Below are 115,343 nucleotides of genomic sequence, written 5' to 3'. Positions count from 1 at the left end.
GCCGGCCGGGCAATGGAACGCCGCGCGCATCGTCGCGCGCGGCGACCGCGTCGAGCATTGGTTGAACGGCGTGCGCGTGGCCGCGTTCGAGATCGGCTCGCGGGACTGGAACGCGCGGCTCGCGCGCAGCAAGTTCAAGGACTGGCCCGGTTTCGCCGGCGCCCGTCGCGGCGCGATCGCGTTGCAGGACCACGGCGACGAAGTGGCCTATCGCCGCATCGAGATCCGCGCGCTGGATCGCTGAGGCCGAACGTCGAATCGGCCGCGTCGCGCCGGCCGGATCGCGGCCTCACGCCGCCGGCCGCTGCGCCGCCAGGAACGCGCGCAGCGACGCCGGCTTGATCGGCTTGGTCAGCACCCGGCAGCCGCGTTCGCGCGCGGCGTGCTTGAGCGCGTCGCTGCCGTCGCCGGTCAGCAGCGCCGCCGGCAGTTCGCGGCCGAGGCGCGCGCGCAGGGCGTCGATGGCGGCGAGGCCGTCGAGGCGGTCGTGCAGGTGGTAGTCCACCAGCGCCACGTCGGGCGCTTCGTCGAGCAGCGCCAGCGCGTCGTCGACCGTGGCCGCGAGCAGCGCGGCGGCGCCCCAGCGGTCGAGCAGGGCGCGCATGCCGTCGAGGATCTCGCGGTCGTTGTCGATGCACAGCACGCGCAGGCCGGCCAGCGAATCGGCCAATCCGGCGTGCGCGGCGTCGGCCGCGACCGGTTCGCGCGGCGGCTGCCCGCACGGCACGCCGATCGAGAACACGCTGCCGCGGCCGATCTGCGAGCGCACCCGCAGCGGGTGGTCGAGGGTGCGGGCGATGCGCTGGCAGATCGACAGGCCCAGGCCGAGGCCGCGCTCGCCGCCGCTGCCGGGTTGGTCGAAGCGGCGGAACTCGTCGAAGATCTGGTCCAGGTGGTGTTCGGGAATGCCGGGGCCGGTGTCCCAGACCTGCAGCTCGATCCGGTTCACGTGCGGCCGCGCGCGCGCCGCCAGCAGCACGCCGCCCTCGCGGGTGTAGCGCAGCGCGTTGGCGAGGAAGTTCTGCAGCGCGCGGCGCAGCAGGCGGCGGTCGCTGCGCACCGGCATCGCCCCCAGCGGCGCGCGCACCCGCAGTTCCAGGCCGCGGCCGCCGGCGCTGGGCGCGTATTGCGCGGCCAGTTCGCGCAGCAGTTCGCCGGCGTCGAAGTCGCTCGGCTCCGGACGCAGCGCGCCGGCGTCCAGGCGCGAGATATCGAGCAGGCCGTCGAGCAGGTCCTCGGCCGCGCGCAGCGAGGCGTCCACGCGCTCGGCCAGGCGCCGCTGCTCGTCGAAGCTGTCGCTCTCGCGCAGCGCGGTGGTGAACAGGCGCGCGGCGTTGAGCGGCTGCAGCACGTCGTGGCTGACCGCGGCCAGGAAGCGGGTCTTGGACTGCTGCGCCGATTCGGCCTCCTGGGTGCGCTGCTCCACGCGCTGCTCCAGGTTCTCGTTGGCCTCGCGCAGCGCCTGTTCGACGCGCTTGTAGTCGGTGACGTCGCTGTAGCTGGTGACGTAGCCGCCGCCGACCAGCGGCCGGCCGACCATCTCGATCACCTGCCCGTTCGGGCGCACGCGTTCGAACACGTGCGGCGCGCCGGCGCGCAGGTGGGCCAGGCGCCGGCGCACCAGTTCGTCGATGCTGGCCTCGTCGAGCCGGCCCGGGCCCATCTCGCCGCGTTCGGCGTTCCAGCGCAGCAGGTCGGCGACCGGCCGGCCGACGTAGAGCATGCCGTCTGGGTAATCGAACAGTTCCTGATAGCGCCGGTTCCACGCCACCAGCCGCATCTGCGGATCGACCACGCTGACGCCCTGGCTGATGTTCTCCATCGTGGTCGACAGCACCTGCCGGTTGAAGCGCAGCTCCTGGTTGGCCTCGTCGAGCAGCGCGACCACTTCGCCCAGCTCCATGCCCGAGCCGCGCAGCGCGCTGGTCAGGGTCAGGCGCGCGGAGGCCGCGCCGATCGCCGCGGCCAGCAGGCGCTCGGTGAACTGGGCCAGGGCGCGGTCGGCCGGTTGCTCGGGCTGCCATTCGCGGCCCAACTGGCGCGCGTAGTCCTCGAACGCGCGGCGCGCGTGGCGCTCGCCGACGATGCGTTCGGCCAGCGCCAGCAGTTCGCCGCCGCGCACGCTGCCGGCCCAGCCGCCGGGGCCGAGCGCGGGGCGGCGCACGTACGGGTCGAGGAACGGCGCGGCCAGCAGTTGTTCCTGCAGGCGCGGACGCTGGCGCGCGGACACGAACAGGAAGGTGCCGACATTGAACAGCAGCGACCAGAACGTGCCGTGGGTCAGCGGGTCCCAGCCGAGCAGCCCGAACAACTGCTCCGGACGCAGCCAGTCGATCGCGAGCGGGCCGGTGTCGAGCCAGCGCTCATCGATCCAGCCGATCCGGCTCAGCGCCGGCAGCAGCAGGGTGTAGGCCCACACCACGGTGCCTGCGAGCAGGCCGGACAGCGCGCCGGAGCGGCTGGCGCCGCGCCAGTACAGGCCGCCGATCAGCGCCGGGGCGAACTGCGCGACCGCGGCGAACGCGAGCAGGCCGTGCTGGGCGAGCCCGTTCGCGCCGAGCGAGGCGCGGTGGTAGCCGTAGGCCATCAGCGCCAGCAGCACGATGGTGACCCGGCGCACCCACAGCACCTGGCGGTCGATGCCCGGGCTTTGGTGCGGCGCTTCGTGCAGCAGGCCGCTGCGCAGCAGCAGCGGCATCACCAGGTCGTTGCTGACCATGGTCGACAGCGCCACCGACGACACGATCACCATGCCGGTGGCGGCGGAGAAGCCGCCGATGTAGACCATCAGCGCCAGCGCCTGTTGGTCCAGCTGCAGCGGCAGCGCCAGCACGTAGGTGTCCGGCGAGACGCCGGTGCCGCCGAGCACGGCCTGCCCGGCCAGGGTGATCGGCACCACCAGCAGGCTGATCAGCGCCAGATAGCCGCCGAACAGCCAGCGCGCGGGGCGCAGGTCGTTGGGGTCCTGGCACTCGACCACGGCGACGTGGAACTGGCGCGGCAGGCAGACGATGGCGGCGAACGCGAGCAGGGTCTGGGTGATGAAGCCGTCGGGCAGGCCCGGCTGCATGACCACGCGCGCGGCCTGCTGCATGCGCGCGCCGTAGTCGCCCAGGCCCGGCAGATGGACCAGGGCGAACACGCCGATGGCGACGAAGGCGATCAGCTTGACCAGCGATTCCAGCGCCACCGCCAGGACCATGCCGTGGTGGTGCTCGGTGGCGTCGACCCGGCGGGTGCCGAACAGGATCGCGAACACCGCCAGCATCATCGCCACGTAGAACGCCGGATCGGCGAGCAGGCCGGCGTCGGCGGGCACCCCGGCCAGCACCTGCACGCTCATCGCCACCGCCTTGAACTGCAGCGCGACGTACGGCACGGCCGCGGTCAGCGCGACCGCCGCGACCAGCGCGGCCAGGCCCGGTGCGCGGCCGTAGCGCGAGGACAGGAAGTCGGCGATGGAGACGATGCGGTGTTCGCCGGAGATCAGCACCAGGCGTTCGAGGATGCGCCAGCCGAAGGCCAGCATCAGCAGCGGGCCGAGGTAGATCGGCAGGAAGCCCAGGCCGGTGCGCGCGGCGGTGCCGACCGCGCCGTAGAAGGTCCACGACGAGCAGTACACCGCCAGCGCCAGCGAATACACGGCCGTGCGCAGCCAGCGCGCGCGCGGCGAACGCTCGCGCTGGTCGCCGTAATAGGCGACCGCGAACAGCAGGCCGACGTAGCCGGCCGAAACCAGCAGCAGGATCCAGCCGGGGATCAAGGGCGCGGGTGCCGGGGTGGTGAGGTCGGTCGAGTGTACGGCTTCGGTGACGAGGGCGGGCCGGGGGAGGGGATGCGACTTTGGCCGCAGCGCTGTCGGTGCGGTGCGGTGGTTGGGCGCATCGAAACGTCGGGCGAACCGGGGGTTGGCGAACCGGGCGGAAAGCGTCGGGTCTGAAGGCCCTCCCACGATCGCCGGCGCTCCTGCGAGAACGTCATTCCACAACCGCTGGCGCTCCTGCCAGGACGTCATCCCCGCGAAGGCGGGGATCCAGGGCTTCATCGCGACATGGCGCTGAAGTCTCTGGATCCCCGCTTTCGCGGGGATGACGGCAAAGGCGCCGTCGCGCTGTCGCGCAAACGATTTCCAATAACCCGAATCCCGAATCCCGAATCCCGACTCCCGACTCCCGACTCCCGACTCCCGACTCCGACTCCGACTCCGACTCCGACTCCGAACCCCCATTCCCACCCACTCAAGCATTGCTGTCCTGCCGCAACGCGCACCCCTTCACCCGCAACGCCCTGAACGCCCTCCACCCGCGCCACAGTCGCGCTGAGCGGCCTATCAAGGTTCCGCCACGCACCGCCGTCGGCGCGCCGCGGACTCCACTGCGATCACGGTTTGCCCCGACGGCATTTGCCAAGGTCGCCCGCGCACGGCAGGGCCTCTTGCCGTGCGCCACCTCAACAACCGCCCCGGCGCCAGCACTCGCCACGCCGTCCGCCGCGCTTGTCGCGCGGCGCGGCGGCGCGCGCCTGTCCGCTTCATCGCCTCGTGTCGTGTTCGCGCCGCCACATCCCAGGAGGGACCAGCGAATGAACCACGCAATGCCCAAACTGCTCGCGCCCGCGCTGCTTGCCAGCGCACTGTGCCTGTCGCTGTCGGCCGCCGCGCAGACCGCGCCCGGCGCGTCGGCGCCGATCAAGATCGCCGACGTGCGCGCCGCCGACCTGCAACTGGGCGCGCAGCCCGGCCGGGTCGGCCGCGCCGGCGTCGACGCGGGCGCCAAGGCGGTGGAAATCCGCACGCCCGACGCGTCCTTCATCAAGGTGCACTTCGAACACTTCTCGCTGCCGGCGGGCGTGACCCTGGAAGTCGCCAGCCCCGACGGCCGCGAGGTCTACCGCTACAGCGCCGATCACCGCGACGGCCACACCGTCGCGGCCGATCTCGGCGAAGACGGCAAGACCCGCTTCTCGGCGATGTCGATCTCCGGACCGGTCGCGGTGCTGCGCCTGGTCGGCAGCGCGCGCGAGCCGTGGCGCAAGGATCACGGGGTCAAGGTCTCGCGCTATCTGGAAGGCTATCCGGAGGACATGCTGCCGGAGCTGCAGAACGAAGGGCTGCTGAGCACGAACGTCGGCGCCAAGTCGATCTGCGGCACCGACAACAAGCAGGCCGCGGCCTGCTACTCGACCAGCGACACCCAGGCCTTCAACGCCTCCAAGCCGGTGGCGCGCGCGGTCATGAGCGGCGGCAGCCTGTGCACCGCGTGGCGGGTGAGCTCGCAGAACCGCATGTTCACCAACAACCACTGCATCAGCACCGCCGCCGGCGTGGCCGGCGCCGAGTTCTGGTTCAATTACCAGCGCAGCAGCTGCACCGGCGCGCAGGCGACGGTGACCAAGGTGACCGGCGCGCAGTTGCTCAAGACCGACGTCACCCTGGACTACACTCTGTTCACGGTGAACAACTTCGCCAATATCGCCAGCTTCGGTTCGCTGGGCCTGGATCCGCGCGCGGCGGTCGCCAACGAAGGCATCTTCATCGCCGGCCATCCGGGCGGGCGGATGAAGGAGCTCAGCGTCGCCGACACCCAGAACAGCACCGGCAAGTGCCGCGTCGACGCGCCCAGCGTCACCGGCAACGCCGCCAACAGCGACGTGGGCTATTACTGCGACACCGAAGGCGGCAGCTCGGGCTCGCCGGTGATCGCGCGTTCCAGCGGCAAGGTGCTGGCGCTGCACCACTTCGGCGGCTGCTTCAATTCCGGCGCGAAGATCTCGCTGATCTGGCCGCAGGTGTCGACGCATTTCGGCGGCGTGATTCCCTGAGGCCGGCGCGCGACGCGCTCGCGCGCGTACGAACGGTCGGAAAAACCCGCGCGATCGCGCGGGTTTTTCTTTGCCGCATCATCGCTTCGCGTTAACACCGCGCGCACAGCGCCGGCTTGCGCTGGATTCAAGTTCGCGACATCCGCCGGGCGAATCCGATGCCGGTCACGCTTCGATGCGGTTCGCGCCGCGCGCGCGGCGTCCGTGCGCGCTCGCGGCTGTGCAAGCTCGTTCGCGGCGCCTGCAGACCGGTCGCGGATTTGCGGAGAGCGCCGAATCGCAACACGGAGACGACGATGAAACTTTCGAATGCCGCACCGCGCGCGCTGGCCGTCGCGCTGTTGGGCTGGATGCTGGCGACGCCGGCGCTGGCCGCCGATACGACGCCGGGGCCGTCGCTGGCGGGCCAGTCGCGCGCGATCGATCTGCGCCTGGGCGCGCAATCGGGCCTGTCCAAATCCGCGTGGTCGGCGCCGGTGAAGATCCACGCCGCCGACGCGGCCTACATCAAGGTGCATTTCGCCCAGTTCGACCTGCCCGCGGGCGTGGTGCTGGAAGTGTCCGATCCCAAGCGCAGCGAGGTCCATCGCTACCGCAAGGGCGATCTGGGCCGCTACACGGTCGACGCCGCGCTCGGCGAAGACGGCAAGACCCGCTTCGGCGCGATGTCGGTGGCCGGCGACACCGCGGTGCTGCGTCTGACCGGCACGCCGACCGAACCGTGGGCGCCGCACCACGGCGTGCGCGTGGCGCGCTACGACGAAGGCTTTCCGCAGGCGATGATGGGCGAGCTCAGCGACGCCGGGCTGCTCAACGGCGGCGGCTCGGCCAAGTCGATCTGCGGCACCAAGGACAGCCGTCCGGTCGCCTGCTACGCCAGCACCGACGCCACCGCGGTGGCGCGCTCCAAGCCGGTCGCGCTGATCCTGCTCAACGGCACCAAGTGGTGCACCGCGTGGCGGGTCGGGCCGGACAACCGCATCTTCACCAACAACCACTGCCTGGACAGCGCCGCCGACGTGGCCGGCTCGGAGTTCTGGTTCAACTACCAGGCCACGACCTGCGCCGGCACCACCAGCGGCGCGCTGACGAAAGTCGCCGGCGACCGGATGCTCAAGACCAACCAGACCCTGGACTACACCCTGCTGACGGTGAAGAACTTCGCCAGCATTTCCAGCTTCGGCTACCTGAGCCTGGACGTGCGCAAGCCGGTGGTCGGCGAGGAGATCTACATCAGCGGCCATCCCGACACGCGCATGAAGGAACTGTCGGTGGTCAGCGACCGCGACGGCGGCGGCCGTTGCAAGGTCATCGACGCCGATGCCGACGGCTACGGCACCGATACCGACGCGGGCTATTACTGCGACACCGAAGGCGGCAACTCCGGCTCGCCGGTGCTGGCGCGTTCTTCGCACAAGGTGGTGGCGCTGCACCACTTCGGCGGCAACTGCAACGCGGCCGCGCCCAATCGCGGAGTGAAGATGCAGTTGATCTGGCCGCAGGTGTCGAGCTACTTCGGCGGCGTGGTGCCGTGACGGAGTGAGTCGGAATCGGTGGGAGGGGCTTCGGCTCCGATGCGTTGCGGTCGGCTCGCGTCGTTGCGAAAGCCGGGCGGGCGCGGACGATAGCGTTGAGGCCGACGTCCCTCCCACGTTCGTTGCGGCGGCCGCTTGCGTCGTGGGTGCGGGGTGTCGCGGTCGCGGCTTGCGCCGTTCCTACAGCCGCAACCGGTTCTCCGCGAAGGCGGGTAAGCGCCCTGTAGGAGCGGCGCAAGCCGCGACCGCGAAGCGGCAGATCGCGCCGCAAGCACGACGTCCTGGCGATGGGCTCCCGCCATCGAGCAAAAGAAAACCCGCCGTGCAGGCAGGTTCGTCGCAGGCTCCGATCGCCGCGAAGCGCGATGGGCATCCTGCAGGAGCGGCGCAAGCCGCGACCGCGGGGTGGCGGATCGCATCGCAAGCACGATGCCCCGCCAACGGGCTCACGTCTTCGCGCCCAAAAGAAAACCCGCCGGGTAGGGCGGGTCCTCTCTGAAGGCTCTGGATCCCCGCGTTCGCGGGGATGACGCAATGGCAAAGGCGTTCGCGCTGCGCGCGAACGGGCGCATTGGGATGGGCGGCCTTTCGCTCAAAAGAAAACCCGCCGGGTAGGCGGGTTGTCTCTGAAGGCTCTGGATCCCCGCGTTCGCGGGGATGACGCAATGGCAAAGGCGTTCGCGCTGCGCGCGAACGCGCCATTGCGTCACTTGATCTTGCCTTCCTTGTAGATCACGTGCTTGCGGACGACGGGATCGTACTTCTTGATCTCCATCTTGCCCGGGGTGTTCTTCTTGTTCTTGTCGGTCGTGTAGAAGTGACCGGTGTTCGCCGTCGAGATCAGGCGGATCTTGTCGCGCTTGGAAGCCATGGTCGATCCTCCTTAGATCTTTTCGCCGCGGGCGCGCAGCTCGGCGAGGACGGCGTCGATGCCGTTCTTGTCGATGGTGCGCAGGGCGTGGGCGGAAACGCGCAGCTTCACCCAACGGTTCTCACTGGCGACCCAGAAACGGCGCTCGTGCAGGTTGGGGAGGAAACGGCGGCGGGTCTTGTTCATGGCATGCGAGACGTTGTTGCCGGTCGTCGTTCGCTTGCCCGTTACTTGGCATACGCGGGACATTGCGCACCTCTAAAGGTTGGTTGCTTCCCTTAGCCAGGGAGGCGGCGGCCCCGATGCCGGCATCCGCATTCGAATGCATGCACCGCGCGATACGGGTGGAAACCTCGTCTGCACCTTGGCGGCCGGAATCGCGCTTCCGGGACCGCCCGGGCCTCCACAAGGGATGCGCCGGACACAGCGAGCCGCGCATTATGCCGGCGAATTTTCGCCGGAACAAGCACTTGGCGCCCGCGCGCCGGTGTGAGGCCATGGCCGGGGGCGCCCGGCCCCGTGTGAGGAGGACGCCGATGAGCCGTCGCACAGCTTCGTGCGCCTGCGGCCAGCTCAGCCTGGACTGCGAGGGCGAGCCGCTGCGGATCTCGATCTGCCATTGCCTGGCCTGCCAGCGCCGCACCGGCAGCGCGTTCGGCTACCAGGTGCGCTACCCGGAGGCGGCGGTCGCGATCCGCGGCCGGTTCAGCGGCTACGCCCAGGCCGGCGACAGCGGCAACGTGGCCCGGTTCGGTTTTTGCCCGCAGTGCGGCTCGACCGTGTTCTGGCGGCCCGATGCGCTGCCCGGGATCGTCCTGGTCGCGGCCGGCGCGTTCGCCGATCCGGCGTTTCCGCCGCCGCCGACGGTGTCGGTCTACGGCGACCGGCGCCACGCCTGGGTGGCGCTGCCGCCCGGCTGCGAGGCGCTGGACTGACGAACGCCCCGGGTCAGTGGCCGGCGCGGTCGCGTTTCCAGCCGCGGTGCTTGATGTCCAGGTACAGGCTGTAGGCGGCGGTGAACGCCGGGAACAGGTTCTGGATCACGCCGACCGAGTCCTGCTTCTGCGAGAACAGGAAGTAGCTCAGGGTCATCGCGCTGCCGACCAGGCTCATGTACCAGAACGCCCGCGGGATCACCGGCTTGCCCATGCGCTTGCTGGCGACGAACTGGACCAGCCAGCGGCCGCCGAACATCACCGCGCCGACCAGGCCGATGAGCTTCCACGGCGACATGTGCAGGCCGGTCCAGTTCAGCCATTCGATCGGCGAATTCATGAAATCCATGGCGGGGTCCGGTCAGCGTTCGACGATCTGGGTCAGCTTGCCGCGGCGGATCAGCCAGGCCACCCCGCGCAGGTCGCTGATGCCGACCAGGGCGCGGTTGAGATTGTTGTACTTGGACACGCCGGCGCCGCGCGCGCGGTGGTTCACCGGCACGCTCACGGTCTGGTAGCCGGCGCGTTGCATCAGCGCCGGCAGGTAGCGGTGCATGTGGTCGAAGTACGGCAGTTCCAGGAACGCGGCGCGCTCGAACAGTTTGATGCCGCAGCCGGTGTCGGGGGTGTCGTCGCGCAGCATGCGGCTGCGGATCGCGTTGGCCCACTTCGAGGCCCAGCGTTTGCTGCCCGAGTCCTGGCGGTTGACCCGCCAGCCGGCGAACAGCTTGAACTGCTGCGCGGATTCGGCGCGCTTGGCCAGCAGCTTGGGGATGTCGGCCGGGTCGTTCTGGCCGTCGCCGTCGAGGGTGGCGATCCAGGCCCCACGCGCGGCCTTGACCCCGCTGCGCACCGCGGTGCTCTGCCCGCTCTGGGTCACGTGGTGCAGCACGCGCAGCTCGGGCACGCCGGCCTTGAGCGCTTCCAGCGCCGCCAGGGTGCCGTCGCGGGAGTGGTCGTCCACGTAGACGATCTCGAAATCGGTCACGCCGCGCAGCGCGGCGGTGATTTCCTGGACCAGGGGCGCGACGTTGTCCTGTTCGTTGAACACCGGGACGACGACCGACAGTTGTGGGGTTTGGGTCATGGATGACGCTCGAGGAAATTCCGGGGACGTCCGGCGGGCACCGGGGGCCATGTCGGCGACGTGCACAGAGCGCGTAGCAGACTGCATAAACGTTAAGTATTTATTGTCCGCGCCCACGCCGCCGGCGCAAACCGCGAAGCTTACGCCTGGGGTTGTTCAGAATCGGTCGGAATCCGCAATCGGCGGCGAAAGGTCGGTCAAACCTTGCGCAACGTCGCTGAACGCAGGCCAATATCAGGCATTGTCGCCGAAATAGTCGCGGCACCACGCGACCACGCCGGGCAGGCCGGTCTCGATCGAGGTCGCCGGCTCGAAGCCGAAGGCGGCCTGGGCGCGGGCGGTGTCGGCCATGGTTTCGACCATGTCGCCGGGCTGCATCGGCTTGTAGATTTTCTGTGCCGGCCGGCCCGCGGCGTCCTCGATGACCTGGATGAAGCGCTCCAGCTCGACCGGGGTGTGGTTGCCGAGGTTGAACACCCGGTGCGGCGGAGCGTCCTGCGGCGGGTGGTCCAGCGCGCCGATCACGCCGGCGACGATGTCGTCGATGTAGGTGAAGTCGCGGCGCATCTTGCCGTGGTTGAACACCTCGATCGGGCGTCCGGCCAGGACCGCGCGCGAGAACAGCAGCGGCGCCATGTCCGGCCGGCCCCACGGGCCGTACACGGTGAAGAAGCGCAGGCCGGTGGCGCGCAGGCCGTAGAGCTGGGCGTAGGTGTAGGCCATCAGCTCGTTGGCGGCCTTGGTCGCCGCGTACAGCGAGCGCGGCTTGTCGATGCGCTGGTCCTCGGAGAACGGCGGCGTCGCCGAATCGCCGTACACCGACGAGGACGAGGCATAAGCCAGGTGCTGCACGCCGCGGTGGCGGCACAGTTCCAGCAGGTTGACGAAGCCGACCAGGTTGCTGTCGACGTAGGCGTGCGGATTGCTCAGCGAGTAGCGCACGCCGGCCTGCGCGGCCAGGTGCACCACGCGCTCGATGCCGGCTTCGTCGAACAGCGCGGCCAGGCCGTCGCGGTCGGTCAGGTCGAGCGCGCGGATGTCCACGTCCGGGCACAGCGCGGCGACCCGGTCGCGCTTGATCTGCGGGTCGTAATAGTCGTTGTAGTTGTCCAGGCCGACCACGGCGCGGCCCTGGGCGCGCAGCGCGCGGCAGACGTTGGCGCCGATGAAGCCGGCGGCGCCGGTGACGAGGATGGTCATGCGAGGGGAGGCCGGCGGTCGGGGCGGGCGGCCATTATCGGCCCTGCCCGCGACGCGCGCATTGCACGCGCGTCGCGGTGGCGATGCCGGCCGCGGCGGGAGCGCTCAGTTCAGCGCGACCTGCCTGGCGATCGTGAAGGCCTGGTTGAGCTGCTCGGCGCTGCTCGCGTCGATCCAGGCGTAGACCTTGAGCTTGCTCTTGGGCTTGGCGCCGGGGACCACGATCATCGCCTCGCGCGAGTACGGACGCGCGTTGCCGGGGGTGGCCTTGGTGTACCACTGCACCTGCTGGGCGCCGACCGTGCCCTTCTCCGCCTTGGCCTTCTTGTCCGGCTTGAAGGTGCGATGGCCCAGGTAGATGCCGAAGCCGGTGCTGGCGCCGAGGGTGCCGGGCAGCTCGGCATAGCACAGGGTGTAGTTGTCGCCCTGGCGCTGGTTCCACTTCAGCTCCGGGTTCTTGAACTCGGGGCAGGTACCGGTCTGCGCCCAGGCCAGGACCGGGGCCAGCATCAGCGCTGCGGCGGCCATCCATTTCATCGTTGCGTCTCCTTGCTCGGTGGATTGTTGATGCGTGTTCGTGCCGTACCGACGACGCCCAGCGCCCGGCCGGACGGAATCCGGCAAGGCAGGCGGCGGGGGACGGAGACACAAGTTTAGTGGATTACCCCTCGCAATCCGTTCTTGCTCGCACAAGAAAACACGGTTGCGGCCGCGGGCGCGGCGCGATCAGGCTAGGGATAAACGGTCGAGCCGGTACTCGGTTCAGCGAGCTGAAGGAGGCGGGCGCGGAGGGGCGGCGCGGGCTGCGGGGGCGCGCGTTGCGCAGTGGGGCTTCAGGTGCGGCGAGCGGGCTTCGGGGCGAGGCGCTTTCGGTGCGGCGCTTCGTTAGGCCTCGACCTTGCCGCGCAGCTTTTCCAACACGCCGTCCAGCGAGTCCAGGTCGGTGTAATGAATCACCAGCCGGCCCTTGCCGCCGCGGCCGTGCAGGACGTTGACCTTGGTGTTCAGCGATTCCGACAGCTCGCGCTCCAGGGTCACGATGTCGGCCTGCGGCTTGAGCTTGGCCGGCTTGGGCTTGCCGGCCACCGGGATCTTGCCGGCGGCGAGCTGCTGCACGCGGTGTTCGACGTCGCGCACCGACCAGCCCAGTTCGGCGGCCTGGCGGGCGAGGGCGATCGCGGCCTGCGGCGCCAGGGTCAGCAGCGCGCGGGCGTGGCCCATTTCCAGCGAACGGGTCTCCACCAGCACCCGGATCTCGCCCGGCAGTTCGAGCAGGCGCAGCAGGTTGGACACCGCCGCGCGCGAGCGGCCCACGGCCTCGGCGGCCTGGGCGTGGGTGAGGTCGAATTCGTCGATCAGGCGGGTCAGCGCCTGCGCTTCTTCCAGCGGGTTGAGGTCTTCGCGCTGGATGTTCTCGATCAGCGCCATCGCGACCACGGTGCGGTCGTCGACTTCGCGGATGACCACCGGGATCTCGGCCAGCCCGGCCAGGCGCGAGGCGCGCCAGCGGCGCTCGCCGGCGATGATTTCGTAGGTCTTGCCGCCGCGCTCGCCGATCTCGCGCACGACGATCGGCTGGATCACGCCCTGGGCCTTGATCGACTCGGCCAGCTCGGCGAGCTTTTCTTCGTCCCAGTGCTTGCGCGGCTGGTACTTGCCGGCGCTCAGCGAGTCGACCGGCAGGTGCCGGAGCAGGTCGCCGGGCTGGGCCTCGACCAGGGTCGGCGCTTCGGCGGCGGCCTTGGGGCCGAGCAGGGCCTCCAGGCCGCGGCCGAGGCCGCGTTTCTTGGCGGGATTGCTCATGCCGGGGTCTCCGCGGTGGCCGCGCGCGCGGTCTTGGCCGCCGCCTGGTCGCGCTCGCGCTGGCGGCGCAGCACTTCGCCGGCCAGGCCCAGGTAGGCGATGCCGCCGCGGCTGGCCTTGTCGTAGCCGACGATGCTCTGGCCGTAGCTGGGCGCCTCGGCCAGGCGCACGTTGCGCGGCACGATGGTGCGGAAGACGCGGTCGCCGAAGTGGGTGGTGAGGTCGGCGGAGACGGCGTTGGCGAGGTTGTTGCGCACGTCGAACATGGTGCGCAACACCCCTTCGATTTCCAGTGAAGGATTCAGCTGGGCCTTGAGCGCCTCGATGGTCTCGACCAGCGCGCTGAGGCCTTCCAGGGCGTAGTACTCGCACTGCATCGGCACGATCACCGAATCGGCCGCGGTCAGCGCGTTCAAGGTCAGCAGCGACAGCGCCGGCGGGCAGTCGACGATGATGAAGTCGTAGTTTCCGCGCAGCGGCGCGAGCGCGCGCTTGAGCCGCTGCTCGCGCGCATCTTCGTTCATCAGGCGGATTTCGGCCGCGGTGAGGTCGATATTGCCCGGCAACAGGTCGAAGCCTTCCGGCGCCTGCACGATCGTGGCGGCGGCATCGGCCTCGCCGAGCAGCACGTCGCAGACCGAATCCTCGAGCTGGCGCTTGTCGATGCCGCTGCCCATCGTGGCGTTGCCCTGCGGGTCCAGGTCGACCAGCAACACGCGCTTGGGCGTGCCGGCCAGCGCGGCGGCCAGGTTGACCGCGGTGGTGGTCTTGCCGACCCCGCCTTTCTGATTGGCGACGGCGATGATGCGGGCCATGCGGCTCGTCCCCTGCTGTTCCGGAGTGAGAGAAAAAAGTGAACGCTGCCGGCGGCGCCTGGCGCCGACCGGACAGGGGATTATGCCCGCCCGGGCCGCCGCGCGCTTGAAGCGCCGTGGGCGCGGCCGGCGGGGCGGGCCAACAGACGCATCGGCAAGAGGCCGTATGGACCCGCCCCGGGCCCTTGTAGGAGCGGCGCAAGCCGCGACCGCGCAACTTTCCGCCGCGTCGTAGGCGACGAGCCCGGCCGGACCCGCCAGCGCTCGCTCCGGAGTGGAACCCGCCGCCGGATCAGCCTTCGCCGACCCGCCCCACCACCACCATATGCCGCTCCGCCGCCAGCCCCGGCACCGCCATCGGCTCGACCGCGCGCACTTCCCAGCCCTCGGGCAGGGCCGCGATTTCGTCGTCCGGGCGCACGCCTTTCATCGCCAGCAGCACCCCGCCGGGCTTGAGCAGGTGCCCGCCCAGTTCCAGGATCAGCGGCAGCGTGGCCAGGGCGCGCGCGGTGATCGCGTCGTAGGCGCCGGGTTCGGCGAAGGCCTCGATCCGCGATTCGGCCACGCGCGCGTCCTTCAGGCCGAGCTGGCGCAGGGCCTCGCGCATGAAGCGGGCCTTCTTGCCGTTGCTCTCGACCAGAGTCACGCGCAGGCCCGGCTTGACCAGGGCCAGCGGGATGCCGGGCAGGCCGGCGCCGGTGCCCAGGTCGGCCAGGGCGCCGCCGCGCGCGGCCAGCGGCTCGACGTAGCGGTGCATGGCCAGCGAATCGAGCAGGTGCTTGCCGACCATCTCGTGCGGATCGCGCACGGCGGTGAGGTTGTAGGTGCGGTTCCAGCGCGCCAGCAAGGCCAGGTAATCCAGCAGCGGCGCGGCCAGCGCCGGGTCGAGCGCGAGCGCGGACAGGCCGGCTTCGAGCTCGCAGCGCAGGCCGGGCGGTAGGGAAGTGGGGGCGTTCATCGCGGCGATTATCGCCGAAGGCGGTGCGGGGGCAGAGTCCTGCGGGTGCGGCGTGACCAACCGAAGCGTCGAAATACCACGTCTCCCGCCGAAGCCGCACATCTCCCAGACGCAAACCACCCGTTGCCCCCGCCTTAGGCCGCGGCGCCCGCGTGCGTCGGCGCGGTTTGTCGCGGCTCTAGCAGCTCCTACAGACCCAACTCCGGACGCCACGCAAGCGCCCCCAGATACCCCGGCCCGGGCGCGATTTCCTGCAGCCGCCACGCCTGCGCCGCGCCGAGTTCGGCATCGCACTCGACCAAGCGCAGGCTGCTGTCGTCGGCCTCGAACCGCAGCCGGTGCAGCCCGAACGACAGCCCGTGCCCGTGCGCCTTGAGCACGGCTTCCTTGGCGCACCACAGGCGCAGGAACGCCAGATCGCGGTCGGCCTGGGCCGCCAGCCAGTCGGCCTCGCGCGCGGTGAAATAGCGCTGCGCGATCTCCAGCGCGCGCGGCCGCCGCTGCAAGCGCTCCAGGTCGACCCCGACCCGGGCGCCGCGCGCCAGCGCCACCAGCAGGCGCTCGCCGCTGTGGCTCCAGTTGCAGTCCCAGCCCTGGTGCGGCGGCTGCAGGTGCGGGCGCTGGCGGGCGTCGCGCACCAACTGCAGGCCGGCGTCGCCGAGTTCGGCCGCCAGCCAGGCGCGCGCGTGCGGTTCGGCGGCCTCGCCGTGCGGGTGCGGCAGCCAAGTCCAGCGCGGCGCGGCGGCGGGCGGAGTTGAACCAGCGGACAGGGACATGAACGGGCGCGGGCTTGGCGTGCGGCGGGCCGGTCAGCGTAAGCTAAACCCCAGGGGATCGGGTTCCAGCCACGATGGCCGCGCGGGGGCGCGGCGTCTTGCGCGCGGGATGCCGCGGCGGCCGTGGCCGCGCGACGGCGCCGCGTCAGCTTGCGATCAGGCGCGGCCCGGCAAGTTTCAGGCCATACAGCGGAACCACACACACCGAATGTCAGCGGTCATCGATCCGAGCCAGGACGGCCACGCTTCTTCGCCCATCGGCGAGGCGTCCCCGCGGCTGCGTCCCTTGCTCGCGGGCACGCCGCTCGCCGACGGCGCCTCGCGCACGCTGGCCTTCGGCCCGGGCGGCGCGGTGGAATGCGCGCGCTTCGAGCGCGAAGTGCGCGCCCTGGCCGCGCGCCTGCCGCAGGCGCGCTTCGCGGTGAACCTGTGCGAGAACCGCTACCGCTTCCTGGTCGCGCTGTGCGCGGCGGCGGTGCGCGGACAGGTCAACCTGCTGCCGTCCTCGCGCGCGCCGGCGACCGTGGACGACGTGCTCGGCCGCTATCCCGACAGTTACTGCATCGGCGATCTCGACCTCGCGCCGCTGCCGCCGCGCTACCTGCGCATGGACGAAACCCTGGACCGACTCGACGGCGCGCCGCTGGCGGTCGACGACGCGGCGCTGGTGGCGATCGGCTTCACCTCCGGCAGCACCGGCCAGCCCAAGCCCAATCCCAAGACCTGGGGCGCGTTCCGCACCAGCACCGCGCAGAACCTGGCCGCGCTGCACGATCTGCTGCGCGCCGACGGCGTCACCGAGGTCGTAGCCACGGTGCCGCCGCAGCATATGTACGGCATGGAGATGTCGGTGATGCTGCCCTTGCTCGGCGCCATCGCCGTGCATGCGCAGCGGCCGTTCTTCCCGGGCGACGTGGCCCGCGCGCTCGCCGATGCCTCGGCGCCGCCGCTGCTGGTGACCACGCCGGTGCATCTGCGCGCGTTGGTCGAATCGCGGGTCGAGCTGCCGGCGCTGGCCGGCATCGTCTCGGCCACCGCGCCGCTGCCGCAGGAACTGGCGCTGGAAGCCGAGCAGCGTTACGGCTGCGAAGTGCGCGAAGTGTTCGGCTCCACCGAGACCTGCGTGTTCGCCCGCCGCCGCACCGCGCATGAGCAGGCGTGGACGCCGCTGCCGGGCGTGCGCGTGTGCCCGCAGCCCGACGGCACCGCGATCCACGCCCCGCACCTGCCCGAGCCGGTGGCGCTGGCCGATCTGATGGAAGTCGAAGCCGACGGCCGTTTCCACCTGCGCGGTCGCGCCGCCGACCTGCTGGAGATCGCCGGCAAGCGCGCCTCGCTCGGCGACCTGACCCGCAAGCTGTTGGCGATCGACGGCGTGGACGACGGCGCGGTGTTCCAGCTCGACGAAGCCGACGCGTTCGGCGTGCGCCGCATCGCCGCGCTGGTGGTGGCGCCGGAACTGGACGAGGCGCGGATCCTCGCCGCGCTGCGCCGCAGCGTCGACCCGGTGTTCCTGCCGCGGCCGCTGCGCAAGGTCGCCGCGCTGCCGCGCAACGAGACCGGCAAGCTGCCGCGGCATGCGCTGCAAGCGCTGCTGCACGCGCAGGACTGAGCGCGGGGCGCCGCTCGTATCGCCGCCGGGAAGCGCGCGGCGGCGCCGTCGCCGCGCCGAAGCGGCGCTGAATGGCCGGTCGCGGCCTCCGGCCTTGCTATAGTCGAAGTCATCACGCGCAGGCCGCGACGGCCGCCGCACCAGGATTCCTTACCCGCAACGGAGTTGCCGCATGGCCCAGCCCAAAAGCCACCTCGAGATCGCGCTCGCCTCGATCCCGGTGTTCACCAACGACGGCACGCTCGACGTGACCGAACTGCAGAAGCTGCTCGACCTCGCCCTGCGCGACGCCACCGTCGACGAGGACGAGAAGCGCGTGCTCGGCAACATCTTCAAGCAGGCCGAACTCGGCACCCTCGACCCCGAGGTCCAGCGCCGCATCGACCAGGCCCGCCGCCAGCACGGCATCCCCGCCTGACCCGGCCGCGCCGCTCCTGCCCGAAGCCGGGCAGGAGCGGCGCAAACCGCGACCGCGTTGCCGCCCGGGCCGGCGCGAGCCTCGGGGCTCGCGCCTAACTCATTGATCGTAAATGCATGTCTGCTTGAGAGCGGCGACTCCAATGCCGTTCGTCGGCTCTCACATGTCACAGCTTGCCAGTGTCACATGTGATGAACTAACGTGATCCCATGGAACGTCGATCCTCCGCCTACTACCAGCGCCGCCACCGCGAACGCCTGCGCGAGAAAGGGCTGGTCAAGAAAGAGCTGTGGGTACTGCCCGAGTTCGCCGACGAACTGCTGGCGGTGGAAAAACGGATGCGGCAGCCGCGCGGCGCGGCTACCGGGCGCGGACAGGTGGAGCGAGACATGAACGACGGCAAGGTCTGGACCGCCAGCGGGCTTTACGACGCGCTGTGCCAGGTCGAGGAATTCGTCTACGGCGACTCGCAGATCGAGCTGATCGACGGCGCCGAACCGAGCCTGCACCTGGTGATGGCCGAATACGGCGACCTGCCGCTGTTCGTGGCCGTGGTCGGCGAGCAGATCGTGGTCGAGGCGCTGCTGTGGCCGGTCGCGCACGTGCGCGACGCCGCCGCCTTCAACGAGGAAGTGCTGCGCACCCACAAGGTGTTCCCGCTGTCGACCATCGGCATCGAGACCCTCGCCGACGGCGAGGCGGTGTACATGATGTTCGGCGCGCTCAGCGCGACCTCGTCGCTGTCGAACGTGCTCTACGAGATCGAGACCCTGGCCGACAACGTCATCAAGGCCACCGAGGCCTACGAGACGCAGTTGCTGGAGGCGGCGTGATGGGCAAGCACAACGGCATCTGGAGCAAGCTGCTGACCTCGGTGCGCGCCGGCGCGCAGGAACTGGGCGAAGCCTGGGCCGACAGCCAGGCGCTGCGCATCCTCGACCAGGAGATCCGCGACTGCGACATCGAGCTGCGCCAGTCGCGCGAATCGCTGGCCCAGCTGATGGCGCGCCACACCCTCGCCCAGCGCGGGCTGCACGAGCGCGAGGACAAGATCGCCGAATACGAAGGCTACGCGCTCAAGGCGCTGGAGTCGGACGAGCAGGGCCTGGCGCTGGAAGTGGCCGACAAGATCGCGGCGCTGGAAACCGCGCGCGAACAGGAACAGGCGCACCTCGGCCAGCTCGCCGCCAGCGTCGCCGAACTGCGCAAGTCGGTGGCGATGGCCGAGGGCAACATCCGCCGGCTCAAGCAGCAGCTCGACACGGTCAAGGCCACCGAAAGCATGCAGCGCGCCCAGGCCGCGGTCGCGCAGCGCTACGCCGGGCCGCAGAACCGCTTGCAGACCGCGGTGGATTCGCTGGCGCGGATCAAGCTCAAGCAGGCCGAGCGCGGCGCGCGGATCGAGGCGGCGGCGGAACTGGCGCGCCACGAGAACGGCGATGCGCTGGAACGCAAATTGCGCGATGCGGGGATCATGCCCGACGGCGCCGGCGCCGAAGCGGTGCTGGCGCGGTTGCGGCAGAAACTGCCGGGCTGACCCAGCCGGATCGATACGGCCGGTCGACATGGGGTCGGCCGGTTTCATGCAGGCGCCGCGGGCGATGCGGCAAGCGGGGGAGGGACACGATATGGGCGAATTCTTCAGCACGATCCTGACGTTGCCGACGGCGTTCTACACCGTCCTGCTCGGCGTGGTCGTGGGCTACTGGCTGCTGTCGGCGCTGGGGCTGGCCGGCGGCGAGATGATCGACGGCTGGATCGGCGGCGATGGCCACGGCCACGGTGCGCACGGTTTCGGCGACCACACCCTGGTCGACGGCGCGCACCATCCGCAACACGGCATCTTCGATCCGCTGATGCGGCTGGGCCTGGGCGGCATTCCGATCACCGTGGTGCTGACCGTCATCGTCCTGGTCGGTTGGGTGCTGACCTACTACGCCGACGTCTACCTGCTGCGGCTGGTGCCGGGCACGCCGCTGCGCATCGCCGCCGGCGCGGCGATCATCTTCGTCAACTTCTGCATCTCGCTGCCGGTCGCCGCGCTGGCGCTGCGCCCGCTGCGCAAGTTGCTGCGCAAGATGCAGCCGGGCCCGCCGCGGCCGATCCTCGGCCAGGTCGCGACCATCCGCAGCCCGGTCAACCGCGTCACCGGCACCGCCAGCGTCGAGGACGGCGGCGCCGGGCTGATCCTGCAGATCCGCGACGAGGACCCGCAGCGCTTCAAGCGCGGCGACCGGATCGTGCTGATCGAATACCTCGAAGACCAGAACGCCTACCGCGCGGTCAGCGAGGACGAATTCCGCGGCGGCTGAAACCCGCCGTCCGCCATCGAACCGTCGCCGCCTTTTCGGCCGCGACATGCAGTCGTGTCATAGGGAGATGCAAATGGAAAACTTGATGATCATCGGCGCCGTGGTCGTCGTCGTCGTACTGATGATTTTCGTCATGCTGCTGATGTTCAAGGCCTTCTACATCAAGGTGCCGCAAGGCACGGCCTTGATCGTCAACGACATGTCGTCCACGCCGAAGGTCCACTTCACCGGCGCGCTGGTGTATCCGGTGATCTACAAGAAGGAGTTCATGAAGATCTCCTTGATCACCCTGGAAGTGGACCGCCGGGCCAAGGACGGGCTGATCTGCCGCGACAACATGCGCGCCGACATCACCGTCGCGTTCTACCTGCGCGTCAACGAGACCCAGCAGGACGTGCTCAAGGTCGCCAAGGCGATCGGCGTGGACCGCGCCTCCGACCGCACCGCGGTCAACGAGCTGTTCAACGCCAAGTTCTCCGAAGCGCTGAAGACGGTCGGCAAGCAGATCGACTTCGTCAAGCTGTTCGAGAACCGCCAGGAATTCCGCGACCGCATCATCGAGGTGATCGGCAACGACCTCAACGGCTACATCCTGGAAGACGTCGCCATCGACTACCTCGAGCAGACCCCGAAGGCGTCGCTGGATCCGACCAACATCCTCGACGCCGAAGGCATCCGCAAGATCACCGAGCTGACTGCGGCGCAGAACGTCATCACCAACGAGCTCGAGCGCAACGAGCAGCTGGCGATCACCAAGAAGAACGTCGAGACCCGCGAGGCGATGCTGGCGCTGGAACGCCAGCAGGCCGACGCCGAGGCGCGGCAGAAGCGCGAGATCCAGACCATCCAGGCGCGCGAGCAGGCCGAGACCGCCAAGGTCCAGGAAGAGGAGCGGCTCAAGGCCGAGCAGGCGCGCATCGCCGCGCAGGAGCAGATCGACATCCGCGAGCAGAACCGCCAGCGCGAAGTCGAAGTGGCGCAGCAGAACCGCCAGCGCGCGGTGGTGATCGAGGTCGAGAAGGTCACCCGCGCCAAGGACCTGGAAGTGGTCTCGCGCGAGCGCGAGGTCGAGCTGAACCGGATCGAGAAGGAACGCGCGCTGGAAGAGCAGCGCAAGGAAATCGCCAACGTCATCCGCGAGCGCATCGCGGTCGAGAAGACCGTGGCGCAGGAAGAGGAACGCATCAAGGAAGTGCGCCAGGTGTCCGAGGCCGACCGCGCCAAGCAGGTCGCGGTGCTCGCCGCGCAGGCGCTGGCCGAGGAAGAGCTGGTGCGCCAGGTCAAGCAGGCCGAGGCCGACGAGACCGCGTCCAAGCACAAGGCGGTGGAGATGACCACGCTGGCCCAGGCCGAGTTCGAGGCCGCCGGCAAGACCGCCGAGGCCAAGAAGAAGCTCGCCGAAGGCATCGAGGCCGAGCGCGCCGCGCCCGGCCTGGCCGACGCGCGGGTGCGCGAGGTCACCGCGGCCGCGGCCGAGAAGGAAGGCCTGGCCAAGGCGCGGGTGATCGCCGAGACCCTGGGCGCGGAAGCCAAGGGCGAGCAGGAGAAGGGCCTGGCGCAGGCGCGGGTGATCGAGGCGCAGGCCGACGCCAAGCAGAAGCAGGGCCTGTCCGACGCCAAGGTGCTGGAAGAGAACCTGTTCGCGCAGGCGCGCGGCGAGGAGCAGCTCGGCGCGGCCAAGGCCAAGGCGACCCAGGCCCTGGGCCTGTCGGAAGCCGAGGTGCTGCTGCAGAAGTTCAAGGCCGAGGCCGAGGGCCTGGGCGAGAAGTTCGGCGCGCTGGGCTCGCTCAGCGACCAGGCGCGCGCGCACGAAGAGTTCCGCATGCAGCTGGAGAAGAACTTCGAGCAGGCCATCGCCGGCATCGAGGCCAACAAGGAAATCGCCAAGGAGCAGTCCGAGGTGCTGTCGGCCGCGCTCAGCAAGGCCAACATCGACATCGTCGGCGGCGAGGGCGCGTTCTTCGACTCCTTCGCCAAGGCGCTGTCGGTGGGCAAGGCGATCGAGGGCGTGGCCGGCAAGAGCCCGATCGTGCAGGACGTGTTGCAGCGGATCCTGGCCAAGGCCGAGACCAAGCCGGGCGACAAGGCCGCCGACGGCGCGGCCGCGCTGGATTCCTGAGCGCGGCGCAAGGCCAGGGAATGCGCCGCCGCCCGCGGCGGCGCATCGATGGGCCGGACCTGGGGCGTAGGGCACGGGGAATCGGACGGGGCCAACGCCGCCGCCCGGTTCCGCGGTCCCTGCCTCCGGCACCCGGCTGTTGACGCCGTCGGCGCGCGTGCGCGCCGTCGGCCCGATCGGTAGGACGAAACATGGCGGACACCAAGCCCGCCGCGGCAGCGGCCGCGGGCGCTCCCACTGCTGGCGACAGCAGCGCAGTCGATCAGGCCGTCGCCCAGGGCGGCGCCTACGAGGTGCTGAGCAAGCGCCTGGCCGAACAGGGCCTCAAGCTGCGCGCGCTGGCCGACGCGCTCAACAAACAGCGCCTGGCCGAGTTCGGCAGCAGCCAGATGGAGGTGGTCGGGCGCTTCCGCATCCGCACCGAGAACAACTGCGTCGCCCGCGACATCGTCCAGGTCGGCGAGTACCTGGTGTTCGGCTACAACGTGTTCATGGGGCTCAAGAAAGAGACCGTCGTCGCCGACGTGTTCTCGCTGTACAAGCTGGTGCAGGGGCCGGAGGGCTACGACGTCACCCCGGTCGAGCTCAAGGGCAGCTTCCTCGGCGCCGACAGCTTCGCCAACGATTTCCGCGAGCTCTACGCCTATTACAAGCACACCCGGCTGATCCAGCTGATCGTGCGCGACGGCAAGCTGCTGGCCGCGTTCCAGATCGGCGAGCGCATCACCGACCTGCGCGTGTTCCGCTGGTCGGTCTCGCCCGACGGCGACGTGCGCTACATCGACAACCGCGGCGAGCGCGACATCGCGCTGCCGGCGCCGTACGACTTCGAGTGGATCCGCGCCGGCCGCGACCTGGTCGTCAACGGCCGCCATCCGCACCTCAACATCCTCGACAGCGTGTTCGTCGAGACGGTCGGCGGCGACCTCACGATCAAGGTCGAGAACAACACCGAGGACGGCCAGGGCCTCTACCGCGAGCCGGTCCAGGACAAGACCCAGTCGCTCGACGACGCCCAGGTCGACTACGCCCGGGTCGGCAGCCTGATCCTGCTGAAGATCCTGCCGTACCGCGAGGAGCAGTGGCGCTACCTGGTGTTCAACACCCTCACCCGCAAGGTGGTGCGGCTGGACGAGATCGGGCTGGCCTGCATCCAGCTGCCGGAAGACCACGGCATCATCTTCCCCGGCGGCTACTACCTGCAGAACGGCGAGCACAAGCGCTTCGACCAGTCGATGGAGGGCATGCGCTACAAGCGCAACATCCGCTCGCCCAACGGCGAAGACGTGATGTACCTGTTCTACGAGCCCGAGCAGGGCCGCACCGCGATGTTCACCTACAACCTGATCGAGCGGCGCCTGCAGACGCCGATCTTCGGCCACGGCTACGCGCGCCTGGAAGACGGGCGCATGGTGATCTTCGCCACCGAGAGCGACGAGCCGACCCGCGTGCATCCGATGCAGGTGTGGCAGACGCCGTACGCCAGCGAGGAATACGCGGCAAAGCAGCCCGCCGGCAACACCTTCATGGGCAAGATCGGCAACGCCGAGCTGGTGCGCGGCATGTCCGAGCTGATCAGCCTGAGCCGCGAGATCGAGGCCAGCGAAGTCTCGGCGCAGCGCTACGGCCTGCTCGCGCAGAACACCCGGCGCCTGTTCGACGCCCACCATTGGCTCAGCGACCCGCAGTGCGGCGACGTGGCGCCGCTGCTGCGCGAGATCGCCGCCACCTCCGAGTCGGTGCTGGACGAGTACGAGAAGGTCGAAGGCATCCGCAGCCAGTCCGAGCGCGCCATGCGCGAGGCGCAGAGCCGGCAGAAGGCGCTGATGGACAGCCTGCAGCCGGAGAACTGGGAACAGGTGCAGCCGTTCGTCGATGCGCTCAACGGCCTGACCGCGCAACGCGGGCACCTGCTGACCATCCGCGAGTACCGCTACATCGACGTGGCGACGATCGACGCGATGGAGCAGGCGCTGGTCGCCGCGCACGAGCGCATCGGCGCGGCCACCGGCGCGTTCCTGGCTGGCGACAAGGCGCTGGCGCCGCTGGGCGAAACACTGAAGACGCTCGACGCGCAGGCCCAGGCCGCGACCACGGTGGCGCAGCTGGCCGAACCGCTTACGCAGATGCAGGCGATGTCCGGCGACCTGGACATGCTCTCGGGCCTGATGGCCAAGCTCAAGGTCGACGACGCCACCCAGCGCACCCGCGTGGTCGAGGCGATCTCGGAGATCTACGCCAAGCTCAACCAGGCCAAGGCGCGCGCCGACCAGCGTCGCAAGCAGCTGGGCTCGGCCGAATCGGTGGCCCAGTTCGGCGCCCAGTTCACCCTGTTCGGCCAGAGCATCGCCAGCGCGCTGGCGCTGGCGCAGGACCCGGAAAAAGCCGACGAGCAGCTCTCGCGTTTGCTGGTGCAGCTGGAGGAACTGGAGAGCCAGTTCGGCGAGCACGAAGCCTTCCTCGGCGACATCCTGTCCAAGCGCGAAGAGCTGCTGGAAACTTTCGAGGCGCACAAGCAGACCCTGCTCGACGAGCGCCAGCGCAAGGCCCAGGCGGTCATGGACGCGGCCGTGCGCATCCTCGAGGGCCTGGGCCGGCGCACCGCGCGCTTCGCCGACAACGACGAGCTCAACGCCTTCTTCGCCGGCGACGCGCTGATCCTCAAGCTGCGCGAACTGGCCGAGCGGCTGCGCGCGCTCAAGGACAACGTCAAGGCCGACGACGTCGAGGCGCGGCTCAAGGGCGCGCGCGACCAGGCGGTGCGCGCGCTGCGCGACCGCAGCGAGCTGTTCGAGGACGGCGGCGGGGTGATCAAGCTCGGCCCGCGCCACCGCTTCAGCGTCAACACCCAGGAACTCGACCTGACCCTGATGCCGCGCGGCGATGCGCTGAACCTGCATCTGACCGGCACCGACTTCTTCGAACCGATCGCCGATGCCGGCCTGGACGCGGCGCGCGATTACTGGGGCGTGTCGATGGATTCCGAATCGCCGCAGATCTATCGCGGCGAATACCTGGCCGGGCTGGCGATCGAAGCGGCGCAGGCCGGCCGCGAAAACCTCAGCATGGCGCTGCTGCACGAGCAGCTGGCCCAGCCCGAGGCGCTGGCGCGCACGCTGCGCGACTTCGCCGCGCCGCGCTACCGCGAAGGCTATGAAAAGGGCATCCACGACCACGACGCGGCGCTGATCCTGCAGGCGCTGCTGCCGCTGCGCGACAGCGCCGGCAGCCTCAGTTTCGAACCGGCGGCGCGCGCCTGGGCGGCGTACTACTGGTCGCTGCAAGGCGAGACGGGCGAGCCGTCGCTGTGGCCCGAGCGCGCGCGCACCGCGGCCGACATCCAGCGTCTGTTCGGCAGCGACGCGGGCCTGGTCGCGTTGCGCGGCGAGGTCGCCGCGGCGCTGCAGGCGTGGGCGCAGGCCGAGGCGATGCCGGTCGATCCGGCGCTGGCCCCGCGCGCGGCCGAGTACCTGGTGCTGGAGCTGTCGGCGCCGCAGCCGACGTTCGCGTTCAGCCGCTACGCCGGGCAATTGCTCAAGGCCCTGCGCGAGAAGATGGACGCGGCGCGGATGTGGGACGGGTTCGCCGCCGCGCTGGAATCGCTGCGCGAACGTCCGGCCGCGCGCTGGGCGCTGGCGATGAACTGGATCGATGCCTTGGCGCGTTCGCCCGAACTCGCCGCGCAGGCCGCGTACGCGGCCGAGGCCGCGGCGCTGCTGCTGCTCGACGACGCGTTTCCCAAAACCACCCGCGAGACCGAACTCGGCGCCGAGCTGCAGGGCCTGCTCGGCGAGCACCCGCGCATCCGCGAAGGCCGCATGCGCATCGCGGTGGACGACTGGTCGGCGCGGCTGCGCCAGCATCGCGAGCGGTTCGTGCCGGGCTTCCAGAAGTACCAGGCGTTGCGCCAGCAGATCGTCGCGCGCGAGCGCGCGGCGCTGCGCCTGGAGGAATTCAAGCCGCGGCCGCTGAGCTCGTTCGTGCGCAACAAGCTGATCAACGACGTCTACCTGGGCGTGATCGGCGACAACCTGGCCAAGCAGATGGGCACGGTCGGCGAGAGCAAGCGCTCGGACCTGATGGGCCTGTTGATGATGATTTCGCCGCCGGGCTACGGCAAAACCACGCTGATGGAATACGTGGCGCACCGGCTCGGCCTGATCTTCATGAAGATCAACGGCCCCGCGCTCGGCCACGAAGTACGTTCGCTCGACCCGGCCCAGGCGCCGGACGCGACCTCGCGCCAGGAGCTCGAAAAGCTCAATCTGGCGCTGGAGATGGGCAACAACGTGATGCTGTACGTCGACGACATCCAGCACACCCATCCCGAATTCCTGCAGAAGTTCATCTCGCTGTGCGACGGCACCCGCCGCATCGAGGGCGTGTGGAAGGGGCGCACCCGCACCTACGACATGCGCGGCAAGAAGTTCTGCGTGGTCATGGCCGGCAACCCGTACACCGAGTCCGGCGAGGTGTTCAAGATCCCGGACATGCTCGCCAACCGCGCCGACATCTACAACCTCGGCGACGTGCTCGGCGGCATGGAGCAGGCGTTCCTGCTGAGCTATATCGAGAACAGCCTGACCTCGAACCCGGTGCTGGCGCCGCTGGCCACGCGCGAGATGGGCGACCTGTACAAACTGGTCGACAAGGCCCAGGGCAAAGCGTTCTCCGCCAACGAACTCAGCCACGCCTACAGCGGCGCGGAGATCAACGAGATCGTCGCCACGCTGGAACGGCTGGTGCAGGTGCGCGACGTGGTCTATCGGGTCAATCAGCAGTACATCGCCAGCGCCGCCCAGGCCGAGACCTACCGCACCGAGCCGCCGTTCAAGCTGCAAGGCAGCTATCGCAATATGAACAAGCTGGCGGAGAAGATCTCGCCGGTCATGAACGCGGCCGAGCTGCAGCAATTGATCGGCGATCACTACCTCGGCGAGGCGCAGCTGCTGACCTCGGGCGCCGAGGAGAACCTGCTCAAGCTCGGCGAACTGCGCGGCGTGCACAGCGAGGAACAGGCCGCGCGCTGGACCCAGATCAAGCGCGATTTCCAGCGCAACAAGGCGATGGGCGCGGGTGAGGCCGATGTCGGCGGACGCGTGGTGGCGCAGCTCAACGATCTGGTCGAGAGCGTGCGCGCGTTGGATTCGGCCGCCGGCCGCGCCAGCGCGGCGGCGCAGGCCAAGCCGGCCGAGCCGGCGCCGTGGCCGCAGCTGCTGGCGGCGCTGGAACGTATCGCCGCGGCCCAGGCCGAGGGCGAGGACGCGCCACCGCCGCCTCCGGTCGACACCGGCGCCGCGCTGGCCGAGGCGTTGAGCGGGCTCGGCCCGCAGTTGCAACAAGCGTTCGCGCCGCTGGCCGAGCGTCTGCACGACGGCGAAGAGCGCCAGAGCCGGGTCAACGAAGCGCTGATCGCGCTGTTCAAGCAACTGGGCGAACGCGACATCCAGGACGCGCCGACCCGGGCCGAAATGACCGAGCAGCAACGCGAACTGCAGCGCGCGCTCAACGAGTTCGCCGACCGGCTCAACGGCCGCATCCAACGCTGAGGCCACGATCATGAACACCGCCGTTTATACCGCCGCCAACGTCGCCATCCAGGCGGCCTCGCAGACGCCGGCGACGGATTTCGCCGCGCTCGACCGCACCCTGCGCGAAAGCGTCGCCGACTTGTCGCTGGACAACGAAGAGAAGTTCGAACTGCGCGAGCTCGGCGCGCGCCTGCCGGCCGACCGGGTGCGTTATCTGCGCAACCGCGCCTTCGACCTCGCCCGCGAGCTGATGCAGGCGCAGCCGGCGCGCACGCTGGACGCGTTGCGCTGGCTGGAGCAGGTGGTCAAGACCCTCGATGCGGTGGCCGAGCCGCCGACGCTGGTGTCGAGCGCCTTCTTCGCGCCCGGCGACGCCTGCCTGCGCAAGCTGCGCGAGCTGTGCCGCTCGGCCAAGCGCAGCCTCGATGTGTGCGTCTACACCATTTCCGACGACCGCCTGGCCGAGGAGATCCTGGCCTGCCACAAGCGCGGCATCGCGGTGCGGGTGATCAGCGACAACGACAAGAAGTTCGACGACGGCAGCGACGTGCTGCGCCTGCGCGAGCTCGGGGTGCCGGTGCGGGTCGACGACAGCCCGTTCCACATGCACCACAAGTTCGCGCTGTTCGACGGGCGGGTGCTGGCGAACGGCAGCTTCAACTGGACCCGCAGCGCGACCACCAGCAACGAAGAGAACCTGGTGGTGACCGACGACGCCAATCTGGTGCGCAGCTTCTCGGGGCACTTCGAGACGCTGTGGGATAAGTTCGAGGGCTGAGGTTGGCGCGGTAGTCGCGGTGTCGCGGTCGCGGCTCGCGCCGCTCCTACAGTCGGGATCGAGGCGTCCGAAGCTCCTGTAGGAGCGGCGCGAGCCGCGACCGCGCACCTCCACCTGCGACGAAAGCGGCGATTCAACCGCGCTCGCGCGCCGCCACCGTCCCGGATTCGTCCAACTCGCGCTTCACCGCCTCGGTATCCTGCCCCAGCTGCGGCGCCGCGAACGCGGCCGGCCCCGGGGTGCGGCCGAACTTGATCGACTGCGCGACGCCGCGATAACGCCCCACGCCTGGATGCTCGATCGGCGCGACGATGCCTTCGGCCAGCACCTGCGGGTGTTCGAACATGTCCTCGATCCGCCGCGCCGCCGCGCACGGAACCTCGTCGCCGAACAGCGCTTCCCATTCCAGCGCGTCGCGCGCGGCCAGCGCCGCGTGCAGCCGCGGCACGATCTGCGCCGCGGCCTGGGCGCGCTTGCGCACGCTGTCGTAGCGCGGATCGGCGGCCAGCTCGCTAAGCCCGGTTTTCTCGCACAGCGCCTGCCAGAACCGCGGCGTGTTGGCGGAAATGTAGATGTGGCCCTCGCGGGTCGGATGGATGCCGGTGACGCCGCCCGAGCGCATGTCGCGGCCGATGTCCAGGCCCTCGCCCTCGGCCCAGATCATCCGCGCCGACTGCATGGTCAGCGCGCTGCGCAGCAGCGACACGCCGACGAACTGGCCCAGGCCGCTGCGTTCGCGTTCGTACAGCGCCGAGGCCACGCCGCCGCTGAGCAGGGCGGCGGCGTAGTAGTCGACCACCGAGCCGTAGATGATCTCCGGCGGGCCGCCGCGCTTGCCCTGCAGCGCGCACATGCCGGTCAGGGTCTGCAGCACCTGGTCGTAGCCGGCCTTGTCCTTCATCGGGCCGTCTTCGCCGTAGCCGCTGACCGCGCAATAGATCAGGCGCGGGTTGATCAGCTGCAGGCGCTCGAAATCGATGCCCAGGCGCGCCGGCACGCTGGGGCGGAAGTTGTGCACCAGCACGTCGGCTTCGCGCACCAGCCGCAACAAGGTGGCGTGGTCGTGCGCGCGCTTGAGGTCGAGCACGATGCCGCGCTTGCTGCGGTTGACGCCGAGGAAGGCGCGGCTCTCGCTGGCCAGGGTGGACGGATACTGGCGCAGGTTGTCGCCGTCGGGCGGTTCGATCTTGATCACGTCCGCGCCCTGGTCGGCGAGCAGCGCGCAGCCGTAGGGACCGGCGATGTAGGCGCTGAGGTCGAGCACGCGCACGCCGGCCAGCGGGCCGGCGCCGGAGCGCCTGGAGTCGGTCGGGGAGGAGGAGCGGGAATCCATGCGGGGGCGGAGCCTGGGCTTCGTCGAGGCGGGCGGTCCAACTGTGCGCGCTGGCGGCGCGCGCGAACAGTCGTGCGGCATATGTTCTGGCGTTACCAATTCTTGCTTGGCGGCTGTGGATCGTGCGCGAAATCCTCGTCCGCGGCGGTCGCGGGCGGCGCCAGCGACAGCCAGGTCAGGCGCCACGCGCCGTCGGCGCGGCCGCCGGCGCGGTAATAGGGCTCGAACGCCAGCGGCGCGCGATAGTCCAGGCGCAGTTCCAGGCGCGGCGTCGCGCCGTCGGCGCCCGGCGGCGACCAGTGCAGCCAGTCGGCGATGGGCGCATCGGGCAAGCGCACGGTTTCTTCGCTCTTGAATCCGTCGATCAGGCCGGTGGCGTAGACCAGCGGGCCGCAGGTGAAACCGATGTAGCCGTGGCGCAGCACTTCCTGCGCGACCGGGCTGCCGTCGGGCGCGCGCGATTCCTGCACGTTGCGGTTGAGCGCGCGGTGCGCGATCGGGCGCATCGGCAGGCGCAGGACGACCTCGTCGCCGTCGCGCCATTCGCGTTCGATGGCGAAGTAATCGCCGGGCGCGGGTTCGCCCCCGGCCGCCGCGCCGTTGACCGCGACGCGCGCGCCCTGCGCCCACGATGGAATCCGCAGGCGCAGCGCGAACCGCGCCGCGCGCCGCGGCGACACGCGCAGGCGGATCTCGCCATCGAACGGATACGCGGTGTCCTGCGCCAGCGTCAGTTCGCCGGCGAGCGGATGGGCGATACGCGCCGAGCCGGCGGCGTACAGGTTCACCGTCGTCGCGCCGTCTTCGCCCAGCGAATACGCCACGTCCGGCACTTCCTCCACCGCCATCGCGCCGCTGGACTTGCAGCAGCGCCAGTACGTGGTGTGCACGCGCCTGCCGTTGGGGAACACGTAGTAGCACCAGTCCTCGCCGTCCGGCGCCTGCGCGGCGAGCAGATCGTTGTAGGCCGAGCGCTCGATCTCCTCGGCGTAACGCGCCTCGCCGGTGATCGTCAGCAGTTCGCGGTTGAGCTGGATCCAGGCCAGGGTCGAGCAGGTCTCGACATAGGCCTGCGGACTGAACGCGCCCGGCGCGTTGAACACCTCGCGCGAACGATGGGCGACGCCGCCCCAGGGGCCGCCGCCGAGGGTGAGGTGGCGTTCGCGGATGCTGCGCCACAGCGCCTGCACTGCGCGCAGGTAATCGGCATGGCCGCTGGCGCGATGCAGCTTGGCGAGTCCGACCAGGTTCCAGGCCAGCTGATAGGCCTTGCCGGTGGCGATCTCGGCCGCGTCCGCGCCGGCCAACGCGCGGGTCAGCAGCGCCAGCGGCGGGTGCGCGTCGGCCTGGCCGAGTACGGTCAGGGCGAGGTCGAGGAAGTCCTGCTCGCCGGTGGCGAAGTACAGTTCCACCGCGGGATCCAGCAGCACCGTCGCCGACATGCCGAAATGGTTGCCCAGGTCGGTGATGTCGATGTCGCCGGCGCTGAGCGTGCGCAGGCACAGCCGGCCGATCCGGCGCGCGGCGTCGAGGTAGCGCGGTTCGGGGAAATGCTTGTGCGTTTCCAGCAGGCCCAGGATCAGATACGCGTGGGTCCAGATGTCCCAGGTGCGCACGCTCGGCGCGCCGTCCCAGCTGACCGGCTTGGGCGCTTGCTTGCGCATGAAGCGGCGCTGCGGCGCGTAGGTGCCCAGATAGCCGTCGGCTTCCTGGGTCGAGACCAGGAAATCGGCGACGCGGCGCAAGTTGGCGAGCAGCTGCGCATCGCCGCTGCGCGCGGCCGCCTTGGCCGCGGCGCTGAGCCATTTGCCGGCGTGTTCGCCGTACCAATCGCCTTCCTCGTTGCGCGCGCGCCGTTCGGGCGCGAACAAGGCGATCGCCGGACTGGTTTCGTCGACGATGAAATGCGACAGGCGGCCGGCGAGGTTGGCGTCGAGCGCCTCGCCGAGCGGGCCGCGCAGGACGATGCCGGCCGGGTCGAGCGCGGGAGCGTAGCGGCGCATGCGCTTACTCCGCGTCCGCGGCGCAGCGGAAACCGATGCAGGCCGAGCGGTCCTTGCTCGGCGCCATCAGCAACAGCTTGCCGTGCTGGTCGAGGCGGTAGGCCTGCGGGAAGTACCAGTGCGAGGTCTGCGGCTGGTACGAACTGCCGCCGCGCAGGATCGCCGCGCGGGTGTGTTCATCGAAGTATTCGTCGGTCCATTGCCAGACGTTGCCGACCAGATCGAGCACGCCGAACGGGCTGGCGCCGGCGGGATGCGCATCGACCGCGTCCGGCGCGCGCACGCGGCGGTTGCGGTTGGGCGCGGGCACGGCGTCCTCGCGCCAGTCGTCGCCCCACGGGTAGCGGCGGCCGTCGTCGCCTTGCGCGGCGTACTGCCACTCCCATTCGCGCGGCAGGCGCTTGCCGGCCCAGCGCGCGTAGGCGCGCGCGTCTTCGAGCGCGACCCAGGTCACCGGGCGATGCTCCCAGCCCGCGCGCGGCGCGCCGTCGACCCAGTCGCGCAGGTAATTGTGCGGGTCGCGCGGGAGGTAGCCGCTGGCGTGGACGAAGTCGAGGTATTGCGCGTTGGTGACCGGGGTGCGGTCGATGAAGTAGCGCGGCAGGCGCAGGCGCCGGCGGTGATTGCGGCGCGCGCTGTTCTCCCACGGATACTGCACGTCGACGCCTTCCCAGGTCTGGCCTTCGATCTCGACGCCGCCGACGACGAAATCGAATTCGCCGGCCGGAATCTCGACCATGCCGTGCGGCGCGCTCGCCGCCGGCGCGGTCGGCGCGATCTCCACCAGGGTCTGCTTGAGCGAGGTCCACTGCGCGCTGCACTCGCGCAGCGGCTTGGCCGACAACGCCCGCATCGTCGCCAGGAACGCGTCGAGCCCCGCGTGCGCCGCGCCGTCCGGCAGCGCCAGCAGCGCGCCGAAGCCGCGGCCTTCCAGGGCGAATTCCAGCACCGCGCGTTCGCCGTCCAGGCGCGGCGCCAGTTCGACGCCGTTCCACAGGTCGTAGTAACGCTGGCCTTCGGCGTGCGCGACCGCGATCAGCTCGCCGTCGAGATCGAACTCGTTGCGGTTGACCATGGTCCACACCGCCGCGCCGGCGTGCGGGAAGCGGCTGGCGAACACGCCGTGCTGCAGGGTGCGCGCGTACGGGCGCCAGTCGTGGCTGACGAAGTGCGGGGCGAACGCGCGCTCGATGCCGGCGATGCGGCGCAGCGACTCGGCATCGCGCTCGGTCAGCTGGTTCCACAGGCCCCAGACGTTCTCCCAGGCGTTGTAGCCGACGCCGTTGAAGAAAATGTATTGCAGGTCGTGGTTGCGGTCGCGGCCCCAGCGGTTCTCGTAGTTGATCATGTGGCGCGGTTCCAGCCACTTGAACTTGGCCACCGGCGGCACCGGTTCGTTCGGCGCCTTCTTGCCCCAGCTCTGCACGTTCCAGATCAGCGCCTCTTCGGCGCTGATGGTCGATTCGGGCTGCAGCACGACCGGATGGCCGGCGGCGTCGCAGGCGTCGAAGAACGCGCGCGGCACGCCGTTGTAGGTGTCGCCGTTGACGCCGTCGGCGCCGATCGCGGCGACCAGTTCGGCCACGGCGTCCCAATCGCGCCGGCCGCTGTCGCGGGTGCCGTGGTCCCAGGGCATGGTCGGCAGGAACACGCGCACGCCGCGGCGATGGAAATCGGCGACCGCGCCGCGCAGGCCGTCGAGCCCGCCCGGCAGGTCGCGGGCGAGATCGAACTGGTTGCGGTCGTCGACGCCGATGTTCGGATACACCGGCCAGATCAGCACGCTGTCGATGCCGCCGTAGCGGCGCTCCAGGTCGTCGAGGTAACGGTCGACGGTGTAGCGGCCTTCGACCGGATCGTAGAAGTAGCGGTCCTCGACCATTATCTGCGCGTGGACGAAATTGCGCTGCGCCCATTGCAGCTCCGGGCGGCGGTAATGCGCGTCGTCGTAGCCGATGCGGACCAGATGCTCGCGGCGCCAATCCTTGAGCTCCTCGATCCAGTCGTCGAGGGCGCCGTCCACGTCGGTCTTCCAGTGGCCGATCTCGGCGAACGGCCAGCCCGGCGCCTTGCCCGGCAGCGGCAGGTAGCGCTGGGTGGTGACGTGGGAGAACTTGTACTCGCTGCGCACGCGCGGACGTTCGTCTTCGGGGGCGGCGTCGGCGGCGGCGGAATAGTCGTTGGACATGGGCGTGCTGATGTTCGGAAGGGGGAGTGAGCGAAGCGACGGTGGGAGGGACTTCATTCCCGACGCTCTTGTCTCAGATCGCGGCGACCTGAGCGGAGGGCATCGGGACTGAAGTCCCTCCTACGGAATTGCGGTCTGCGGCAGTGTGCAACAGCGCTTCGACCTCGGCATGACTGGGCACGCTGCTTTGCGCGCCGGGCCGCGTGCACGCCAGCGCCGAGGCCGCGCAGGCGCGGCGCAGCGCGGTGTCGAAGCCGTCGCCCCGGGCCAACGCGGCGACCAGCACGCCGCAGAAGGTGTCGCCGGCCGCGGTGGTATCGACCGCTTCGACCGCGAACGCGTCCTGGCGCAGGCGCGCGCCGTCGACACGGGCGAGGCAGCCGCGCGCGCCGAGGGTCACCACCACGCGCGGCACGCGCACGGCGGCGACGGCGGCATCGAGGTCGTCGATGCCGGTCAGCGCGGCCAGTTCGCCTTCGTTGACGATCAGCAGGTCGACGTCGTCCAGCAGCGCGGCCGGCAGCGCCCGCGCGGGCGCGGCGTTGAGCGCGACGGCGACGCCTGCCGAGCGCGCCTGCCGGGCCCAGTCGGCGACCGCCTCGAGCGGCGATTCGAGTTGCAGCAACAGCCAGGCGATGCCGTCGAGCGCGGGCAGGTCGTCGCCGCGCAGCGCGGCGTTGGCGCCGGGCGCGACCACGATCGCGTTCTCGCCGTCGTCGGCCACGCAGACGAAGGCGCTGCCGGTGGCGCGCTCGGCGCAGCGGTGCACGTGCAGTTCCACGCCGCCTTCGCGCAGCGAGCGTTCGATCGGCTCGGCGTGCGCGTCTTCGCCCAGCGCCAGCAGCATGCGCGTCGGTGCGGCGCCGGCGTGGGCGCAGGCCAGTGCCTGGTTGGCGCCCTTGCCGCCGGGATAGGTCGCCAGCTCGCGGCCGAGCACGGTTTCGCCGGGCGCGGGCGCGTGCGCGGCGCGGACGACGAAGTCCAGATTGGCCGAACCGGCGACGAGGACGGCAGGGGGCGTGTTCGCGGTCATGCGCGGTGTCCGATGGGGGCGATGGGCTTCATGGCGAGCGCGGCGCCGCGCGGCCGGCGGCATCGGTCGCGGCGAACGCGAGCCGGTAGAAGTCCTTGCTCAAGCGCGGCGGATCGCCGGCGACGCCGGCGCGCGGCAGGTGTTGCAGCAGCGCCAGCGCGACCGTCCTGCGCTTGGGGTCGATGGCGTAGGTGGTCGAGGCGGCACCGGGCCAGCCGAACTGTCCGAGCGACGCCGGCGCGCTGCGCCGGGCCGGATCGATCACCACCGCGCCGCCGTAGCCGAAGCCTTCGCCGGCGTCGTATTGGTGCACCGGCGGATCGAGCATGGTCAGCTGGTTGCGCAGCATCGCCGCGACCGTATCGGTGCGCAGCACGCGCGGGCCTGCGCCGTCGCGGCGCGTGCTGTCGCAGTCGGCGAAGCCCGATTCGTCGGCGATGCGGCCGCCGTCGAGCAGCATCTGGGCGAAGCGCGCGTAATCGCAGGCGGTGGAATACAAACCGCCGGCGCCGCTGGCGTAGGCGTTGAGGGGCGCGCCGGGTTCGCGTTGCGAGGGGCCGTCGTCCAGACGCAGGCGGCCGTCGTCGCCGGTGGTGGTGAGGTCGGCGATGCGTCCGCGCGCCGCCGCGGGAACCGCGAAGCCGGTGTCGCGCATGCGCAGCGGCGCGAACAGATGCTCGCGCAGGTAAGCCTCGAAGCGCTGTCCGGACACGGCTTCGACCAGCCGCGCCAGCACTTCGGTGGCGGCGCCGTCGTAACCGAAGCGGGTGCCCGGATCGGCGGCCAGCGGCGCTCGCGCGAGGCGGGCGACGAAGCCGGCGAGGTCGCGCGCGGCGTGCGGATCGTGGCGGCGGGTCAGCGCCGCCGCGGCGTCGTCGCCGGGCAGGCCGGCGGCGAAACCGGCGGTGTGGGTGAGCAGGTGGCGCACCGTGATCGCGCGTCGCGCGGGGCGCAGCGTCGGCGCCTGCGCATCGCCGTTGGCGACCTGGCGGTCCGCGAGTTCGGGCAGGTAGCGCTGCACCGGCGCTTCCACGTCGATCAGGCCGCGTTCGGCCAGCTGCATGACCGCGGCCGAGGTCGCGGTCTTGCTCATCGAGTAGATGCGGAAGATCGTGTCGCGGCGCATCGGCGCGCGGCGGGCGAGGTCGCGGTGGCCGTAGGCGCGAAAGTCGACGATGCGGCCTTCGTGCACGATCAGGGTCACCGCGCCGAGGTAGCCGCCGGGGCGGGTGGCCTGGGTCATCCAGGCGTGCAGTGGATCGAAGGGCGAGGCGTCGGGGTGTTTGGCGACCGGATCGGAAAGCGTCGGGACTGAAGTCCCTCCCACAAGAGTGGAAATTCCTCCCACAAGAGCATCGTTCGTGGGAGGGCCTTCAGGCCCGATGCCTTTGGCTCCGTTCGCGGCGGGCCGATCGGAAAGCATCGGAGCTGAAGCCCGTCCCACGGTGTCCGCCGATGCCTGCGCTGCAGCGGCTGTCGTGGGAGGGCCTTCAGGCCCGACGCTTTGGTGCCCGACGCCGGCGCAACCCGCACCCATCGCCATCAGCCCCACGATCAGGACCGGCCAGCGGCAGCGGCGGAGAACACGAGTGGGCAAGTCGATTCCCATAGCGGTGAAAGCGCCGCCGCGGCAGTGCTTGCCGCGGCGATGAGGCCGATCCGGTCCGTCGCGCGCCGCGGACCTCAGAACTTGAAGGTGTGGGTGAGCGAGATCGTGCGCCCGCGGCCGGCCCAGTAGTTCTGGAAGCCGCCCGGCGGTTGCGACCAGCTCAGGATGTACTGCTTGTCCAACAGGTTCTCGATGCCGAGCGAGAGCTTGCCGTAACGCTGGGTGTCGTAGTTGAAGCCCAGGTCGAACAGGGTGTAGCCCTTGGTGCTCTCGGTGAAGCTGAAGGCGCGGTTGTCGAAGGCGCGCACGTCGCTGCCGGACAGGTCGCGCGAGAACAGCGTGGTCGCGCCCAGGCTCACGTCGGCGTTGGGCAGGAAGTTCCAGGTCAGGGTCCAGGCGAGTTTGTCGGGGTTGATGTCGAGCACGCCCATCGGCTTGTTCAGCCCGCCGGCGCCGAAGCGGCCGGCGGCGTCGGCCGACCAGAACGAGGTCTTGCCGCGGGTGTGCGAATAGACCGCGCTGATCCGCCAGGCGTCGTTGAAGCGCCAGTCGCCGGACAGTTCGTAGCCCTTGATCCGCACCGGCGCGCGCAGCAGCACCAGGTCGTTGGTGATCGGGTCGATCGCCAGCGACTGGCCGTAGTCGGACTTGGAATCGTAATGCGAGGCGCTCAGCGAGCCGCGCTCGCCGCGCCAGTTGAAGCCGAATTCGGTGTTCTCGACCACGATGGCGTTGAGGTCGAGCAGGTCGCCGACGTTGATCGGCGGATCGTTCGGGCAGCCGTCGGTCTGCACGCTGCCGGCGTCGCCCGAGCATTGCACGTTGCGCAGCGGAATGCCGACGTTGGCCAGGGTGAAGCCTTCGCCGTAGGAGCCGAACACCGACCACTGCTCGTTGACGCGCCACACCGCGCCGAAGTTGGTCAGGTTCTCCTGGTAGTCCAGGGTGCCGCCGCCGACGTTGCGGCGGTCGCGGTACCAGGTGGTGGTGTAGTCGTCCACGCGCAGCTCGCCGTCCTCGCGGCGGATGCCGCCGGACAGGGTCACCGGGCCGATGTCCCAGGACAGCTGCATCCACGGCGCGCGGCTCTTGTAGTTCATCGGCGGCACCCACAGCCGGTCGGTCAGCGCCAGGCGCTGCTCGGCGGTGTCTTCGACCAGGTCCAGGCCGACGCGCAGTTCCAGCCCGTCGACCGCGAACAGCGACGGCCGCGCCCACGAGGTGCGCAGGCCTTTCTTGTCGGTGACGATTTCCGACTGGTCCCAGACCTGGCCGATCGGCCCCAGCCGCGGGTCCTGGCGGTCGATGGTGTTTTCCGGCAGGTAGCGCATCTGCTGGTCGGCCTTGTAGCCGTTCACGGTCAAGGTGCCGCCGAAGAAATCGCTGTTGGTGTAAGTGAGCTGGTACTGCTTGAAGTCGTTGATCGCGGCCTTGGAGCCGAAGATCGTGCCGCGCTCGGAGGTGTTGGTGCGGGTCTCGCCGCACAGCGCGCGCTCGTCGGGGCGGCAGCCCAGCACCTGGATATAGTTGGCCTTGCCTTCGATGTTGAAGTGGCTGACCGAGCCTTCGATGCGCTGGGTGCCGTCTTCGCCGAAGTCGTAGCCGGCCTTGAGGAACAGGTTGCGCGACTCGGTATCGGCCAGCGAGCCGCTGGTGTTCATGCCGATGCGGCGGCCGTCGCCGTCGTAGGTGATGCCGCGGTCCAGGAACGAGACGCTGGCGAGCATGTCGAAATTGCCGGCCTTGCGGGCGAAATTCAGGCCGAGCTTCCAGCCCGCGCTGTCGTCCTTGAACTGGGTGGTGTAGCGGCTGATCAGGGTGAACTCGTTGCCTTCCTTGGTCGGCGCGGCGGACAGGTAGTTGATGATGCCGCCGGCCGCGCCGATGCCCTCGGACGCGGACGGGCCGTTGATGACCTCGATCCGGCCGACGATGCCCATGTCGGTGAAGGTGCCGTTGCGGGTGCCTTCGCGCAGCGGCGAACCCTGCGGCACGCCGTCGAACAGGCGCAGAGCGACGCGGCCGCGCAGGTTCTCGCCGGTGTTGCTCATCGCCTGCGAGGACTCGGCATAGCCGGGCACGGTGCGCGCCAGCACCGCGGTCGCGTCCTCGGTCAGCACCAGGCTGCGCGCGAGTTCGGCCTTCGACACCAGGGTGATGGCGCCGGGAATCTTGTCCACCGCCTTGGGGCTGCGGGTGCCGGTGACCACGACGTTGTCGAGGTTGACCGCGGCGCGGCTGGCCTGCGCGGTTTCGGTCTCGGCCGGCGCGGCGGCCGCGTCCGCGTCCTGGGCGGCGGCGGTGCCGGCGGCGAAGGACAGCAGCAGCGCGCTGCCGATCGCGGCGGAAAGTGGCTTGAGCATGTTCGGTTCCGTCGTGGTGGTGCGAAGGCCGGCGCGCGCCGCGAGCGGCGTCGCGCATCGTTCCGGCGTTGGCCCGACGGCAGCGTGGCCGCGTCCTTGTGGCGACGTCCCCGACATCGCGCGATCCCCGGATGCTGGCGAGACTATGCGTTCGCCCGGAGGCATAGAACCGTTGCGCGCTATGTTCAGAGGCTAGGTTTTGTTGGGTGACGCGTCAGTTTTTCTTGTTGCGTTGCGGCAAAAACGACTTCCCGGTTCGCTGATCGCGAAGTAGGTAGATCATGTGCGGGAGTGCGGTCGTGTCCATTCCATATCCGGCTACCTTGACGGCCCGCGGCTCGGATCGTCTGGATTGCGTTGTGCCGCTTCCCGCGCCAGTTGCTGATTGAGCGTCTGCGCCTCGCGCACGGTCTCCTGCATCGCGGGCGGCGGTTCGGAGAGCGACGCCACGCCATAAAAGCCGGGAGTGGTCGCGCCGACCCATAGCTTGCCGTGGGCGACGCCCACCTGCGCGATGCTGTCCGCATCTTGGATTTTGTCGCGCTTGGCCGAGAGCATCGCCGCCGCCACGGTTTCATCCGAAACGTGGCCGGGCGCGCCCGCGCGAATCTTCGCGAACATCGCCTGATCGTTGGGCGACAACTGCGACAAGTCCATCGCCGAACCCGGCTGTGCCATGGTTGCCGCATCGTGCGTCGGTCGTTCGGGCGAAGCTGCCGCCGCCGGCTCCGGCAACGCGTCCCGCGCGGCGGGCACGGCGGATGCCGGGACGGCTCGATCCGGCGCGTCCGCTACGCGGGCGTCGTCCGGTGTGTCGCGTGCGTTGGGGCTGGGCGGGTCGTGCGCAGCCGGAGCGACAGCCCGGTCGTCGCGGAGCGGCGAAGTGGGCGCATCTTCCCGCGCCAGCGATGCCTCTTGGTCGGCCGCCGCGATGCGCTCCGGCGTCGCCGTGGGCGCGTCCTGACTGGCCGCCTTGCGCGACTCGATCCGCGCGTACTGCGCCGCCGACATCGCCTGCTGCGTCGAGGGGTCGGCGATGCCGGTGTCGGCCAGTCCCTGATCGCGCTGGAACTGGCGCACGGCCTGTTCGGTGGCGGCGTCGTACTGGCCGTTCTGCGGCAGGCGTTCCCCATTCCCATCGCGATAGCCGATGCGGTCCAGGCGGTATTGCAACAACTCCACGTCCTGCCCTCGGTCGCCAGGGCGGAGACGGTCATCTTCCAATTCCTGCGTAGTGCCGGCGACGGGTGGCGCCGCAACCTCGGGGGCGGGAGTTGGTGCTTCCGCCGTCTGTAGCGATGTCGCGTCCGGAACACGCGGTGCAGGCTCCATCGGGGAGATGACTTCCGGCGCAGGCGTCGCCGCCACGGGCGGGGCCGGCACGACCTCGGCACGGACCGCCTGTGCGGGCGGCGGCGCCTCTACCGACGCCGCTGCGCGCTCGGGTGCAGGTGCTGACACCGGTTCGACCTCGCGTCGAGTTTCCGGCATCGCCTCCGATGCCACGGCGCCAGGCGGCGATGGCGACGGCTCGCGAGGGCGCGGCGTATCTGTCGAGACGCCAGCAGGCAAGGCGGCGGCCTGTGACGCGACCGGCGACGATCGGACGGGGGACGATGCCTCGTCCGCGCGACGCAGCGCTTCGGGCCGCTCCAGCGGCGCCGCAGTGGCGTGCGCGACCGCCGCCGAGTTCGTCGGCTCGGGCGAAGTCGCCTTCGGCTGACTCGGCACCTCGGGCGCGCGCGGCGTCCGTTCCCGGTGCGCCTCGGCAGCGTTGACTACAATCTCCGGCTCGCGATCCTGGAACCGTGCGCCGGCCACCGCCCGCCGCGCCGAGTCCCGCACGTCGTCGCGCGACAGGCCCAACCGATTCGCCTCGCGCACGACCTGCTCCAACGCTTCGCGTTGCTGCGGCGACAGATTCGCGATCCGCAGTTCCGGCGCCTCCGGCGCGGTCGGCGGCGGCGAGCGCAAATCCAGCATCGCCATTTGCACGTCCAGCGAACTGGTTTCGGCATGGACCCGGTTCGCGCCGTCCGCGTCGCGGCCGATATGCTCAATCGGACTGTCGATGTCGTAGCCGCCGCGCGCGTTGCGTCCCAGGTGCAACGAAGTCGCCAGCGGCGCTACACCGTATTCCTGTTGCGTCCGTCGCACCGCTTCCAAGGCCGCTTCCAACTGTTCCGGTCGGGGATTGACGTTGTGGGTCTTGTACGTCGCCATCAAGTCCGCCCGCTCGATGTCTTCCAAGGTCGGCGGTTGCCATGCCGGGATCGCAGCCACTTGCTGCACATGCTGCGCCAACTGCGGTTGCAGCGCCGCGCGCGTGCTGTCGAGTTCCTGACGCAAGTTGCCGGCGGCGATAACGGACTCGCCGTTGCGCTGCCACTGCCCTTCCGCCGTGCGCTGGTACAGCCTTCCATCCGACGCGATCAACGAATCGTCACGCAGCGCCGAATCGATGGAGGGCGGCACCGCGCCGAACCGGTCCCAGCCTTCGCTCCGATGCACCATCTGATAGCGCGCGGCCATCGGCGCCGGGCCGTTGGCGATGTTCTCCTGGATCACTTGCTGCGAAACGCGATCCAACTCCGCCGCACGCTCGGGGCTGGCCGCATCGACCCGCATCATCGGCACGCCGGGCTGCTCGAAGCCGACGACGACCTTGCGGTCCCACGCTCCGGTTTGCGGATTGCGCTCCCAATCGGCGCGGCGCAGGCTCGCCGGGTCGCTGTCCGCCGCTGCGTGCGAGTACGGATTGCGGGGCGCTTCCAACTTCCCCATCGCCAGTTCCGTCGCCGAATTGCTGGCCCGGTAGCTCAGTTCGTTCGCTTTCTCCGGGCCGGCGGAAAACGCCTGCATCATCGGCTTGTTCTGGCCGTCGTCCAGCAGGTCGCCCAGGTCTTGACGCACCCATTGCCGGCCGTTGGATTCCCACTTCACGCCGTCACGGTCGGTCTGCTTGAAGGTCTGGTAGCTGTCCAGCACCGTCGCGACATGCTCGCCCACCTTCGCACCGGCCACGGCCGCGCCGCCGACCACGATGAAGCCGACCACACCGGGGCCGGTGGCCGCCGCCGTGGCGACCAAGCCGGCCGACGCGCCGCCGATCCAGCCGCCAACATTGCGTGCTGCGACATGATGGGCCTCGGACCGCGCAGCCGCCGGATTGTCCTGTCCCAAGCGATCTGCGACGCGGTGCGCGCCTAGCGCCACATCCACCCCGGTCGCCAGCAGGCCGCCGGAACGCAGCAACGCATGCCTGGGCGACTCGCCGATCAATAGCTCCGCCGAAGCGGAACCGCCTTGCCTTTTGGGACCACGCAAGGATGCCTCGTCCCCGGCCGGATCGATCGTGGGTGCGGCAGGCGAAGCGAGGGACGGATCGAACGAATTCAGACGCGGGCTGTCCTGAAAATCGGGCAGATTGCGGTAGCCGTCCAAGTGCTGTCGATACTCGGCGTGGGTAACGAAGCTGTCGCGGTGCGCCTGATCGAGCAGTTGCGCGGTGGTCCTGGTTAGCAGGCCCGGCATATCGCGTTGCAACTGACGTTGGATCTGCGGCGATGCGAAATGTCTGTCGTCCGACCAGATCGTGACGTTGCGGCCTTCAGCTTGCTCGCGGGCCGCGATCTCCAACAGGGAACGTTCCCCCGCGTTCTTGGACAACTTGTCGAATTCGTCAGGATCGATGGCAGACGCCAACTGCTGTTCCACCTCGGGAGCAGTGAGAATCGTGATGTCCCGGTCTGCCAGATACTGCCCAATCTCGATTCTGAGAGGGCCGTTCGCAATCTCGGTTTCCACGGTTTTGGAGACTGCGAGCTTGGAGCCGTTCGCCTCGACAGTTCGCCGATATGTATCAAGCAACTGAGGGCCGCCCGCGCGATAGGCATAGATCAAACTGCTTGTGTCGGCCAAAAAGTAACTCGCCACAGTTCGATCCTTTCTGGTCAGGTCGAGTCGGATTTGGCGTGATCTCGGAATTTCCCAAATAGACCAGTAATGTCAGACTCGTCCAGGCCTGGCATCCACTTCAATATCAAGCGCCGCACCGACCAAGCGAGTCGCGCCTCGATCTGATTGAATTCTTTTTCCTGCCATAAGAAATCAGCGTATTCTTCCGGGCTTTCTTTCTGGAAGTACTGCGCGAAGGCGGCTGCGTCCTCGGCTTTCCACACCCTTCGTCGGTCCCAATGCTCCCTGGCCGCCATGTAGTCGGACACGATGGATTCGTAGATAGCCTCATCGCTGGCGATTCTTTTCCCGGGGCCCGTAAGCACCCCAATAACCCTGGCTTTGAGCTTTTCATCTTCCAATGCGTTGATCTTGGCTAGCAGTTCAAGGCTGATGGTCATGGCGAAGCGTCCTTGAGGCTTGTTCGTTCAAAGATGAAATTTTTTGAAGGGAATGCGGCAAATGGCACAAGACAATTATTCTTCGTAAGGCATGCTTACATTCTCAGGCCAAGACCGTTTACTGGGGCTTGGTAGCTGTCCAGCACCTTCGCGACATGGGTAGGCCGCATGGGGCTGCCGACTGGCGAGCATATCCGCGACTATCGCGGCCCGCTTGCAGCTTTGATCGTTTTTTTCGCGAGCGTCAAGATGGAGCCTCGCAAACTGAGGCGATGTTCGAGCCAGGGGGCGCATGAGGGGACTCTTGCCTAGGGCAACGCCGAGTTCGGGACGTTGATCGTCCTGATGCACTCATTAAGTGCTATTTAAACGCGCATGTTAGGCATCGTTCTGCGTTTGTGTTGCACCAAGGCAGAACGCGCGCGACCTTCAATGTCGTCGTTGCGCGTTGGGTAATGCAGGTCGCGCCGTTTCTCGACCCCGAATGTAGAAACTGCGCGAGCTGCGGCCGCGGGCTCGCACGGTCGCGTCGTAAGCGCGATGTCGCGGACGCGGCTTGCGCCGCTGCTACAGGGGCTTCGGGCCGTTGCGTTGCTGCATGGCCTTGCGGCTTTCTTGCAGCAATACGGTGACCAGGCGCACGCGCACGCTCGAGCGCGACCAGACGATGCCGATGCAGCGCTTGGCCGAGGCGTCGGGCAAGGCGATGCGCGCGAGCTTGAGGCCTTCGGGCCAGGGTTGCGCCCAGTCGGGCACCAGCGACACGCCCAGGCCGCGGTCGACCATCACCGCGATGGCGTTGAGCGCGTTCAATTCGAAACGCTCGCGCGGGACGATGCGCTGCGCGCGCAGGTATTCCTCGGCTTGGCGGCCGCCCCACTGGTGGCGGTCGTAGCGGATCAGCGGCTGGGTGGCGAGCAGTTCGTGCGGGTCGCGGTCGGCCAGGTGCGCCGGCGCCAGCACGATCAGCGGCTCCTCGCGCAGCAGCTGCCACTCGCAGGTCTTGGGCAGCGGGAACGGCGCCTGCAGCACGATCGCCGCGTCGAGGTCGCCCTGTTCGACCGCGTGGTAGAGGTCGGCCGAATAGCCCGGCTTGATGAACACGTTGATCTGCGGAAAGGTTTCGACCATGCGCGCGAGCACGTCGGGCAGGATCCCAGCCAGCGCGGTCGGGCAGGCGCCCAGGCGCAGTTCGCCGGCGATTTCGCTTTCGGTGGCGACGCTGCGCAGGTCGGCGACGTTGCGCAGCAGTTCGCGCGTGCGCGGCAGAATCCGCGCGCCTTCCTCGGTGACGCTGACGGTGCGGCCGACGCGCGCGATCAGCGGCGCGCCGATCTCGCGCTCCAGGGTGCGGATCTGCTGCGCGACCGCGGCCGGGGTGATGCCGAGCACGCGCGCGGCGGCGGCCATCGAGCCTTGGTCGACGATGGTGACGAAGGTGTTGAGGAACTGGGTTTCCACGGCGGCTCGCGTTCGTTGTCGGGCAACGCTACCTCAGGTGGGTGGGGTGGGCTACGTCCATTGGTCATCTTTTTTTGGGGCTTCACCCCAACCCCGCCCAGGCCCGAACGCAGAGCGTTCGGTCGTTCGGCGTTGCGCGAGCGATGGCTCGCAAACGCAGCGCCTCACCCCGCAAGCGGGGAAGGGCTCAAAGCCGATCGCTGCTGGCTGTCCCTTCTCCCGCTTGCGGGAGCAGGGGCCCCGAAGGGGCGGATGAGCGCCGGTCGCGATAGATCGTCAGCCCGTCCAGCGACTGCGTCGGCGCCGGAAAGAACAGGCTCGCCACATACCCGATCGCGATGCACAGCGCGATCGAGATCGCCAGGTAGTAGTACGGATGCACCGCGCGCAAGGTCCAGATGCCCAGGGTCAGCACGATGCTCGCGCCGATCCCGATCGCCACGCCCTGCCAGTTGGCGCGGCGGGTGAACATGCCCAGGGTGTAGGCGCCGGCGAAACCGCCGCCGAGCAGGCCGGCCAGTTCGATCGACACGTCGAACAGCGAGTGGATGTCGAACTTCGACAGCAGCAGCGCCGCGCCGATGCCGATCAGGCCCACGACCACGGTCATCCACTCGGCGAAACGCACGCTCTGTTGCGGCGTGTGGCCCTTGTGCAGCTTCTCGTAGAAGTCCACCGAGATCAGCGTCGCCACCGAGTTCATGATCCCCGACAGCGTCGCCATCGCCGCGGCGAAGATGCCGGCGATGATGAGCCCGGTCACGCCGACCGGCAGTTCGGCGGCGATGAACATCGGAAACGTCGCGTCGATCGGCAGCAGCGGGTTCATGCGCTCGGGGTGTTCGCGGTAGTACACGAACATCGCCGTGCCGATGGTGTAGAACACGATGCCGCCGGGGATCATGATCGCCGCGAACGCCCAGATCGAACGCCCGGCTTCCTTGTCGGATTTGGTCGACAAGGTGCGCTGCATCAGCACCTGGTCCTTGGGGAAGGTCAGCACCACCTCGAACAGGACCAGGAACACGAAGCCCCACACGGTGGCCTTGGTCAGGTCGAAGCTGAAGTCGAAGGTGTGCATCTTGCCCTCGGCCATCGCCGTGGACCAGAACTGGCCGAAGCCGCCGCGCAGGCCCCAGATCATGAAGCCGATGGCGAAGATCGCGCCGCCCATCTTGACGATGACCTGGACGAAGTCGGTCCAGATCACCGCCTTCATCCCGCCCATCGCGGTGTAGACGATGGTGAAGCCGCCCATCAGCAGCACGCTCCAGAACACGCTGATGCCGGTGATGGTGGCGATCGCCAGCGCCGGCAGGAACAGGATCACGCTCATGCGGCTGCCGATCTGCACGAACACGCACAAGGCGCTGGCGAGCATGCGGATGGCCGGGTGGAAGCGGGTTTCCAGGTACGAGAACACCGACATCAGGTCGAGCCGGCGCAGCAGCGGCACCACCCAGATCGCCACGAACACCAGGCCGAACACGGCGATGATGTTGTTGGCCATGTACTGCCAGTTGGTTTCGAAGGCCTTGGCCGGAATGGCGATGAAGCTGATCGAGCTGGTGTTGGCCGCGTACAGGCTGATGCCGGCGGCCCAGAACGGGATGCTGCGGCCGCCGACGAAGAAGCTGTCGGTGTTGCCGCGCTTCTCGCGCAGGTAGAAGTACAGGCCGATGCCGATCATGCCGGCGAGGTAGACCACGATCACCACCCAGTCGAGCCAGTGCAGGCGCAGCTTGCTGGACTGGATCTGCGCGGCGGCGAACTGGACGCGGCCGGCGCCGTCGGCGCGCGCCCACGCCAGGCCGTCGGGCCAGGCGGCGGTGGCGAGCGCGTCGGCCGGCACCTGCGCGCCGGGCAGTTCGGCCCAGGCGGCGGTGATGGTCTGGTAGGTCATCAGCCGCGCCGGCGCGTGCGCGGTCGGTTGTACCGGCATCAGAAGGTGCGCCTGGCCGGTGGCGCGGCCGGCGCCGGCGGGAACCTGGCCGGGCACGCGGCCGGCGTCGCGCCAGGCCGGCTGACCCGGCGTCCAGCGCAGCAGGCGGTCGCCGCCGCCGGCGGGATCGGCGAGCACCAGGAACAGCGATTTGGTCTGCGACAGCAGGCTGCGCGGCGCGCCGGCTTCGGTCCAGGCCGGGGCCGCGGTCCACGCCGCGCGGTCGTCGGCGAGCGGGCGCTGATAAAGGCGCGGCGCGCCATCGGCGCCGAGGCCGGCGAGGTAGAAGGTGTCGGCCGTCCATGCCGCGGTGGCGTTGCGCACAGCTTCGGGCAAGGCCGGCAACGCCAGCGCTTGAAGTCGTTGCGTATCGGCCTGCAGGCGCGCGACCGCGCCGTCGGCGGACAGCGCGAACGCGCGGCTGCCGTCGCCGGCGATGCTGCGCGGCGCGGTCGCGGCGTCGCTGCGCAGCGCGCGCCATTGGCTCGCGCCCGGGTCCAGGCGCCAGGCGCCGTCGGCGGCAATGGCGATGGTGGCGCCGTCGAGCTGGGCCGCGCCGATCAGCGTTTCGGCCGGCAGCGCCGGCAGCGCGACGCTGCGCAGCGGCGTCAGCGGTTCGGCCTGCAGCGGCGCGGCCAGCGCCAGCAGCAAGGCCCACAGCGCCAGCGCGCACAGTCGCCGCGCGCGCGACGGCGCCACGGCTCCGGCGCCCGATGCTGCGACGACTGCGCGACGCGCCGCGGGCGCGCCTTGTTCCCCCACCACCGACTGCGACTGCTGCGACATCCGCTCCCGTCCCCTCACTGTTGCGCGGCGCGGCATGCGCCGCGCCAGGGTGCCGCGGCGCCCGCGCCGCGGCCGCTCACGGCCGTTCCGCGGTCGCGAGCAGGGCCTGCGCGCGCTTGAGGAACGGCCGGTCGATCATGCGCCCATCGACCACGAACACGCCGCGGCCGCCGTCGGCGGCGGTTTCGGCCGCGCTGACGATGCGGCGCGCGCGCGCGATCTCGTCGGCGCTGGCGGCGAAGGCGCGGTTGGCCAGCCCGACCTGGCGCGGGTGCAGGCAGGTCTTGCCGAGGAAGCCCAGGCGCTTGGCGACCAACGCTTCGTCGAAATAGCCGGCTTCGTCGTGCAGGTCGGCGTAGGCGCCGTCGAGCGCGAACACCCCGGCCTCGGCCGCGGCCATGCGCACCGCGAACAGCGCGGCGTGGACGTTGGCGCGGTCGTCGCGGGCGATGCCCTGGGCCTCGAACAGATCGGCCAGGCCGAGCTGCAGCCCGGCCACGCGCGGGTGCGCGCCGGCGATCGAGGCCGCGGCCCGCAGCGCGCGCGGGGTTTCGATGTTGACCAGCAGGCCGATCGGGCGGACCACGCCGTTGCGCGCCTCGGCGCGTTCCAGCGCCGCCACCGCCTCGTGCAGGGCATCGGCGGATTCGATCTTGGGCAGGTTGATCAGGTCGGCGCCCTCGCGCGCGACCGCGGCCAGGTCGGCGGCGAAGTGCTCGCTGGCGGGCGCGTTGACCCGCACGATCATCAGCTTGGACGAGGCCGCGACGGCGGACGAGGCCAGGAACGCGGCCACCGCCACCCGGGCGGCGGCCTTGCGCTCGGGCGCGACCGCGTCCTCCAGGTCGAAGGACAGGGCATCGGCGGCGCCGGCCAGGGCCTTGTCGAACAGCTCCGGCCGCGCGCCCGGGACGAACAGCTTGCTACGCATGCGCAGGAGGGACGCGGGAATTCATGGTCCGGCGAGTGTGCGGCAAGCGTTCGCGGGCATCGGCACAGGGGCGGCATGTTCAAACGATAGGTTTTGTTGCGAATGCCGGCGGATACGCGCGGTTGTCGTTGCTGGCGGCGCGAGGCCGAAGTCCCGCGGTCGCGGCTCGCGCCGCTCCTACAGCGGCTTCTGATCGTTTCGCGAGCGCCGGCGGGCCCGCATGGGCTTCCTGTAGGAGCGGCGCAAGCCGCGATCGCGAATCCGCGGCGTCCGGCGCGAGCGCGAAGCCCGCTCCCGCAGGGGCCGCGGCGCCTTCGGGCCGCAAAAATTCCCCATCCGGCCCCGGCACCCGATAATGGCGGCCTGTCCGCCAGGCCCGCCCGCGAGGCGCGCCGCCACCGAGTCCCCGATGACGTCCAGCTCCCGCTTCCCCGACTACCCGTTCCAGCCGCAGCGCTTCGAGGTCCGCCCGGGCATCGGCCTGAGCTACCTCGACCAGGGCCCGCGCGACGGCGAAGTCGTGGTGATGCTGCACGGCAACCCGTCGTGGAGCTATTACTGGCGCAAGCTGGTGCTGGGCCTGCACGACCGCTACCGCTGCATCGTCCCCGACCACGTCGGCATGGGCCTGTCCGACAAGCCCGGCGACGAGCGCTACGAGTACACCCTGCAGTCGCGCGTGGACGACGTCGAGGCGTTGCTCAAGCATCTGAACATCGACGGCCCGATGACCCTCGCCGTGCACGACTGGGGCGGCGGCATCGGCTTCGGCTGGGGCCTGAAGCATTCCGAGCAGATCAAGCGCCTGGTGATCACCAACACCGGCGCGTTCCCGCTGCCGGCGGCCAAGCCGCTGCCCAAGCGGCTGCGCCTGGGCCGCGATTCGTCCGTCGGCACCGGCCTGATCCGTGGCCTCAACGCCTTCGCCGGCGGCGCCGCGCGCCTGGGCGTGAGCAAGCCGATGCCGGCCGAGGTGCGCCGCGCCTATGTCGCGCCGTACGACTCGTGGGCCAACCGCATCGCCACCTCGCGTTTCGTCCAGGACATTCCGCTGGGCGAAGGCGACAAGGCCTGGCCGCTGGTGCAGGCGATGGGCCGCAAGCTGCCCGAATACGCCGACCGTCCGGCCTTCATCGGCTGGGGCCTCGGCGATTTCGTGTTCGACCACCACTTCCTCAAGGGCTTCACCGACGCGCTGCCGCGCGCCGAAGTGCACGCGTTCAAGGACGCCGGCCACTACGTGCTGGAAGACAAGGCCGACGAGCTGGTGCCGGCGGTGCGCGCCTTCCTCGACCGCCATCCGCTCGGCTGAGGCGCGCCCCATGGACGCCACCGACGCCGTGTGCAACATCGCCGCTTCGCTGCCGCGGCTGGCCGCGCAATCGCCGCAGCGCGTGGCCATGCGCTGCCCCGGCACGCGCGGGCCCGACGGGCTGGCGCGCTACGACGTCGAGCTGACCTACGCCGAACTGGACCGCCGCAGCGACGCCATCGCCGCCGGGCTCGGCCAGCGCGGCATCGTCCGCGGCACCCGCACCGCGGTGATGGTGCGGCCCTCGCCCGAGTTCTTCCTGCTGATGTTCGCCCTGTTCAAGGCCGGCGCGGTGCCGGTGCTGATCGACCCGGGCATCGACAAGCGCGCGCTGCGCCAATGCCTCGACGAAGCCGCGCCGGAGGCCTTCATCGGCATTCCGCTCGCGCACGTCGCCCGGGTCGTACTGGGCTGGGCGAAGTCGGCGCGCATCCGCATCACCACCGGCCAGCGCGCGCTGCTGGCCGACGACACCCTCGCACGCATCGAGCGCGCGGGCGAAGGCGCCGGTTCGCAGCTGGCCGATACCCGCGCCGAGGAAGTCGCGGCGATCGTGTTCACCAGCGGCTCGACCGGCGTGCCCAAGGGCGTGGTGTTCCGCCATCGCCATTTCGTCGCCCAGATCGAGATGATGGGCGAGGCCTTCGGCATCGCGCCCGGCGGCGTGGACTTGCCGACGTTCCCGCCGTTCGCCTTGTTCGATCCGGCGCTGGGCCTGACCTCGGTGATCCCGGACATGGACCCGACCCGTCCGGCGCAGGCCGATCCGCGCAAGCTGCACGACGCGCTGCGCCGGTTCGGCTGCGACCAATTGTTCGGTTCGCCGGCCTTGATGAAGGTGCTGGCCGACCACGGCCAGCCGTTGCCGACGCTGCGCCGGGTCACCTCGGCCGGCGCGCCGGTGCCGCCGGACACGGTGGCCAAGCTGCGCGAGCTGATGCACGAGGACGCCCAGTTCTGGACCCCGTACGGCGCCACCGAATGCCTGCCGGTGGCGGTGATCGAAGGCCGCGAACTGCAATCCACGCGCGCGGCCACCGAGGCCGGCGCCGGCACCTGCGTCGGCCGCGCGGTGGCGCGCAACGACGTGCGCATCATCCGCGTCGACGACGCCGCGATCGAACACTGGTCGGACGAACTGCTGGTCGCGGCCGGCACCGTCGGCGAGATCACCGTGGCCGGGCCGACCGCGACCGATGCGTATTTCAACCGCGACCACATGACCCGGCTGGCCAAGATCCGCGAGACCACGGGCGAGGGCGGGCGCATCGTGCACCGCATGGGCGACGTCGGTTACCTCGACGAACACGGCCGGCTGTGGTTCTGCGGGCGCAAGAGCCACCGGGTCGAGACCGCGACCGGGCCGCTGTACACCGAACAGGTCGAACCGGTGTTCAACACCCACCCCAAGGTGCGCCGCAGCGCCCTGGTCGGCACCGGCGAGAAAGGCGCGCAGCGGCCGCTGCTGTGGGTGGAACTGCACCAGCCGCGCATCGGCAACCGCGAGCGCGAGCGCATCCTCGACGAACTGCGCGAGATCGGCGCGGCGCACGCGCACACCGCCGGCATCGAGCGGTTCCGCTTCCATCCGGGCTTTCCGGTCGACATCCGCCACAACGCCAAGATCGGCCGCGAGAAACTGACGCTGCAGGCGCGCGCGATCGGCGATTGAGGTCCAGGGCACCGGCTCTTGTGAGAGGGCCTTCAGGCCCGACGCTTTTGTCTCAGATCGCAGCGACCTGAAAGAGAAGCATCGGGCCTGAAGGCCCTCCCACAGTCACTTCGGCCGCATCGGCCCTTGCCGCTGCCCTGCCACAGTCGCCCAGCCGACACTTCGCGCGCGCCGCAAGGCCTATCATCTGCTTCCACATGCACGGACCCCCAACGCGATGAAGATCCTCGTTACCGGCGGCGGCGGTTTCCTCGGCCAGGCGCTGTGCCGCGGCCTGGTCGCGCGCGGCCATGAGGTGGTCAGCTTCAACCGCGGCCACTACCCCGCGCTGGAGCCGCTCGGGGTGACCCAGATCCAGGGCGACCTCGCCGACCGCGACGCGGTCATCGCCGCCGCGCGAGGCTGCGGCGCGATCTTCCACAACGCCGCCAAGGCCGGCGCCTGGGGCAGCTACGAGAGCTACCACCAGGCCAACGTGGTCGGCACCCACAACGTGCTGGCCGCTTGCCAGGCGCACGCCATCGGCCAGCTGGTCTACACCTCCACGCCCAGCGTCACCCACCGCGCGACCCATCCGGTCGAAGGCGGCAGCGCCGAGACCGTGCCCTACGGCGAAGGCTTCAAGGCCGCCTACGCCACCACCAAGACCATCGCCGAAAAGGCCGTGCTCGCGGCGAACTCGCCGCAACTGGCGACCGTCGCGCTGCGCCCGCGCCTGATCTGGGGCGTCGGCGACAACCAGTTGCTGCCGCGGCTGGTCCAGCGCGCCAACGCCGGCCGCCTGCGCTTCGTCGGCACCGGCGAGAACCGCATCGACACCACCTACATCGACAACGCCGCGCAGGCCCACTTCGACGCCTTCGACCACCTGGCGCCGGGCGCGGCCTGCGCCGGCAAGGCCTACTTCATCAGCAACGGCGACCCGCGCACCGTGCGCGAGACCCTCAACGGCCTGCTCGGCGCGGTCGGCGCGCCGACCGTGGACAAGACCCTGCCGTTCCGCGCTGCCTACGTCGTCGGCGCGATCTGCGAAGGCCTGTGGACGGTCCTGCCGCTCAAGGGCGAACCGCCGATGACCCGGTTCCTGGCCGAACAGCTCTCGACCACCCACTGGTACGACATGGGCCCGGCCCGGCGCGATTTCGGCTACGTGCCGCGGGTGAGCTTCGACGAGGGCCTGGCGCGGATCAAGGCGGCGCAATAGCCGCCCGAAGCCCCCTGTAGGAGCGGCGCCCCTGCAAGGGGCCCAGGCGGGATTCGCGCGCGTCCGGACGGACCCCCGCCACCGCCGCCACACCGCGACCGCCGACCGCACCGCGCTTGCACAAAGCGCTAACAGCCGCCCGCGCGAGCCCGGATAGAATGGGCGCATGAACGATTCCGCCTCGCCCCTGGATGCGCTCAAGCCGCTCGCCGGCCGCGCCCTGGAAGCCGCGCTCAACCGCGCGCTCGCGCTCGATCCCGACACCCGCGCCGGCCTGTCCGCGCTCGACGGCCGCAGCATCGCCCTGCACCTGGCCGAGCCGCCGTTGGCCGCGCGCATCCTGGTCGCCGGCGAGCGCCTGGAAGTCGGGCCGGTGCGCAGCAGCGACGAGCCCGATCTGTCGGTGCGCAGCACCCTCGGCGCGATCTTCGCGCAACTGCCGAACCTGCTTGGCGCGGCGCGCAACGAACAGGCCGCGCCGGTCGGCAAGCTGCGCATCGAGGGCGACGCCGACCTGGCCCGGCGCCTGCAGCGGCTGGCCGAGCGTTTCGATCCGGACTGGCAGCAGCCGTTCACCGCGGTGTTCGGCGACATCGTCGGGGTGCAGATCGCCAACGCCGTGGCCGGCGCGCTGCGCCACGCCCGCGACGCCGCCGGCGCCTTCGCCAGCAACGCCGCCGATTACCTCACCGAAGAAAGCCGCGACCTGGTGCCGCGCGCGGAACTCGACGCCTTCCACGACGACGTCGACGCGCTGCGCGACGACGTCGAGCGCGCGGCCGCGCGGGTGGCGCGCCTGCAGTCGCGCGCGGGCGGCCGCGCATGAGCGTCTCGTCGTGGGAGGGCCTTCAGGCCCGATGCTGTTCGGTCAGCGGCGAGGTTTCTTCCACATCTGAAACAAGAGAATCGGGCCTGAAAGCCCTCCCAAAAGAGCGGGCCCTGCAACAAAGGCAGGCCCTGCAGGCGGGGATGCGCGCATGAAATCCGCCGCCCGCGCCTGGCGCATCGGCCGCGTGCTGCTGCGCTACCGTCTCGACGCGCTGCTCGACGACACTCCCGCCGAGCGTTGGCTCAAGCTCGCGCGGCCGTTCGTGCCGCGCGCCTCGGCCGAGGTCGCGGCGATGTCGCGCGGCGCGCGCCTACGCCTGGCGCTGCAGGAGCTCGGCCCGATCTTCGTCAAGTTCGGCCAGATCCTTTCGACCCGCCGCGACCTGGTGCCGCCGGACATCGCCGCCGAACTGACCCTACTGCAGGACCGGGTCAAGCCGTTCGACGGCGAGACCGCGCGGCGCATCGTCGAGAGCGCGCTGGAGCGCAGCATCGACGAGGCCTTCGACCGCTTCGACATCGAACCGCTGGCCTCGGCCTCGATCGCCCAGGTCCACGCCGCGCGCCTGCCCGCGCAGGGCGGCCGGCCCGCGCGCGAGGTCGTGGTCAAGGTGCTGCGCCCGGACATCGAGGGCAAGATCGCCGGCGACATCGCCCTGCTCAACGCGATGGCCGCGCTGGTCGACCGCGCCCATCCCAACGCCGACAAGATCCGTCCGCGCGCGATCGTGGCCGAGATCGAAAGCACGCTCGCCGCCGAACTCGACCTGCAGCGCGAAGGCGCCAACGCCAGCGTGCTGCGCCGGTTCTGGGCCGACAGCGACGACATGTACGTGCCCGAGGTGATCTGGACCCACACCTCCGAGCGCGCGCTGACGCTGGAGCGCGTCTACGGCATTCCCTCCGACGACATCGCCGCGCTCGACGCCGCCGGCATCGACCGTCGCGCGCTCGCCGCCAAGGGCGTGCGGGTGTTCTACACCCAGGTGTTCCGCGACAACTTCTTCCACGCCGACGCCCACGCCGGCAACATCTGGGTCGACAGCGACCCGGCGCGGCGCAGCAACCCGCGCTTCATCGCCCTGGACTTCGGCATCATGGGCCAGTTGTCGGACGAGGATCAGTACTACCTCGCCGAGAACTTCATGGCGATCTTCAACCGCGACTACCGCCGCATCGCCGAACTGCACGTGCAGGCCGGCTGGATGCCGGCGCACATCCGCATCGACGAACTCGAAGCGGCCACGCGCGCGGTGTGCGAGCCGTACTTCACCCGTCCGCTCAGCGAGATCTCGCTGGCCGAGGTGCTGCTCAAGCTGTTCCGCACCGCGCAGCGCTACGAACTGACCCTGCAGCCGCAGCTGATCCTGCTGCAGAAGACCCTGCTCAACATCGAGGGCGTCGGCCGCCTGCTCGACCCCAAGCTCGACATCTGGGCGGTGGCCCGGCCGGTGCTGCAGCGCATCCTGCTCGATCGCTACAGCCCGCAGCGGCTGGCCGGCGAGTTCCGCAAGCGCCTGCCGGAACTGGTGACGCGCGCGCCGGAGATGCCGCGCCTGCTGCACGCCTGGCTGAGCCAGCAGGTGGCCGGGCAGCACGAACTGAAGATGCGTTCGGCCGACATCACCGACCTCAACCACACGATCAAGGACGCGGTGCGGCGCACGGTGTCGGCGATCCTGGGCACCGGGCTGCTGATCGTGGCGGCGGTGCTGTACGGCCTGGAATCGGGCGGGCCGCGGTTCTGGTCGATCCCGGCGTCGTCGTGGATCGCGGGTCTGGGCGGCGTGTGGGCGTTGCTGGCGGCGTGGCCGCGGCGACGGGGTCGTTGGTCCAAGTAGGGCGGCCGCGCAGGGCGCGTGTTGCGGCATTGCCGTGCGCGTCCTGAGTGAGGGCGTCGTATCTGGTTTGGCGGTGCCTGGTCTGCACGATGCGGACTTTCGTCGTGGCTCAATTGTCGCGGTCGCGGCTTGCGCCGCTCCTACAGGGGCTTCGGCTGGTTCGTATCCGATTGCGCGAGCGGCGCGCACGGAGACTGTGGCGCTCACCCGTGTCGAGGATCGCCCGCCGTCATTCCGGCGGAAGCCGGAATCCATTTTGATCTTGCCGTTGCCGTTGCTTGTGCTCGCCCTCGAGCTCGAAGCCGTCGTCCCGCAGCCCCGGAGGGCGTGCGCACGGATGCGCACGCGCGCCAAGGGGCAGGATGCCCCTTATGGCGCGGCCCCGCGCCCCTTTCGAGCCATAGTGGCTCTTGATCCGAAAAAACAAGGCGCTGGTCTCTAACCTCAAGTGCATCACCTCAGTGAGGCACTGTGAATGGGCCAGCAGTATTCACATCTGAGCGCAGAAGAGCGCGGGGCCATCATGGTCTTGATCGCCCAAGGGGCGAGCGGACGGAAAATCGCCCAGACGTTGGGTCGGGCGCAAAGCACCATCGCTCGCGAGTTGCGCCGTAATGGGTTTCGGTCCCATTCGGGGCCGCCGCTGCGCGGACGCCCCCGTTTCGACCCTGGCTACGATGCGACCCGGGCGGGCCGGCGGGCCCAACGGCTGCGTCGGCGGGCGCGGGTGCGCCGCAAGCTGCGACGCGACACCGTGCTGTGGCGACGCGTGCGCTATTGGCTGGAACGGTGCTGGTCGCCGCAACAGATTGCCGACAAACTGCGGGATCTGTACCCGGACCGGCCCTGGCTGCGCGTGTCGCACGAAACGATCTATACCGCGATTTATGCGATGCCGCGCGGCGAATTGCGCCGCCAGGTGACCCGTCTGCTGCGGCAGGGGCGCAAGTCCGGCCGCCGCACGCGTCAGGGAATCGACGCCCGCGGCCATCTGCCGGATCTACCCAACATCCGCCTGCGGCCGCCGGCCGCGCATGAGCGCCTGATGCCGGGGCATTGGGAGGGCGACCTGATCGTGGGCGCGCACAATCGCTCGGCGATTGGGGTATTGGTCTGCCGCCGCACCTTGTACGTCAAGCTGGTCAAGCTCGCCGACGCGACCGCGCACACGGTGCTGGAGGCCTTCAGCTCGGCGTTCGAAGGCGTGCCGGAAAGTTTGAAGAAGACCTTGACCTACGACCAGGGCAAGGAAATGGCATCGCATCGGCAGTTGAGCGAACGCACTGGTTTAGCGATCTACTTCGCCGACCCCCATAGCCCGTGGCAACGTGGAACCTGCGAAAACACCAACGGCTTGTTGCGGCAATACTTTCCCAAGGGCACCGATCTGTCGGTGCATTCTGCGCAGCGCCTCAAAGAGGTGGCGTGGGAAATGAACAACCGCCCCCGTCGTAGCCTGGGCAGGCGCTCGCCCGTCGAGGTGCTCTATGAGGAACTCAAAAACCCGCGGGCGCAGGGTGATGCACTTGGACCTTGACTCCGCCGTTACTTTCTTTGTGGCTTAAGACAAAGAAAGTGACCCGGCCGCTTGCGGACGGAAGCTGTTGATGTTCGCTTGTCGTCACAAGTACGCACACACAAAGACGAACCCCGCCGCGGCACGCCCCCTGTAGGAGCGGCGCAAGCCGCGACCGCGCCACCGTGGCAATTGCAAAAGTTTCGTCGTAGTTGCGTTGTCGCGGTCGCGGCTCGCGCCGCTCCTACAGTCGGATACGCAACCCTACGCCCGTCATTCCGGCGAAAGCCGGAACCCATTTTGATATGTTGCTTTCGCTCTTGTCGATGTGTCGTATGACGACAAGCGACCATCAAGAGCTTTCGTCCGCAAGCGGCCGAGCTACTTTCTTTTGTCAGCGCGACAAAAGAAAGTAGCCAAAGAAAAACGCTTGTTTAAGGTCACAAGCCACTAGGTCCAGCACCCGGCGCGGGGATGCGCCGTAAGGGGCATCCATGCCCCTACGGCGCACGCGCGCATCCATGCGCGCGCCCTCCGGGTCTGCAGGGCTGCGCTGGAATTCAAGGGCGAGCACCAGCAACAGCAACTGCAACAACAACTGCAACTGCACGTGCTTGCGCGACGACGGCAACCGCCGCCGCACAAGCCGGCGAGCTTATTTGCCCGCCGGCGCCTTGGCCTGCGCCGCGAAATCCCCCGACAGGTACACGCTGAAGTCCGCCGGCTTCAGATGCCGCCGGATCGCCGCATTCACCGCGTCCACCGTCAACGCCTTGAACTTCGCATCCAGATCCGCGCTGAACTGCATCGTGCGGTCGAAGAACAGGTTGCGGCCGAGCAGGCCGGCGACGGTGCCGTCCGAGGCGCGCGCCTGTTGGCGCTGGGTCAGCAGGCCGGATACGGCGTCGCGCAGTTCCCCGGCGTCGACGCCGCCGGCGATCAAGCGCGCGAATTCTTCGCGCATCGCCGTCTCGACCTTGTCCAGGTTCTGCGGCGCGGCGATCGCCTGCACGGTCCAGGCGCCGGCGTCGTCGCGGCCGTCGCGGCTGGCGTCGGCGTCCAGGTCGCTGCCCACGCCGTAGCTGAGCCCGTCCTTCTGCCGGATGCGGTCGCTCAAGCGCGACTTCATGCCGCCGCCGCCGAGGATGTAGTTGGCGACCACCAACGCCGGGTAGTCGGCGTCGGTCTCCTTCAGCGACACGTTGGCGCGCGCCAGCAGCACGCCGTTGGCCTTGTCCGGCGCTTCCAGCGCGCGCCGCTCGGGCGCGACCGCGGTGTAGGCGGTGGCGATGGGCGCGTACGCATGGCCCGGTTTCCAGGCCGCGAACAACGCCTGTACCTGGCGCTTCACCGCCTCGGGATCGAAGTCGCCGACCACCGCGATCTCGCCCTCGGCGCTGCCGTAGAACTCGCGATGGAACGCGCGCAAGTCGTCGAGCCTGGCGCTCTTCAGCGCCGCCAGCGATTCGTCCAGGTCGCGGTAACGCAGCGGATGGCCGGCCGGCCACGGGTCGAAGTGCCGGGCCATGGCCTGGCCGGCCAGGGTGCCGGGCTCTTGGCGCGAGGCTTCCACGCCGGTGATCGCCTGGCGCCGGTATTGTTCGAATTCGCCTTCGGGGAAGGCCGGTTCGCGCAGCAACTTCGCCGCCAGCGCCAGCGCGTCGGCGAACTGGTCGCGGCGCGTGGTCAGGCCGATCGATGCCGACTGCAGGCCGCCGCCGACGCGCGCGGCGGTCTTGAGTTCCTGGAAGCGCGCGTCGATCTGTTCGCGGCTGAGCCCGCCGCCGCCGCGCATCAGCATCGCGCCGGCCAGGGTCGCGGCGACTTCGCGGCCGCGCAGCGCGTCGGCGTGGGCGAAGCGGAAGTTGGCCGAGAACGTCACCGTGTTGCCGCGGTTCTTCTTCGGCAGCAGCGCCAGCCGCAGGCCGCGGCCGACGCCGGTGTCGATGACGACCGTCTGGGTGCGCGACTGGATGTTGGCCGGGCTGGGGTCGAACTGTTCGCCGGCTTCGACCGCGGCCTTGCCGACATAGCCCTGCAGCGCGGCGGCCGCGTCAGGCGCCTGCGGCACCTCGACGCGCTCGGGCGCGTCGCTGGGTTCGAACCGGCCCAGGGTGCGGTTGCTCGCGCGCAGGTAAGTGCGCGCGACCCGGTTCACCGCATCGGCGTCGACCTTCTCCAGCGCGTCGCGGCGCTGGAAGTACAGCCGCCAGTCGCCGACCGCGATCGGGTCCGACAGGCCCAGGGCGACGCCGGAGACGTTGGTGTAGGCCAACTCGTAGCCGTTGCGCAGGCGCTGGCGGGCGGCATCGACCTCGGCCGCGGTCACCGGGCGTTGGGCGATGCCTTCCAGTTGCGCCAGCAACGCCTGCTGCGCCTTGGCCGCGTCGCCGCCCTTGGCCAGCGCGACCTGCGCGCCGAACAGGCCGGGATCGCGCAGCGAATCGCTGTCCGAGCCGATGCTCTCGGCCAACCCGGATTCCACCAGCGCCTTGTGCAGGCGCCCGCCGGGCACGTGGCCGAGCACCTCATCGAGCACCTGCAGCGCGGCGGCGTCGGCGTGGGTGGCGGCGGGGGTGTGGTAGGCGGCCATCAACAGGCGCACGTCGCCGACCCGGCGCACCGTCACTTCGCGCTCGCCGTCCTGCGTCGGTTCGCGGGTGTAGAAGACCGGCAGCGGCTGCGTGGGTTTGGCGACGCCGGCGAAGCGGCGCGCGACCGCGTCGAGCGTGCGCTGCGGATCGATGCGGCCGGCGATCACCAAGGTCGCGTTGTCGGGCCGGTACCAGGTGCGGTAATAGCCGCGCAGGCGCTCGATCGGCACGTGCTCGACGTCGCTGCGCGCGCCGATCGTGCTCTGGCCGTAGTGGTGCCACAGATAGGCGGTGGCGCGCACGCGTTCGTACAGGGCGCGGAACGGGCTGTTCTCGCCGGCCTCCATCTCGTTGCGGACCACGGTCATCTCGCTGTCGAGGTCGGCCTTGGCGATGGTCGAGTTGACCATGCGGTCGGCCTCCAGGCCGAGCAGCCAGTCCAGCGTCGCCTCGTCGGCGGGGAAGGAGGCGTAGTAGTTGGTGCGGTCCAGCGCGGTGGTGGCGTTGTAGTCGATGCCGCGCTTGCTCATCTGCGCGGGGATGTCGCGCTGGGTCGCGGTGCCCTTGAACAGCATGTGCTCGAGCAGGTGGGCCATGCCGGTCTCGCCGTAGTTCTCCTGCGCCGAGCCGACCGCGTAGACCAGGTTCACGGTCACTGTCGGCCGGCTGGCGTCGGGGAACAGCAGTACGCGCAGGCCGTTGCCGAGGCGGTACTCGCAAATGCCTTCCACGCAGGGGCCGGCGGTCGCGCCCTGCGGCGGTCGCGCGGCGTCGGCGTAGGCCAGGGCGTGGGCGCCGAGGCCGGCCAGGCCCAGCGCGAGGGCGAGCGGCAGGGCGAGGCGGCGGTGCGGGCGGCGGGACGGTGCGACGGGCATGGACACTCCTGGCGGAAAAGCCGTTCCGGCGCGAACACCGGGGCGGCGAAAAAAGACGGGGCTGCGGCGCCCCCAGGCATAGACGACAATGAGAACAGACCACCCCAGCCGGCGTCCGCCGCGAATGCATCCGATGTTCAGTTCACTCATTCCGCACACCGACGCGACCGCGACCGCCGACGCCGCAACCGCCGGCGGCCTGCCGGTGCTGTACGCCGACCAGGCCCTGGCCATCATCGACAAGCCGGCGGGGCTGATGGTTCACGACAGCGCGCTGGCGCGCGGCGAGACCGACTTCGCCGCCGACCGCCTGCGCGAGCAGTTCGGCCGGCCGATCTTCCTGGTCCATCGTCTGGACCGCGCCACCAGCGGCTGCCTGCTGCTGGCCTTCGACCGCGACACCGCCTCGGCTCTGGGCAAGGTGCTGATGTCGCGCGAAGTGGAAAAGGATTATCTGGCGGTGTGCCGCGGCTGGCCGGCGGACGATGCGTTCGAGGTCGACCACGATCTCGACGGCGGCCCCGGCAAGCCGCTGAAGAAGCCGGCGCAGACCCGCTTCGCGGTGCTGGCGCGGACCGAACTGGCGATCGCGTCCGCGGGCTTCGACACCTCGCGCTACGCGCTGCTGCGGGCGCAGCCGCTGACCGGGCGGTTCCGCCAGATCCGCCGCCATCTCAAGCACCTCTCGCATCACCTGATCGGCGACACCAGCCACGGCGACGGCCGCCACAACCGCAGTTTCCGCATGCTCGGCATCCACCGCATGCTGTTGCACGCGCAGCGGCTGGCGTTCGTGCATCCGCACAGCGGCGAGCGGATCGAGGCGGTGGCGCCGGCGGACGCGGAATTCGCCAAGGCGCTGGCGTTGTTCGAGGGCGGCGAGGGGGCATGGCGCCGGGACCAAAGCCATCGGGCCTGAAGGCCCTCCCACGAGTTCGCGGCCATGGCGGCGAACTCGTGGGAGGGCCTTCAGGCCCGATGCTTTCCGCTCAGCCGCCGCGACTTATCGCCGCGGCGCTCAGGGCCGGCGGCCCTGCTGCTGTTGGTAGTAGTACGGATTGCCCTGGACCTGCACCCGCGGCCCGATCGAGCGCTGGATCGCGGCGTTGGTGATGTCCTGCAGCAACGCGCCGCCGAGCGAACGCCCGGTCGAGGACTGCGGCTGCGGGTAACCGCCGCGGTTCTGGCCTGGACCCTGCATGCCGTCCGGGTACGCCTGCTGGTAGAGCCGGTCGTAGTCGTTCTGCGCCTGCGGCGCGCGCTGGTACTGCTGCTGCGGGTACTGCGCCTGCGCTTGCGGATATCGCTGCACGCCGCCGCCGCGGCGCCGTTCCGCCATCACCTGCTCGAGCACGTAGCGGCCTTCCGGGGTTTGCTGCATCTGCTGGATCGTGCGCTCGTCGAGCTCCTGCTCGCCGGGCTGGCCGTAGCGCGGGTCGGGCTGCGGCATGCGGTCCAGGGCGTTCTGCATCTGGTTCAGGGCCTGGGTCTGGACCTGGTCGAACTGGCCGAGGATGCGCTGGTCGGTGGCGTTGGCCGAGCGGCCGACCAGGCTTTCGGCGACCGACTGCGCCGACTGGCGCATCTGCCGCTGGAACACCGGATTGTTGACCCGGCTGTTGACGTTGGCCGGGTCGTAGCGCTGATCGACCTGGGCGCCGGCGACGGGCGCGGCGGCGGCCAGCACCGCCAGGGCGAACAAACGCACGGCCGGCGCGGCGAAGCGGCGCGGGGCGAACGGACGGGATGGGCGCTTCATGCGGGGTCCTCCTTGGATCGCATCGAGGGGGTCGCACACATCGGGTGTGGATCGCCATGGTCCCCCCGCGGCGCCGGCCGAGTCAACGACGCGGGCAGGGCCCGGGGACGAGATGGCGCCATCGCGCCGGCAACGTCGCCCAATCCGCGCGCAGCGCCGGGCGACGGACGCTGTCGACGGCCTGTCATGGACGAACGGCCGACGCCGACTACAATCGCCAGGGGAGGAACCCATGACCATCACCATTCCCGAGACGGAACTGGTCGAACGCTTCGTGCGCTCGACCGGTCCGGGCGGGCAGAACGTCAACAAGGTCGCCACCGCGGTGGAATTGCGCTTCGACGTCGCCCAGTCGCCGTCGTTGCCCGAGGCCGTGCGCGAGCGCCTGCTGGCCAAGCGCGACCGGCGGGTGACCAACGACGGCGTGCTGGTGATCAGCGCCCAGCGCTTCCGCACCCAGGAACGCAACCGCGAGGACGCGCGCGAGCGCCTGGCCGCGTTCGTCGACAGCGGCCTGCGCGCGCCCAAGCCGCGCGTGGCCACCAAGCCCAGCCGCGCCGCCAAGGAGCGCCGTCTCGGCGCCAAGCGCGACCGCAGCCAGACCAAGCGCGCGCGCTCGCAGCGCGAGTGGGATTGACCCGCGAGCCCACGGAGACTGCATGTCAGCCGAACCCGACACCCACACCGACGGCACGCCGCACGGCGCGTCCAAACTCCAGCATCCGCCGGGCGCGCCCGACGGCTCGGTGGTGCTGCCGTTGCCGCCCAACGTGCCGCGGGTCAAGCCGAGCCGGCTGGCGCGCTGGCTCGGCCGCGCGATCCTGCGCCTGGGCGGCTGGCGCATGGTCGGCCAGTTCCCCGACATCCCGCGCGCGGTGCTGATCGGCATCCCGCACTCGTCCAACTGGGACGGGGTGTGGGCGTTCGCGGCCAAGGCGGCGATGGGCCTGAACGTCAACATCATCGCCAAGGAATCGCTGTTCAAGGTGCCGGTGGTGGGCTTCATGCTGCGCCGCTTCGGGGTGATCCCGATCAACCGCAACGCCGCCCACGGGGTGATCGACCAGGCGGTGGCGATGATCAAGGGCGCGGAGAAGTTCTGGCTCGGCATCGCGCCGGAAGGCACGCGCAAGCGGGTGGAGAAGTGGAAGGCGGGGTTCTGGAAAATCGCCAAGAACGCCGATGTGCCGGTGGTGCTGGCGTATTTCCATTATCCCGACAAGGTCATCGGGATCGGGCCGGCGTTCCATCTGGGCGAGGACATGGACGCGGACATGCTTCGGATTCGTGAGTATTGCCGGCCGTTCATTGGGAAGAATCGCGGGACGGTGTGAGGGGGCTTGCCGCTTTGGGGGCGGCGAAGTTGCGTGCCCGATTGTAGGAGCGGCGAGAGGCGCGACCGTGGCCATTGCTTTCGCTTTCGCTGTTGCTCTCGGCTTGGACGCAACCTCGCACGAGGCCGCAGTTCCGCAGCCCCGAAGGGCGCGCGCATGGATGCGCGCGCGCGCCATGGGACAGGATGTCCCTTATGGCGCGGCCCCGCGCCGGGTGCTGGACTTAGTGTCTTTTGACCTTAAACAAGCGTTTTTCTTTGGCTACTTTCTTTTGTCGCGCTGACAAAAGAAAGTAGCTCGGCCGCTTGCGGACGAAAGCTTTTGATGGTGGCTTGTCGTCGCACGACACATCGATAAGAACGCAAGCAACACATCAAAATGGATTCCGGCTTTCGCCGGAATGACGGGCGTGGGGTTGCGTATCCGACTGTAGGAGCGGCGCGAGCCGCGACCGAGGCAACGCAACTACGCCGAAGCTTTCGCAATCGTCACGATAGCGCGGTCGCGGCTTGCGCCGCTCCTACAGGGGGCATTCCGCGGAGGGTTTGCCTTTGCGTGTGCGTACGGGTGACGACAAGCGAACATCCAGAGCTTCCGTCCGCAAGCGGCCGGGTCACTTTCTTTGTCTGAAGCCACAAAGAAAGTAACCAAAGAAAAGGCCTTGTTTTTTCGGATCAAGAGCCACTATGGCTCGACAGGGGCGCGGGGCCGCGCCATAAGGGGCATCCATGCCCCATGGCGCGCGTGCGCATCCATGCGCACGCCCTCCGGGGCTGCGGAACATGGGCTTCGTGCGAGGTTGCGTCCAAGCCAAGAGCAAAGCGCAGCAACGGCAATGGCAACGGCAACGGCAAGATCAAAATGGATTCCGGCTTTCGCCGGAATGACGGACAGGGAGAGGACGTCCCCACCTGCCGTCATTCCGGCGAAAGCCGGAATCCATTTTGACTTTGTCGCGCTTGCGCGTTCGCGGGCCTGTCGCGTTCTCTGGTCCGCTTAAGCCAGTTCGCTCAAGCCAACGCACTCAAGTCGATTCGCTCAAGCCCGTCCGCTCAGGCCGGTTCGCGGCGGCGGCGTGGGGCGCGGCGGAAATCGGGGAGCATCGGGCCGGTCTGCGGGATCTGTTCGAGTTGCGCGCGCAGGTCGTGCAAGGTGCTCAGGATGTGGGTCGACAGCAGTTGGTCGACCCGGGCGGCGTCGCGCTGCAGCCAGGACTGCAGGATGCCCAGGTGTTCGTTGGCCGCGCGCGCTTCGCGTCCGGCCGGTTCCAGGTGCTTGCGCACGTAGCGCTCGGCCAGCACTTGCAGGCGCTCGACCAGTTGCGCGGTGATCTGGCGCCCGCCAGGGGTCACCAGGGCCAGGTGGAAGGCGCGGTTGCAGCGCACGCTGGCATTGGGGTCGGCGTGGTCGGAGCGCTCCCAGGCCTCGAACGCGGCGCGCGCGGCCTCCTGGCCGGCCTCGCAGGCGACCAGGCAGGCCTGGGCGGCGGCTTCGGGCTCGATCTTCAGGCGCAGCGCGAACACTTCCTCGGCCTCGGTCGAGCTCAGCGGCGGCACGAAAAAGCCGCGGTTCGGGTGCGAGGACAGCAGGCCCTGTTCCTCCAGCCGGCTCAGGGCCTCGCGCAGCGGGATCTTGCTGATGCCCAGTTCCTCGGCCAGCAGCTCCTGGCGGATCGGCGCCAACGGCGGGATCTGGGTCGACAGGATCCGTTCGCGTACCACTTCGAAGGCTTGGTCGGACAGCGAACGGGGCAGGATGCTCATGCGGCCAGTCTATCCAAGGGCTGCGTGCGAAATGTGGCAGGGATCGCGTCTGCGCAGCGAGTGCGGGCGGGACGCTTAGTACTTTAGTGGGATGGGCTTCGCAGAAGCGCGGTCCATGGGTCATGCGTACGTCCGACACATTGCCGATGAACGGCAACGAAGGCATGCCGAGCCACGAACGCAGTCACGGAATCGCCACAGATTCCACACATATCGTATACGGTATACCGATCAGCAGCCATTGAAACCGTGCGCATCGCCGCACGCAGGCCGCGGCCGATCGGGGCGCCCGCAACCGTCAGGGGCGGCCGTCGTCGAAGCAGCGCATGCCGGGTTCGGCCTTGGGTCGGCCGTGCCGGCGTGGGCCGGCGCGACGCGGCCGGGCGGCCGGGACAGCAATCGAGCAGCGCAGACGGGCCGGCCGCGGCGACGCGGCCGCCACGGGACTGCGCGTCCCGCGCGGCGGCCGCCCGCGCCCGTTTTCCGGAATCGCCGCCCACCGCATCGCCGTTGTGTACCGCCGTCGTCCGATTCGTCCCCGGCCGCCGCGCGAGCCCCGCTCGCCGGCCCGCGCCCTGCGCGACCGCCGTGGCCGTCCTTCCTTCGAGGAGATTCGCGATGTCCTTCGTGTTCCGTCCGGGCCCGCTGCGGGCCCTTCTGGCCGGCACGGCCGCGCTGGCGGTATTCGCCAGCTTCGCCCTGCCGTCCGCGCTGCAATCCCCGCCCGACCATCCTCCCGCCGCATCGGTTGCGCCGCGCCTGGCTATGGCGGGCGCCGCGTCCGCCGCCGCGTCCGCATCCCGGCCCGGTTCGGACCGCGCGGCGTCGTTCGCGGCGTCGCGCGTCGCCGCCGGCGGCACGCGCAAGCAACCGGCCACCGAGCGGCAGTTGTTCGGCGAACATCGCCAGCCGCGTTCGCTGGCGCCGGCGCAACGCGCGCCGCAGCAACCGCTGTTGCCCGAACGCGCCGACAGCGCCTACGACGGCGCGGCGCTGCGCCGCGATCCGCTCAAGCGTCCCTCGCTGCTGGCCGCCGCGCGTTCGGCCAAGGCCGCCGCCTGCGATCCGGCCAGCTTCGGCGCGCTCAGCGGCGCGGCATTGGCCTCGGCGGTGCGCGCGGCGGCGCCGGACTGCATCAACCAACTGTTCGGCCTCAGCGGCAGCCAGGCTTATGCGACCTTCCGCGAGGCGCAGATGGTCAGCGTCGCCGACGCCTTCGCCGCCTCGGCGCGCGCCTACGACGGCACCAACAACGCCGGCACCCTGCAATTGGTGCTGTTCCTGCGCGCCGGCTACTACGTGCAGTACTACGACAGCGCGGTCGGCAGCTACGGCGCGAACCTGCGCAACGCGATCCGTCCGGCGCTGGACGCGTTCGCCGCCAACGCCAACTTCGGCCGCGTCGACGACGCCCACGGCGAGATCCTCGCCGAGTACGTCACCTTGATCGACAGCGCCACCGAGAACGCGCGCTACCTGTACGTGGTCAAACGCCTGCTCGACGCCTACGACAGCCGCTTCGACGCGTTCTACTGGATGAAGGTCGCGGTCAACAACGCCTACACGGTGACCTTCCGCGGACACCAGGACGCGGCCTTCCGCGCCTTGGTGCAGTCCGACACTTCCATCGTCGACACGCTGTACAACTTCGCCAACCGCAACTTCGCCCTGCTCGGCGGCGATCGCGCTTACCTGGTGTCCAACGCCGGGCGCGAGATGGCGCGCTTCCTGCAGTACGACGGCGCGCTCAAGACCCTGGCGCGTTCGCGCGCCAAGGCGTTGATCGATCGCAGCGCGATCACCGGCGCGACCGCGCGGCTGTGGGTCGGCATCGGCGAGATGGCGCAGTACTACGACGCCGGCAACTGCGCCTACTACGGCCAGTGCGATTTCGCGGCGCGGCTGGAAGCGGCGGCGCTGCCGATCCGCCACACCTGCAGCGCTACGTTGACCCTGCGCGCGCAGCAGATGAGCGCCTCGGAACTCGCCGGCGCCTGCGCCACCGTCGCCGGCCAGGAAGCCTACTTCCATCGCGAACTCGCCACCGGCGGCGTGCCGGTGGCCGGCGACAACAACGCCAGCCTGGAAATGGCGGTGTTCGACAGCAGCGACGATTACGGCATCTACGCCGGCGCGATCTTCGGCATCGACACCAACAACGGCGGCATGTACCTGGAAGGCGATCCGTCGGCGCCGGGCAACCAGGCGCGCTTCATCGCCTACGAGGCCGAATGGCTGCGCCCGAACTTCGAGATCTGGAACCTGACCCACGAGTACGTCCACTACCTCGACGGCCGCTTCAACATGTGGGGCGACTTCCAGGCGGCGATGCGGCAGAAGACCGTGTGGTGGGTGGAAGGCTTCGCCGAGTACCTGTCCTACCAGTATCGCGAGGTCGCCAACGACGGCGCCATCGCCGAGGCCGCGCGCGGCACCTATGCGCTGAGCACGGTCTACGCCAACGACTACGACAGCGGCACCAACCGGGTCTATCGCTGGGGCTACCTGGCGGTGCGCTTCATGTTCGAACAGCGGCGCACGCAGGTGAACGCGATCCTGGCCAAGTTCCGTCCGGGCGACTACACCGGGTACGCGACCTACATGGCCGGCATCGGCCAGAGCAACGACGCCGCGTTCAAGGCCTGGCTGCCGTGCGTGGCCGACCCGGCCGGCAGCGGTTGCGGCGGCACCCCGAACCAGCCGCCGACGGCGAACTTCAGCGTCGCCGCGAGCGGACTGAGCGTGAACTTCAGCGACACCTCCAGCGACAGCGACGGCCGCATCGTCGCGCGCAGCTGGAACTTCGGCGATGGCACCGGCTCGACCGCGGCGAACCCGAGCAAGACTTACGCGGCCGGCGGCAGCTACACGGTGAGCCTGACCGTCACCGACGACCGCGGCGCGACCGCGACGGCGACGCGCTCGATCACGGTCAGCGAACCCGGCCTGCCCGAGTGCAGCGGCAGCGACGCTCGTACGCTCGGACGCAATTGTTCGCGCAGCAATGCGGCGGCCACGGTGGGCAACTACGCCTACTTCTATCTGTACCTGCCGGCCGGCGTTAGCCAACTGCGTATCGACACCGCCGGCGGCAGCGGCAACGCGGATCTGTACGTGAGCGCCGGCAACTGGCCCTCGCGCGATTCGTATCAGTACCGCTCGGCCAAGGCCGGCAATGCGGAATCGGTGACGATCGCCAATCCGCCGGCGGGGTATGTGTATGTGGCCGTGCATGCGGCGAGCGCGTTCTCGGGCGTCAAGGTGAGCGCGCGGTACTGACGGGACTGCGGGCGTTCGCCCTCACCCCAACCCCTCTCCCGCACGCGGGAGAGGGGCTTTTGCAGGCCGCGTAGCGACGAGGGCTCCCTGTAGGAGCGACGCCCCAAAGGGATTTCCTTCGGTCACGAGTCGCGACTGCGACACCGCGCTTGCGACGCGAGCTTGCGACCCCGCGGTCGCGACTCGCGTCGCTCCTACAGGAAGCATCCAATCAGCGATCGGATTGGCCGGTCGCGTAGTAATCCCCACGCTCGAACAACGCCGGCTGGATCAGCTCGGTGAACGCCCGCGCTTGCGGCGACAGGTACTTGCCCTTGCGCACCACCACGCCGTAGCTGCGCGACGGGAAGTAATCGGCCAGCGAACGCGCCGACAACCGTGCGCGGTCGGCCTCGGTCAGGCAGATCGCGGTGACGATGCTGATCCCCAGGCCCATCGCCACGTATTGCTTGATCACCTCCCAGCCGCCGACTTCCAGCGCCACGGTGTACGGCACGCGGTTCTGCTGGAACACCAGATCGACCATGCGGTAAGTGGTCAGGCGCTGCGGCGGCAGGATCAGGCCGTACGGGCTCAAGTCCTGCAGGGTCAGGGTTTCGAGCTGGGCCAGCGGATGGTCGCGCGGCGCGATCAGCATCGGTTCGAAGCGGTAGACCGGGGCGTAGCTGAGGTCGCCGGGCACGTCGAGCATCGAGCCCACCGCCAGGTCGACGCCGTCGGAGCGCAGCAGGTCCAGGCCGCCGGCGCCGGTGACGTTGTGCAGGGTCAGCCGCACCTCCGGATGCGCGGCGCGGAAGGCTTCGACGATCTTCGGCAGCAGGTAGAGGATGGTCGAGCTGCCCGCGGCGACGTTGAGCTCGCCCGCGTCGAGGCCGCGGATGCGCTCGCGGAACACGCCCTCCAGCCCGTCCAGGCCCTCGACCAGGGGGCGGGCCAGTTCGTACAGCGCCTCGCCCTCGCGGGTAAGGGCCAGGCGGCGGCCGCTGCGCTCGAGCAGGCGCACGCCCATTTCGCGTTCCAGCGCCTGCAACTGCAGGGTCACCGCCGGCTGACTGAGGTAGAGCGCCTCAGCCGCTCGTGAGACCGAGCCCAGGCGCGCGGTCTGGCAGAACGCGCGCAGCGGCTTGAGCTTGTCGCTTTTGTAGGCAAATCGCGGACTTAGCGAACGCGTCGAAGTCACGTGAATTCCATATATAAGCTAAGCAAATGATATGCATTGAAAAAACTTGATTGTCAAATACAACACGCCGCCGCATGGTCTGGTCCAGGGACTCGCTCGCTGGGAGCGGTCCTCCCCCACAGGAGTCGCACCATGTCGGCAGTCATGACGCAGTGGCAGGAACCCCATCCCGGGCAACGCGGGCCGGGCGAAGGCATCGAGCTCAGCGGCCGCGCCGCCGGCCAGGAGCAGGTGCTGACCCCGGCCGCCCTCGAGTTCCTGGCCGACCTGCACCGCCGTTTCGAACCCGCCCGCCAGGCACGGCTGGCCGCGCGCCGCGAGCGCCAGGCCTTCTTCGACGCCGGCGGCGTGCCCGGCTTCCGCGCCGACACCGCCGCGATCCGCGCCGGCAACTGGCGGGTCGCCCCGCTGCCGACCGCGCTGCTCGACCGCCGGGTCGAGATCACCGGCCCGGTCGATCCGAAGATGGTCATCAACGCGCTGAACTCCGGGGCCAAGGTCTACATGGCCGACTTCGAGGACAGCACCGCGCCGACCTGGGCCAACCTCATCGCCGGCCAGCGCGCGCTCGCCGCCGCCGTCGCCGGCACCCTGGAATTCGCCGCGCCCGACACCGGCAAGCGCTACGCGCTCAAGCCGTTCGAAGACCAGGCCGTGCTGATGGTGCGCCCGCGCGGCTGGCACCTCGACGAGAAGCACCTGCGCGTCGACGGCGCGCCGGTCTCCGGCGGCCTGTTCGACCTGGGCCTGTTCGCCTTCCACAACGCCGCCGCGCTCGCCGCCAAGGACCGCGGCCCGTACTTCTACCTGCCCAAGCTGCAGTCGATGGAAGAGGCGCAGCTGTGGAACGACGCACTCGACCACATCGAGCGCGAGCTGGAGCTGGAGCCGGGCTCGATCAAGGTCACCGTGCTGATCGAGACCTTGCCGGCGGTGTTCGAGATGGACGAGATCCTGCACGCGCTGCGCACGCGCATCGCCGGCTTGAACTGCGGCCGCTGGGACTACGTGTTCTCCTACCTCAAGACCTTCCGCGCGCACCGCGACAAGCTGCTGCCCGAGCGCGGCCAGGTCACCATGACCCAGCCGTTCCTGCGCGCCTACTCGGAACTGCTGATCCAGACCTGCCACAAGCGCGGCGCGCACGCGATGGGCGGCATGGCCGCGCAGATTCCGATCAACGGCGACGAGGCCGCCAACGAAGCCGCGCTGGCCAAGGTGCGCGCGGACAAGCTGCGCGAAGTCACCGCCGGCCACGACGGCACCTGGGTCGCGCATCCGGCGCTGATCCCGCTGGCGATGCGGATCTTCGACGAACGCATGCCGACCCCGCACCAGCAGCACGTGCTGCGCGAGGACGTGCTGATCATCGCCGAGGATCTGATCAAGCCGTCGTTCGGCACGATCACCCGCGCCGGGTTCGAGGGCAACGTCGAAGTCTGCGTGCGCTACCTCGCCGCGTGGCTCGACGGCAGCGGCTGCGTGCCGATCCATTGGCTGATGGAAGACGCCGCCACCGCCGAAATCGCCCGCACCCAACTGTGGCAGTGGCTGCACGCGCCGTCGCTGTTCCTCGACGATGGCACCCCGGTCGACTTCGCCCTGCTCGAACGCGCGCTGATCGGCCTGCCGAGCAAGTTCGCCGACCGCGCCGCGCTGCCGGGCGGGGCCAAGCTCGACGAGGCCATCGCGATGCTCGACGAACTGACCCATGCGCCGACGCTGGCGGAGTTTTTGACTCTGCCGGCCTACGAACGCATCGACTAGCTACCTGTAGGAGCGGCGTCCCAAAGGGATTTCCTTCGGTCACGAGCCGCGACCGCGAAACCACGCTTGCGACGCGAGTGCGCAACCCCGTGGTCGCGACTCGCGTCGCTCCTACAGTCGGACCTCCAGCACCCGCCTCACCCATACCCACGTCGCTACGACCCACACGCAAGGAATCGATGTCATGAGCCACACGCTGCCGACCGCCGACCAACTGCGCCACGAATGGGCCACCGACCCGCGTTGGGCCGGCATCACCCGCCCGTACTCGGCCGAAGACGTGGTGCGCCTGCGCGGCACCGTGCCGGTCGAACACTCCATCGCCAAGCTCGGCGCCGCCAAGCTGTGGAACTCGCTGCACACCGAGGACTTCGTCAACGCGCTCGGCGCGCTGACCGGCAACCAGGCCATGCAGCAGGTCAAGGCGGGGCTCAAGGCGATCTACCTGTCGGGCTGGCAGGTGGCGGCGGATGCCAACATCGCCGGCGAGATGTACCCCGACCAGTCGCTGTACCCGGCCAATTCGGTGCCGCAGGTCGTGCGTCGGATCAACAACACCCTACTGCGCGCCGATCAGATCCAGTGCGCGGAAGGTACCGGCGACATCGACTTCCTGCAGCCGATCGTCGCCGACGCCGAAGCCGGTTTCGGCGGCGTGCTCAACGCCTTCGAACTGATGAAGGGCATGATCGAAGCCGGCGCCTCGGGCGTGCATTTCGAAGATCAGCTGGCCTCGGTCAAGAAGTGCGGCCACATGGGCGGCAAGGTGCTGGTGCCGACCCGCGAAGCGGTCGAGAAGCTGGTCGCCGCGCGCCTGGCCGCGGATGTGATGGGCGTGCCGACGCTAATCGTCGCGCGCACCGACGCCGAAGCCGCCGACCTGCTGACCGCCGACATCGACCCGAACGATCAGCCGTTCACCACCGGCGAACGCACCAACGAAGGGTTCTACAAGACCCGCAACGGCCTGGATCAGGCGATCAGCCGCGGCCTGGCGTACGCGCCGTACGCCGACCTGGTGTGGTGCGAGACCGGCAAGCCGGATCTGGAGTTCGCGCGCAAGTTCGCCGAAGCGATCCACGCCCAGTTCCCGGGCAAGCTGCTGGCCTACAACTGCTCGCCGAGCTTCAACTGGAAGAAGAACCTGGACGACGCCACCATCGCCAAGTTCCAGAAGGAAATCGCGACTTACGGCTACAAGTTCCAGTTCATCACCCTGGCCGGTTTCCACAGCCTCAACTACGGCATGTTCAACCTCGCCCACGGCTACGCGCGCCGGCAGATGAGCGCGTTCGTGGAGCTGCAGGAAGCCGAGTTCGCCGCGGCCGAGAAGGGCTTCACCGCGGTCAAGCACCAGCGCGAGGTCGGCACCGGCTACTTCGACGCGGTGACCCAGACCATCCAGGGCGGCCAGTCCTCGACGGTGGCGCTGAAGGGCTCGACCGAGGAAGAGCAGTTCCACGAGTCGAAGAAGGCGGCGGCCTGAGCCGCCCGACGCTCGCCGAGGCAGCGGACGAACCCAGCGCGTAAGCGAAGCGGATAAGCCAAGGCAACAAGACGAAGGGCTCCGCGAGGAGCCCTTCGTCGTTCGTTGCCGTCGCGGTCGCGGTCGCGGTCGCGGCGCGAACGCGCCGGCCGCCGGCGATCAGGCCTGGTAGGCGTCGATCAAGCTCAGCTGGCCGAGGGTCTGGTGATTCACGATCAGGGCGCAACGGCCGCGTTGCACGAATTCGTACACGCCGCCGTTCTCGGACTGATAGATGCAGTGCCAGTACAGCGGCGCGATCGCGTTCGCGGCCCGGCTCGGGCCGTCGGCCGCCGCGGCGATGCCCGACAGGCCCAGGGTCAGCGCCAGCGCGGCGCAGGTCGATAGTTTCATGGCGAATTCCTTCTCCGGTTCGACGCCGGACCGACTGTCCGGCCTGCCCGACAGTAGAGAAAGAACCGCGCCGGCACGATGTCCGGGCGCACAGGCGGGCGCTTGCCTGCTTCGTTCTGCACGCCAGGTCGCAGTTGGCGGTCGCACCGGGGCCGATCCGGACGGACCGGCGCCGTGTCCGGCGCCGGCCCGTCGGCGGCCGCTTGCGCGCGAGCGGGCGGCTTACTTCTTGACTTGCTGGGTGTGCGTCTTCAGCGCCTCGCTGAGTCCCTTGACCCCGTCCGCGCCGGCCGGCACCGAGATGCTCGAACCCTTGAAGTCGCCGCCGATCGGCTGCGCGCGTCCGCCCAGGCACTGCGCCAGGAAGCCTTCGGCGACCGCGTTGAACGCCATCGAGTTCTCCGGCCGGGCGAAGCCGTGGCCTTCGTCGGGGAACAGCACGTAGGTGACCGGGATGTTCTTCTTGCGCATCGCCTCGACGATCTGGTCGCTCTCGGCCTGGTTGACGCGCGGGTCGTTGGCGCCCTGGCCGATCAGCAGCGGCTTGGAAATCTGGTCCACGCGCGCGATCGGCGAGCGTTCGGCCAGTTGCTTGCGCCCGGCTTCGGTGCGCGGGTCGCCCATGCGCCGGGCGAACTGTTCGAAGATGCTGGCCCAGTACGGCGGGATGGTCTTGAGCAGGGTTTCCAGGTTGGACGGGCCGACGATGTCGACGCCGCACTTGAACGTGTCGGGGGTGAAGGTCAGGCCGACCAGGGTGGCGTAGCCGCCGTAGCTGCCGCCCATGATCGCCACGTCTTCCTTCTTGCTGACGCCTTGCTTGACCGCCCAGTCGACCGCGTCGATCAGGTCGTCGTGCATCTTGCCGGCCCATTCGCCGTCGCCGGCGTTGATGAAGTTCTTGCCGAAGCCGGTGGAGCCGCGGTAGTTGACCCGCAGCGTCGCGTAGCCGCGGTTGGCCAGCCACTGCGAGCCGGCGTTGTAGCCGTAGTAGTCGCGCGCCCACGGTCCGCCGTGCACCAGCAGCACCAGCGGCACCGGCTTGTCGGGCTTGCCGTCGCCGTCGGCGTCGGCGCTCTTGGGCAGGGTGAGGTAGCTGACCAGGGTCTTGCCGTCGCGCGAGGGGATCTCGACCGGCCACATCGGCACCAGCGGCTGGCCGTCCAGCGCCGGGCGGGTGGAGAACAGCCGGGTCAGTTCGGGCGCGGCGCCGCCGCGGCGATACAGATAGGTGGTGCCGGGTTCCTCGGCGGCGCCGTAGTTCACCACCCAGGTCTTGTCGTCGAGGCTGCGCGAGGCGACCGAGACTTCGCCGGCGCCGAGCTTGTCCTGCAGCCACCGCAGGTCCTTGCCGATGGCCGGGTCGAGCGGTTTCCACTGCTGGCGCAGGTAATAGACCGAGGCCGCCTGGACCCGGTCGCTGGCCGGGTCGGTCAGGCGCGCGCCGACGTCGGCGCGGGCGTCTTCGAGCAGCAGCGATTTCTTGCCGGCCGCGTCGATGGCGTACAGCGCGGCGGTGTCGCGGCCGCGCGAGTCGGTCAGGTATAGCAGCTGGCCGTCGTCGCTGTAGCCCTCGTACTCGGTGGTCTGGCTGTCCTCGAACGGGACCGTGTCGACCACCTTCCAGCCGCCCTTGCCGTCGCTGGCGAGCAGCTCGCTGCCGCCGTCCTCGCGCGAGCGGGTGGCGCGGCCGACCTTGAGGTCGCCGTCGGCGAGGTAACCGGCGAGGCGGTCGTTGTTCTGCAGCGCGAGCTTGCGCTGGCCGCTGCCGAGGTCGACCTCGTACAGGTCGTGCCACTTCGGGTCGCGGTCGTTCATGCCGACCAGGATGCGGTCGGGATGGCGATGGGCGAGGCGGACCAGCGAGGCGCGGGTCTTGGGATACGGGGTGAGGTCGCGCGCCGCGCCGGGTTGGGCGACATCGACCGAATACAGGTGGAAGTTCTCGTCGCCGCCGCTGTCGCGCAGGTACAGCAGGGTGCCGCTGCGGTAGCTCCAGGCGTAGCTGCGGATGCCGCGCGCGGCGTCGTCGGTGACCGCGCGCGCCTTGGCCGGTTCGCCGGCCGGCGCCACCCACACGTTCATGACCCCGTTCACCGGCGCCAGCCAGCTCAGGTAGCGGCCGTCGGGGCTGATCTGCGCGCCGCTGCGTTCGGGATTGCCGAACAGCGCCGAGCGCGGGATCAGTTCGCCGTCGGCGGAGGCGGCGCTCGCGGCGAAGGCGGGCGCGGCCAGCGCCAGCGACAGGCCCAGGGCGAGGCCGGTACGCGACGCGAGCGAGGGCGGATGGATGGGCATGGCGGTTCTCCGTTTCCGTGACAGTCGAGGGTTGAATATGAACAGCGCGCGGCCGGCGGCGCAGTGCCGAAGGCCATGTGCGTGGCGGCGCGCCGCATGTGCGCCTGCGGCCCGCGCGCCGCTGGACGCCCCAGGCGCACGATGAGCGATTCAGTTCCGCAGTCGCGACACCCCGCGCCCGAGGCGAGCGCGCAGGCGCGAGCGTTGCGTACGCGCAACGCCCGACCCGGATGTTGCGCGGCGCCCGGGGATTACACTCCCCGGCCATGGGGTCGAGTGTGTATGTATGTGCGGCGAGGGCGAGCGCGAGGGGTGGCCGCTTCTCCCCCCTGCCAGCGTTAGCTGCACAGACCAGGTGTTATCCTGCCGTCAAGGCTCCACAGGGGATGTGGGGCGCGGGGAGATCGGGATGAATCGCGACATGGCGGCGCCATCGGCGGGCCGCGATACCGACAATTCGGCGATGACCGCGGCGCCGACGGATGTGGCGATGGCGGTGCTGACGCCGGGCGAATTCGAACTGTTCGCCGAGATCGGCCGCCCGCGCCGGGTCGAGGCCGGGCAGGTGCTGTTCCGCCGCGGCGAACTGGGCACCACCATGTTCGTGATCGCGCGCGGCGCGATCGTGCTCGACTTCGGCGACGACCTGGTCACCAAGCGCCTGGGCGTGCGCGAATTCTTCGGCGAACTCGGCCTGCTGATCGGCGACCACGCCCGCAGCGCCGACGCCATCGCCGCCACCGACGGCCTGCTGGTGGAGCTGCGCCACGAGGAATTCCAGCGCCTGGTCGATCGCGACCCCTCGCTGGTCTCCTACTTCCTGCGCCGCGCGATCATGCGCGTGGTGTTCAACGAACAAAGCCTGATCCGCCGCCTGCGCCGCCGCAACCAGGACCTGGAAGCCGCGCTCGACAGCCTCTACGCGACCACCCACCAGCTCAACCAGACCGAAGAGCTGGTGCGCACCGACGACCTCACCGGCCTGTACAACCGGCGCGGCCTGACCCTGCACCTGCAGGACGCGCGCGCCGCCGGCCTGGCCGAGACCCTGGGCCTGGTGCTGATCGATTGCGACCGCTTCAAGCAGGTCAACGACGAACACGGCCACCTCGCCGGCGACCGCGTGCTGCAGAGCGTGGCCAACATCCTGCGCTCGGTGGCCGGGGTGGAGGACATCGCCTGCCGCCTCGGCGGCGACGAGTTCTGCCTGCTGGTCGCCGCGCGCACCCGCCAGGACGTGATGCGCTTCGCCGACTTCATCGTCCACACCGTGCACGGGCTGCTGATGATCCCGCAGTCGCCGCCGACGATCTGCCCGGTCAGCGTCGGCGCCTGCCTGGTCAGCGCCAAGCGCGACTGGAACGATTGGTACGCCCAGGCCGACGCCGCGCTCTACCAGGCCAAGCGCCTGGGCGGCAATCGCGTGCATTGGCAGGACGCCGAGCTCAGCGCCGTCTGAGCGGCGCGACCAGGAAGCCGCGATGAACGATGCCCACCGCCCCGATGCCGACGGCCCGCAGCTGCGCACCCTGCTGCTGACCGACCTGTGCGACTCGACCACCCTGGTCGAGCGCATCGGCGACGGTCCGGCGGCGGAGCTGTTCCGCGAACACGACCGCCTGGTGCTGGCGTTGCAGCAGCGCTGGCGCGGGCGTTTGATCGACCGCTCCGACGGCCTGCTGCTGTTGTTCGAGCGGCCGATCGACGGCCTCGGCTTCGCCCTGGACTACGCCCGCGGCCTGCGCGAGATCGGCGCGGCGCGCAAGTTCGAACTCAAGGCCCGCGCCGGCCTGCATGTCGGCGAAGTGCTGACCTGGCGCAACAGCGACGAGGCGGTCAAGGTCGGCGCCAAGCCGGTGGAAGTCGAAGGCCTGGCCAAGCCGATGGCCGGCCGGCTGATGGCGACCGCGCGGCCGGGCCAGATCCTGCTGTCGGCGGTGGCCGAGCCGCTGGCGCACCGCGCCGCGCGCGAGCTCGGCGAACGCGGCCAGCAACTGCTGTGGAAATCGCACGGGCGCTGGCGCTTCAAGGGCGTGCCCGAGCCGCAGGAGATCTACGAGGTCGGCGAACCCGGCATCGCCCCGCTGCGCGCGCCGCCGAACGGGCCCAAGGCCTGGCGCGACATCCCGCTGTGGCGGCGGCCGGCGGCGTTGGCCGCCGAGGTCGCGGTGCTGGCGATGATCGGTACCGGCGCCTGGTTCGCGACCCGGCCGCAGCCGGCGATCGCCTTCAGCCAGCGCGACTGGGTGGTGGTCGGCGACCTGCGCAACCTCACCGGCCAGAACGTGCTCGACGATTCGCTGGAACAGGCCTTCCGCATCAGCCTGGAGCAGTCGCGCTACGTCAACGTGCTCAGCGACCTGAAGGCGCGCGACACCCTGCAGCGCATGCAGCGCCAGCCCGACACCACGCTCGACCGCGCCATCGCCTCGGAGATCGCGCTGCGCGACGGCGCGCGCGCGGTGATCCTGCCGACCGTGGCCGAAGTCGGCGGGCGGGTGCGGGTCAGCGCCGAGGTCATCGACCCGCACACCCAGACCACGGTCTACGCCGAATCCGCCGACGGCCACGGCAAGGAATCCACGCTCGCCTCGATCGACAGCGTCACCGCCGGGCTGCGCGAGAAGCTCGGCGAGGCGATGAAGTCGATCGAGCGCGACTCCGAGCCGCTGCCCAAGGTCGCGACCAAGAACCTCGACGCGCTGCGCGCCTACGCCCTGGGCCTGAAGGCCTACGGCGAGCGCCGCCAGGCCGAGGCGCTGCGCTACTTCGACCAGGCCATCGCCCTGGACCCGGAATTCGCCCTGGCCTACCTCGGCGCGCTGCGCGTGCACGTCGGCGACGCCGACAACCGCCGCGCCCAGCCGTACCTGGAAAAAGCGGTCGCGCTGCGCTCGCATCTGGCGCCGCGCGATGCGCTGTACCTGGACGCGTGGTCGTCCGAGTACGGCCCGCAGCCGGCGCTGCGCGCGCCGGCGCAGTGGAAGCTGCTGGCCGGCCTGTACCCGGACTATTACGCCGGCCACTACAACTACGCCTGGGCCGCGTTCGCCGCCAACCGCTTCGGCGAGACGCTGAGCTTCGCCAAGGCCGCGACCGCGCCGCAGAACCCGCTGCGCAGCAGCGCGATCGAACTGATGGGCCGGGCCCAGCTCGCCCAGGGCGACGCCAAGGCCGCGCTGGCCAGCTTCGAGCAGGGCGAGAAGGTCGGCCGCTACGGTCCCAACCGCCGCCGCGCCGCGGCGCTGGCGACCCTGCGCCGCTTCGACGAGGCCCAGGCGCTGCTCGCCAAGCTGCCGACCGACAGCAGCACCGACGGCCTGACCAACAACCTGGAACGCATCGCGGTCGCGGTCGATCGCGGCCGCTGGGGCGAGGCGGAGAAAGCCGCCCAGCGCGCCGAGCGCGACGCGGTCGCCGGCACTCCGGTGCTGGCCAACCAGTTCGCGCTGATCCGATTGATGGTGGACGCCTTGAACGGCCGCCCGCCGCGCACCCAGGTGCTGGCGACGCTATGCCGCAAGTCCGCCGAGCAGGCCGGCGACGAGGCCGATCCGCTGCGCAACGAACAGGCCTTCGTCGCGCTGAGCGCGGCCTACCTGGCCCAGCGCGAAGGCGACGCGGCGGTGGCGCGGCAACTGCTGCCGGTGCTGGAGCCGCTGGTCAAGCGGATCGGCGATCCGCTGCTGGCGCAGTTGCTGACCGTGGTCCAGGCCGGGCAGCTGCGCCTGGACGGCAAGCCGGAGGAGGCGATCCGCCTGCTCCGGCCGCTGCTGCGCGGCGACGAACTGTTCCAGGTCCACAGCGCGCTGCGCGCGGCCTACGCCGCCGCCGGCCAGGACGAGGACGCGCTGGCCGAGGCGCGCTGGCTGGCGCAGCACCGCGGCCGCGCCTATATCGAAACCGGCGGCAGCCAGGTGCTGCAGACCCTCAACGTCGCCGATACCACCCTGGCCCTGCGCGAACAGGCGCGCAGCCTCGCGCGCCTGGGCCGGGACGCCGAAGCGCAGCGGCAGGACGAGGCCTTCCGCCGCGCCTGGCCTCAGAGCGGTTCGTCGCCGCCGGTGCCGCCGATGCCCTTGGCGCGCGCCTCGGCGCCGAGCAGCCCGGTTTCGAAGCAATGAGGATTGGTGTGCGAGGCCGCTGAGGTCAGCATGCCCTTGATCTCCAGGCGCGCGGCTTCGATCTCGGCCTTGGTCGCGATGTTGGCCGCGGCCATGCAGCCGTAGGCGGTCGGCGAATAGCTGCCGCTGGCGATCATGTCCTGCGCCGGCGCGTGGCCGGCCTGCGCCAGCGCCGCGGTGGCGTCTTTCTGGAACAGCTGGCGGAAGTCGTTGTCCTTGCTCAACAGGTCGAGCAGCTTGTCGGCGACTTCAGCGCTCAACGGCGTATGGCCGCCGGATTCTTTGTTTGCCATGTCCTCATTCCCCTCGTGATTGACGTGCCGTTCCGGCGTGAAAACAGCGTGAAATCTAACCTTCCCTCTCTAACGGTACAACCGGAACGCGCCGGACAAATGCGGCATTTCGAGGGTTTTTCCGCCGCACCGCAGCGCGGCCGGCATAAACCAAGCTGAAGTTGCTGAACGGGTCGGGGCGCGTGCCGCCCGGCGCGCGACGCTGCGCCGATGGGTGCCCGGCGCAGTATCCGCGCGGCGCATGGCATGCGCATGCCAGCCCCGGCGCGATGGCCGGGGACGCCGGTCGCGACATTGCCGCCCCGGGCCCGCGCGGCCGACAATGCCGGCCCCGGCGCGCCGCGCGCGACGCCGTCCGATCCGCCGCCGGCCGCGGCGGCGCCTGCCCGCGAGCCCGCGATGCGTATCCGCCGTTGCGCCATCCTGTACCTGGAGCCGCGCGAAGACGCCGGTTTCGACCTGGCCTCGTTGCTGGCCGGCGAGGCCGGCATCCGCCGCAGCCTGCGCTGGCTGGCGCTGGCGCCGCATCTGGACGCCGAGGTCGAGGTCGACGCCGCGGCGCGCGAGCTGCTCGGCCGGATCGGCCCGGGCGCGTGGGCCGACGCCGCGCCCTGGCTGCGGACGCACGCCGCGTTGGTCGCCGAACTGCTCGATCGCGGCCTGCTGCTGTGCGAAGACGACGCCGACGCCGGCCGCCGCGAGCACCACCGCCGCGACGAAGCCCTGCGCGAAACGCATTGGTGGCCGCCGGCCGCGTTGGTCCACCGGCTGGGCCGCTGGCAGGGCCTGGACAGCGCCGCGGCGATGGACGCGGCCGAGATGAACACCGCCGCCGACCTGCGCCGCCAGCTCGGCGCGCCGCCGCCGCACGTGGTCGAGCGCGGCGAGGCCGCGCACCGCCAGGCGCTGCCGCGGCAGGACGACGGCGAATTCGAGCGCCTGCTCGCGCGCCGCACCACCTGCCGCAACTTCGACGCCGAACGCGCGCTGCCGCTGCCCGCGTTCGCGCGCATGCTGCAACGCGTGTTCGCCGCGCAGGCGCAGGTGCGCATCGGCGACGACGCCGTGTTCCTCAAGAAGCACACGCCCTCCGGCGGCGGCCTGCACGCCACCGAGGCGTATCTGATCGTGCGCAACGTCGAAGGCGTGGCGCCGGGGCTATACCACTACCACCCGCTCGAGCACGCGCTGGAGCCGATGCCGCCGCCGCCGGAGCCGCTGGCGCAGTTCGCCGCGCAGGCGGTGGCCGGGCAGCACTGGTTCGCCGACGCGCACGCGCTGGCGGTGCTGGCGCCGCGTTACGCGCGCAGCTTCTGGAAATACCGCCGCCACGCCAAGGCCTATCGCGCGCTGCTGTTGGATGTCGGCCACCTGTCGCAGACGCTGTACCTCAGCGCGACCGAGCTGGGGCTCGGCGCGTTCGTGACCTCGGCGATCAACGAGGTCGACATCGAGCGCGCGTTCGGCCTGGACCCGCTCGCCGACGGGCCGCTCGCGGTGTGCGGCTTCGGTTGGCGTGGCGACCGCATGCAGACCTCCGAATTCGATCCGGCCGGCGAGGTGTGGCGGCAGGAGTGAGCGCGCGCGTCCGGTTCGGGTCGGCTGGCCGGCGTCGGCCGACGGTGCGCTGCAACGCCTCGCGCGGCGCGCGTCCGGATTCCGTCCGCCCGGCGCATCGTGCGCTTCCGCGCGCGTCGTGGCGTCCGCGCCGCGAACCCCGCGCCCCTGCGTTTCGCGTTCGCGCATCGGCATCGCATAACGACAGCGCCGGCCAACACGGCGCGCGCGGCCGGTGGCATGCTGCGCCGAGGTCTTCGCTGGAGTGCGCACCGATGTGGCCCGACCGCCGTATCCAGGAGCTGTTCGGCATCGCCTTGCCGATCATGCAGGCGCCGATGGCCGGCGCGCACGATACCGCGTTGGCCATCGCCGCCGCGCGCGCCGGCGCGTTGGGTTCGCTGCCGTGCGCGATGCTCTCGCCGCAGCAGGCGCGCGAACAGGTCGCGCAGTACCGCGCGGCGACCGACGCGCCGGTCAACCTCAACTTCTTCTGCCATCGCCCGGCCGCGGCCGATCCGGCGCGCGAAGCGGCCTGGCGCGAACGTCTGCGCCCGTACTACCTCGAATTCGGCCTGGATCCCGATGCGGCCAGCGCCGCCGCGGCGCGCGCGCCGTTCGACGAGGCTTGGTGCGCGCTGGTCGAAGAACTGCGCCCGCAGGTGGTGAGCTTCCACTTCGGCCTGCCCGCGCCGGAGCTGCTGGCGCGGGTGCGCGCCAGCGGCGCGCGCGCGATCGCCTCGGCCACCACCGTGGCCGAAGCGGTGTGGCTGGAACAACGCGGCTGCGACGCGATCGTCGCCCAGGGCAACGAGGCCGGCGGCCATCGCGGCGTGTTCCTCGAAGGCGAGGACGTATCGACGCAGGCCGGCCTGTTCGCGTTGTTACCGCGAATCGCCGACGCGGTGACGGTGCCGGTGATCGCCGCCGGCGGCGTCTTCGACGGCCGCGGCATCGCCGCCGCGTTCGCGCTCGGCGCGGCGGCGGTGCAGGTCGGCACGGCGTATCTGTTCTGCCCGGAAGCCACGATCGCGCCGCTGCATCGGCGCGCGCTGAGCGCGGGCGAGGGCGACGACACCGCGCTGACCAATGTGTTCAGCGGCCGGCCCGCGCGCGGCATCGTCAACCGGGCGATGCGCGAGCTGGGGCCGTTGTCGCCGCTGGCGCCGGCGTTCCCGGGCGCCGGCGCGGCGTTGGCGCCGCTGCGCGCGCGCGCCGAACCCGCCGGCGACGACGGCTTCATGTCGTTGTGGTCGGGCCAGGCGCGGCGCGCGCATGCGTTGGGCGCGTTCGAACTGACCCGCGAATTGGCGCGGCAGGCGCAGGACCTGCTAGACCGCGGCTGAGCCGGTCGCCGCGGCTGCGCGCGGCGCGAACGCCGCCGCCGCGCCTCAGCGCACCCGCTGCGGCGCCCACGCCGCCCACAGCCGCTGCGCTTCCTCGGCGATCACATCGGGGCGTTCTTCCGGCCAGAACAGCTTGTAGCCCTCGAGCTTGCGCAAGCCGCGCGACCGGCCGAAGGCATCGGCCAGCGGCTGCGCCTGGGCGGGATCGAAGATGTCGTCGGCCATGCCCCACAGCACTCGCGCCGGCGCGCGGCTGCGGCCCAGACGCGCGCCGATGCCTTCGAGCACGTTGCGCTCCAGGCCCAGCGCATAGGCATGGGTCAGCGCCTTGCGCCGCTGGGTCGACAGCAGCGGGCCGAAGTACATGTCGATGGCGTCGTCGTCCGGATGCGCGGGATCGGCGTAGCACATGCCGCCGAAACCCTGCGGCGAGCGCGCCAGCGCCTTGTCCTGCCACCACGGCGCCAGCCATTCGTCGACGAAGCGGCCTTGCCTGGACAGCTCGATCACCGGCAGCAGTTTCGGCGGCGGGTTGTCGAATTCGGTGTCGCAATTGGTCAACAGCACGGTGCGCACGCGCTGCGGATGCGCGGTCAGCAGCAACTGCGCGATCGCGCCGCCGCTGTCGTTGGCGACCAGGTCGGCGCTGTCGATGCCCAGCGCGTCCATCAGCGCGAGGATCATCGCCGCCTGCGCATGCGGGTCCACCGGTTGGTCCGGCGCGACCCGGGTGTAGCCCAGGCCGAGCCAATCCGGCGCGATGCAGCGCCGGTACGGCGCCAGCCGCGGCAGCGCGCCGCGCCACTGGAAGCCGTTGAGCGGGAAGCCGTGCAGGAACAGCGCCGCCGGCCCCTCGCCGCGTTCGACGTAGGCGATGTCGCCGAAAGCCGTGCGGGCGAACTTGCGGCTGGCGTGGAATTCGGCGGCGTCGAGGTCCGGGCGCGTGTCCGCGCCGTCGGCCGCGGCGACGGCCAGTCCGGGCACGCGGGCGATCGCGCCGAGGCTGCCGGCGGCGAGCAGGCCGCTGCCGCCCAACAGGAAGGTTCTGCGGTTCATGGGGAAGTCCTCGTTTCTTGCGATGGCGCGCACAGGCGGTCGGATGCGCGCGTGCACGGGTCCGTTGCGGCGCCGGCGCGCCGCTTCGGAATGTCGGTGTGGGGATGCGGCGACGGGCGTCGCCGCGCCGGCTCAGGCGTCGGAGGCGGCCAGCCAGTGTTCGCGCAACAGCAGGTTGAACTCGGCCCAGCGCTCTTCCGGGAAGAAGAGGCGCGCGCCTTCCAGCACCACGCGCCGGCGGGTGCCGGGAATGGCCTCGGCCAGCCACTGCGACCAGCGCGCGTCGAAGTAGACGTCGTCGTCGCCCCAGGCGATCAGGGTCGGCGCGCGCAGCTGCCGCAACTGCGCTTCGATGCGCACGGTGTGGACCGGGTCGAAACCGGCGAGGAAGCGCTGCAGGTCGGCCAGCCGCTGCGGGCTGCGCAGCAACGGCCGCAGGTAGGCGTCGATGTCCTCGTCGCCGAGCGCCTGCGGCTGTTGATAGGCGGGGCCCAGCGCCTGGGCCGAACGATAGACCGCCTTGTCGTCGACCATCGCCTGCAAGGTGGCGCCCAGCCCGCCGCCGGCGGCCATCGCCAGGAACGGCTCGAACGCTTGCGGCGGCCAGTTGTCGTGGGCGTCGCAGTCGGTCAGGGTCAGGCTGCGCACGCGTTGCGGATACAGCGCGGCGAAGATCTGGGCGATGCCGCCGCCGCTGTCGTTGCCGACCAGATCGACGCGTTCGATATCCAGCGCGTCGAGGAACTGCGCCAGCATGTGCGCGTTGGCGGTGACCGACACGTCCTGGTCGGCGCCGCTGTCGGTGTCGCCGTGGGCGAGCAGGTCGACGGCGATGCAGCGGCGCAGGTCCGACAAGTGCCGCAACTGGTGCCGCCACAGATGGCCGTTGAGCAGCACGCCGTGCACGAACAGGGCGACCGGTCCGTCGCCGCGCTCGCGATAGGCGATGCGTCCCGACGGCGTATCGACGTGGCCGCGCGCGAACGGCGCGGGGTCGCGCGAAGAACCGTCCATGGCGCTCAGCCCCGGTCCGGCGACTGCGCCGACGCATACGCCGCATCGAGCTTGCGCGCGCAGTCGTCGCAACACACCTCGACGGTCTTGCCGCCGATGGTCACTTGGAACGCGGTCTCGTCGAGCGGGCAGTCGCAGGCCGCGCAGGTCTTGTCGCTCATGGGGATTCTCCGGGGCGCCCGGGATTGGGCGCGCTCAGTAGGCCAGCGCGGCCGGCCGGCCGCTGTCAGAAAATTTAGCGATCGCCGGCGGGGGGCGACGGGAGCCTTGCGGGGTTGGCGCGAGCGGCGATGCGGGGTGCCGGTCGAGGACAGGGCAACGGCGACGCGGGGGCGTCGGTCGGTGGCGGGGCAATGGCGACGTGGGGCGCCGGTCGGTGTCGGGGCAACGGCGACGTGGGGTGCCGGTCGGTGTCGGGGCAACGGTGACGGCGTGGCGCTTGGCTGGCCGAGTCCGGGTGTGGAAGGTGGCGTCGTGGTTCGGTCGGCGCGGTCGCGGCTTGCGCCGCTTCTACAGTGGGCGGCCTGCGGCCGCGGGGAGGCGGCGGCCTCGGGTTTCAGCGATACAGCGCCGACTGCCGGAATTCCGACGGCGAGCGTCCGTAGGTCTGCTGGAACGCCGCGCTGAAGTGGCTGTGGCTGGAAAAGCCGAGGTCCTGGCCCAGCGCGCTCAGGTCCTCGTACTCGCCGAGCAGGTCCAGCGCGCGCGCCAGCCGCAGGCGCAACTGGTAGCGATACAGCGGCAGCCCTTCCACGCGCTGGAACACCTGGGTCAGGTACACCGGCGAGACGCCGACTTCGGCGGCGATCTCGGCCAGGGTCCAGCGCCGCGACAGGTCGCTGACCAGCACCAGCTTGGTCCGTTCGACCAGCCGCTGCTGGCCGGCGCTGGCGCCGGCGGCGTGGGCGGTGCGCGGCCCCAGCGCGCGCTGCGCCAGGGTCAGCGCCAGGCTCTCGGCCTCCAGCGGCTCGGCGATGCCCTGGCGCAGGCTGTGGCGCAGCAGCATCGCCAGCGACTGCGCGCGCGGATCGATGCGCAGGCGCGGCTGGCGGAAGGCCAGCGCCTCGCCGTCGCGCAACAGCGCCTTGGGCGCCATCTCGCGCAGCATCGGTTCGGCGATCGACAGCGACAGGCTGGCGTCGCCGCCGTCGATCGGGTGGCTGACCCGGTAGCCCTCGCCGGCGTTGAAGAACAGCACCTGGCTGGCTTCGGCCACGCTCGCCTGCTCGCCGAGATGACGCACGTAGACGCCGCGATAGGGGAACACCAGATGGGTCGCGGCCGCGCATTCCTCCGGCCCGCGGTGCTTGCACCCGCCCGGGCAATAGACGTCGCGGACCGTCACGGTCGGCGTCTTGAGCAGGGTGTGGACGGTGAACCCGGACATGCCGAAGGCCTCGATGGCGCCGCGCGTTCGCGGCCGGCGGGCCGTCGCCTGCGCTGGCCGGGTCCGCGCGGCGACTATAGCCCAGCGCGCCGGCGCCGACGCGGCCCGGTCGCGCGCCGGGCGGGCCGTCGCCGGACGCCTCCGAGTTGGTGGCGGAGGCTGTTTTTCCGGTGGAAGCCGACCGGCGGCTATGGGCCCGTGGGCGCACGCGGAACGCAGCATCGTATCGGCGCTATCGGATCGGCGCGGTCGCATCGGCGCGGTCGCATTGGCGCCATCGCGTACCCGTCATCGCCGCGGGACGCGAGCGCGGCGCCGCGCTCGGCGACGCATGCCGCGCGATGGGCGGCGGCTAGGACGCGCGCGCGGCGCTGTCGCGATCCGCGCGCCGATAACCGATGGCTTCGGTCAAATGCGCGGTGCCGATGTTGGCGCTGTCGGCCAGATCGGCGATGGTGCGCGCGACCCGCAAGATCCGGTGCATCGAGCGCGCCGACAGCTGCAGTCCGTCGACCGCGCGTTCCAGCAGCGCCTGGTCGCGTTCGCCCAGGCGGCAATGCTGGTTGGTCTGGGCCTGATCGAGGCGCGAATTGGTCCGGCCGCTGCGTTCGGCCTGGCGCTGCCGCGCGGCGGTCACGCGTTCGCGGATCGCGGCGCTGCATTCGCCCTCGGGCTGGTCGGGGCGCAGCGCCGCCGGCGGCAGCCGCGGCACTTCGATGTGCAGGTCGATGCGGTCCAGCAGCGGGCCGGAGATGCGCGCGCGGTAGCGGCGGATGAGGTCCTCGGTGCAGCGGCAGCGCGCGCTGCTGTCGCCGGCCCAGCCGCAGGGGCAGGGATTCATCGCCGCGACCAACTGGAAGCGCGCCGGAAACTCGGCGCTGCGCGCCGCGCGCGACACCGTGACCGCGCCCGACTCCAGCGGCTCGCGCAGCACTTCCAGCGCGCGCCGCTCCCATTCGGGCAGTTCATCGAGGAACAGCACGCCCTGGTGCGCCAGCGATATCTCGCCGGGCCGCGGATCGGCGCCGCCGCCGACCAGCGCGACCGCGCTGGCGGTGTGGTGCGGGGCGCGGAACGGGCGCTGGCGCCAGCGCGACGGGTCCAGCGCGCGGCCGTGGCCGCCGCCGCCGACCGAGGCGATCGCCGCGGTTTCCAGCGCTTCGTCTTCGCTGGCCTCGGGCAGCAGGCCGGGCAGGCGCGAGGCGAGCAGGGTCTTGCCGCAGCCGGGCGGGCCGATCAGCAACAAATGGTGGCCGCCGGCCGCGGCGATCTCCAGCGCGCGTCGCGCCTGGGCCTGGCCGCGCACGTCGCGCATGTCCAGTTCCGGCGAGCGCGCCAGCGGCGGGGCCACGGCGCGCGGCAGCGACGCGCGTTCGCACAGCATCGCGCAGACCTCCGACAGCGTGCGCGCGGTGCGCGCCTCGACCCGGCTGGCCAGCGCCGCTTCGGCGCCGTTGCCGGCCGGCACCACCAGCCGGCGGCCGGCCTCGGCCGCGGCCAGCGCCGCCGGCAGCACGCCGTCGATCGCGCGCAGCTCGCCGGTGAGGCCGAGCTCGCCGAGGAACTCGCAATCGGCGAGCGCCGGCAGCGGCAGCTGTCCGCTCGCGGCGAGGATGCCGAGCGCGATGGCGAGGTCGTAGCGGCCGCCGTCCTTGGGCAGGTCGGCCGGCGCGAGGTTGACGGTGATGCGTCGTTGCGGGAATTCGTACTGCGCCGAGGCGATCGCGGCGCGCACCCGGTCCTTGGCCTCGCGCACCGCGGCCTCGGGCAGGCCGACGATGTTCATGCACGGCAGGCCGCCGCCCAGATGCACTTCGACGCGTACCGCCGGCGCACGCACCCCCGTTCGCGCACGGCTGTGCACGAGCGCCAGGTTCATGGCGGACGGCTCAGTGCTGGGGGGCGTGCTGTGGTTCGGAAGCGTCGTCGAGCCGGGATTCGAGCTCGGCCACGGTGCGCTGCAGTTCTTCGAGCTTCTCGCGGGTGCGCAGCAGCACCGCGCGCTGCACTTCGAATTCCTCGCGGGTGACCAGGTCGAGCTTGGACAGCCCGGTCTGCAGCACGGACTTGAAGTTCTGCTGCATTTCCTCGCGGCCTTCGCGCACGCCCGGCGGGACCAGGGTGCTGAGGCGGCGGGCGAGGTCGTCGATGTAGTTCAGGTCGATCATGTAGATGCAACTCCTCCGGTATTGGGGTCAGCTTGACCGCCGGACCGGGGCGACGCCGTCGGCCGGGGCCGGGGCGGGCTGTCGGAAAAGTCCGAAGTGGATGACGCGGTCACTACATCACGGCGCTGGCGCGCGCGGCAAGCCTCCCCAGAGGCCGTTCGCCGCAGCTTTCATGTGCCGTTGCCATCCTCCGACGCACGCCGCGCAGGCGATGTGAACGCCGCCCGACCGGCGGTGCGGCGCCCGGCCGCGCTAGGTCGCGGCGCGCCGGCGCGCTATCCTGCGCGGCAATCGCAACGCCGGCGCGGCGCGGATCGGCAGGAGACAAGCGTATGAAGATGGTCATGGCGGTGATCAAGCCGTTCAAGCTCGACGACGTGCGCGAGGCGCTGGCCGAGGCCGGCGTGGCCGGCATCACCGCGACCGAGGTCAAGGGCTTCGGCCGCCAGAAGGGCCATACCGAGCTGTACCGCGGCGCCGAGTACGTGGTCGATTTCCTGCCCAAGATCAAGCTGGAAGTGGCGGTGACCGACGATCAGGTCGAAACCGTGGTCGAGGCGATCATGAAGGCCGCCGGCACCGGCAAGATCGGCGACGGCAAGATCTTCGTCTGGGACCTGGAGCGCGCGGTGCGCATCCGCACCGGCGAGATGGACGGCGACGCGCTGTAGCTCGCGCCTGCATTGCCGGCACCGGGTGAGTCGCGCCCGCGCCGTCGCGCCGCGCTTGCTCCCCGCGGCGCCCACGCCGCCGCTGCGCGCGCCGCGACAGGACTTTCGACCGATGCGGCCGGCCGCGACACTCGCGCTTCTCCGCGGCTGCGGGCCTCCCGTGAACTGGCCGCGCTTTCTCCGCCCCCGCGGCCTGTTCGTCAAGCAGGCGGTGAGTTTCTTCCTCGTCTTCAGCGCGGTGCGGTTCGGCGCCGGCATGATCGATGTGTGGGTGTCGGCGCGCGCTTCGAGCGCGCCGATCCGGCGACGACGCAAGCGATTCGAACGATGCCCCGATCAGCGCCGCGCCGCCGTTGTGGGAGGGACTTCAGTCCCGATGCTTTTCGTTCAGACGGTGAGGGCTGTTCGAACGACCTGGAACAAGAGCGTCGGGACTGAAGTCCCTCCCACAACAGCTAGGGTCGCCGCGTCTCAATGCTCGCGTTCGTATTCCAGGAACGCCTGCAAGGCCGGCGCGCGCGGACGGTTGGCCAGTTCCAGCCGGTACAGCGGGCGGCTCAGGGTTTCGTCCTCGCCCAACGCGATCGGGCGCACGCGCTGCATCAGGATCAGGTCGGCGACCACGGTCGCCGGCAGCACGGCGATGCCGACGCCGGCGACGACCGCGCGGGCGATGGCCTCGCTGCTGCCGATCTCCATGGTCCGCTCCGGCGCGATGCCGCGCGCGGCGAACAGCGACTGGGCGACCTGGCGCGTGCCCGAGCCGGGTTCGCGCAGCAGCCAGGTCTGGCGCGACAGCTCGCCGATCGACGGCCGCCGGCGCAGGCCGAGCGCGCTGTCGGCGGGCGCGACCAGGCGCAGCGGTTCGTCGCGCCAGTGGGCGACGGCGATGCGCGGGTCCTCGACGCTGCCTTCGACGTAGCCGATGTCGACCGTGCAGTCGATCACCGCGCGGCTGATTTCCTCGGTGTTGGCGACCGCCAGTTCGGTCGTCAGGCGCGGATGCGCGCGCACGAACGGACCCAGTTGCTGCGGCAGCCAGTAGGCCGCGACCGTGGTGCTGGCGCCGATGCGCAGCCGGCCCTGGCGCAGCTCGACCCGGTCGCGCACGTCCTCGGTGGCGATGCGTTCCAGGGCGAAGATCGCGCGGGCGTGCTCGAACACGGCGCGGCCGTGGTCGGTCAGGGCGATGCCGTGGACGCCGCCGCGCACCGCCTTGCCGTCGCTGCCGGTGCGCTCCAGCAGCGGCAGGTCGAGCTGATTCTCCAGTTCGCGCACCGCCTTGGACACCGCCGACTGGCTGACGAACAGCGCCTCGGCCGCGCGCGAGAAGCCTTGCTGTTCGACTACGGTCAGGAACACGCGCAGCAGGTGCAGGTTCATGGCTATGAGCCCAACTCATGGATCGTTGAATTATATGTATTGGACTCCGAAAGGGGGCGGGCCTACCGTGGCACCGCCTTTCCGCATCGAGTACGCCGCCGTGTCCGCCGCCCTGACCCCGACCTCGCCCGTCCCCGCCGCCCCGCAAGGCGCGCACCGGCAACCGGGGTTCTGGCCCGGACTGGCGCTGGCGGCGGCGATCGCGGCCGCGGCCATGGGCCTAGCGGCGCTGCCGGCGCTGCAGGCGGCCGGGCTCAGTGCGCTGACCCTGGCGATCGTGCTGGGCATCGCCGCGGGCAATACCGTGTTTCCGGCCATCGCCGGCCGGGTCGGCAGCGGCGTGGACTTCAGCAAGGCCATGCTGCTGCGCGCCGGGATCGTGCTGTACGGCTTGCGGGTGACGTTCCAGGAGATCGCCGGGGTCGGCGCGGCCGGGCTGGCGGTGGACATCGTCGTGGTCGCCGGCATCTTCTGCCTGGGCACCTGGCTGGGCACGCGCTGGCTGAAGCTCGACCGCGAGACCTCGATGCTGATCGGCGCCGGCAGCGCTATCTGCGGCGCGGCGGCGGTGATGGCGACCGAGCCGGTGGTCAAGGGCCAGGCGCACAAGGTCTCGGTGGCGGTGGCCACGGTGGTGGTGTTCGGCACCGTGGGCATGTTCGTCTACCCCTGGGCCTATCCGTACCTGGGCCTGAGCGAGCATGCCTACGGCGTGTTCGCCGGTTCGACCATCCACGAGGTGGCCCAGGTCGTCGTCGCCGGGCGCGCGGTGAGCGAGCAGGCGGCGTCGGCGGCGGTGATCGAGAAGATGCTGCGGGTGATGCTGCTGGCGCCGTTCCTGCTGATCCTGTCCTCGCGCCTGGGCGCGGGCGCCGGCGCGGACGGAACCCGGTCGAAGATCGCGATCCCGTGGTTCGCGCTGCTGTTCGTCGCGGTCAGCGGGATCAATTCGCTGCACCTGCTGCCGGCGGCGTGGAAGGCCGCGCTGATCCAGCTCGACACCGTGCTGCTGGCGATGGCGATGGCGGCGCTGGGACTGCGCACCCACATCGGCGCGATCCGCCAGGCCGGCGCCAAGCCGATGCTGCTGGCGGCGGTGCTGTTCGCGACGCTGACCGTGGGCGGTTATGCGCTCAATGTCGGCGCGGCGAAATTGTTCGGCTGAGCCTGGCGGACGCCGCGCGAGTTGCGGCCTGGGTGCCGCACATGCGCAGTAAGCGTGGTTTCGCGGTCGCAGCTTGCGTAGTTCCTACACTTTGGGACAGCTCCGCGTCTGCCGGGGCTGTCGGTCGTTCGGCCCGATAAAAGCGTCGCTGCGCGCATCGGCAGGCTTCGGCCTGCGCGGCCCGGAAGTATCAAACCGTGAATATGTGATGCGCCCCGTGTTTCGCGGCGCGCGCGGCGCTTGCGCGCTCGATTCGGCCGCCGCGCCGCGTGCCTAAGCTCAGCAGCGTTCGCGGTAGCTCGACCGCGCCCCTGCGCCATCGCCCCGACGCGACCGGCAAGCGGCGATGCGGCCATGAACCCATCGCGCGGCCATCGCCGCCGCGGTGCCCATCATCGCTGCAACGTTGAGGAGAGAACTCAGATGCGCAAGACCTTGTTGGTAGCGTCCATCGCCGGCGCGATCGCGGCCGCGGCGAACCTCGCCGGCGCGCAATCGGCCACGGCGCCGGAACTGTTCCGCGCGCAGCCTTCGCGCGCCGCGGCGACCGCCGCGGTTCCGGCCCATGTCCAGGGCATGCTGCGCGGCAACAGCGCGCACTGGGCGGCGGCGGTGTCGATCGACCGCAAGCTGCTGGTCGACGGCCAGCGCGAGATGGTGCTGAGCCTGCCCGAAGGCGCGCGCATGCACATGCGGCTGGCCAAGTCGTACCGCACCGCGGACGGCGAGGTGGTGTGGTCGGGCGCGGACCGGCTGCTGGCCAACGGCCAGCTCCAGCTCGGCGCGCAGGCGCCGTCGACCGCGCTGTTCGTGGTGCGCGGCGAGCGCGTCACCGGCCAGATCGCCACCGCCGCGGGCGAGGTTTACGAACTGCTGACCTCCGAGAACGGCGCGCAGCAATACCTGGTCAAGCGCGATCCGGCGAGCCTGGAAGGCGGCGACGACACGCCGGCGCACGTCGACCTGCCGCCGCAGCGCGACAACGGCGCGCGCGCGTCCGCCTCGGCCAACGCCTTGCTGGCCGATCCGGTGGTGCGCGTGCTGCAGGTCTACACGCCCGAAGCGGTGGCCGAACTCGGCGGCGAGAACTCGGCCAACGACCGCGCCGCGTTCTTCATCGCCCAGTCGAACACCGCGTTCGCCAACAACGGCCTGGCGGTGCGCTTCCAAAGCGCCGGCGTGCGCTTCGCCAGCCAGGGCCAGGCGACCAACACCGCCTCCACGCTGGTGTCGCGCATCAAGACCACCAACGACGGCTGGTACGACGCGTATGCCACCACCGAGCGCGACAACACCGGTGCCGACCTGGTCGCGCTGGTCGTGCGCACCGGCCTGACCAGCCCCAGCGGCGCGTTGTGCGGCCAGGCCGCGGCGATCGGCGCGAGCGCGGCCAACGGCTTCTTCGTGCAGAACCATTCGTGCAGCACCTTCACCTTCGTGCACGAGGCCGCGCACCTGTTCGGCGCCCGCCACGACAACGATTCCACCACCACGCCGTTCGCGTACGGCCACGGCTACGTCAACTCGACCGGCAACTTCCGCACGATCATGGCGGTGAACTCGAACCCGCAGCCGCGCATCGGCTATTTCTCCACGATCGACCAGAGCTATGTCTCCGGCGGCGTGAGCCGGCCGCTGGGCACGAGCACGCGCGACAACGAGCGGGTGATGCGCGAGCGCGCGGCGGCGATGGCGGCGTTCCGCTGAGGGGAGTCCGATCCGGAGCCCGGTTGGGTTCCGGATCGCGAACTTGCCCGGGACGCTATCGGTAGGAACTGCGCAAGCTGCGACCGCGTTGCAGCCGTTTGCGTCGTAAGCGCGATGTCGCGGTCGCGGCTCGCGCCGCTCCTACAGTCGTGCTACGAAAAAAGCCCCGCGAGTGCGTGGCTTTTTCTTCCAGCGAAACCTGCGAAGCGCTTACTCGCCCAGCGCCTGCGCCACGAACGCCGGGGTCGACAGCGCGCCGTGGTGGATGCCGGCGTTGTAGTACTTGGTCGCGAAGGCCTTGGCTTGCGAATCGTTCTGGCGGAAATCGAAACCGCCGGCCTTGCGCGCCAGGGTGCAGCTCCACCAGCCGGTCGGGTAGCACGGCTGCGGGAACGGCAGGGTCTTGAAGGTCGCGAAGCCGGCCTTGCCCATCTCGGTGCGCATTTCCTGGATCAGCTTGAGCAGCATCAGCGGCGATTCGGACTGCTGCACCAGGATGCCGTCCTCGCGCAGGGCGCGGAAGCAGCTGTCGTAGAACGCCTTGTTGAACAGGCCCTCGGCCGGGCCGACCGGGTCGGTGGAATCGACGATGATGAGGTCGACGCTGCCGGCCGGGCGGTTGGCCATGTAGGCGATGCCGTCGTCGAACAGCAGCTGGGCGCGCGCGTCGCCGTTGCTGTCGCACAGCTCCGGGAACCACTTCTCGGCCATGCGCGTGACCTGCTCGTCGATGTCGCACTGCACGGCTTCCTCGACGCCGGGGTGCTTGAGCACCTCGCGCAGGGTGCCGCAGTCGCCGCCGCCGATGATCACCACGTTCTTCGGCGCGGCGTGGGTGAACAGCGCCGGGTGCGACATCATCTCGTGGTAGAGGAAGTTGTCGCGCGTGGTCAGCATGACCGCGCCGTCGATCAGCATCAGGTTGCCCCAGTCGGTGGTCTCGAAGATCTCGATCTTCTGGAACGGCGACTGCACCTCGTCGAGCTTGCGGGTGATGCGATAGCCGATGGACGAGCCGGTCGGCTCGAAGTTCTCGTAATGCCACTGGGCTTCGTTGGTCATGCGCTTGCTCCTGAATAAGACGACGCGGGTTCGGACGATGGATCGGCCTTCGGGCGGGCGGCGGCGAACGGCGGGCCGGACCGGCGGCGGCCCGGGCGGCGCCGGGCTTGGGGCGCGGATTGTAGCGGACCGGTATGAACGCACGTCGCGAGGGCGGCCGGCGGGCGGTTCCGGCGCGCCCGGCGGACCCGCGGCGCGGCGGTTTTTTGCCGATCCGGCCGATCCGGGCCGCGCGCGGACGGTCCCCCGGAAGGACGCGGCCTGTAGAATGCGCCTTCCCCACGGTTTTCTACGGTAACGCGCCGATGTCCGACTGGTCGCTCGATCAGGCCCGCAAGACCTATTCGATCCCGCATTGGTCCGAAGGCTACTTCGACATCGACGGCGCCGGCCGGATCGTGGTCAAGCCGCGCGGCGAGCGCGGCCCGACCGTGCCGCTGCCGGAAGTGGTCGACGCCGCGCGCGCGGCCGGCGCCAAGCTGCCGCTGCTGGTGCGCTTCCCCGACATCCTCGGCGACCGCCTCGGCAAGCTGCAGAGCGCGTTCGCCCAGGCGATGAAGGATTGGGACTACGCCGGCGGCTACACCGCGGTCTACCCGATCAAGGTCAACCAGCACCAGGGCGTCGCCGGCACGCTGGCCTCGCACGCGGGCGAGGGCTTCGGCCTGGAAGCCGGCAGCAAGCCCGAGCTGATGGCGGTGCTGGCGCTGAGCCGGCCGGGCGGGCTGATCGTGTGCAACGGCTACAAGGACCGCGAGTACATCCGCCTGGCCCTGATCGGCCGCAAGCTCGGCATGGAGACCTACATCGTGGTCGAAAAGCCGTCCGAGCTGGCGCTGGTGTTCGAGGAAGCCAAGGCGCTGGACGTGAAGCCGGGCCTGGGCGTGCGCATGCGCCTGGCCTCGCTGGGCGCGGGCAAGTGGCAGAACAGCGGCGGCGACAAGGCCAAGTTCGGGCTCAGCCCGCGCCAGGTGCTGGACCTGTGGAAGCAACTGCGCGACAACGGCCTGCAGGATTGCCTGGGCCTGCTGCACTTCCACATGGGCTCGCAGATCTCCAACGTGCGCGACATCGCCAACGGCATGCGCGAGGCCACGCGCTATTTCGTCGAACTGTCCAAGCTCGGCGCCAAGGTGCGCTACATGGACGTCGGCGGCGGCCTCGGCATCGACTACGAAGGCACCCGTTCGCGCAGCTATTGCTCGATCAACTACGGCGTCAATCAATACGCTTCGAACATCGTCCAGCCGCTGGCCGAGGCCTGCCAGGAATACGGCCTGACCCCGCCGCGCGTGGTCACCGAGTGCGGCCGCGCGATGACCGCGCACCACGCGGTGCTGGTGGCGAACGTGTCGGAGATTGAAGAAGCGCCCGAAGGCCGGGTGCCGCCCGCGCACGAGGACGAGCCGGCGGTGATCCGCCATCTGCGCGAGATCCACGACGAACTCGGCCAGCGCCCGGCGGTGGAGCTGTTCCACGAAGCCCAGCACCATCACGGCGAAGGCCTGTCGCTGTACGCGCTGGGCCAGATCGACCTGACCCACCGCGCGCGCATCGACGACCTGTTCTACGCCATCGCCCACGCCGTGCGCGCGCGCCTGGACGTGGGCGAGAAGAGCCACCGCGACCTGCTCGACGAACTCAACGAGCGCCTGGTCGACAAGTACTTCGTCAATTTCAGTGTGTTCGAGTCGATGCCGGACGTGTGGGCGATCGACCAGGTGTTCCCGATCGCGCCGATCGAGCGCTTGAACGAGAAGCCGCAGCGGCGCGGCGTGATCGCCGACCTGACCTGCGATTCCGACGGCAAGATCGACACCTACGTCGAGACCGAAGGCCTGGACAGCTCGCTGCCGCTGCATGCGCTCAAGCCGGGCGAGAGCTACCGGCTCGGCTTCTTCCTGGTCGGCGCGTACCAGGAGATCCTCGGCGACATCCACAACCTGTTCGGCGACACCGACGCGCTGGAAGTGCGCGTGGACGGCGACGGCTATCGCTTCGCCCAGCAGCGCCGCGGCGACACCACCGACGTGATGCTCGACTACGTCGGCTACAAGCTGGCCGAGCTGCGCGCCGCCTACAGCGCCAAGGTCGCCGCCGCGGGCCTGCCGGCCGAGGAGGCCGCGCGGCTGGAAGCGGCGCTGGAGACCGGGCTGACCGGCTACACCTATCTCGACGACACTCCGCTGGCCTGAGGAGGCGCGATGAACCGCTATTTGGTCATGGTCATGCGCCTGCCGCAGTTCGACACCGAGCAGATCGGCCCGCACCGCGAGTTCCTCGACGGCCTGCGCGCGCAGGCGCGGCTGGAGCTGTCCGGCGGCTTCGGCGACAAGACCGGCGGCGCCTACGTCCTGCGCGCGGTCGACCTGGAAGAGGCGCGGGTGCTGGCTTTCGCCGATCCGCTGCACCTGACCGGGTCCTCGCGGGTCGACGTCTACGAGTGGCAGGCGGCCTGAATCGGGCTTGAGGCGCCCGGCGGGCGCCTGCCCGGGGCTCGGGCGGCCGCGCCGCGGACCCGCCTGCGGGCCGCGGCCCGGTGGCGGCAATGAACGGTTTAGGGACGCCGGCGGCTGGCGCGACTGGCGGCCGGGAACGGGATCTCCCCCCTGCGCCGCCGGCACCGGCCCGGGCGCGAGCGCCGGGTCGCGACAGCGGACCGAGCGCGCAACGCGGCGATGCCGCATCATGGTTTGGCAACAATCAGCGCCCGGACGGGCAGAAGGTTCGAAATGAAAGCAGGGGTGATCGGTCTGGGAGCGATGGGCGCGCCGATGGCGCGCTACATACACGCCACGGGGGGGCTGACCGCGGTCGGCAACCGGACCCAGGCCAAGGCCGACGCGCTGGCGTCGGAACTGGGCGTGCGCGCGGCGCGGTCGGCGGCGAACTTCGCCGACTGCGACGTGGTGGTGCTGTGCGTGTCGCTCGACGCGGACGTGCTGGAGAACGTGGCCGCGCTGGCCGAGGTGCTCAAGCCGGGCGCGATCGTGGTCGACCATTCGACCGTCTCGGTCGAGACCGCGCGCCGCGCGGCGGCGACGCTGGGCGCGCACGACATCGGCTTCCTCGACGCGCCGGTGTCCGGCGGCGTGGAAGGCGCGCGCAACGGCAAGCTGTCGATCATGGTCGGCGGCGACGCGGCCCAGTTCGAGCGCGTGCAGCCGATCGTCGCCAGCTACGCCGCGCGCATCACCCACATGGGCGGCACCGGCGCCGGCCAGGCGACCAAGGCGATCAACCAGGTGCTGGTCGCCGGCATCAACGAAGCGGTGTGCGAAGGCCTGGCGCTGGGCGAGAAGCTCGGCCTGGACGCGGACAAGCTGCTGCCGACGCTGATGGCCGGCGCGGCCAGCAACTGGTTCCTCGACAAGCGCGGCGCGACCATGCTGCGCGACGAGTTCGCGCCCGGCTTCAAGTGCCAGCACATGCTCAAGGACCTGCGCATCGTCCAGGGCATCGCCCGCGACACCGGCATCCGCACCGCCACCCTCGACCAGGCCGCGGCCGACTACGCCGAACTGATCGAGCGCGGCTACGGCGAAGCCGACACCTCGGCGCTGATCGCGCTCAAGCGCGTCCGCGCCCAAGCCGAAAGCGACGCGGCCTGAGCCCGCGCCATCGCGCCGCCCAGCCAATCCGGGCGGCGCGCACCCAATCGCCGTGAATCCGCCCCGCTCCTTGTAGGAGTGGCGCAAGCCGCGACCGCGCTGCCGCAACTACGACGATTCCAGCCGATAGCCCGCTGCAACGCAGCGGCAAGCCCCGCGCGGGCCTCGACGTCGCCGATCGGCAAGGATGGGGTTCGCACGCCACAGACCACCGTATGGCGCGCACTCGTCTGCGATCGAACGACGCGCCACGGTTTCGGTTACCGGCGATAGGACGGGATCGTCGCAGGCGCGGTGGCGCGGTGGCGCGGTCGCGGCTTGCGCTGCTCCTACACGCGGATGCAGGCATTTCCGCCGCGGGGAAAAACGCCGCCGAAGTTTCAGCGGCGCATCAGGCCGTCGCTTCCGAGCGCGCCGAAGCGCTTGCGGCCGAAGCGTTCGCCCAGCAGGGCGCCGGCGAAGGCGGCGGCGAGGGTCAGCGCGATCGCCAGCGCGTTGTACTTCAACGCCGCGCCGATCGAGCGCATCGGCGGCGGGCTGTCGGGCTGGGCCATCGCGACCACGGCGAACAAGGTCAGCGCCCACATCGCGCTCGGCAGCAGCAAGGCGATCCAGCGGAAACGGGCGTGGCGGGCCAGCGCGCCGCCGAGGAACATCGAGACCAGCGCCGCCAGGATGTCGATCAGGGGCAGCGGGCCGATGCCGGTGTCGATCGCCTGGCGCGCATCCAGGCCGAACAGCTTGGTCAGCAATCCGAACAGCAACAGCATGCCTGCCCCGCCCAGGCAGCCCAGAAGAATGCGTTTGTCCATCCCATCCCCAAGCGACGTGCAATCAGCCGGCGAAGTCTATGCGGCGCCTGTGCGGGGCAGGGTGACCGTCGTCGCGCTGTGGCCGGACGCGCTGCCGGAAGGCGTCCGTACGCCGACGCGCGGTTGCGTGCAATCGGTATTCCGGGTTGCGTCCGCGCGCGGAAGCGGCGGGCGCCGCGGGCGAAAACCGTGGGAGGGCCTTCAGGCCCGACGCTTTCGGCGCAGATCGCTGCGATCCGAACGGAAGGCATCGGACCTGAAGGCCCTCCCACTGCATCAAGAGCGGAGGAGCTGAAGGCCTTCTCACTGCATCAAGAGTGGCGGACCTGAAGGCCCCTTCTCACTTCGCCAGCAGCGGCGGGCCTGAGGGCAATCCCGATGCGCCTAGAGCGTCGGGATTGAAAGCCCTGCCGCCGCGGTCGAATCCGAGGCGGCGCGAGGCCTTACTGGACCTTGATCGCCATTCCCGGCAGGCCGCCGTCGGCGAGCTTGCGCTTGGCGTCGGCCAGGTCGCCGGCGGTGCCGTAGGGTCCCATGCGCACGCGGTAGACGGTCTTGCCGCCGATCTGCGCCGATTCCACCCGCGCGCCGAGGCCGAGCATGGCGATCTTGGCCTTCATCTCCTCGGCCTGGCCGGAGGCCTGGAACGCGCCGGCCTGCAGCAGGTAACGGGTGTTGTCGCTGACCGCCGGGGCGGCGGCCGCGGCGACCGTCGCGGTCGCGGGCGCGGCGGGCGTGCCTTGGGCGGCGGCCACGACCGGCGGCTTGGGCGCGACCGACGCCGCCGGCGGCGCGGTGGCCGTGGCGACCGGGGCCGGCGGCTTGGACGGCGCCGGCGCGAGGGTGTCGACCGGCTTGGGCAGGGTGGTCGCGACCGGGCCCGAGGCCGTCGCGGCGGCCGTCGTCGGCTGGGCCGCGGCGGTCTGGCCGGCGCGACGCTGCTGGGCGGCGCGGCGCTGCTCTTCGGCGGCTTCGGTGGCGGCGAGCTCGGCGTCGCTCATCTCCACTTCCTTGCCGGGCAGCATCTTGTAGAAATCGTACTCGGGGCCGTCCTTGGTCTTGTCGGCGGCGCCCTTGGGCTTGTCCGCCTTGGCCTGGGCCTCGGCGCGGGCCGGCCTGGCGCTGCCTTCCGGCGCGACCGCGTCCTCCTCGGCGCTGACCGAGGCCGGTTGCGCGTCGGGGTTGGGCTGCGGGCGGAAGAAGCCGTCGCCCTTGCCGTCGGCCTTGAAGTACTTGGGCACCACCAGGATCAGCACGACCCCGAGCAGCAGCCCGAGCACGCCCCAGGCCCAGCCGGGCAGGCTGTCGTTGCCCTGGTTGTTGCGCTTGGCCTGCGATTTGCCGCGTCGTGCCGCCACTTACATCACCTCCGGGGCGTGGATCCCCAACAGTTCCAGACCGTTCGCCAGGACCTGGCGGGTCGCCATCGCCAGCACCAGCCGCGCGTGGCGCTGGGCGTCGTCGTCGACCAGGAACTGGTGATCGTTGTAATACGTCTGGAAGGCCTGCGCCAACTCCAGCAGGTAGGCGGCCACCTGGTGCGGTTCCAGGTCGCGGCCGGCGGCGGCGACCACGTCGGGGTAGCGCAGGATCGTCACGATCAGCTCGTGCGCGGCGACGTCGTCCAGGTCCAGCGGCTGGGCCAGTCCGTGGGCCTGGTCGTAGGACAGGCCGCGTTCGTTCAGCTGCCGCACCAGGCCGTGCATGCGCGCATGCGAGACCTGCACGTAGTAGACCGGATTGTCCATCGACTGCGAACGCGCCAGGTCGATGTCGAAGGTCAGCTGCGAATCGGGCTTGCGCGCGATCAGGAACCAGCGCACCGCGTCGCGGCCGGTTTCGTCGATCAGGTCGCGCAGGGTCAGGTAGCTGCCGGCGCGCTTGGAGATCTTCACCTCCGCGCCGCCGCGCACCACCGTGACCATCTGGTGCAGCACGTATTCCGGCCAGCCCTGCGGGATGCCGGCATCGAGCGCCTGCAAACCGGCGAGCACGCGCGCGAGCGAGCCGTGGTGGTCCGAGCCCAGTTCGGTGATCGCGCGCTCGTAGCCGCGCTGCCACTTGCTCAGGTGGTAGGCGACGTCCGGCACGAAGTAGGTGTAGCTGCCGTCGGACTTGCGCATCACCCGGTCTTTGTCGTCGCCGAAGTCGGTCGAGCGCAGCCACAGCGCGCCGCCTTCCTCGTAGGTGTGGCCGTGGGCGACCAGCTCGCGCACGGTCTCCTCGACCTTGTCCTGCTCGTACAGCGCGCTTTCAAGGAAATACACGTCGAAACCGACGCCGAACGCGGCCAGGTCCTCGTTCTGCTCGCGGCGCAGGTAGGCCACGGCGAACTGGCGGATCGCGTCGAGGTCGTCGATGTCGCCCTTGCCGGTGACGGCGTGGTTCTCGAACTCGACGGTGGCGCCGTCGAGGTAGGCGCGGGCGACGTCGCCGATGTAGTCGCCGTTGTAGGCGCCTTCCGGCCACGCCTCGTCGCCGGGCTTGAGGCCGCGCGCGCGCGCCTGGGTCGAGACGGCGAGATTGTTGATCTGCACGCCGGCGTCGTTGTAGTAGAACTCGCGCATCACGTCCCAGCCGTTGGCCTGGAGCACGCGCGCGATGCAGTCGCCGATCGCGCCGCCGCGGCCGTGGCCGACGTGCAGCGGTCCGGTCGGATTGGCCGAGACGAACTCGACCCCGGCGCGGCGGCCGGCGCCGCTGGCGTTGCGGCCGTAGTTCGCGCCCTGGGCGAACACCTCGCCGATCTGGCGGCGCCAGGCGGCTTCGTCGACATGAAAATTGATGAAGCCCGGGCCGGCGATCTCGACCTTGGCGATGTCGGCGTTCGCCGGCAGCGCGGCGACCAGCTTCTGCGCCAGCTCGCGCGGATTGCTGCGCGCCGGCTTGGCCAGCAGCATCGCGGCGTTGGTGGAGAAGTCGCCTTGGCCGCGGTTCTTCGGCCGCTCGATCACGAAGTCGGGCGTGGACAGGTCGGCCGGCACGGTGCCGGCGTCGCGCAGGGCGTCGATGGCCTGCGCGACCAGGGCGTGGAGGGTGGTTTTCACGGGAGATGCGCTTTCGCGGGGCGTTGCGGAACCGCGCATTTTACTCGCTTCCGGGCTGGCTGGGCGGGGCGGCCAGGAGATAGCGGACGCGGTGAGGAAACGGTGAACGGCGGTTGCGGCCGGATCCCGGCGTCCGCTGCCTGCCGACGCCTGTCCGCCGACTGCCGTCCGCTAGATCCAGCCGCGCATCGCCATCGACACCGGCTTGCCGTCGCCGATCACGAAATGGTCGAGCAGGCGCACGTCGATCAGCGCCAGCGCCTGCTTGAGCCGCTGGGTCACCGCGCGGTCGGCGGGGCTGGGCTCGGCGTTGCCGCTGGGGTGGTTGTGGCCCACGATCACCGCCGCGGCATTGTGCTGCAGCGCCTGCCGCACCACTTCGCGCGGGTGCACCTCGGCGCCGTCGACGGTGCCCTGGAACAGCTCCTCGTAGCCGATCACGCCGTGGCGGTTGTTGAGGAACAGCGCCGCGAACACCTCGTGCGGGCGGCCGCGCAGTTTCTGCGCCAGATAGCGGCCGGCGGAGGGCGGATCGGTGACCGCGCTGCCGCGCTCCAGCTCCGCCATCTGGCTGCGCGCGGCCAGTTCCAGCGCGGCCTTGAGCGCGCAGGCGCGGGCCTTGCCGATGCCGCGCATGCGCAGCAGCCGCGCCGGCGGCTGCTCCAGCAACGCGTGCAGCGGGCCGTGTTCGTTCAGCAGGCGGCGGGCGGTGCCGACCGCGTCGTGGCCGCGCACGCCCGAGCCGAGGATCAGCGCCAGCAATTCGGCGTCCGACAGCGTGGTCGCGCCGCGGGCGAGGAGTTTTTCGCGCGGCCGCTCCGCGCTGGGCCATTCTTGGATTCGCATGGCCGCATCGTGGCGGCGAAGACGGCGCGGCGTGATCGGGGCGCGACGGCCCATCGGGTAAGCTATCGGCTTGGGCGGAGGTAGGAAATCGCCGGGCCGCCGCGGCCGGCCGAGTCGTTCCGCCCGCAACGCGAACACCCGTCAGCAAGAACTCCAGCGAGCCCGGCCGAACATGGCGCAAGACCCCACCCCGCCGCTGCACGCCCAACGCATCCTGCTTTGCGTCTGCGGCGGCATCGCCGCCTACAAGGCCGCCGACCTGGTGCGCCGCCTGCAGGACGCCGGCGCCCAGGTGCGCGTGGCGATGACCGAGAACGCCACCCGCTTCGTCGGGCCGGCGACCTTCCAGGCGCTGTCCGGCCAGCCGGTACGCACCTCGCTGTGGGACGAGGCCGCCGAGCTGGCGATGGGCCATATCGAACTGGCGCGCTGGGCGCAGCGGATCCTGATCGCGCCGGCCACCGCCGACATGATCGCCAAGCTCGCCCACGGCTTCGCCGACGACCTCATCAGCACCCTGTGCCTGGCGTCCGAGGCGCCGGTGACGATCGCCCCGGCGATGAACCACCGCATGTGGGGCCACCCGGCCACCCAGGCCAACGTCGCCACCCTGCGCGGGCGCGGAGTCGGCTTCCTCGGCCCGGGCGAGGGCCGCATGGCCGAGCCCGAATCCGGCCCCGGGCGCCTGCTCGAACCGCACGAAATCGTCTCTGCGTTGGAGCAAGCCGCCGCACTGGCCCAGGAGGCCCGCGCATGAGCGCCGCCAGCCTCGGCGGGCGCCGCATCGTGGTCAGCGCCGGCCCGACCTACGAGGACATCGATCCGGTCCGCTTCATCGGCAACCGCAGCAGCGGCAAGATGGGCTTCGCCATCGCCGAAGCCGCCGCGCGCCGCGGCGCGCAGGTGGTGCTGGTGGCGGGCCCGGTGTCGCTGCCGACCCCGGCCGGCCTGGAGCGGGTGGACGTGCGCTCGGCCCGGCAGATGCGCGAGGCGGTGATCGCCCAGCTCCCGGCCGACGTCTACATCGGCGCCGCCGCGGTCGCCGACTACGCCCCGGCCGAGATCGCCCCGGGCAAGATCAAGAAGAAGGACGAGCAGCTGACCCTGGCGCTGGTGCGCACGCCCGACATCCTGGCCGAGGTCGCGGTGCACGCGCGCCGTCCGACCGTGGTGGTCGGCTTCGCCGCCGAGACCCACGACGTCGAGTTCTACGCCCGCGGCAAGCTGGAGAAGAAGAAAGTCGACATGATCGCGGCCAACCGCGTCGGCGTGTCCGGCAGCGGCTTCGAAAGCGACGACAACGCCCTGACCGTGTACTGGCGCGACGGCGCGCTCGCGCTCGGGCCGGCGCCGAAGACCGAGCTGGCCGACCAACTGCTCGACCTGATCCTGGCGCGCTGGCCGGCCTGAGCCCCGGCGCGCCGTCGTTCTTGAAATACCGTTCGTTTCGGAAGACCGCATGCACCACACCCTGGAACTGAAGATCCTCGACCCGCGTTTCGGCGGCGAATGGCCGTTGCCCGCGTACGCGACCCCGGCCAGCGCCGGCCTGGACCTGCGCGCCGCGCTCGAACAGCCGCTGACGCTGCAGCCCGGCGACGCCGCGCTGCTGCCGTCGGGCCTGGCGGTGCACGTCGGCGACCCGGCGATGTGCGCGGTGGTGCTGCCGCGCTCCGGCCTGGGCCACAAGCACGGCATCGTGCTCGGCAACGGCACCGGCCTGATCGACGCCGATTACCAGGGACCGCTGTTGATCAGCGTGTGGAACCGCGGCAGCGAGGCTTATACGATCCAGCCGGGCGACCGGGTCGCCCAGTTGGTGGTGCTGCCGATCGTGCGCGCGAGCCTGCAGGTGGTGAGCGAGTTCCAGGCCAGCGAGCGCGGCGAGGGCGGCTTCGGCCATACCGGCGTGCGCTGAACCCCGCGCGGCGGCCCTGGGGGAGGGCGCTCGCGCGAAGCTGGCACGCATCGTGCTTGTGACTTTGCGGACGCCCGCCGCGATCGGCACGATCGCCGCGCGGGCCGGGGGACCCGCCGCGACGGACCGCGACCGTGCGTTCGATGGGCGCTTTCGGCCGATGCCGGGGCGCAGTCGACGGACGCGGCCGCGGGCGGCGGGGCAGACTGGGCGGCGCTGGCCGCCGGCCCGGGACAGAACACTCTGAGGGGAAGGTTGCAGGTTATGGTCGAAGTGAAGCTGGAAAAGCCGCAGATCTCCGCGGCGCAACTCAGGCCCGCGCTGTTGCCGGCGGCCGCGCTGTGCGGCGTGCTGGCGCTGTGGATGGCCTGGGCCGGTGTGCAACAGCACCGCGATGCCCTGCGCCGCGCCGACCTGCTGCAGGTGCGCGACGCGGCCGTGAGCAGCGCCCACGACGCGCTCGGCGCCGAACACAAGCGCCTGCGCGAACGCTTGGAGTCCGCGCCGATGCAGGCGGCGCTGCAGGCCGGCGACTTCAAGGCGGCCAGCGCCGAACTCGGCAAGAACTGGCCCGGCGCCAGCGCCGGCACGGTGCTGCCGCCGGACCTGGCCGAGGAATACGCGGCCCTGCCCAAGAGCGGCTACGGCCGGCTCGGGGCGATGGAGGCGGCGATCGTCGCCGACAAGCCGATGGCGGCGATCGTGCGCGACGGCGGCAAGTCGGTGCTGGCGATGGCGGCGCCGGCGCGGGTCGGCGAGCAGCTGGTCGGCGTGGCCTACGTGCAACTGCCGTTGCAACGCGTCGGCGACGGCGTGGAGAAGGCCGACCTCGGCAGCGACAGCTACCTGGCGCTGCGCCAGGGCGGCTTCAGCGTGATCGAGCGCGGCGACACCGCGCTCAACAACGGCGCCGAAGCGCTGGCGGCCAAGATCCCCGGCAGCGACCTGCGCGTGGCCGCGGCGGTGCCCGACATCGCCGGCGGTCCGCTCGGCATGGGCGCCTTGCCGTGCTTCATCGCCGCGGTGGTGCTGGCGCTGCTCGCGTTCGTGCTGGTGCGCGTGCGCCAGCGCCTGGGTCGGGCGGGCGGCCCGGTGGAGGACGAAGGTCCTGTTCAGACGCTGGCTGAGACCATGAGCGCCCCCTTACCCGAAGCGAACGCAGTGACCGTGAGCGAGAACACCTCCCAGGCCGCGTCGCGGCCGCTGGCCGTGGACAACGGCATCTTCCGCGCCTACGACATCCGCGGCGTGGTCGGCCAGAACCTGGATCCGGGCATCGCCGAAATGATCGGCCACGCCGTCGGCTCGGTCATGCACGACCAGGGCCTGAGCGAAATCGTGGTGGGCCGCGACGGCCGCCTGTCCGGCCCGAGCCTGATGGACGGCCTGATCGCCGGCCTGCGCAAGGCCGGCCGCAACGTCACCGACATCGGCCTGGCGCCGACCCCGGTCACCTATTTCGGCGCCTACCACCTGCGCGCCGGCTCCTGCGTGTCGCTGACCGGCAGCCACAACCCGCCGGACTACAACGGCTTCAAGATCGTGGTCGGCGGCGAGACCCTGTCGGGCGACGCCATCACCGACCTGTACCGGCGCATCGTCGGCGGCCGCCTGCACACCGCGGACGAGCCGGGCACGCTGACCGAGCGCGACATCTCCGAGGACTACGTCCAGCGCATCGCCTCCGACATCCAGATCGACCGCCCGCTCAAGGTCGTGGTCGACGCCGGCAACGGCGTGGCCGGCGACATCGGCCCGCGCGTGCTGGCCGCGATCGGCGCCGAGGTCACCCCGCTGTACTGCGAGATCGACGGCGAGTTCCCCAACCACCACCCCGATCCGAGCGAGCCGCACAACCTGGTCGACCTGATCAAGATGGTGCAGCGCCTCAACGCCGACCTGGGCATCGCCTTCGACGGCGACGGCGACCGCCTCGGCGTGGTCACCCGCGACGGCCAGAACATCTTCCCCGACCGCCTGCTGATGCTGTTCGCCGCCGACGTGCTCGAGCGCAACCCGGGCGCGATGATCATCTACGACGTCAAGTGCACCGGCCGCCTGCCGGGCCACATCCTGCGCCACGGCGGCAGCCCGCTGATGTGGAAGACCGGGCATTCGCTGATCAAGGCCAAGATGCGCGAGACCGACGCCGAGCTGGCCGGCGAGATGAGCGGCCACTTCTTCTTCAAGGAGCGCTGGTACGGCTTCGACGACGGCATCTACTCGGCCGCGCGCCTGCTGGAGATCCTCGCCGCGCAGCCCGACAGCCCGAGCCAGACCCTCAACGCGCTGCCCAACGGCGTGGCCACTCCGGAGATCAAGGTCGACGCGCCCGACGGCGACCCGCACAGCTTCGTCGAGCGCTTCCGCAACGAGGCGTCGTTCGAGGGCGCGCGGCTGTCGACCATCGACGGTCTGCGGGTGGATTTCCCCGACGGTTGGGGCCTGGTGCGCGCGTCCAACACCACGCCGATCCTGGTGATGCGTTTCGACGCCGACAGCCAGGCCGCGATGGAGCGCATCCAGGGGCTGTTCCGGGCCCAGCTGCACGCGATCAAGCCGGATCTGGCGCTGCCGTTCTGAGCCGCGGCGCCCTCGCGGGGACCGGCGCTCGAGGGCGCCGGCCCGATGCGGGCGTAGCTCGAGGCCGGGCGTAGCTCGAAGGCGGCGGCGAGGCCGCCGTCCGCGTCGCGGGCCGGTCGCGCCGAGAACCTGCGTCCACCCGCGCCTTGCCCGCACCGGCACGCACCGACTGCAGAAACGAAAACGCCGCGGCCCGCCGCGGCGTTTTGGTTTTCGGCGATGGGAGCTCGCGGCGGTCGCCGCGTCGCCGGCTCAGCCGCCGCGTGCGTTCTTGGTCTTGAGCGCGTTGTAGCGTTGCAGCGCGGTGGCGAGGTCTTCGTCGGCGAGGCTGCGCTCGAGCAACTGCTGCTTGAGCACCTCCTGCTGGTGCAGCAGTTCGTCGTGCTGGCCGCGCACGTTCTGGGCCAGCACCTTGCTGACCGGCTTGCCGTTGAGCTCGGCCTCGCCGGCCTTGCGCAGCAGGCTCAGCACGGTCTGGCGGCGGCCCTCGATGCCCAGTTGCGAGGCCTTGACCGTCTCGTCCAGCAGCACGATCCGCTCCTGGAAGGATTTGCGCAGGTCTTCCTCGGTGGCGTAGGACTCGGCCATGGCGCGGTCGCGGCGCTTGAGCGCTTCGGCCGCCAGATCCGCGCTGCGCTGCGCGCGCGCGGCCTGGTTGGCGGCGACGCGCTCGTCCGCGGTCAGCGCGCGGTCGACCTGGGCGGTGGCCAGGCCGCTCTTGGCGCTGATCTCGGTGCGCGCGCTGTCGACCGCATGCGCCGGCAGGGCGTCGCCGCAGACCTTGCGGCCGTCTTCGTTCCAGCAGTACAGCTTCTTGGCCTTGGGCGCGGTCTGGGCGCCGGCGAGCGGGGCGGCCAACGCGAGCGCCACCGCGGCGGCGAGCAAGGGAATCGTGGCTTTCATGTCGCGTTCTCGCCTTCGGGCTGTCTGTCGAAGAGGCGTTGACGCAAGAGTCGGGCCATGGCCCGGAAATTACTTGTGACGAAATTCACAATTTTACGCCTGCGCCCGACCCCCGCGGGCCGGGCGCGGCGCCGGCGCTCAGGCCTCGCGGCCGTAGGCGGCGCGGTAGGCGAGCAGGCGCTCGCGCTGGGCGGAAAACTCGGCGCTGGCGCCGGTGAAGGCGAGCAGGTCGTCGAGGGAGGCGATCGCGATCACCGGCAGGCCGTGTTCGATTGCGACAGTTTCTGCCGCCGAGCGTCGGGATTGTGCAGGGTCCACGGCTTCCTGCCGGTCCAGGGCGATGACGATCCCGGCGACCGTGCCGCCGGCGTCGCGGATCAGGCCCAGCGCTTCGCGGATCGCGGTGCCGGCGGTGATCACGTCGTCGACGATCAGCACCCGGCGCCCGGCCAGCGGCGCGCCGATCAGCATGCCGCCCTCGCCGTGGGCCTTGGCTTCCTTGCGGTTGAACGCCAGCGGCAGGTCGCGGCCGCGGCCGGCGTACTCGCAGCCCAGCGCGGTGGCCAGCGGGATGCCCTTGTAGGCGGGGCCGAACAGCAGGTCGAAGTCGAGCCCGGCGGCGGCGATCGCGTCGGCGTAGCAGCCGGCCAGGCCGGCCAGCGCGGCGCCGGAATCGAAGCGCCCGGCGTTGAAGAAGTACGGGCTGACCCGGCCGGACTTGAGGGTGAATTCGCCGAAGCGCAGGGCGTCGGCCTTGAGGGCCAGTTGCAGGAAGCGGGTGCGGTGGTCGGTCATGGCGCGGTCGCAGTGGGGGAGGGGGAAGGCGGCGCCAGCCGCAGCAGCATCAGGTGCTGCGGGCCGGCCGAGCCGCCGTGGTAGAGCTCGCCGGTGTCGGCGAAGCCGGCCTTGCGGTAGGCGGCGATGGCGGCGAGGTTGCGCACGTTGACCGTCAGCGCCAGCAGGCGCCGCTGCGGATGGCGCAGGCGCAGGTCCTCGACGCAGGCGCGCATCGCCGCGGTGCCGTAGCCGCGGCCTTGCTCGCGCCGGTCGATGGCATAGGCGCGCAGGCCGACGCTGGGTTCGCCGAGCGCGCGGCCGGCGATCGCATCGACGCTGAAATCCAGGCGGTAGAAGCCGACCACGCGTTCGCCGACCAGCACCGCCATGGCCTCGCTGTGCGGGTCCAGCCGGGTCTGCTCCAGGTTGTAGGCGGTATCGCCGACGAAGGGCAGCTGTTCGGGCGCGACCTGCAGCATGCGCACGGCCGGGGCCAGCATCGGCGAGACCACGCCGACGCGCACGGCGGGCGGCGCGGCGCGCGCGTCCGCCGGGGCGGCGCTGTCGGGGGGATGGCTCATGGGCGGCACACGCTCATGCGCGGCATGATACCCGCGCCCGGCCGGTTGCTATGATCGTGCGCACTTCCCGCCCCGGAACGCGCATGCGCATCATCAGTTTCAACGCCAACGGCCTGCGTTCGGCCACCACCAAGGGTTTCTTCGACTGGTTCAAGGCGCAGGACGCCGACGTGCTGTGCGTGCAGGAGACCAAGGCCCAGGAGCACCAGCTCACCGGCCCGGAGTTCCTGCCCGAGGGCTACCGCGCCTACTTCCGCGACGCGATCACCAAGAAGGGCTACAGCGGCGTGGCGATCTACGCCAAACGCGAGCCCGACGAAGTGCGCACCGCGCTGGGCTGGGCCCCGTTCGACGACGAGGGCCGCTACATCGAGGCGCGCTTCGGCAACCTCAGCGTGGTCTCGTTCTACATCCCTTCGGGCTCGTCCGGCGAGCTGCGCCAGGGCTTCAAGTTCGAAGTGATGGAATGGCTCAAGCCGATCCTGGACGAGTGGTTGGCCAGCGGCCGCGACTACGTCCTGTGCGGCGACTGGAACATCGTGCGCAGCCGCCTGGACATCAAGAACTGGACCAGCAACCAGAAGAACTCCGGCTGCCTGCCGCCGGAGCGCGACTGGCTCAACGGCGTGTGCGCCGACGACAGCGGCTGGGTCGACGCCTACCGCGCGCTCAAGGCCCAGGGCCAGGACTACACCTGGTGGAGCAACCGCGGCGCCGCGCGCGCCAACGACGTGGGCTGGCGCATCGACTACCAGTTCGCCACTCCCAGCCTGCGCGCCAAGCTGCGCGATTGCGCGATCCTGAAGGACCCGCGCTTCTCCGACCACGCCCCGTTCACGGTCGACTATGACCTCTGAGCCCGGTGCGCCGGCTCCGGCCGGCGCCGCTTCGCCGCCGGCCCGCAAGGGCTGGCGGCTGGTGCTGGCCAACCTGCGCCAGCCCAAGGTGCTGGCGATGCTGTTGCTGGGCTTCAGCTCGGGCATTCCGATCTACCTGGTCGGCAATACCCTGGGCTATTGGATGCGCGAGAACGCGATCGAGCTCAGCACGATCGGGTTCCTGTCCTGGGTCGGCCTGGCCTATTCGTTGAAGTTCGTGTGGGCGCCGCTGGTCGACAAGATCGACGCGCCGGTGCTGGGCCGCTGGCTCGGCCGCCGCCGCGGCTGGATGCTGCTGTCGCAGTTGGTCGCCGCCGCCGCCCTGGTCGGCATGGCCCTGGTCGAGCCGCGCCAGGGCGAACTGCTCTTCGCCGGCGTCGCGCTCGACCAACTGCTGGTGTTCGGCGCGCTGGCGCTGGTGGTGGCGTTCGCCTCGGCGACCCAGGACATCGTCATCGACGCTTGGCGCATCGAGAGCGCCGACAGCGCCGAGCAGCAGGGCCTGCTGACCTCGACCGCGACCCTGGGCTACCGCGGCGCGCTGCTGGTCACCGATTCGCTGATCCTGATCCTGGCCGCGCACGCCGGCTGGTCGCTGTCCTACGAAATCATGGCGCTGCTGCTCGGCGTCGGCGTGGTCGCCACGCTGCGCGCGCGCGAGCCGCAGGCCAGCCTGATCGCCGCCGCCGGCCCGCACCCGGCGCTGTTCACCGCGCGCGGCCTGTTCGACGCGGTGATCGGCCCGTTCGTGGCGTTCTTCCGCCAGCACGGCCGGCTGGCCCTGCTGATCCTGCTGACGATCAGCCTGTACCGGCTGCCGGACTTCCTGTTCGGGCCGATGGCCAACCCGTTCTACGCCGACCTGAAGATGGACAAGGAAACCGTCGGCGCGGTGCGCGGCTCGTTCGGCCTGGTCGCGACCGTCGCCGGGGTCGCCGCGGCCGGCCTGACCGCGGTGCGCTACGGCTTCATCCCGACCCTGATCGCCGGCGCCGTGCTCGGCCCGCTCTCGAACCTGGCCTTCGCCTACCTGGCCCTGCACGGCAACGACGCCCGCGTGTTCACCGCGGCCATGGTCATCGACAACTTCTGCAACGGCTACGCCGGCGTGGCCCTGGTCGGCTACATGTCGAGCCTGACCAACATCGGCTACACCGCCACCCAGTACGCCCTGCTGAGCTCGTTCTACGCCCTGCTCGGCAAGCTGCTCAAGGGCCTGTCCGGGGTCGCGGTGACCGAACTGGCCGCCGGCCGCACGCTGCTGGAAGGCTATGCGCTGTTCTTCGTCGGCACCGCCCTGGTCGGCGTGCCGGCGCTGGCGCTGTGCATCGCCCTGGCGCTGCGCCGGCCGCCGCCCGTCAGCGTCCCGCATGCCTGAACGCCGCGACGAAGGTGCCGGCGAAGTCGTGCCGGTGAACGCGGTTCAGCCAATTTCGTGTTGCGCAGCGCAGGGTCGGGATGGCAACTTGCCACACAGTGACCGACATCATCCTGCACAACCTGGACCCCGTACTCTCCGACCGGCTGCGCCGGGTGGCGGAAGCGCGCGGCTGGAGCCTGCAGCGCACCGCCCTGCACCTGATCGAGACCGGCCTGTTCGCGGTCGAGGCCGAGATGGCCGGCCGCTTCGAAGACCACGACAGCCGCGCGTTGCAGGAAGCGATCGCGGCGATGGAAGGCATTCCCAGCGACCCCGGTTTCGCCCTGATCGGCCGCGCCGAACCGCAGGACGCCCCGGCGCCGCGCCCGATCGGCCCGGACCTCAGCGGCCTGGAACTGCTGGAAGAATTCCGCCCGAACCGCGAAGGCTGAGGCGCGCGCGGCGCACTGCCGGGGCTGACCTGCAGGAGCGGCGCAAGCCGCGACCGCGCCGACGCAACCGCGCCGCCGCATCCCGGAGCCCGGATCGCCGAGTCGCGCCAGGTCCCCGATCGCCTCGTCCGCCAACCGCCCGCGTCGCGACTCGCGCCGCTCCTACAGCGGCTTTCGGCAGCTTCGGCCACTCCCTGTAGGAGCGGCGCAAGCCGCGACCGCGCCAACACAACCACGGCGGCACATCCCGAAGCCAGATCGCTGGGGTGCGCCGCGTACCCGCACCGCCGCGTCTCCCAACCGCCCGCATCGCGGCTCGCGCCGCTCCTGCAGCGGCCTCCGGCCAGACGATCTATCCCGCCGGATGCACCGTCCCCAGCACCCGCAACCCGCGCGCGCCGGTCACGCTCGGCAGGTTCCCCGGCAATCCCGCCAGGGTCTGCCGCGCCAGCCAGGCGAAGCCCATCGCCTCGACGAAATCCGGGTCCAGCCCATAGGCCTGGGTCGTCTCCACCGCTACGCCCGGCAGCCGCTCCGCCAGCCGCGCCAGCAGCGCGCCGTTGCGCACGCCGCCGCCGCAGGCCAGCACCCGCCGGGTCGCCGGTTGCTGCGCGCGCAGCGCCTGCGCGATGGTGACCGCGCTGAGCTCGAGCAGCGTCGCCTGCACGTCCTGCGGCCGCTCGCCGCCGCCCAGGCGCGCTTCGACCCAGTCCAGCTGGAATTGCTCGCGCCCGGTGCTCTTCGGCGGCGGCAGCGCGAACCACGGTTCGTCCAGCAGCCGCGCCAGCAACGCCGGGTCGACCTCGCCGCGGGTCGCGAACGCGCCGTCGGCGTCGAACGCCGTGCCCAGGTGGCGCAGCGCCCAGGCGTCCATCAGGCAGTTGGCCGGCCCGGTGTCGAAGCCGCGCACCGCGCCGTGCGCCGGCAGCAGGGTGAAGTTGGCGATCCCGCCGAGGTTCAGCGCGGCGCGGTCTTCGTCCGGCGAGCCCAGCAGCGCGGCGTGGAAGGCCGGCATCAGCGGCGCGCCGTGGCCGCCGGCGGCGACGTCGCGGCGACGGAAGTCGGCCACGGTGGCGATGCCGCAGCGCTCGGCGATCACCGCGCCGTCGCCGATCTGCCAGGTGAAGGGATGGCGGCCGTCGAAGGCCGCGCCGGCCGGGCGATGGCGCACGGTCTGGCCGTGCGAACCGATCGCGGCGACCTCGCCGGGCGCCACGCCGGCGTCCTCGAGCAGGGCGCGCGCGGCCGCGGCGAAGGCCTCGGCGGTCTGGATGTCGAGCGTGCCCAACTCTTCCAGTGAGCGCGCGTCGCCGCCCTGGCCGAGCGCGACCAGACGCTCGCGCAGCGCCGCGTCCCAGGCGTAGGTGCGGCCGATCACCAACTCGCAGCGGGTCGGCGCGGCGCCGGCCTCGAAGCGGACCAGGGCGGCGTCGATGCCGTCGGCGCTGGTGCCGGAGATCAGGCCAAGATAAAGGCCTGCGCTGGGCGTAGCAACGCTTGACTCAGTCGGGACCGAAGAATTCTCAACCATGACGATGTTTCCCAAGGCCTGCGCTGGGCGTAGCGACGCTTGTTTCAGCCGGGACCGAAGAACTCTCAACCATGACGAATGCCTTCCAGTAGCGCTCGCCGGCGCTTGATCGTGATCGTTCCGCGCGTCGCGTCGCGCCGCACGTATGCGGTGTCATGCGCAACGCCGCAGCATCCCGGTATCCGCACAAAAACGAAAGGGCCCCGCAGGGCCCTTGTCGTCGCGACCGTCGCGCCGTTCAACCGCGCGAGGTCTTTTTCTTCTTGCCCTTGGTCTTGGCCACCGCCACGGTCTTGGCGACCGCCGCCGCGGCGACCGCGGGCGCCGCGGCCGGCGCCGGACCGGCATCGGCGTAGATGATGTTCTCGACCTGGCGGATGCGCCCCAGCGCCACCGCGGTCTGCTGGCGGAACTGCGCCAGCGCCATGCCGCTCAGCGGCTCCGGCGGCGGCATGGTGATCGACAGCGGGTTGCGGTGCACGCCGTTGACCCGGAATTCGTAGTGCAGGTGCGGCCCGGTGGCCATGCCCGAGCTGCCGACGTAGCCGATCACCGTGCCCTGCGGCACGCGCTGGCCCGGCTTGATCTTGCTGAAGTTCGACATGTGGCCGTACAGCGTGGTGTAGCCGCGGCCGTGGTCGAGGATCACCGCGCGGCCATAGCCGCCCTTCCAGCCGACGAACTGCACGCGCGCGTCGCCGGCGGCCATGATCGGCGTGCCGGTGCCGGCCGCGTAATCGACGCCGGCGTGCATGCGGATGCTGCCCAGCACCGGATGCCGACGGGTGCCGAAACCCGAGGTCAGGCGCGCGTACGGGATCGGCATGCGGATGAAGCTCTTCTTCAGCGGACGGCCGTCGCCGGTGAAGTACTCGGGCTTGCCGCCGCGGTCGAAGCGGAAGCCGGTGTGCAGCTTGCCGTCGCTGGTGAAGGTCGCGGCCAGGATCGGGCCGGTGCTGATCAGCTCGCCCTCGCGCCAGGTCTGCTCGACCACCACGCTGAAGCGGTCGTCGGTGCCGACGTCCTCGTTGAAGTCGATGTCGTACTTGAAGATGTCGTCGGTCAGCGTGTTGATGTTGGCCGGCGTCAGCCCGACCTTGCGCGCCGAACGGAACAGCGACTTGCCGACCTTGCCGCTGAGCACCACGGTCCGGACCTGGCTCTGGCGGGCGATGACTTTCTTGTCGGTGACCTTGTCGCCGGCGATGCTCAGCTCGACCCGGTGGCCTTCGTCCTGGTCGTAGCGGAAGGTGCGCAGCGAGCCGTTGACCGGAATGTCGAAGCCCAGCTCGGTGCCGGGCTTCATCCGCATCAGCGCTTCGCGCGCGCCGGGCTGCTCGAGGATCTGGCTCATCGTGGACTTGGGAATGTCCATGTCCTTGAACACCGAACCCAGGGTCTGGCCGCGGTTGACCCGCACCAGCTGCCAGCTG

General features: G+C 70.4%; 88 protein-coding genes and 3 pseudogenes (2 of these 91 running past the window's edge). 43 read left to right on the top strand and 48 right to left on the bottom strand.

Annotated elements, in window-relative coordinates:
* A protein-coding gene (locus tag JHW41_RS24660) for a 3-keto-disaccharide hydrolase (protein WP_250448186.1) crosses the window boundary here: on the top strand, positions 1-244 show its 3' end. Its footprint begins 467 nt before the window's first position; the window shows 244 of its 711 coding nt (coding positions 468-711); the start codon falls outside the window, past its left edge; its stop codon occupies positions 242-244.
* A 45-nt stretch (positions 245-289) separates the two neighbouring features.
* Here the strand turns inward: JHW41_RS24660 and JHW41_RS24655 are convergent, their stop codons facing one another.
* A complete protein-coding gene (locus tag JHW41_RS24655) occupies positions 290-3,763 on the bottom strand; it encodes a PAS domain-containing hybrid sensor histidine kinase/response regulator (protein ID WP_057945840.1) in 3,474 nt (1,157 codons plus the stop codon).
* Positions 3,764-4,593: 830 nt separating this feature from the next.
* Here JHW41_RS24655 and JHW41_RS24650 point away from each other — a divergent pair.
* Both JHW41_RS24650 and JHW41_RS24645 read left to right on the top strand, forming a co-directional pair.
* Complete coding sequence (locus JHW41_RS24650; protein ID WP_250448184.1) at positions 4,594-5,820, top strand: trypsin-like serine peptidase; 1,227 nt, start codon at positions 4,594-4,596, stop codon at positions 5,818-5,820.
* A gap of 296 nt (positions 5,821-6,116) precedes the next feature.
* The gene (locus tag JHW41_RS24645; protein WP_250448182.1) at positions 6,117-7,355 is read left to right on the top strand and encodes a trypsin-like serine peptidase; all 1,239 of its coding nucleotides are present in this window, start codon (positions 6,117-6,119) and stop codon (positions 7,353-7,355) included.
* Positions 7,356-8,061: 706 nt separating this feature from the next.
* Here the strand turns inward: JHW41_RS24645 and rpmG are convergent.
* Positions 8,062-8,226, bottom strand: a complete 165-nt coding sequence (rpmG, locus tag JHW41_RS24640; protein WP_057945843.1) for a 50S ribosomal protein L33 — start codon at positions 8,224-8,226, stop codon at positions 8,062-8,064.
* A gap of 12 nt (positions 8,227-8,238) precedes the next feature.
* Positions 8,239-8,475 (bottom strand): 50S ribosomal protein L28, encoded by a 237-nt coding sequence (gene rpmB, locus JHW41_RS24635; protein WP_057945844.1) that lies wholly within the window; start codon positions 8,473-8,475, stop codon positions 8,239-8,241.
* Between the two features lie 287 nt (positions 8,476-8,762).
* Between rpmB and JHW41_RS24630 the strand changes: the two genes are divergently transcribed.
* Entirely contained in the window at positions 8,763-9,161 is a 399-nt protein-coding gene (locus tag JHW41_RS24630; protein WP_057945845.1) for a GFA family protein, read from the top strand.
* A 13-nt stretch (positions 9,162-9,174) separates the two neighbouring features.
* Here JHW41_RS24630 and JHW41_RS24625 read toward each other — a convergent pair whose 3' ends face one another.
* From JHW41_RS24625 to JHW41_RS24590, 8 genes are all read right to left on the bottom strand, one after another.
* On the bottom strand, positions 9,175-9,510 hold the full coding sequence (locus JHW41_RS24625) for a lipid-A-disaccharide synthase N-terminal domain-containing protein (protein ID WP_057945846.1): 336 nt from the start codon (positions 9,508-9,510) through the stop codon (positions 9,175-9,177).
* 12 nt (positions 9,511-9,522) lie between these two features.
* Positions 9,523-10,248, bottom strand: coding sequence for a glycosyltransferase family 2 protein (locus tag JHW41_RS24620; protein ID WP_250448180.1), 726 nt, complete (start codon positions 10,246-10,248; stop codon positions 9,523-9,525).
* 234 nt (positions 10,249-10,482) lie between these two features.
* Complete coding sequence (locus JHW41_RS24615) at positions 10,483-11,448, bottom strand: NAD-dependent epimerase/dehydratase family protein (RefSeq protein WP_057945848.1); 966 nt, start codon at positions 11,446-11,448, stop codon at positions 10,483-10,485.
* Positions 11,449-11,553: 105 nt separating this feature from the next.
* Positions 11,554-11,985: a hypothetical protein gene (locus tag JHW41_RS24610; RefSeq protein ID WP_057945849.1), complete on the bottom strand. Its 432-nt coding sequence runs from the start codon at positions 11,983-11,985 to the stop codon at positions 11,554-11,556.
* A gap of 348 nt (positions 11,986-12,333) precedes the next feature.
* The gene (locus JHW41_RS24605) at positions 12,334-13,251 is read right to left on the bottom strand and encodes a ParB/RepB/Spo0J family partition protein (RefSeq protein WP_057945851.1); all 918 of its coding nucleotides are present in this window, start codon (positions 13,249-13,251) and stop codon (positions 12,334-12,336) included.
* On the bottom strand, positions 13,248-14,066 hold the full coding sequence (locus JHW41_RS24600; protein WP_057945852.1) for a ParA family protein: 819 nt from the start codon (positions 14,064-14,066) through the stop codon (positions 13,248-13,250). Before JHW41_RS24600 ends, JHW41_RS24605 begins: the two co-directional genes overlap by 4 nt.
* 292 nt (positions 14,067-14,358) lie before the next feature.
* Complete coding sequence (gene rsmG / locus JHW41_RS24595; protein WP_250448178.1) at positions 14,359-15,024, bottom strand: 16S rRNA (guanine(527)-N(7))-methyltransferase RsmG; 666 nt, start codon at positions 15,022-15,024, stop codon at positions 14,359-14,361.
* Positions 15,025-15,212: 188 nt separating this feature from the next.
* Positions 15,213-15,800: a 4'-phosphopantetheinyl transferase family protein gene (locus JHW41_RS24590; RefSeq protein ID WP_057945854.1), complete on the bottom strand. Its 588-nt coding sequence runs from the start codon at positions 15,798-15,800 to the stop codon at positions 15,213-15,215.
* Positions 15,801-16,008: 208 nt separating this feature from the next.
* Between JHW41_RS24590 and JHW41_RS24585 the strand changes: the two genes are divergently transcribed.
* From JHW41_RS24585 to JHW41_RS24550, 8 genes are all read left to right on the top strand, one after another.
* A complete protein-coding gene (locus JHW41_RS24585; RefSeq protein ID WP_250448177.1) occupies positions 16,009-17,412 on the top strand; it encodes an AMP-binding protein in 1,404 nt (467 codons plus the stop codon).
* A 172-nt stretch (positions 17,413-17,584) separates the two neighbouring features.
* The gene (locus JHW41_RS24580; RefSeq protein WP_057945856.1) at positions 17,585-17,830 is read left to right on the top strand and encodes a hypothetical protein; all 246 of its coding nucleotides are present in this window, start codon (positions 17,585-17,587) and stop codon (positions 17,828-17,830) included.
* Positions 17,831-18,039: 209 nt separating this feature from the next.
* Positions 18,040-18,663 carry a DUF2170 family protein gene (locus JHW41_RS24575; protein WP_078999363.1) on the top strand — a complete coding sequence of 208 codons (624 nt, stop codon included), beginning with the start codon at positions 18,040-18,042 and terminating at the stop codon, positions 18,661-18,663.
* Positions 18,663-19,367, top strand: coding sequence for a PspA/IM30 family protein (locus tag JHW41_RS24570; protein WP_250448175.1), 705 nt, complete (start codon positions 18,663-18,665; stop codon positions 19,365-19,367). Before JHW41_RS24575 ends, JHW41_RS24570 begins: the two co-directional genes overlap by 1 nt.
* Before the next feature lie 91 nt (positions 19,368-19,458).
* Positions 19,459-20,142 carry a hypothetical protein gene (locus tag JHW41_RS24565; protein ID WP_057945859.1) on the top strand — a complete coding sequence of 228 codons (684 nt, stop codon included), beginning with the start codon at positions 19,459-19,461 and terminating at the stop codon, positions 20,140-20,142.
* Positions 20,143-20,215: 73 nt separating this feature from the next.
* Positions 20,216-22,261, top strand: coding sequence for a flotillin family protein (locus tag JHW41_RS24560; protein ID WP_101944057.1), 2,046 nt, complete (start codon positions 20,216-20,218; stop codon positions 22,259-22,261).
* 191 nt (positions 22,262-22,452) lie between these two features.
* Positions 22,453-27,810 (top strand): DNA repair ATPase, encoded by a 5,358-nt coding sequence (locus tag JHW41_RS24555; RefSeq protein WP_250448173.1) that lies wholly within the window; start codon positions 22,453-22,455, stop codon positions 27,808-27,810.
* Between the two features lie 10 nt (positions 27,811-27,820).
* Entirely contained in the window at positions 27,821-28,570 is a 750-nt protein-coding gene (locus tag JHW41_RS24550) for a phospholipase D-like domain-containing protein (RefSeq protein ID WP_082644236.1), read from the top strand.
* Between the two features lie 133 nt (positions 28,571-28,703).
* On the opposite strand, the gene JHW41_RS24545 is transcribed toward JHW41_RS24550, so the two are convergent.
* From JHW41_RS24545 to JHW41_RS24525, 5 genes are all read right to left on the bottom strand, one after another.
* Positions 28,704-29,903, bottom strand: a complete 1,200-nt coding sequence (locus JHW41_RS24545; RefSeq protein WP_057945861.1) for a CaiB/BaiF CoA transferase family protein — start codon at positions 29,901-29,903, stop codon at positions 28,704-28,706.
* A gap of 92 nt (positions 29,904-29,995) precedes the next feature.
* Positions 29,996-31,906, bottom strand: a complete 1,911-nt coding sequence (locus JHW41_RS24540; protein WP_250448171.1) for a glycoside hydrolase family 127 protein — start codon at positions 31,904-31,906, stop codon at positions 29,996-29,998.
* A 4-nt stretch (positions 31,907-31,910) separates the two neighbouring features.
* Positions 31,911-34,094, bottom strand: coding sequence for an SUMF1/EgtB/PvdO family nonheme iron enzyme (locus tag JHW41_RS24535; protein WP_250448169.1), 2,184 nt, complete (start codon positions 34,092-34,094; stop codon positions 31,911-31,913).
* A 73-nt stretch (positions 34,095-34,167) separates the two neighbouring features.
* A complete protein-coding gene (locus JHW41_RS24530; RefSeq protein ID WP_250448167.1) occupies positions 34,168-35,127 on the bottom strand; it encodes a ribokinase in 960 nt (319 codons plus the stop codon).
* 28 nt (positions 35,128-35,155) lie between these two features.
* Positions 35,156-36,370 (bottom strand): serine hydrolase domain-containing protein, encoded by a 1,215-nt coding sequence (locus tag JHW41_RS24525; RefSeq protein ID WP_250448165.1) that lies wholly within the window; start codon positions 36,368-36,370, stop codon positions 35,156-35,158.
* 160 nt (positions 36,371-36,530) lie between these two features.
* Between JHW41_RS24525 and JHW41_RS27695 the strand changes: the two are divergent.
* Positions 36,531-36,779 (top strand): annotated as a pseudogene (locus JHW41_RS27695) (hypothetical protein); the annotation flags it as partial.
* A gap of 31 nt (positions 36,780-36,810) precedes the next feature.
* Here JHW41_RS27695 and JHW41_RS24520 read toward each other — a convergent pair.
* The 6 genes from JHW41_RS24520 to JHW41_RS24495 all read right to left on the bottom strand — a co-directional run bounded on the left by JHW41_RS24520 (position 36,811) and on the right by JHW41_RS24495 (position 48,577).
* Positions 36,811-39,099: a TonB-dependent receptor gene (locus JHW41_RS24520; RefSeq protein ID WP_250448163.1), complete on the bottom strand. Its 2,289-nt coding sequence runs from the start codon at positions 39,097-39,099 to the stop codon at positions 36,811-36,813.
* A gap of 318 nt (positions 39,100-39,417) precedes the next feature.
* Entirely contained in the window at positions 39,418-43,035 is a 3,618-nt protein-coding gene (locus JHW41_RS24515; protein ID WP_250448160.1) for a peptidoglycan-binding protein, read from the bottom strand.
* Positions 43,036-43,052: 17 nt separating this feature from the next.
* Positions 43,053-43,457, bottom strand: a complete 405-nt coding sequence (locus tag JHW41_RS24510; RefSeq protein ID WP_250448158.1) for a hypothetical protein — start codon at positions 43,455-43,457, stop codon at positions 43,053-43,055.
* A gap of 567 nt (positions 43,458-44,024) precedes the next feature.
* Positions 44,025-44,918, bottom strand: a complete 894-nt coding sequence (locus JHW41_RS24505; protein WP_057945867.1) for a LysR substrate-binding domain-containing protein — start codon at positions 44,916-44,918, stop codon at positions 44,025-44,027.
* Positions 44,919-45,105: 187 nt separating this feature from the next.
* Positions 45,106-47,559: a sodium:solute symporter gene (locus JHW41_RS24500; protein ID WP_250448156.1), complete on the bottom strand. Its 2,454-nt coding sequence runs from the start codon at positions 47,557-47,559 to the stop codon at positions 45,106-45,108.
* A 163-nt stretch (positions 47,560-47,722) separates the two neighbouring features.
* Positions 47,723-48,577: an HpcH/HpaI aldolase/citrate lyase family protein gene (locus JHW41_RS24495; protein ID WP_057945868.1), complete on the bottom strand. Its 855-nt coding sequence runs from the start codon at positions 48,575-48,577 to the stop codon at positions 47,723-47,725.
* A gap of 409 nt (positions 48,578-48,986) precedes the next feature.
* Between JHW41_RS24495 and JHW41_RS24490 the strand changes: the two genes are divergently transcribed.
* From JHW41_RS24490 to JHW41_RS24465, 6 genes are all read left to right on the top strand, one after another.
* Complete coding sequence (locus tag JHW41_RS24490; RefSeq protein WP_057945869.1) at positions 48,987-49,889, top strand: alpha/beta fold hydrolase; 903 nt, start codon at positions 48,987-48,989, stop codon at positions 49,887-49,889.
* 10 nt (positions 49,890-49,899) lie between these two features.
* Entirely contained in the window at positions 49,900-51,561 is a 1,662-nt protein-coding gene (gene oleC / locus JHW41_RS24485) for an olefin beta-lactone synthetase (RefSeq protein ID WP_250448155.1), read from the top strand.
* Between the two features lie 217 nt (positions 51,562-51,778).
* On the top strand, positions 51,779-52,765 hold the full coding sequence (oleD, locus tag JHW41_RS24480) for a 2-alkyl-3-oxoalkanoate reductase (RefSeq protein ID WP_250448153.1): 987 nt from the start codon (positions 51,779-51,781) through the stop codon (positions 52,763-52,765).
* Between the two features lie 166 nt (positions 52,766-52,931).
* A complete protein-coding gene (locus JHW41_RS24475; protein WP_057945872.1) occupies positions 52,932-53,591 on the top strand; it encodes a ubiquinone biosynthesis accessory factor UbiJ in 660 nt (219 codons plus the stop codon).
* Positions 53,592-53,742: 151 nt separating this feature from the next.
* The gene (gene ubiB, locus JHW41_RS24470) at positions 53,743-55,434 is read left to right on the top strand and encodes a ubiquinone biosynthesis regulatory protein kinase UbiB (RefSeq protein ID WP_057945873.1); all 1,692 of its coding nucleotides are present in this window, start codon (positions 53,743-53,745) and stop codon (positions 55,432-55,434) included.
* 475 nt (positions 55,435-55,909) lie between these two features.
* On the top strand, positions 55,910-56,971 hold the full coding sequence (locus JHW41_RS24465) for an IS30 family transposase (protein WP_250448151.1): 1,062 nt from the start codon (positions 55,910-55,912) through the stop codon (positions 56,969-56,971).
* A gap of 373 nt (positions 56,972-57,344) precedes the next feature.
* On the opposite strand, the gene JHW41_RS24460 is transcribed toward JHW41_RS24465, so the two are convergent.
* Both JHW41_RS24460 and JHW41_RS24455 read right to left on the bottom strand, forming a co-directional pair.
* Positions 57,345-57,560, bottom strand: coding sequence for a hypothetical protein (locus JHW41_RS24460; protein WP_250448149.1), 216 nt, complete (start codon positions 57,558-57,560; stop codon positions 57,345-57,347).
* 45 nt (positions 57,561-57,605) lie between these two features.
* Entirely contained in the window at positions 57,606-60,419 is a 2,814-nt protein-coding gene (locus JHW41_RS24455; RefSeq protein ID WP_250448147.1) for a M16 family metallopeptidase, read from the bottom strand.
* A gap of 133 nt (positions 60,420-60,552) precedes the next feature.
* On the opposite strand from JHW41_RS24455, the gene JHW41_RS24450 reads away from it, so the two are divergent.
* On the top strand, positions 60,553-61,338 hold the full coding sequence (locus JHW41_RS24450) for a pseudouridine synthase (RefSeq protein ID WP_250448146.1): 786 nt from the start codon (positions 60,553-60,555) through the stop codon (positions 61,336-61,338).
* A 99-nt stretch (positions 61,339-61,437) separates the two neighbouring features.
* Here the strand turns inward: JHW41_RS24450 and JHW41_RS24445 are convergent, their stop codons facing one another.
* Entirely contained in the window at positions 61,438-62,178 is a 741-nt protein-coding gene (locus JHW41_RS24445) for a hypothetical protein (protein ID WP_250448144.1), read from the bottom strand.
* Positions 62,179-62,410: 232 nt separating this feature from the next.
* Between JHW41_RS24445 and arfB the strand changes: the two genes are divergently transcribed.
* A complete protein-coding gene (gene arfB, locus JHW41_RS24440) occupies positions 62,411-62,815 on the top strand; it encodes an alternative ribosome rescue aminoacyl-tRNA hydrolase ArfB (protein ID WP_057945878.1) in 405 nt (134 codons plus the stop codon).
* Positions 62,816-62,837: 22 nt separating this feature from the next.
* Positions 62,838-63,512: a 1-acyl-sn-glycerol-3-phosphate acyltransferase gene (locus JHW41_RS24435; RefSeq protein ID WP_078999963.1), complete on the top strand. Its 675-nt coding sequence runs from the start codon at positions 62,838-62,840 to the stop codon at positions 63,510-63,512.
* 1,052 nt (positions 63,513-64,564) lie between these two features.
* Here the strand turns inward: JHW41_RS24435 and JHW41_RS24430 are convergent.
* A complete protein-coding gene (locus JHW41_RS24430) occupies positions 64,565-65,275 on the bottom strand; it encodes a GntR family transcriptional regulator (protein ID WP_078997289.1) in 711 nt (236 codons plus the stop codon).
* 618 nt (positions 65,276-65,893) lie between these two features.
* Between JHW41_RS24430 and JHW41_RS24425 the strand changes: the two genes are divergently transcribed.
* Positions 65,894-68,554, top strand: coding sequence for a collagenase (locus JHW41_RS24425; protein WP_250448142.1), 2,661 nt, complete (start codon positions 65,894-65,896; stop codon positions 68,552-68,554).
* Positions 68,555-68,765: 211 nt separating this feature from the next.
* Here the strand turns inward: JHW41_RS24425 and JHW41_RS24420 are convergent, their stop codons facing one another.
* The gene (locus JHW41_RS24420; protein ID WP_078997291.1) at positions 68,766-69,734 is read right to left on the bottom strand and encodes a LysR family transcriptional regulator; all 969 of its coding nucleotides are present in this window, start codon (positions 69,732-69,734) and stop codon (positions 68,766-68,768) included.
* Between the two features lie 132 nt (positions 69,735-69,866).
* On the opposite strand from JHW41_RS24420, the gene aceB reads away from it, so the two are divergent.
* Complete coding sequence (aceB, locus tag JHW41_RS24415) at positions 69,867-71,501, top strand: malate synthase A (RefSeq protein ID WP_425606304.1); 1,635 nt, start codon at positions 69,867-69,869, stop codon at positions 71,499-71,501.
* A gap of 184 nt (positions 71,502-71,685) precedes the next feature.
* Positions 71,686-72,987: an isocitrate lyase gene (gene aceA, locus JHW41_RS24410; protein ID WP_057945882.1), complete on the top strand. Its 1,302-nt coding sequence runs from the start codon at positions 71,686-71,688 to the stop codon at positions 72,985-72,987.
* A gap of 159 nt (positions 72,988-73,146) precedes the next feature.
* Here aceA and JHW41_RS24405 read toward each other — a convergent pair whose 3' ends face one another.
* Positions 73,147-73,380 (bottom strand): hypothetical protein, encoded by a 234-nt coding sequence (locus JHW41_RS24405; RefSeq protein ID WP_078997294.1) that lies wholly within the window; start codon positions 73,378-73,380, stop codon positions 73,147-73,149.
* 222 nt (positions 73,381-73,602) lie between these two features.
* The gene (locus tag JHW41_RS24400) at positions 73,603-75,678 is read right to left on the bottom strand and encodes a S9 family peptidase (RefSeq protein WP_250448140.1); all 2,076 of its coding nucleotides are present in this window, start codon (positions 75,676-75,678) and stop codon (positions 73,603-73,605) included.
* Between the two features lie 409 nt (positions 75,679-76,087).
* Between JHW41_RS24400 and JHW41_RS24395 the strand changes: the two genes are divergently transcribed.
* Together JHW41_RS24395 and JHW41_RS24390 are read left to right on the top strand one after the other, a co-directional pair.
* The gene (locus tag JHW41_RS24395; RefSeq protein WP_428995430.1) at positions 76,088-77,137 is read left to right on the top strand and encodes a diguanylate cyclase domain-containing protein; all 1,050 of its coding nucleotides are present in this window, start codon (positions 76,088-76,090) and stop codon (positions 77,135-77,137) included.
* A 22-nt stretch (positions 77,138-77,159) separates the two neighbouring features.
* On the top strand, positions 77,160-79,802 hold the full coding sequence (locus tag JHW41_RS24390) for a putative peptide modification system cyclase (protein WP_250448138.1): 2,643 nt from the start codon (positions 77,160-77,162) through the stop codon (positions 79,800-79,802).
* On the opposite strand, the gene JHW41_RS24385 is transcribed toward JHW41_RS24390, so the two are convergent.
* Positions 79,721-80,095 (bottom strand): NHLP-related RiPP peptide, encoded by a 375-nt coding sequence (locus tag JHW41_RS24385; RefSeq protein ID WP_057945886.1) that lies wholly within the window; start codon positions 80,093-80,095, stop codon positions 79,721-79,723. The two genes, JHW41_RS24390 and JHW41_RS24385, sit on opposite strands and share 82 nt — an antisense overlap.
* 399 nt (positions 80,096-80,494) lie before the next feature.
* On the opposite strand from JHW41_RS24385, the gene JHW41_RS24380 reads away from it, so the two are divergent.
* Together JHW41_RS24380 and JHW41_RS24375 are read left to right on the top strand one after the other, a co-directional pair.
* Positions 80,495-81,673: a putative peptide maturation dehydrogenase gene (locus JHW41_RS24380; protein WP_250448136.1), complete on the top strand. Its 1,179-nt coding sequence runs from the start codon at positions 80,495-80,497 to the stop codon at positions 81,671-81,673.
* A gap of 254 nt (positions 81,674-81,927) precedes the next feature.
* Positions 81,928-82,998 (top strand): NAD(P)H-dependent flavin oxidoreductase, encoded by a 1,071-nt coding sequence (locus JHW41_RS24375; protein WP_250448133.1) that lies wholly within the window; start codon positions 81,928-81,930, stop codon positions 82,996-82,998.
* Between the two features lie 45 nt (positions 82,999-83,043).
* Here the strand turns inward: JHW41_RS24375 and JHW41_RS24370 are convergent, their stop codons facing one another.
* The 6 genes from JHW41_RS24370 to ubiK form a co-directional block, all read right to left on the bottom strand.
* Positions 83,044-84,054: an alpha/beta fold hydrolase gene (locus tag JHW41_RS24370; protein WP_250448131.1), complete on the bottom strand. Its 1,011-nt coding sequence runs from the start codon at positions 84,052-84,054 to the stop codon at positions 83,044-83,046.
* Between the two features lie 132 nt (positions 84,055-84,186).
* Positions 84,187-85,068, bottom strand: coding sequence for an alpha/beta fold hydrolase (locus tag JHW41_RS24365; protein ID WP_250448129.1), 882 nt, complete (start codon positions 85,066-85,068; stop codon positions 84,187-84,189).
* A gap of 5 nt (positions 85,069-85,073) precedes the next feature.
* The gene (locus tag JHW41_RS24360; protein ID WP_168356157.1) at positions 85,074-85,229 is read right to left on the bottom strand and encodes a hypothetical protein; all 156 of its coding nucleotides are present in this window, start codon (positions 85,227-85,229) and stop codon (positions 85,074-85,076) included.
* A gap of 395 nt (positions 85,230-85,624) precedes the next feature.
* Positions 85,625-86,455, bottom strand: a complete 831-nt coding sequence (locus JHW41_RS24355; protein ID WP_057945890.1) for a helix-turn-helix transcriptional regulator — start codon at positions 86,453-86,455, stop codon at positions 85,625-85,627.
* Between the two features lie 352 nt (positions 86,456-86,807).
* Positions 86,808-88,334 (bottom strand): YifB family Mg chelatase-like AAA ATPase, encoded by a 1,527-nt coding sequence (locus tag JHW41_RS24350; RefSeq protein ID WP_250448127.1) that lies wholly within the window; start codon positions 88,332-88,334, stop codon positions 86,808-86,810.
* Between the two features lie 10 nt (positions 88,335-88,344).
* Positions 88,345-88,623 carry a ubiquinone biosynthesis accessory factor UbiK gene (ubiK, locus tag JHW41_RS24345; protein WP_057945892.1) on the bottom strand — a complete coding sequence of 93 codons (279 nt, stop codon included), beginning with the start codon at positions 88,621-88,623 and terminating at the stop codon, positions 88,345-88,347.
* A gap of 332 nt (positions 88,624-88,955) precedes the next feature.
* Between ubiK and JHW41_RS24340 the strand changes: the two genes are divergently transcribed.
* On the top strand, positions 88,956-89,294 hold the full coding sequence (locus JHW41_RS24340; protein WP_057945893.1) for a P-II family nitrogen regulator: 339 nt from the start codon (positions 88,956-88,958) through the stop codon (positions 89,292-89,294).
* 376 nt (positions 89,295-89,670) lie between these two features.
* A pseudogene (locus JHW41_RS27690) lies at positions 89,671-89,715 on the top strand (hypothetical protein); the annotation flags it as partial.
* A gap of 50 nt (positions 89,716-89,765) precedes the next feature.
* Here the strand turns inward: JHW41_RS27690 and JHW41_RS24335 are convergent.
* On the bottom strand, positions 89,766-90,677 hold the full coding sequence (locus JHW41_RS24335) for a LysR family transcriptional regulator (protein WP_250448125.1): 912 nt from the start codon (positions 90,675-90,677) through the stop codon (positions 89,766-89,768).
* A gap of 214 nt (positions 90,678-90,891) precedes the next feature.
* On the opposite strand from JHW41_RS24335, the gene JHW41_RS24330 reads away from it, so the two are divergent.
* Together JHW41_RS24330 and JHW41_RS24325 are read left to right on the top strand one after the other, a co-directional pair.
* Positions 90,892-91,842: a YeiH family protein gene (locus JHW41_RS24330; RefSeq protein WP_250451262.1), complete on the top strand. Its 951-nt coding sequence runs from the start codon at positions 90,892-90,894 to the stop codon at positions 91,840-91,842.
* A gap of 423 nt (positions 91,843-92,265) precedes the next feature.
* On the top strand, positions 92,266-93,549 hold the full coding sequence (locus tag JHW41_RS24325) for a M12 family metallo-peptidase (RefSeq protein ID WP_250448123.1): 1,284 nt from the start codon (positions 92,266-92,268) through the stop codon (positions 93,547-93,549).
* A 210-nt stretch (positions 93,550-93,759) separates the two neighbouring features.
* Here the strand turns inward: JHW41_RS24325 and speE are convergent, their stop codons facing one another.
* On the bottom strand, positions 93,760-94,611 hold the full coding sequence (speE, locus tag JHW41_RS24320) for a polyamine aminopropyltransferase (protein WP_250448122.1): 852 nt from the start codon (positions 94,609-94,611) through the stop codon (positions 93,760-93,762).
* Between the two features lie 305 nt (positions 94,612-94,916).
* Between speE and speA the strand changes: the two genes are divergently transcribed.
* The 3 genes from speA (at position 94,917) to JHW41_RS24305 (ending at position 98,222) form a co-directional block, all read left to right on the top strand.
* Positions 94,917-96,806: an arginine decarboxylase gene (speA, locus tag JHW41_RS24315; protein ID WP_250448120.1), complete on the top strand. Its 1,890-nt coding sequence runs from the start codon at positions 94,917-94,919 to the stop codon at positions 96,804-96,806.
* 9 nt (positions 96,807-96,815) lie between these two features.
* Positions 96,816-97,070, top strand: a complete 255-nt coding sequence (locus JHW41_RS24310) for a YciI family protein (protein ID WP_057945898.1) — start codon at positions 96,816-96,818, stop codon at positions 97,068-97,070.
* A 273-nt stretch (positions 97,071-97,343) separates the two neighbouring features.
* Entirely contained in the window at positions 97,344-98,222 is an 879-nt protein-coding gene (locus tag JHW41_RS24305) for an NAD(P)-dependent oxidoreductase (protein WP_057945899.1), read from the top strand.
* A gap of 380 nt (positions 98,223-98,602) precedes the next feature.
* On the opposite strand, the gene JHW41_RS24300 is transcribed toward JHW41_RS24305, so the two are convergent.
* A complete protein-coding gene (locus JHW41_RS24300; protein ID WP_057945900.1) occupies positions 98,603-98,992 on the bottom strand; it encodes a hypothetical protein in 390 nt (129 codons plus the stop codon).
* Positions 98,968-99,306, bottom strand: coding sequence for a DUF6053 domain-containing protein (locus tag JHW41_RS27685; RefSeq protein WP_428995429.1), 339 nt, complete (start codon positions 99,304-99,306; stop codon positions 98,968-98,970). Before JHW41_RS27685 ends, JHW41_RS24300 begins: the two co-directional genes overlap by 25 nt.
* Here JHW41_RS27685 and JHW41_RS27680 point away from each other — a divergent pair.
* Positions 99,260-99,364, top strand: a complete 105-nt coding sequence (locus tag JHW41_RS27680) for a DUF6053 domain-containing protein (protein ID WP_428995595.1) — start codon at positions 99,260-99,262, stop codon at positions 99,362-99,364. The two genes, JHW41_RS27685 and JHW41_RS27680, sit on opposite strands and share 47 nt — an antisense overlap.
* A 113-nt stretch (positions 99,365-99,477) precedes the next feature.
* On the opposite strand, the gene JHW41_RS24295 is transcribed toward JHW41_RS27680, so the two are convergent.
* From JHW41_RS24295 to radC, 3 genes are all read right to left on the bottom strand, one after another.
* Positions 99,478-100,392, bottom strand: coding sequence for an SPOR domain-containing protein (locus tag JHW41_RS24295; RefSeq protein WP_250448118.1), 915 nt, complete (start codon positions 100,390-100,392; stop codon positions 99,478-99,480).
* The gene (gene argS / locus JHW41_RS24290) at positions 100,393-102,081 is read right to left on the bottom strand and encodes an arginine--tRNA ligase (RefSeq protein ID WP_250448116.1); all 1,689 of its coding nucleotides are present in this window, start codon (positions 102,079-102,081) and stop codon (positions 100,393-100,395) included.
* A 171-nt stretch (positions 102,082-102,252) separates the two neighbouring features.
* A complete protein-coding gene (gene radC / locus JHW41_RS24285; protein ID WP_250448114.1) occupies positions 102,253-102,927 on the bottom strand; it encodes a RadC family protein in 675 nt (224 codons plus the stop codon).
* Between the two features lie 172 nt (positions 102,928-103,099).
* Here radC and coaBC point away from each other — a divergent pair.
* The 3 genes and pseudogenes from coaBC to JHW41_RS24270 all read left to right on the top strand — a co-directional run bounded on the left by coaBC (position 103,100) and on the right by JHW41_RS24270 (position 107,428).
* A pseudogene (gene coaBC / locus JHW41_RS24280) lies at positions 103,100-104,337 on the top strand (bifunctional phosphopantothenoylcysteine decarboxylase/phosphopantothenate--cysteine ligase CoaBC).
* 49 nt (positions 104,338-104,386) lie between these two features.
* Entirely contained in the window at positions 104,387-104,845 is a 459-nt protein-coding gene (dut, locus tag JHW41_RS24275; protein WP_057945904.1) for a dUTP diphosphatase, read from the top strand.
* A gap of 264 nt (positions 104,846-105,109) precedes the next feature.
* Positions 105,110-107,428 carry a phosphomannomutase/phosphoglucomutase gene (locus JHW41_RS24270; protein ID WP_250448112.1) on the top strand — a complete coding sequence of 773 codons (2,319 nt, stop codon included), beginning with the start codon at positions 105,110-105,112 and terminating at the stop codon, positions 107,426-107,428.
* Positions 107,429-107,680: 252 nt separating this feature from the next.
* Here the strand turns inward: JHW41_RS24270 and JHW41_RS24265 are convergent, their stop codons facing one another.
* The 3 genes from JHW41_RS24265 to JHW41_RS24255 form a co-directional block, all read right to left on the bottom strand.
* Positions 107,681-108,331, bottom strand: a complete 651-nt coding sequence (locus tag JHW41_RS24265; RefSeq protein ID WP_250448109.1) for a hypothetical protein — start codon at positions 108,329-108,331, stop codon at positions 107,681-107,683.
* Between the two features lie 138 nt (positions 108,332-108,469).
* Positions 108,470-109,126: an orotate phosphoribosyltransferase gene (gene pyrE, locus JHW41_RS24260; protein ID WP_250448107.1), complete on the bottom strand. Its 657-nt coding sequence runs from the start codon at positions 109,124-109,126 to the stop codon at positions 108,470-108,472.
* Positions 109,123-109,689 (bottom strand): GNAT family N-acetyltransferase, encoded by a 567-nt coding sequence (locus JHW41_RS24255; RefSeq protein WP_250448105.1) that lies wholly within the window; start codon positions 109,687-109,689, stop codon positions 109,123-109,125. Before JHW41_RS24255 ends, pyrE begins: the two co-directional genes overlap by 4 nt.
* 83 nt (positions 109,690-109,772) lie before the next feature.
* Between JHW41_RS24255 and JHW41_RS24250 the strand changes: the two genes are divergently transcribed.
* The 3 genes from JHW41_RS24250 to JHW41_RS24240 all read left to right on the top strand — a co-directional run bounded on the left by JHW41_RS24250 (position 109,773) and on the right by JHW41_RS24240 (position 112,379).
* On the top strand, positions 109,773-110,546 hold the full coding sequence (locus tag JHW41_RS24250) for an exodeoxyribonuclease III (RefSeq protein ID WP_250448104.1): 774 nt from the start codon (positions 109,773-109,775) through the stop codon (positions 110,544-110,546).
* Complete coding sequence (locus JHW41_RS24245; RefSeq protein WP_250448102.1) at positions 110,536-111,945, top strand: AmpG family muropeptide MFS transporter; 1,410 nt, start codon at positions 110,536-110,538, stop codon at positions 111,943-111,945. Before JHW41_RS24250 ends, JHW41_RS24245 begins: the two co-directional genes overlap by 11 nt.
* 98 nt (positions 111,946-112,043) lie before the next feature.
* A complete protein-coding gene (locus JHW41_RS24240; protein WP_057945911.1) occupies positions 112,044-112,379 on the top strand; it encodes a hypothetical protein in 336 nt (111 codons plus the stop codon).
* Between the two features lie 352 nt (positions 112,380-112,731).
* Here the strand turns inward: JHW41_RS24240 and JHW41_RS24235 are convergent, their stop codons facing one another.
* Together JHW41_RS24235 and JHW41_RS24230 are read right to left on the bottom strand one after the other, a co-directional pair.
* Positions 112,732-113,910, bottom strand: a complete 1,179-nt coding sequence (locus JHW41_RS24235) for an anhydro-N-acetylmuramic acid kinase (protein WP_250448100.1) — start codon at positions 113,908-113,910, stop codon at positions 112,732-112,734.
* 238 nt (positions 113,911-114,148) lie between these two features.
* On the bottom strand, positions 114,149-115,343 hold the 3' portion of the coding sequence (locus JHW41_RS24230; RefSeq protein WP_057945912.1) for a M23 family metallopeptidase. 305 nt of this gene lie beyond the right edge of the window; 1,195 of the gene's 1,500 nt are visible here — the last part of the coding sequence; the start codon falls outside the window, past its right edge — the gene reads right to left on this strand; it ends in the stop codon at positions 114,149-114,151.

The organism is Lysobacter enzymogenes (assembly GCF_023617245.1).
In the GTDB taxonomy this organism is placed as follows: domain Bacteria; phylum Pseudomonadota; class Gammaproteobacteria; order Xanthomonadales; family Xanthomonadaceae; genus Lysobacter; species Lysobacter yananisis.
The sequence above is the reverse complement of the archived record's forward strand: the minus strand, read 5'-3'. Positions and strand labels throughout refer to the sequence as shown.

What these genes read in the sequence shown, in the direction of transcription:
- JHW41_RS24650 (WP_250448184.1), top strand. Translation starts at nt 4,594, where the DNA reads ATGCCCAAACTGCTCGCGCCCGCGCTGCTTGCCAGCGCACTGTGCCTG.
- JHW41_RS24645 (WP_250448182.1), top strand. Translation starts at nt 6,117, where the DNA reads ATGAAACTTTCGAATGCCGCACCGCGCGCGCTGGCCGTCGCGCTGTTG.
- rpmG (WP_057945843.1), bottom strand. Translation starts at nt 8,226, where the DNA reads ATGGCTTCCAAGCGCGACAAGATCCGCCTGATCTCGACGGCGAACACC.
- rpmB (WP_057945844.1), bottom strand. Translation starts at nt 8,475, where the DNA reads ATGTCCCGCGTATGCCAAGTAACGGGCAAGCGAACGACGACCGGCAAC.
- JHW41_RS24630 (WP_057945845.1), top strand. Translation starts at nt 8,763, where the DNA reads ATGAGCCGTCGCACAGCTTCGTGCGCCTGCGGCCAGCTCAGCCTGGAC.
- JHW41_RS24625 (WP_057945846.1), bottom strand. Translation starts at nt 9,510, where the DNA reads ATGGATTTCATGAATTCGCCGATCGAATGGCTGAACTGGACCGGCCTG.
- JHW41_RS24620 (WP_250448180.1), bottom strand. Translation starts at nt 10,248, where the DNA reads ATGACCCAAACCCCACAACTGTCGGTCGTCGTCCCGGTGTTCAACGAA.
- JHW41_RS24615 (WP_057945848.1), bottom strand. Translation starts at nt 11,448, where the DNA reads ATGACCATCCTCGTCACCGGCGCCGCCGGCTTCATCGGCGCCAACGTC.
- JHW41_RS24610 (WP_057945849.1), bottom strand. Translation starts at nt 11,985, where the DNA reads ATGAAATGGATGGCCGCCGCAGCGCTGATGCTGGCCCCGGTCCTGGCC.
- JHW41_RS24605 (WP_057945851.1), bottom strand. Translation starts at nt 13,251, where the DNA reads ATGAGCAATCCCGCCAAGAAACGCGGCCTCGGCCGCGGCCTGGAGGCC.
- JHW41_RS24600 (WP_057945852.1), bottom strand. Translation starts at nt 14,066, where the DNA reads ATGGCCCGCATCATCGCCGTCGCCAATCAGAAAGGCGGGGTCGGCAAG.
- rsmG (WP_250448178.1), bottom strand. Translation starts at nt 15,024, where the DNA reads ATGAACGCCCCCACTTCCCTACCGCCCGGCCTGCGCTGCGAGCTCGAA.
- JHW41_RS24590 (WP_057945854.1), bottom strand. Translation starts at nt 15,800, where the DNA reads ATGTCCCTGTCCGCTGGTTCAACTCCGCCCGCCGCCGCGCCGCGCTGG.
- JHW41_RS24585 (WP_250448177.1), top strand. Translation starts at nt 16,009, where the DNA reads ATGTCAGCGGTCATCGATCCGAGCCAGGACGGCCACGCTTCTTCGCCC.
- JHW41_RS24580 (WP_057945856.1), top strand. Translation starts at nt 17,585, where the DNA reads ATGGCCCAGCCCAAAAGCCACCTCGAGATCGCGCTCGCCTCGATCCCG.
- JHW41_RS24575 (WP_078999363.1), top strand. Translation starts at nt 18,040, where the DNA reads ATGGAACGTCGATCCTCCGCCTACTACCAGCGCCGCCACCGCGAACGC.
- JHW41_RS24570 (WP_250448175.1), top strand. Translation starts at nt 18,663, where the DNA reads ATGGGCAAGCACAACGGCATCTGGAGCAAGCTGCTGACCTCGGTGCGC.
- JHW41_RS24565 (WP_057945859.1), top strand. Translation starts at nt 19,459, where the DNA reads ATGGGCGAATTCTTCAGCACGATCCTGACGTTGCCGACGGCGTTCTAC.
- JHW41_RS24560 (WP_101944057.1), top strand. Translation starts at nt 20,216, where the DNA reads ATGGAAAACTTGATGATCATCGGCGCCGTGGTCGTCGTCGTCGTACTG.
- JHW41_RS24555 (WP_250448173.1), top strand. Translation starts at nt 22,453, where the DNA reads ATGGCGGACACCAAGCCCGCCGCGGCAGCGGCCGCGGGCGCTCCCACT.
- JHW41_RS24550 (WP_082644236.1), top strand. Translation starts at nt 27,821, where the DNA reads ATGAACACCGCCGTTTATACCGCCGCCAACGTCGCCATCCAGGCGGCC.
- JHW41_RS24545 (WP_057945861.1), bottom strand. Translation starts at nt 29,903, where the DNA reads ATGGATTCCCGCTCCTCCTCCCCGACCGACTCCAGGCGCTCCGGCGCC.
- JHW41_RS24540 (WP_250448171.1), bottom strand. Translation starts at nt 31,906, where the DNA reads ATGCGCCGCTACGCTCCCGCGCTCGACCCGGCCGGCATCGTCCTGCGC.
- JHW41_RS24535 (WP_250448169.1), bottom strand. Translation starts at nt 34,094, where the DNA reads ATGTCCAACGACTATTCCGCCGCCGCCGACGCCGCCCCCGAAGACGAA.
- JHW41_RS24530 (WP_250448167.1), bottom strand. Translation starts at nt 35,127, where the DNA reads ATGACCGCGAACACGCCCCCTGCCGTCCTCGTCGCCGGTTCGGCCAAT.
- JHW41_RS24525 (WP_250448165.1), bottom strand. Translation starts at nt 36,370, where the DNA reads ATGACCCAGGCCACCCGCCCCGGCGGCTACCTCGGCGCGGTGACCCTG.
- JHW41_RS24520 (WP_250448163.1), bottom strand. Translation starts at nt 39,099, where the DNA reads ATGCTCAAGCCACTTTCCGCCGCGATCGGCAGCGCGCTGCTGCTGTCC.
- JHW41_RS24510 (WP_250448158.1), bottom strand. Translation starts at nt 43,457, where the DNA reads ATGACCATCAGCCTTGAACTGCTAGCCAAGATCAACGCATTGGAAGAT.
- JHW41_RS24495 (WP_057945868.1), bottom strand. Translation starts at nt 48,577, where the DNA reads ATGCGTAGCAAGCTGTTCGTCCCGGGCGCGCGGCCGGAGCTGTTCGAC.
- JHW41_RS24490 (WP_057945869.1), top strand. Translation starts at nt 48,987, where the DNA reads ATGACGTCCAGCTCCCGCTTCCCCGACTACCCGTTCCAGCCGCAGCGC.
- oleC (WP_250448155.1), top strand. Translation starts at nt 49,900, where the DNA reads ATGGACGCCACCGACGCCGTGTGCAACATCGCCGCTTCGCTGCCGCGG.
- oleD (WP_250448153.1), top strand. Translation starts at nt 51,779, where the DNA reads ATGAAGATCCTCGTTACCGGCGGCGGCGGTTTCCTCGGCCAGGCGCTG.
- JHW41_RS24475 (WP_057945872.1), top strand. Translation starts at nt 52,932, where the DNA reads ATGAACGATTCCGCCTCGCCCCTGGATGCGCTCAAGCCGCTCGCCGGC.
- ubiB (WP_057945873.1), top strand. Translation starts at nt 53,743, where the DNA reads ATGAAATCCGCCGCCCGCGCCTGGCGCATCGGCCGCGTGCTGCTGCGC.
- JHW41_RS24465 (WP_250448151.1), top strand. Translation starts at nt 55,910, where the DNA reads ATGGGCCAGCAGTATTCACATCTGAGCGCAGAAGAGCGCGGGGCCATC.
- JHW41_RS24455 (WP_250448147.1), bottom strand. Translation starts at nt 60,419, where the DNA reads ATGCCCGTCGCACCGTCCCGCCGCCCGCACCGCCGCCTCGCCCTGCCG.
- JHW41_RS24450 (WP_250448146.1), top strand. Translation starts at nt 60,553, where the DNA reads ATGTTCAGTTCACTCATTCCGCACACCGACGCGACCGCGACCGCCGAC.
- JHW41_RS24445 (WP_250448144.1), bottom strand. Translation starts at nt 62,178, where the DNA reads ATGAAGCGCCCATCCCGTCCGTTCGCCCCGCGCCGCTTCGCCGCGCCG.
- arfB (WP_057945878.1), top strand. Translation starts at nt 62,411, where the DNA reads ATGACCATCACCATTCCCGAGACGGAACTGGTCGAACGCTTCGTGCGC.
- JHW41_RS24435 (WP_078999963.1), top strand. Translation starts at nt 62,838, where the DNA reads ATGTCAGCCGAACCCGACACCCACACCGACGGCACGCCGCACGGCGCG.
- JHW41_RS24430 (WP_078997289.1), bottom strand. Translation starts at nt 65,275, where the DNA reads ATGAGCATCCTGCCCCGTTCGCTGTCCGACCAAGCCTTCGAAGTGGTA.
- JHW41_RS24425 (WP_250448142.1), top strand. Translation starts at nt 65,894, where the DNA reads ATGTCCTTCGTGTTCCGTCCGGGCCCGCTGCGGGCCCTTCTGGCCGGC.
- aceB (WP_425606304.1), top strand. Translation starts at nt 69,867, where the DNA reads ATGTCGGCAGTCATGACGCAGTGGCAGGAACCCCATCCCGGGCAACGC.
- aceA (WP_057945882.1), top strand. Translation starts at nt 71,686, where the DNA reads ATGAGCCACACGCTGCCGACCGCCGACCAACTGCGCCACGAATGGGCC.
- JHW41_RS24405 (WP_078997294.1), bottom strand. Translation starts at nt 73,380, where the DNA reads ATGAAACTATCGACCTGCGCCGCGCTGGCGCTGACCCTGGGCCTGTCG.
- JHW41_RS24400 (WP_250448140.1), bottom strand. Translation starts at nt 75,678, where the DNA reads ATGCCCATCCATCCGCCCTCGCTCGCGTCGCGTACCGGCCTCGCCCTG.
- JHW41_RS24395 (WP_428995430.1), top strand. Translation starts at nt 76,088, where the DNA reads ATGAATCGCGACATGGCGGCGCCATCGGCGGGCCGCGATACCGACAAT.
- JHW41_RS24390 (WP_250448138.1), top strand. Translation starts at nt 77,160, where the DNA reads ATGAACGATGCCCACCGCCCCGATGCCGACGGCCCGCAGCTGCGCACC.
- JHW41_RS24385 (WP_057945886.1), bottom strand. Translation starts at nt 80,095, where the DNA reads ATGGCAAACAAAGAATCCGGCGGCCATACGCCGTTGAGCGCTGAAGTC.
- JHW41_RS24380 (WP_250448136.1), top strand. Translation starts at nt 80,495, where the DNA reads ATGCGTATCCGCCGTTGCGCCATCCTGTACCTGGAGCCGCGCGAAGAC.
- JHW41_RS24375 (WP_250448133.1), top strand. Translation starts at nt 81,928, where the DNA reads ATGTGGCCCGACCGCCGTATCCAGGAGCTGTTCGGCATCGCCTTGCCG.
- JHW41_RS24370 (WP_250448131.1), bottom strand. Translation starts at nt 84,054, where the DNA reads ATGAACCGCAGAACCTTCCTGTTGGGCGGCAGCGGCCTGCTCGCCGCC.
- JHW41_RS24365 (WP_250448129.1), bottom strand. Translation starts at nt 85,068, where the DNA reads ATGGACGGTTCTTCGCGCGACCCCGCGCCGTTCGCGCGCGGCCACGTC.
- JHW41_RS24360 (WP_168356157.1), bottom strand. Translation starts at nt 85,229, where the DNA reads ATGAGCGACAAGACCTGCGCGGCCTGCGACTGCCCGCTCGACGAGACC.
- JHW41_RS24355 (WP_057945890.1), bottom strand. Translation starts at nt 86,455, where the DNA reads ATGTCCGGGTTCACCGTCCACACCCTGCTCAAGACGCCGACCGTGACG.
- JHW41_RS24350 (WP_250448127.1), bottom strand. Translation starts at nt 88,334, where the DNA reads ATGAACCTGGCGCTCGTGCACAGCCGTGCGCGAACGGGGGTGCGTGCG.
- ubiK (WP_057945892.1), bottom strand. Translation starts at nt 88,623, where the DNA reads ATGATCGACCTGAACTACATCGACGACCTCGCCCGCCGCCTCAGCACC.
- JHW41_RS24340 (WP_057945893.1), top strand. Translation starts at nt 88,956, where the DNA reads ATGAAGATGGTCATGGCGGTGATCAAGCCGTTCAAGCTCGACGACGTG.
- JHW41_RS24335 (WP_250448125.1), bottom strand. Translation starts at nt 90,677, where the DNA reads ATGAACCTGCACCTGCTGCGCGTGTTCCTGACCGTAGTCGAACAGCAA.
- JHW41_RS24330 (WP_250451262.1), top strand. Translation starts at nt 90,892, where the DNA reads ATGGGCCTAGCGGCGCTGCCGGCGCTGCAGGCGGCCGGGCTCAGTGCG.
- JHW41_RS24325 (WP_250448123.1), top strand. Translation starts at nt 92,266, where the DNA reads ATGCGCAAGACCTTGTTGGTAGCGTCCATCGCCGGCGCGATCGCGGCC.
- speE (WP_250448122.1), bottom strand. Translation starts at nt 94,611, where the DNA reads ATGACCAACGAAGCCCAGTGGCATTACGAGAACTTCGAGCCGACCGGC.
- speA (WP_250448120.1), top strand. Translation starts at nt 94,917, where the DNA reads ATGTCCGACTGGTCGCTCGATCAGGCCCGCAAGACCTATTCGATCCCG.
- JHW41_RS24310 (WP_057945898.1), top strand. Translation starts at nt 96,816, where the DNA reads ATGAACCGCTATTTGGTCATGGTCATGCGCCTGCCGCAGTTCGACACC.
- JHW41_RS24305 (WP_057945899.1), top strand. Translation starts at nt 97,344, where the DNA reads ATGAAAGCAGGGGTGATCGGTCTGGGAGCGATGGGCGCGCCGATGGCG.
- JHW41_RS24300 (WP_057945900.1), bottom strand. Translation starts at nt 98,992, where the DNA reads ATGCTGTTGCTGTTCGGATTGCTGACCAAGCTGTTCGGCCTGGATGCG.
- radC (WP_250448114.1), bottom strand. Translation starts at nt 102,927, where the DNA reads ATGCGAATCCAAGAATGGCCCAGCGCGGAGCGGCCGCGCGAAAAACTC.
- dut (WP_057945904.1), top strand. Translation starts at nt 104,387, where the DNA reads ATGCACCACACCCTGGAACTGAAGATCCTCGACCCGCGTTTCGGCGGC.
- JHW41_RS24270 (WP_250448112.1), top strand. Translation starts at nt 105,110, where the DNA reads ATGGTCGAAGTGAAGCTGGAAAAGCCGCAGATCTCCGCGGCGCAACTC.
- JHW41_RS24265 (WP_250448109.1), bottom strand. Translation starts at nt 108,331, where the DNA reads ATGAAAGCCACGATTCCCTTGCTCGCCGCCGCGGTGGCGCTCGCGTTG.
- pyrE (WP_250448107.1), bottom strand. Translation starts at nt 109,126, where the DNA reads ATGACCGACCACCGCACCCGCTTCCTGCAACTGGCCCTCAAGGCCGAC.
- JHW41_RS24255 (WP_250448105.1), bottom strand. Translation starts at nt 109,689, where the DNA reads ATGAGCCATCCCCCCGACAGCGCCGCCCCGGCGGACGCGCGCGCCGCG.
- JHW41_RS24250 (WP_250448104.1), top strand. Translation starts at nt 109,773, where the DNA reads ATGCGCATCATCAGTTTCAACGCCAACGGCCTGCGTTCGGCCACCACC.
- JHW41_RS24245 (WP_250448102.1), top strand. Translation starts at nt 110,536, where the DNA reads ATGACCTCTGAGCCCGGTGCGCCGGCTCCGGCCGGCGCCGCTTCGCCG.
- JHW41_RS24235 (WP_250448100.1), bottom strand. Translation starts at nt 113,910, where the DNA reads ATGGTTGAGAATTCTTCGGTCCCGACTGAGTCAAGCGTTGCTACGCCC.